General features: G+C 70.3%; 99 protein-coding genes, 2 tRNA genes and 1 pseudogene (1 of these 102 cut by a window edge). 56 read left to right on the top strand and 46 right to left on the bottom strand.

The window, feature by feature from the left end:
• On the top strand, window positions 1–1182 hold the 3' portion of the coding sequence (locus ACO2Q0_RS18200) for a GNAT family N-acetyltransferase (protein WP_423352951.1). 474 nt of this gene lie to the left of the window's left edge; the window shows 1182 of its 1656 coding nt (coding positions 475–1656); its start codon lies beyond the left edge, outside the window; it ends in the stop codon at window positions 1180–1182.
• On the opposite strand, the gene ACO2Q0_RS18195 is transcribed toward ACO2Q0_RS18200, so the two are convergent.
• Entirely contained in the window at window positions 1179–1388 is a 210-nt protein-coding gene (locus ACO2Q0_RS18195; RefSeq protein WP_423352950.1) for a hypothetical protein, read from the bottom strand. The genes ACO2Q0_RS18200 and ACO2Q0_RS18195 overlap by 4 nt on opposite strands.
• Window positions 1389–1554: 166 nt before the next feature.
• Between ACO2Q0_RS18195 and ACO2Q0_RS18190 the strand changes: the two genes are divergently transcribed.
• From ACO2Q0_RS18190 to ACO2Q0_RS18175, 4 genes are read left to right on the top strand one after another with little or no spacing between them, the layout of a single operon-like run.
• A complete protein-coding gene (locus ACO2Q0_RS18190; protein WP_423352949.1) occupies window positions 1555–3675 on the top strand; it encodes a hypothetical protein in 2121 nt (706 codons plus the stop codon).
• Between the two features lie 33 nt (window positions 3676–3708).
• Window positions 3709–4632, top strand: a complete 924-nt coding sequence (locus tag ACO2Q0_RS18185) for a sulfite exporter TauE/SafE family protein (protein WP_423352948.1) — start codon at window positions 3709–3711, stop codon at window positions 4630–4632.
• A complete protein-coding gene (locus tag ACO2Q0_RS18180; protein WP_423352947.1) occupies window positions 4632–5399 on the top strand; it encodes a TIGR02186 family protein in 768 nt (255 codons plus the stop codon). Before ACO2Q0_RS18185 ends, ACO2Q0_RS18180 begins: the two co-directional genes overlap by 1 nt.
• Before the next feature lie 6 nt (window positions 5400–5405).
• The gene (locus tag ACO2Q0_RS18175) at window positions 5406–5873 is read left to right on the top strand and encodes a DUF3429 domain-containing protein (protein WP_423352946.1); all 468 of its coding nucleotides are present in this window, start codon (window positions 5406–5408) and stop codon (window positions 5871–5873) included.
• On the opposite strand, the gene ACO2Q0_RS18170 is transcribed toward ACO2Q0_RS18175, so the two are convergent.
• Entirely contained in the window at window positions 5863–7776 is a 1914-nt protein-coding gene (locus ACO2Q0_RS18170; protein WP_423352945.1) for a PAS domain S-box protein, read from the bottom strand. The genes ACO2Q0_RS18175 and ACO2Q0_RS18170 overlap by 11 nt on opposite strands.
• A gap of 133 nt (window positions 7777–7909) precedes the next feature.
• Between ACO2Q0_RS18170 and ACO2Q0_RS18165 the strand changes: the two genes are divergently transcribed.
• Entirely contained in the window at window positions 7910–8569 is a 660-nt protein-coding gene (locus tag ACO2Q0_RS18165) for a response regulator transcription factor (protein WP_423352944.1), read from the top strand.
• 1 nt (window position 8570) lies between these two features.
• Here ACO2Q0_RS18165 and ACO2Q0_RS18160 read toward each other — a convergent pair whose 3' ends face one another.
• Together ACO2Q0_RS18160 and ACO2Q0_RS18155 are read right to left on the bottom strand one after the other, a co-directional pair.
• Window positions 8571–9143, bottom strand: coding sequence for a MauE/DoxX family redox-associated membrane protein (locus tag ACO2Q0_RS18160; protein WP_423353355.1), 573 nt, complete (start codon window positions 9141–9143; stop codon window positions 8571–8573).
• A pseudogene (locus ACO2Q0_RS18155) lies at window positions 9132–9311 on the bottom strand (glutaredoxin domain-containing protein); the annotation flags it as partial. The gene ACO2Q0_RS18160 and the pseudogene ACO2Q0_RS18155, both read right to left, overlap by 12 nt.
• Window positions 9312–9397: 86 nt before the next feature.
• On the opposite strand from ACO2Q0_RS18155, the gene ACO2Q0_RS18150 reads away from it, so the two are divergent.
• A complete protein-coding gene (locus ACO2Q0_RS18150) occupies window positions 9398–9793 on the top strand; it encodes a MerR family DNA-binding protein (protein WP_423352943.1) in 396 nt (131 codons plus the stop codon).
• A gap of 3 nt (window positions 9794–9796) precedes the next feature.
• On the opposite strand, the gene ACO2Q0_RS18145 is transcribed toward ACO2Q0_RS18150, so the two are convergent.
• From ACO2Q0_RS18145 to ACO2Q0_RS18135, 3 genes are all read right to left on the bottom strand, one after another.
• The gene (locus ACO2Q0_RS18145; RefSeq protein ID WP_423352942.1) at window positions 9797–10750 is read right to left on the bottom strand and encodes a mechanosensitive ion channel family protein; all 954 of its coding nucleotides are present in this window, start codon (window positions 10748–10750) and stop codon (window positions 9797–9799) included.
• A 66-nt stretch (window positions 10751–10816) separates the two neighbouring features.
• Window positions 10817–11035: a hypothetical protein gene (locus ACO2Q0_RS18140; protein WP_423352941.1), complete on the bottom strand. Its 219-nt coding sequence runs from the start codon at window positions 11033–11035 to the stop codon at window positions 10817–10819.
• Window positions 11036–11152: 117 nt separating this feature from the next.
• The gene (locus tag ACO2Q0_RS18135) at window positions 11153–11362 is read right to left on the bottom strand and encodes a cold-shock protein (protein ID WP_423352940.1); all 210 of its coding nucleotides are present in this window, start codon (window positions 11360–11362) and stop codon (window positions 11153–11155) included.
• 292 nt (window positions 11363–11654) lie between these two features.
• Between ACO2Q0_RS18135 and ACO2Q0_RS18130 the strand changes: the two genes are divergently transcribed.
• The 3 genes from ACO2Q0_RS18130 to ACO2Q0_RS18120 all read left to right on the top strand — a co-directional run bounded on the left by ACO2Q0_RS18130 (window position 11655) and on the right by ACO2Q0_RS18120 (window position 13382).
• Window positions 11655–11855 (top strand): DUF2188 domain-containing protein, encoded by a 201-nt coding sequence (locus ACO2Q0_RS18130; protein WP_423352939.1) that lies wholly within the window; start codon window positions 11655–11657, stop codon window positions 11853–11855.
• 48 nt (window positions 11856–11903) lie between these two features.
• Complete coding sequence (locus tag ACO2Q0_RS18125) at window positions 11904–12485, top strand: TetR family transcriptional regulator C-terminal domain-containing protein (protein ID WP_423352938.1); 582 nt, start codon at window positions 11904–11906, stop codon at window positions 12483–12485.
• 150 nt (window positions 12486–12635) lie between these two features.
• Complete coding sequence (locus ACO2Q0_RS18120; protein WP_423352937.1) at window positions 12636–13382, top strand: SDR family NAD(P)-dependent oxidoreductase; 747 nt, start codon at window positions 12636–12638, stop codon at window positions 13380–13382.
• Here the strand turns inward: ACO2Q0_RS18120 and ACO2Q0_RS18115 are convergent.
• From ACO2Q0_RS18115 to ACO2Q0_RS18105, 3 genes are read right to left on the bottom strand one after another with little or no spacing between them, the layout of a single operon-like run.
• Window positions 13379–14164 (bottom strand): hypothetical protein, encoded by a 786-nt coding sequence (locus ACO2Q0_RS18115; RefSeq protein WP_423352936.1) that lies wholly within the window; start codon window positions 14162–14164, stop codon window positions 13379–13381. The two genes, ACO2Q0_RS18120 and ACO2Q0_RS18115, sit on opposite strands and share 4 nt — an antisense overlap.
• Window positions 14157–14885 (bottom strand): ligase-associated DNA damage response endonuclease PdeM, encoded by a 729-nt coding sequence (pdeM, locus tag ACO2Q0_RS18110; RefSeq protein WP_423352935.1) that lies wholly within the window; start codon window positions 14883–14885, stop codon window positions 14157–14159. Before pdeM ends, ACO2Q0_RS18115 begins: the two co-directional genes overlap by 8 nt.
• A 10-nt stretch (window positions 14886–14895) precedes the next feature.
• Window positions 14896–17454: a ligase-associated DNA damage response DEXH box helicase gene (locus tag ACO2Q0_RS18105; RefSeq protein WP_423352934.1), complete on the bottom strand. Its 2559-nt coding sequence runs from the start codon at window positions 17452–17454 to the stop codon at window positions 14896–14898.
• A 192-nt stretch (window positions 17455–17646) separates the two neighbouring features.
• On the opposite strand from ACO2Q0_RS18105, the gene ACO2Q0_RS18100 reads away from it, so the two are divergent.
• Entirely contained in the window at window positions 17647–17862 is a 216-nt protein-coding gene (locus ACO2Q0_RS18100) for a hypothetical protein (protein ID WP_423352933.1), read from the top strand.
• Between the two features lie 15 nt (window positions 17863–17877).
• Here the strand turns inward: ACO2Q0_RS18100 and ACO2Q0_RS18095 are convergent, their stop codons facing one another.
• Window positions 17878–18069: a hypothetical protein gene (locus tag ACO2Q0_RS18095; RefSeq protein ID WP_423352932.1), complete on the bottom strand. Its 192-nt coding sequence runs from the start codon at window positions 18067–18069 to the stop codon at window positions 17878–17880.
• An 8-nt stretch (window positions 18070–18077) separates the two neighbouring features.
• A complete protein-coding gene (locus ACO2Q0_RS18090; RefSeq protein WP_423352931.1) occupies window positions 18078–19013 on the bottom strand; it encodes an oxygenase MpaB family protein in 936 nt (311 codons plus the stop codon).
• A gap of 102 nt (window positions 19014–19115) precedes the next feature.
• Between ACO2Q0_RS18090 and ACO2Q0_RS18085 the strand changes: the two genes are divergently transcribed.
• Window positions 19116–19589, top strand: a complete 474-nt coding sequence (locus tag ACO2Q0_RS18085) for a hypothetical protein (RefSeq protein WP_423352930.1) — start codon at window positions 19116–19118, stop codon at window positions 19587–19589.
• Between the two features lie 167 nt (window positions 19590–19756).
• Here the strand turns inward: ACO2Q0_RS18085 and ACO2Q0_RS18080 are convergent, their stop codons facing one another.
• Complete coding sequence (locus tag ACO2Q0_RS18080; protein ID WP_423352929.1) at window positions 19757–20494, bottom strand: class I SAM-dependent methyltransferase; 738 nt, start codon at window positions 20492–20494, stop codon at window positions 19757–19759.
• A gap of 97 nt (window positions 20495–20591) precedes the next feature.
• Window positions 20592–21332 carry a hypothetical protein gene (locus ACO2Q0_RS18075; RefSeq protein ID WP_423352928.1) on the bottom strand — a complete coding sequence of 247 codons (741 nt, stop codon included), beginning with the start codon at window positions 21330–21332 and terminating at the stop codon, window positions 20592–20594.
• A 242-nt stretch (window positions 21333–21574) separates the two neighbouring features.
• Between ACO2Q0_RS18075 and ACO2Q0_RS18070 the strand changes: the two genes are divergently transcribed.
• Window positions 21575–21946 (top strand): TonB family protein, encoded by a 372-nt coding sequence (locus ACO2Q0_RS18070; RefSeq protein ID WP_423352927.1) that lies wholly within the window; start codon window positions 21575–21577, stop codon window positions 21944–21946.
• Between the two features lie 391 nt (window positions 21947–22337).
• On the opposite strand, the gene ACO2Q0_RS18065 is transcribed toward ACO2Q0_RS18070, so the two are convergent.
• Window positions 22338–22724, bottom strand: a complete 387-nt coding sequence (locus ACO2Q0_RS18065) for a hypothetical protein (RefSeq protein ID WP_423352926.1) — start codon at window positions 22722–22724, stop codon at window positions 22338–22340.
• A gap of 186 nt (window positions 22725–22910) precedes the next feature.
• On the opposite strand from ACO2Q0_RS18065, the gene ACO2Q0_RS18060 reads away from it, so the two are divergent.
• Window positions 22911–23510 (top strand): hypothetical protein, encoded by a 600-nt coding sequence (locus tag ACO2Q0_RS18060; RefSeq protein ID WP_423352925.1) that lies wholly within the window; start codon window positions 22911–22913, stop codon window positions 23508–23510.
• 501 nt (window positions 23511–24011) lie between these two features.
• Here ACO2Q0_RS18060 and ACO2Q0_RS18055 read toward each other — a convergent pair.
• Window positions 24012–24617: a hypothetical protein gene (locus tag ACO2Q0_RS18055; protein WP_423352924.1), complete on the bottom strand. Its 606-nt coding sequence runs from the start codon at window positions 24615–24617 to the stop codon at window positions 24012–24014.
• A 198-nt stretch (window positions 24618–24815) separates the two neighbouring features.
• Between ACO2Q0_RS18055 and ACO2Q0_RS18050 the strand changes: the two genes are divergently transcribed.
• Window positions 24816–27623: an ATP-dependent DNA helicase gene (locus ACO2Q0_RS18050; RefSeq protein WP_423352923.1), complete on the top strand. Its 2808-nt coding sequence runs from the start codon at window positions 24816–24818 to the stop codon at window positions 27621–27623.
• A complete protein-coding gene (locus ACO2Q0_RS18045; RefSeq protein WP_423352922.1) occupies window positions 27616–28662 on the top strand; it encodes a glycosyltransferase family 9 protein in 1047 nt (348 codons plus the stop codon). Before ACO2Q0_RS18050 ends, ACO2Q0_RS18045 begins: the two co-directional genes overlap by 8 nt.
• On the opposite strand, the gene ACO2Q0_RS18040 is transcribed toward ACO2Q0_RS18045, so the two are convergent.
• From ACO2Q0_RS18040 to ACO2Q0_RS18030, 3 genes are all read right to left on the bottom strand, one after another.
• Complete coding sequence (locus ACO2Q0_RS18040) at window positions 28659–29099, bottom strand: SRPBCC family protein (protein WP_423352921.1); 441 nt, start codon at window positions 29097–29099, stop codon at window positions 28659–28661. The genes ACO2Q0_RS18045 and ACO2Q0_RS18040 overlap by 4 nt on opposite strands.
• Window positions 29092–29397, bottom strand: a complete 306-nt coding sequence (locus ACO2Q0_RS18035) for an ArsR/SmtB family transcription factor (RefSeq protein WP_423352920.1) — start codon at window positions 29395–29397, stop codon at window positions 29092–29094. The genes ACO2Q0_RS18040 and ACO2Q0_RS18035 overlap by 8 nt, the downstream gene beginning before the upstream one ends.
• 63 nt (window positions 29398–29460) lie before the next feature.
• A complete protein-coding gene (locus ACO2Q0_RS18030) occupies window positions 29461–29712 on the bottom strand; it encodes an EF-hand domain-containing protein (protein WP_423352919.1) in 252 nt (83 codons plus the stop codon).
• A gap of 107 nt (window positions 29713–29819) precedes the next feature.
• Here ACO2Q0_RS18030 and ACO2Q0_RS18025 point away from each other — a divergent pair, with 107 nt between their 5' ends.
• A complete protein-coding gene (locus tag ACO2Q0_RS18025) occupies window positions 29820–30560 on the top strand; it encodes a prephenate dehydrogenase/arogenate dehydrogenase family protein (protein WP_423352918.1) in 741 nt (246 codons plus the stop codon).
• On the opposite strand, the gene hisC is transcribed toward ACO2Q0_RS18025, so the two are convergent.
• Both hisC and ACO2Q0_RS18015 read right to left on the bottom strand, forming a co-directional pair.
• Entirely contained in the window at window positions 30557–31687 is a 1131-nt protein-coding gene (gene hisC / locus ACO2Q0_RS18020) for a histidinol-phosphate transaminase (protein WP_423352917.1), read from the bottom strand. The two genes, ACO2Q0_RS18025 and hisC, sit on opposite strands and share 4 nt — an antisense overlap.
• Before the next feature lie 12 nt (window positions 31688–31699).
• Window positions 31700–32515, bottom strand: a complete 816-nt coding sequence (locus tag ACO2Q0_RS18015; protein WP_423352916.1) for a chorismate mutase — start codon at window positions 32513–32515, stop codon at window positions 31700–31702.
• A gap of 120 nt (window positions 32516–32635) precedes the next feature.
• On the opposite strand from ACO2Q0_RS18015, the gene ACO2Q0_RS18010 reads away from it, so the two are divergent.
• Window positions 32636–33892 (top strand): DUF6880 family protein, encoded by a 1257-nt coding sequence (locus ACO2Q0_RS18010; protein ID WP_423352915.1) that lies wholly within the window; start codon window positions 32636–32638, stop codon window positions 33890–33892.
• 9 nt (window positions 33893–33901) lie between these two features.
• On the opposite strand, the gene ACO2Q0_RS18005 is transcribed toward ACO2Q0_RS18010, so the two are convergent.
• A complete protein-coding gene (locus tag ACO2Q0_RS18005) occupies window positions 33902–34621 on the bottom strand; it encodes a hypothetical protein (RefSeq protein ID WP_423352914.1) in 720 nt (239 codons plus the stop codon).
• Window positions 34618–35529, bottom strand: coding sequence for an aminotransferase class IV (locus ACO2Q0_RS18000; protein ID WP_423352913.1), 912 nt, complete (start codon window positions 35527–35529; stop codon window positions 34618–34620). The genes ACO2Q0_RS18005 and ACO2Q0_RS18000 overlap by 4 nt, the downstream gene beginning before the upstream one ends.
• A gap of 181 nt (window positions 35530–35710) precedes the next feature.
• On the opposite strand from ACO2Q0_RS18000, the gene ACO2Q0_RS17995 reads away from it, so the two are divergent.
• Together ACO2Q0_RS17995 and ACO2Q0_RS17990 are read left to right on the top strand one after the other, a co-directional pair.
• Window positions 35711–36907, top strand: coding sequence for a M24 family metallopeptidase (locus ACO2Q0_RS17995; RefSeq protein ID WP_423352912.1), 1197 nt, complete (start codon window positions 35711–35713; stop codon window positions 36905–36907).
• On the top strand, window positions 36904–38208 hold the full coding sequence (locus ACO2Q0_RS17990) for an RsmB/NOP family class I SAM-dependent RNA methyltransferase (RefSeq protein WP_423352911.1): 1305 nt from the start codon (window positions 36904–36906) through the stop codon (window positions 38206–38208). Before ACO2Q0_RS17995 ends, ACO2Q0_RS17990 begins: the two co-directional genes overlap by 4 nt.
• Here ACO2Q0_RS17990 and ACO2Q0_RS17985 read toward each other — a convergent pair.
• Together ACO2Q0_RS17985 and ACO2Q0_RS17980 are read right to left on the bottom strand one after the other, a co-directional pair.
• Window positions 38177–40195 (bottom strand): YgiQ family radical SAM protein, encoded by a 2019-nt coding sequence (locus tag ACO2Q0_RS17985; RefSeq protein WP_423352910.1) that lies wholly within the window; start codon window positions 40193–40195, stop codon window positions 38177–38179. The genes ACO2Q0_RS17990 and ACO2Q0_RS17985 overlap by 32 nt on opposite strands.
• Before the next feature lie 137 nt (window positions 40196–40332).
• Entirely contained in the window at window positions 40333–41220 is an 888-nt protein-coding gene (locus tag ACO2Q0_RS17980) for a LysR substrate-binding domain-containing protein (protein ID WP_423352909.1), read from the bottom strand.
• 88 nt (window positions 41221–41308) lie between these two features.
• Between ACO2Q0_RS17980 and pyrF the strand changes: the two genes are divergently transcribed.
• The gene (pyrF, locus tag ACO2Q0_RS17975) at window positions 41309–42154 is read left to right on the top strand and encodes an orotidine-5'-phosphate decarboxylase (protein ID WP_423352908.1); all 846 of its coding nucleotides are present in this window, start codon (window positions 41309–41311) and stop codon (window positions 42152–42154) included.
• Between the two features lie 2 nt (window positions 42155–42156).
• On the opposite strand, the gene ACO2Q0_RS17970 is transcribed toward pyrF, so the two are convergent.
• The 3 genes from ACO2Q0_RS17970 to ACO2Q0_RS17960 all read right to left on the bottom strand — a co-directional run bounded on the left by ACO2Q0_RS17970 (window position 42157) and on the right by ACO2Q0_RS17960 (window position 49053).
• Window positions 42157–43263, bottom strand: a complete 1107-nt coding sequence (locus ACO2Q0_RS17970; RefSeq protein ID WP_423352907.1) for a response regulator — start codon at window positions 43261–43263, stop codon at window positions 42157–42159.
• A gap of 158 nt (window positions 43264–43421) precedes the next feature.
• Window positions 43422–45914, bottom strand: a complete 2493-nt coding sequence (locus ACO2Q0_RS17965; RefSeq protein WP_423352906.1) for a TonB-dependent receptor — start codon at window positions 45912–45914, stop codon at window positions 43422–43424.
• A gap of 292 nt (window positions 45915–46206) precedes the next feature.
• Window positions 46207–49053 carry a TonB-dependent receptor gene (locus tag ACO2Q0_RS17960; protein ID WP_423352905.1) on the bottom strand — a complete coding sequence of 949 codons (2847 nt, stop codon included), beginning with the start codon at window positions 49051–49053 and terminating at the stop codon, window positions 46207–46209.
• 255 nt (window positions 49054–49308) lie between these two features.
• On the opposite strand from ACO2Q0_RS17960, the gene queC reads away from it, so the two are divergent.
• From queC to ACO2Q0_RS17945, 3 genes are read left to right on the top strand one after another with little or no spacing between them, the layout of a single operon-like run.
• Window positions 49309–50031 carry a 7-cyano-7-deazaguanine synthase QueC gene (gene queC, locus ACO2Q0_RS17955; protein ID WP_423352904.1) on the top strand — a complete coding sequence of 241 codons (723 nt, stop codon included), beginning with the start codon at window positions 49309–49311 and terminating at the stop codon, window positions 50029–50031.
• Entirely contained in the window at window positions 50028–50660 is a 633-nt protein-coding gene (queE, locus tag ACO2Q0_RS17950) for a 7-carboxy-7-deazaguanine synthase (RefSeq protein WP_423352903.1), read from the top strand. The genes queC and queE overlap by 4 nt, the downstream gene beginning before the upstream one ends.
• A gap of 31 nt (window positions 50661–50691) precedes the next feature.
• A complete protein-coding gene (locus ACO2Q0_RS17945; protein WP_423352902.1) occupies window positions 50692–51069 on the top strand; it encodes a 6-pyruvoyl trahydropterin synthase family protein in 378 nt (125 codons plus the stop codon).
• Here the strand turns inward: ACO2Q0_RS17945 and ACO2Q0_RS17940 are convergent.
• The 4 genes from ACO2Q0_RS17940 to ACO2Q0_RS17925 form a co-directional block, all read right to left on the bottom strand.
• Window positions 51066–51263, bottom strand: a complete 198-nt coding sequence (locus tag ACO2Q0_RS17940; protein ID WP_423352901.1) for an NF038104 family lipoprotein — start codon at window positions 51261–51263, stop codon at window positions 51066–51068. The two genes, ACO2Q0_RS17945 and ACO2Q0_RS17940, sit on opposite strands and share 4 nt — an antisense overlap.
• 78 nt (window positions 51264–51341) lie before the next feature.
• Window positions 51342–51836, bottom strand: coding sequence for a response regulator (locus ACO2Q0_RS17935; protein ID WP_423352900.1), 495 nt, complete (start codon window positions 51834–51836; stop codon window positions 51342–51344).
• A gap of 179 nt (window positions 51837–52015) precedes the next feature.
• Window positions 52016–53125, bottom strand: coding sequence for a chorismate synthase (gene aroC / locus ACO2Q0_RS17930; protein WP_423352899.1), 1110 nt, complete (start codon window positions 53123–53125; stop codon window positions 52016–52018).
• Between the two features lie 55 nt (window positions 53126–53180).
• Entirely contained in the window at window positions 53181–53882 is a 702-nt protein-coding gene (locus tag ACO2Q0_RS17925; protein ID WP_423352898.1) for a DnaJ C-terminal domain-containing protein, read from the bottom strand.
• 78 nt (window positions 53883–53960) lie between these two features.
• On the opposite strand from ACO2Q0_RS17925, the gene pdxH reads away from it, so the two are divergent.
• The 3 genes from pdxH to ACO2Q0_RS17910 all read left to right on the top strand — a co-directional run bounded on the left by pdxH (window position 53961) and on the right by ACO2Q0_RS17910 (window position 57851).
• Window positions 53961–54626 (top strand): pyridoxamine 5'-phosphate oxidase, encoded by a 666-nt coding sequence (gene pdxH, locus ACO2Q0_RS17920; RefSeq protein WP_423352897.1) that lies wholly within the window; start codon window positions 53961–53963, stop codon window positions 54624–54626.
• Between the two features lie 9 nt (window positions 54627–54635).
• Window positions 54636–56123 carry an AAA family ATPase gene (locus tag ACO2Q0_RS17915; protein WP_423352896.1) on the top strand — a complete coding sequence of 496 codons (1488 nt, stop codon included), beginning with the start codon at window positions 54636–54638 and terminating at the stop codon, window positions 56121–56123.
• A gap of 84 nt (window positions 56124–56207) precedes the next feature.
• Entirely contained in the window at window positions 56208–57851 is a 1644-nt protein-coding gene (locus ACO2Q0_RS17910) for a long-chain-fatty-acid--CoA ligase (protein ID WP_423352895.1), read from the top strand.
• Here the strand turns inward: ACO2Q0_RS17910 and ACO2Q0_RS17905 are convergent.
• The gene (locus ACO2Q0_RS17905) at window positions 57848–58738 is read right to left on the bottom strand and encodes an MBL fold metallo-hydrolase (protein ID WP_423352894.1); all 891 of its coding nucleotides are present in this window, start codon (window positions 58736–58738) and stop codon (window positions 57848–57850) included. The two genes, ACO2Q0_RS17910 and ACO2Q0_RS17905, sit on opposite strands and share 4 nt — an antisense overlap.
• The gene (locus tag ACO2Q0_RS17900; protein WP_423352893.1) at window positions 58735–59145 is read right to left on the bottom strand and encodes a TIGR01244 family sulfur transferase; all 411 of its coding nucleotides are present in this window, start codon (window positions 59143–59145) and stop codon (window positions 58735–58737) included. Before ACO2Q0_RS17900 ends, ACO2Q0_RS17905 begins: the two co-directional genes overlap by 4 nt.
• Before the next feature lie 87 nt (window positions 59146–59232).
• Between ACO2Q0_RS17900 and oppB the strand changes: the two genes are divergently transcribed.
• From oppB to ACO2Q0_RS17885, 3 genes are read left to right on the top strand one after another with little or no spacing between them, the layout of a single operon-like run.
• Complete coding sequence (gene oppB, locus ACO2Q0_RS17895; RefSeq protein ID WP_423352892.1) at window positions 59233–60156, top strand: oligopeptide ABC transporter permease OppB; 924 nt, start codon at window positions 59233–59235, stop codon at window positions 60154–60156.
• Window positions 60153–61037, top strand: coding sequence for an ABC transporter permease subunit (locus ACO2Q0_RS17890; protein ID WP_423352891.1), 885 nt, complete (start codon window positions 60153–60155; stop codon window positions 61035–61037). Before oppB ends, ACO2Q0_RS17890 begins: the two co-directional genes overlap by 4 nt.
• Window positions 61037–62206, top strand: a complete 1170-nt coding sequence (locus ACO2Q0_RS17885) for an aspartyl/asparaginyl beta-hydroxylase domain-containing protein (RefSeq protein WP_423352890.1) — start codon at window positions 61037–61039, stop codon at window positions 62204–62206. Before ACO2Q0_RS17890 ends, ACO2Q0_RS17885 begins: the two co-directional genes overlap by 1 nt.
• Window position 62207: 1 nt before the next feature.
• Here ACO2Q0_RS17885 and ACO2Q0_RS17880 read toward each other — a convergent pair whose 3' ends face one another.
• The gene (locus ACO2Q0_RS17880) at window positions 62208–62738 is read right to left on the bottom strand and encodes a hypothetical protein (RefSeq protein ID WP_423352889.1); all 531 of its coding nucleotides are present in this window, start codon (window positions 62736–62738) and stop codon (window positions 62208–62210) included.
• 310 nt (window positions 62739–63048) lie between these two features.
• Here ACO2Q0_RS17880 and ACO2Q0_RS17875 point away from each other — a divergent pair, with 310 nt between their 5' ends.
• On the top strand, window positions 63049–66144 hold the full coding sequence (locus ACO2Q0_RS17875; protein WP_423352888.1) for a TonB-dependent receptor plug domain-containing protein: 3096 nt from the start codon (window positions 63049–63051) through the stop codon (window positions 66142–66144).
• Between the two features lie 121 nt (window positions 66145–66265).
• On the opposite strand, the gene ACO2Q0_RS17870 is transcribed toward ACO2Q0_RS17875, so the two are convergent.
• The 4 genes from ACO2Q0_RS17870 to ACO2Q0_RS17855 form a co-directional block, all read right to left on the bottom strand.
• Window positions 66266–67756 carry a putative 2OG-Fe(II) oxygenase gene (locus tag ACO2Q0_RS17870; RefSeq protein WP_423352887.1) on the bottom strand — a complete coding sequence of 497 codons (1491 nt, stop codon included), beginning with the start codon at window positions 67754–67756 and terminating at the stop codon, window positions 66266–66268.
• Window positions 67757–67766: 10 nt separating this feature from the next.
• A complete protein-coding gene (gene sppA / locus ACO2Q0_RS17865) occupies window positions 67767–69542 on the bottom strand; it encodes a signal peptide peptidase SppA (protein WP_423352886.1) in 1776 nt (591 codons plus the stop codon).
• 125 nt (window positions 69543–69667) lie between these two features.
• On the bottom strand, window positions 69668–70786 hold the full coding sequence (locus tag ACO2Q0_RS17860) for a serine hydrolase domain-containing protein (RefSeq protein ID WP_423352885.1): 1119 nt from the start codon (window positions 70784–70786) through the stop codon (window positions 69668–69670).
• Window positions 70776–72293 carry a carboxylesterase/lipase family protein gene (locus tag ACO2Q0_RS17855; protein WP_423352884.1) on the bottom strand — a complete coding sequence of 506 codons (1518 nt, stop codon included), beginning with the start codon at window positions 72291–72293 and terminating at the stop codon, window positions 70776–70778. Before ACO2Q0_RS17855 ends, ACO2Q0_RS17860 begins: the two co-directional genes overlap by 11 nt.
• A 181-nt stretch (window positions 72294–72474) precedes the next feature.
• On the opposite strand from ACO2Q0_RS17855, the gene ACO2Q0_RS17850 reads away from it, so the two are divergent.
• From ACO2Q0_RS17850 to ACO2Q0_RS17830, 5 genes are all read left to right on the top strand, one after another.
• Window positions 72475–73209 (top strand): IclR family transcriptional regulator, encoded by a 735-nt coding sequence (locus ACO2Q0_RS17850; protein ID WP_423352883.1) that lies wholly within the window; start codon window positions 72475–72477, stop codon window positions 73207–73209.
• 143 nt (window positions 73210–73352) lie between these two features.
• The gene (locus tag ACO2Q0_RS17845; RefSeq protein WP_423352882.1) at window positions 73353–76280 is read left to right on the top strand and encodes a TonB-dependent receptor domain-containing protein; all 2928 of its coding nucleotides are present in this window, start codon (window positions 73353–73355) and stop codon (window positions 76278–76280) included.
• On the top strand, window positions 76280–77755 hold the full coding sequence (locus ACO2Q0_RS17840; RefSeq protein WP_423352881.1) for an MmgE/PrpD family protein: 1476 nt from the start codon (window positions 76280–76282) through the stop codon (window positions 77753–77755). Before ACO2Q0_RS17845 ends, ACO2Q0_RS17840 begins: the two co-directional genes overlap by 1 nt.
• Window positions 77755–78510 carry an IclR family transcriptional regulator gene (locus ACO2Q0_RS17835; protein WP_423352880.1) on the top strand — a complete coding sequence of 252 codons (756 nt, stop codon included), beginning with the start codon at window positions 77755–77757 and terminating at the stop codon, window positions 78508–78510. Before ACO2Q0_RS17840 ends, ACO2Q0_RS17835 begins: the two co-directional genes overlap by 1 nt.
• Before the next feature lie 58 nt (window positions 78511–78568).
• Window positions 78569–79309 (top strand): IclR family transcriptional regulator, encoded by a 741-nt coding sequence (locus tag ACO2Q0_RS17830; RefSeq protein ID WP_423352879.1) that lies wholly within the window; start codon window positions 78569–78571, stop codon window positions 79307–79309.
• A 3-nt stretch (window positions 79310–79312) separates the two neighbouring features.
• Here ACO2Q0_RS17830 and ACO2Q0_RS17825 read toward each other — a convergent pair whose 3' ends face one another.
• Complete coding sequence (locus ACO2Q0_RS17825; protein ID WP_423352878.1) at window positions 79313–80527, bottom strand: CaiB/BaiF CoA transferase family protein; 1215 nt, start codon at window positions 80525–80527, stop codon at window positions 79313–79315.
• Between the two features lie 59 nt (window positions 80528–80586).
• On the bottom strand, window positions 80587–81399 hold the full coding sequence (locus ACO2Q0_RS17820; RefSeq protein ID WP_423352877.1) for an enoyl-CoA hydratase: 813 nt from the start codon (window positions 81397–81399) through the stop codon (window positions 80587–80589).
• Window positions 81400–81525: 126 nt separating this feature from the next.
• Between ACO2Q0_RS17820 and ACO2Q0_RS17815 the strand changes: the two genes are divergently transcribed.
• From ACO2Q0_RS17815 to ACO2Q0_RS17780, 8 genes are all read left to right on the top strand, one after another.
• On the top strand, window positions 81526–83100 hold the full coding sequence (locus ACO2Q0_RS17815) for a class I adenylate-forming enzyme family protein (RefSeq protein ID WP_423352876.1): 1575 nt from the start codon (window positions 81526–81528) through the stop codon (window positions 83098–83100).
• Between the two features lie 42 nt (window positions 83101–83142).
• Entirely contained in the window at window positions 83143–86067 is a 2925-nt protein-coding gene (locus ACO2Q0_RS17810; protein WP_423352875.1) for a TonB-dependent receptor domain-containing protein, read from the top strand.
• Between the two features lie 13 nt (window positions 86068–86080).
• Window positions 86081–87412: a spinster family MFS transporter gene (locus ACO2Q0_RS17805; protein WP_423352874.1), complete on the top strand. Its 1332-nt coding sequence runs from the start codon at window positions 86081–86083 to the stop codon at window positions 87410–87412.
• 117 nt (window positions 87413–87529) lie between these two features.
• Window positions 87530–88729 (top strand): acyl-CoA dehydrogenase family protein, encoded by a 1200-nt coding sequence (locus ACO2Q0_RS17800; RefSeq protein WP_423352873.1) that lies wholly within the window; start codon window positions 87530–87532, stop codon window positions 88727–88729.
• Window position 88730: 1 nt separating this feature from the next.
• Window positions 88731–89507 carry an enoyl-CoA hydratase/isomerase family protein gene (locus ACO2Q0_RS17795; protein ID WP_423352872.1) on the top strand — a complete coding sequence of 259 codons (777 nt, stop codon included), beginning with the start codon at window positions 88731–88733 and terminating at the stop codon, window positions 89505–89507.
• A 1-nt stretch (window position 89508) separates the two neighbouring features.
• Window positions 89509–90636: a thiolase C-terminal domain-containing protein gene (locus ACO2Q0_RS17790; RefSeq protein ID WP_423352871.1), complete on the top strand. Its 1128-nt coding sequence runs from the start codon at window positions 89509–89511 to the stop codon at window positions 90634–90636.
• On the top strand, window positions 90633–91028 hold the full coding sequence (locus tag ACO2Q0_RS17785; RefSeq protein WP_423352870.1) for a Zn-ribbon domain-containing OB-fold protein: 396 nt from the start codon (window positions 90633–90635) through the stop codon (window positions 91026–91028). Before ACO2Q0_RS17790 ends, ACO2Q0_RS17785 begins: the two co-directional genes overlap by 4 nt.
• Window positions 90997–92427: a malonate--CoA ligase gene (locus ACO2Q0_RS17780; RefSeq protein ID WP_423352869.1), complete on the top strand. Its 1431-nt coding sequence runs from the start codon at window positions 90997–90999 to the stop codon at window positions 92425–92427. Before ACO2Q0_RS17785 ends, ACO2Q0_RS17780 begins: the two co-directional genes overlap by 32 nt.
• Here ACO2Q0_RS17780 and ACO2Q0_RS17775 read toward each other — a convergent pair.
• Both ACO2Q0_RS17775 and ACO2Q0_RS17770 read right to left on the bottom strand, forming a co-directional pair.
• A complete protein-coding gene (locus tag ACO2Q0_RS17775; protein WP_423352868.1) occupies window positions 92424–93581 on the bottom strand; it encodes a CaiB/BaiF CoA transferase family protein in 1158 nt (385 codons plus the stop codon). The genes ACO2Q0_RS17780 and ACO2Q0_RS17775 overlap by 4 nt on opposite strands.
• Window positions 93582–93775: 194 nt before the next feature.
• Entirely contained in the window at window positions 93776–94426 is a 651-nt protein-coding gene (locus ACO2Q0_RS17770) for a TetR/AcrR family transcriptional regulator (protein WP_423352867.1), read from the bottom strand.
• Window positions 94427–94640: 214 nt separating this feature from the next.
• On the opposite strand from ACO2Q0_RS17770, the gene ACO2Q0_RS17765 reads away from it, so the two are divergent.
• The 9 genes from ACO2Q0_RS17765 (at window position 94641) to ACO2Q0_RS17725 (ending at window position 107949) form a co-directional block, all read left to right on the top strand.
• Complete coding sequence (locus tag ACO2Q0_RS17765; protein ID WP_423352866.1) at window positions 94641–97541, top strand: TonB-dependent receptor domain-containing protein; 2901 nt, start codon at window positions 94641–94643, stop codon at window positions 97539–97541.
• 15 nt (window positions 97542–97556) lie between these two features.
• Window positions 97557–99170 carry a carboxylesterase/lipase family protein gene (locus ACO2Q0_RS17760; protein ID WP_423352865.1) on the top strand — a complete coding sequence of 538 codons (1614 nt, stop codon included), beginning with the start codon at window positions 97557–97559 and terminating at the stop codon, window positions 99168–99170.
• 26 nt (window positions 99171–99196) lie between these two features.
• Window positions 99197–100867, top strand: coding sequence for a carboxylesterase/lipase family protein (locus ACO2Q0_RS17755; RefSeq protein WP_423352864.1), 1671 nt, complete (start codon window positions 99197–99199; stop codon window positions 100865–100867).
• A gap of 168 nt (window positions 100868–101035) precedes the next feature.
• Window positions 101036–103258: a TonB-dependent receptor gene (locus tag ACO2Q0_RS17750; protein ID WP_423352863.1), complete on the top strand. Its 2223-nt coding sequence runs from the start codon at window positions 101036–101038 to the stop codon at window positions 103256–103258.
• Between the two features lie 37 nt (window positions 103259–103295).
• Complete coding sequence (locus tag ACO2Q0_RS17745; RefSeq protein WP_423352862.1) at window positions 103296–104675, top strand: acyclic terpene utilization AtuA family protein; 1380 nt, start codon at window positions 103296–103298, stop codon at window positions 104673–104675.
• Window positions 104675–104977, top strand: a complete 303-nt coding sequence (locus ACO2Q0_RS17740; protein ID WP_423352861.1) for a DUF4387 domain-containing protein — start codon at window positions 104675–104677, stop codon at window positions 104975–104977. Before ACO2Q0_RS17745 ends, ACO2Q0_RS17740 begins: the two co-directional genes overlap by 1 nt.
• Before the next feature lie 4 nt (window positions 104978–104981).
• Window positions 104982–106433, top strand: a complete 1452-nt coding sequence (locus tag ACO2Q0_RS17735) for an MFS transporter (protein WP_423352860.1) — start codon at window positions 104982–104984, stop codon at window positions 106431–106433.
• The gene (locus ACO2Q0_RS17730; RefSeq protein ID WP_423352859.1) at window positions 106430–107260 is read left to right on the top strand and encodes a hypothetical protein; all 831 of its coding nucleotides are present in this window, start codon (window positions 106430–106432) and stop codon (window positions 107258–107260) included. Before ACO2Q0_RS17735 ends, ACO2Q0_RS17730 begins: the two co-directional genes overlap by 4 nt.
• A gap of 2 nt (window positions 107261–107262) precedes the next feature.
• Window positions 107263–107949 carry a Crp/Fnr family transcriptional regulator gene (locus tag ACO2Q0_RS17725; RefSeq protein ID WP_423352858.1) on the top strand — a complete coding sequence of 229 codons (687 nt, stop codon included), beginning with the start codon at window positions 107263–107265 and terminating at the stop codon, window positions 107947–107949.
• 129 nt (window positions 107950–108078) lie between these two features.
• Here ACO2Q0_RS17725 and ACO2Q0_RS17720 read toward each other — a convergent pair.
• Window positions 108079–108155, bottom strand: a tRNA-Pro gene (locus ACO2Q0_RS17720).
• 140 nt (window positions 108156–108295) lie between these two features.
• On the opposite strand from ACO2Q0_RS17720, the gene ACO2Q0_RS17715 reads away from it, so the two are divergent.
• Together ACO2Q0_RS17715 and ACO2Q0_RS17710 are read left to right on the top strand one after the other, a co-directional pair.
• Window positions 108296–108369: transfer RNA gene (locus ACO2Q0_RS17715), tRNA-Gln, on the top strand.
• Window positions 108370–108454: 85 nt separating this feature from the next.
• Complete coding sequence (locus ACO2Q0_RS17710) at window positions 108455–108694, top strand: DUF6538 domain-containing protein (RefSeq protein ID WP_423352857.1); 240 nt, start codon at window positions 108455–108457, stop codon at window positions 108692–108694.
• A gap of 107 nt (window positions 108695–108801) precedes the next feature.
• On the opposite strand, the gene ACO2Q0_RS17705 is transcribed toward ACO2Q0_RS17710, so the two are convergent.
• On the bottom strand, window positions 108802–109116 hold the full coding sequence (locus ACO2Q0_RS17705) for a hypothetical protein (RefSeq protein WP_423352856.1): 315 nt from the start codon (window positions 109114–109116) through the stop codon (window positions 108802–108804).
• A gap of 136 nt (window positions 109117–109252) precedes the next feature.
• Between ACO2Q0_RS17705 and ACO2Q0_RS17700 the strand changes: the two genes are divergently transcribed.
• Window positions 109253–109876, top strand: a complete 624-nt coding sequence (locus tag ACO2Q0_RS17700; RefSeq protein WP_423352855.1) for a hypothetical protein — start codon at window positions 109253–109255, stop codon at window positions 109874–109876.
• A 587-nt stretch (window positions 109877–110463) separates the two neighbouring features.
• Here the strand turns inward: ACO2Q0_RS17700 and ACO2Q0_RS17695 are convergent.
• Window positions 110464–110749 (bottom strand): hypothetical protein (locus ACO2Q0_RS17695; RefSeq protein WP_423352854.1); only part of this gene is annotated, 286 nt, incomplete at its 5' end.

Genomic DNA, 110749 nt, shown 5'->3' with positions numbered 1-110749 from the left:
TACATGCACGCCGACTACGGCGACGTCCCCTTCTGGCGGGTGATGGTCGACGACGACATCGCCCGCTCCGTGCGCGCCTGGGTGGTCGCCGCCATCGCCCTGCTGGCCTTCGGGCTCTGGCGCATGCTGGGCTCGGCCGCCACGCCGCCGATCGTGGGCGAAGACGATCCCGAGTTCGCGCGGGTCCGCCACATCCTCGCCGCGGCCCAGACCGCCCGGCCGAATTCCAACCTGGCGCTGCTCGGGGACAAGCGCTTCCTGTTCTCGCCTTCGGGCGAGAGCTTCCTGATGTTCGGCGTCCGCGGCCGCTCGTGGATCGCCCTGGCCCCGCCCGTGGGCCGCGCCGACGAGCGGCTGGAGCTGCTCTGGCGCTTCCGGGAACTCGCCGACGCCCACGCCGCGCGCCCGGCGATCTACGCCCTCGACGCCGAGGATCTGCCCGACGTCGTGGAGATGGGCTTCTCGATCCAGAAGATCGGCGAGGTGGCCGTGTTGCCGCTGCAGGCCTTCAGCATCGAGGGCACCCGCCGGGGCAAGGCCCGTCGTGCCTGGCGCCAGGCCCAGGAGGCGGGCGCCGAATTCGAGGTCGTGCCGCCCGAAGGCGCCGCGGCCATCCTGCCGGACCTGCAGCGCATCTCCGACGCCTGGCTGGCCCGCCACGCCGGCGGCGAGAAGAGCTTCACCATGGGCGGCTTCCACGCCCGCTATGTTCAGGAATTCCCCGTCGCGGTGGTCCGCTTCGAGGGCCGGCTGGTCGCCTTCGCCACCCTCTGGCCGGTCGCCGACCGGTCGTCGTTCTCCATCGACCTGATGCGCTACGTGGACGAGGGTCCGAAGCGGGTCATGGACTTCCTGTTCGTCGAGCTCCTCAAATGGGGCGCGGCCCAGGGCTACGCGGCCTTCGATTTCGGCATGGCCCCGCTCTCGGGCTTGGAGGACCGCCCGCTCGCCCCGATGATGTCCCGCGTGGGGAGCCTGCTCTTCGAGCGGGCCGAGGACCTCTACAACTTCCAGGGCGTACGCGAATTCAAGAACAAGTGGGATCCGCTGTGGCGGCCCCGCTATGTGGCGGCGCCGCGCAAGTGGAACATCCCGATCGTGCTGGCCGACGCGGGTCTGCTCACCTCGGGCGGCATGGCCGGGCTCGCCAAGCGGCCGAAGAAGACGTCGGACGCCGTCTAGCGCACCCCGCCCGTGGTGACCCCCAGCAGGTTCACCGCATGCACCGCCATCAGCACGGCGCCGGCCGCCGCGAGCAGCATGATGAAGCGCCAGGGCGCCAGGCGCGGCCCCTTGTGCGGGTTAGGCGGCTGGGCCCCGCGCCAGCCGGCGAACAGCGCCGTCGCCGCCAGGGCCGCCAGAATCGCCAGGGTGGTGCGCAGGTCCATGTGCGGCCGATATCGCAGGCTGGGCCGGAAACCGGAAGCGATCGCCTCCGGGCCGGCGGCTTCCGTCCACAGGAACGGACCGGCGCCACAACTAATAGCGTTAAGGTCGCGTTTACACCCCCAGAATCGGTGGGTAGCGTCCTCACGAGTGGGGAGACGCGATTCGATGACGGCCGGCGCGCCCTGGAGCGTCAAAGGGATCGACCCGAGGGCCCGCGAGGTCGCCAAGGACCTTGCCCGGCGCTCGGGCATGACGCTCGGCGAATGGCTCAACCACGTCATCCTGGAAGACGACACGCCCGAGGAGGCGGCTTACGAGGCCCAGGTCTCCGAGCGGCCGCTGCGCAGCGTCCAGGGCGGCGGATATCACGCCTATGAGGCGACGCCGCGCTTCGCTCCGCAGGCCGCGCCGTCGAACGAACTCGCCCGTGTCGTCCATGCCCTGGATCGGCTGAGCGACCGCATCGAGGCTTCCGAGACCCGCACCGGCCTCGCCATCTCCGGCGTCGAGCATTCCGTGCGCCAGGCCCTGGCCCGGGTCGAGACCACCGAGCGCGAGGGCTATGCGCTGACCGAGCGGCTGGCGCGGCTGGAAGCGGGTCCGCGGTCGGCGGAGGCGTTGCGCATCCTCGAGGACCGCATCACCCGCATCGAGGCGGGCGAGCGCCGCTCGGCCCAGGCTGTCGAGCAGATCGGCCGCCAGGTGCTGGCCATGGCCGAGGCCGTGAACCGGCGCCTGCAGACGGCCGAGCAGCAGAACGCCGAGGCGCTCGAGCAGGTGGGCGGCGAGATCGCCCGCATCGCCGGCGCCGTGGAGGCCCGGCTCGCCCGCGCCGAGCACGCCCAGGCCGACAGCCTCGAGCGTTTCGGCGCCGAGATCGGCCGTCTCACCGACCGCTTCTCGGAACGGCTGGTCGCCGCCGAACAACGCTCCGCCCAGGCCATCGAAGAGGTCGGGCGGCAGGTGGCCCGCGCCGCCGAACGCATGGAGCAGCGCCAGGAGCGCGCCATCGGCGACCTGGCCGAGCGCATCCGCGAGAGCGAGGACCGCACCCCCTCGCGGCCTGGCGACGCCCCCGACCGGTCCTCCGGATGGGCCGATCCCGTCCCGGCCGCGGCGTTCGAACCCGCCGAGGCTCCGGTCCGCCCGGCCGCGACGCCGGACATCCCGCCCCGCGGCCCGTTCGGCGCCGAACTGTTCTCCCGGGCTGAGCCGATGGCCGAAGGCTCGGTCGATCCTGTCCGCCCGACGTTCGCGCCCGAGGACTTCGCCGCGGCCGAGGGGTTCGCGCCGCTCGCGGAGCCTCTCGACGACGACGTCTTCGAACTTGGGAGCCCCGAGCCCGCCGCCGGCGCGCGGCCGCTCTCGACCCGCGAGGTGATCGACCAGGCGCGCGCCGCCGCCAGGGCGCAGCTCGGCGCGCAGCAGAGCGCCGCGGCCGATCAGGCGGGCGCCCGGCCCCGGCCGATCGAGGTCCGCGCCAAGCTCGACCGTCGCCAGGCGGGCGGCCGCATGTTCCAGGGCTTCGGCGCGCCCCGCGTCCGGCGCCCGAACACCGCCGTCCAGACCGCCCTGATGGTCGCCGGCAGCGCCGCCTTCCTCAGCGTCGGCGCGGCCGGCGTGGTGCTGATGAACGGCCCTCAAGGCGGGCAGGGCGAGCTCAAGCAGGCGCAGCTCGAACGCGGCAAGGGCGAAGCGTCGCTCGCCGCCGAACCGCGCGCGGCGGTGGCGATGGTCCCCGAAGCCGCGCCGTCCGAACCCCCGGTCGCGACGACGGAGATCCAGCGGCGCTTCGCCGAGGCCCTGCGCCTGGCGGAAGCCGGCAAGCCCGGCGGCCTGGCCAGGTTGAAGGCGGTCGCGGAGGACGGCTATGCGCCGGCCCAGTTCTATCTCGCCCAGCTCTACGAGACGGGCGCCCTGGGCGTCGTGCAGAACCTGCCCGAGGCCCGCCGGTGGACCGCCCGCGCCGCCGAGGCCGGCGAGCCCAACGCCATGCACAATCTCGGCCTCTACTACTTCCGCGGCGACGGCGGTCCGCAGGACCTGGCCTCGGCCGCCCAGTGGTTCCGCAAGGCCGCCGAGCAGGGCGTGGTCGACAGCCAGTACAACCTCGGCCTCATGTACCAGTCGGGCAGCGGCGTGCAGCAGGACCCGGCCGAGGCCCTGAAGTGGTTCAGCCTGGCGGCCGCCCAGGGCGACGGGCTGGCTCGCGCCGCCGTCGACAAGCTCAAGTCCGGGCCCGGCGACGCCGGTCCGAAAGCCGCGCCGAAGAACGCCCGGGGCTAGCCGCGCCGTGCGGGCGGGCTAGGGTAGGCGGGCATGGACATCTACCTGCCCATCGCCGAGGTCTCGGTGAACGCGCCCCTGCTCGTGGCGCTCGGGCTGTTCGTCGGCTTCATTTCCGGCATGTTCGGCATCGGGGGCGGCTTCCTGATGACGCCGATGCTGGTCTTCCTCGGCATCCCGCCAGCGGTGGCGGTGGCCAGCATGTCGAACCACGTCGCCGCCTCGTCCATGTCCAGCGTCATCGCCTACGGCCGCCGCCGCGCGGTGGACCTGCGGATGGGCGGCGTGCTGGCGGCGGGCGGGGTCGTCGGCGCCTTCGCGGGCGTCGAGCTTTTCCGCTGGCTCCGGCTGCTCGGCCAGGCCGACCTCGTGGTGGCCGTCTCCTACCTCCTGTTCCTGGGCGTCATCGGCGGCCTCATGCTCACCGAGTCCCTGGGCGCCATCCTGCGCCGTCGCCGCGGCGAGCCGCCGCCGCCGCGGCGCGACCGCCGCCCGGTCTGGCTCTACGGCCTGCCGCTCAAGATGCGCTTCCCGCGCTCGCGCCTCTACATCAGCGTCATTCCGCCTCTGGCGCTCGGCGCCTTCGTTGGCGTGCTGTCGGCGATCATGGGGGTCGGCGGCGGCTTCATCCTGGTGCCGGCCATGGTCTACCTGCTGCGCATGCCGGCCGGCGTCGTCGTGGGCACCAGCCTGCTGCAGATCATCGTCACCACGGCGCTCACAGGGGTGCTCCAGGCGGGCCGCAACCAGACGGTGGACGTGGTCCTGGCCATGCTGCTGCTGGCGGGCGGCATCGTCGGCGCCCAGTACGGCGCCCGCGCCTCCCAGCGCTTTCGTGCGGAGGAGCTGCGCGCGGTGCTCGCGCTGATCGTCCTGCTGGTCGGCCTGCGCATGGGCCTGGGGCTGTTCATCACCCCCGACGAGCCGTTCATGCTGATGACCGGGATGCACGGCTGATGGCGGCGGACGCGCCTCCGGCCTCGGCGCCGCCGCCCGCCATCTCCGCGGCGCTGACCGAGACCAACGTGCGGGTCAGCGCCGACTTCCGGGGCGCGCGGATCGTCCTCTACGGCGCGGTGTTCCAGCCCGACGACAGCCCCTCCGACGTGGTGGTCATCGTCCGCGGCCCGGAGCAGCCGGTGCGCATCGCCCGCAAGGTCAGGGTCGCCGGCCTGTGGCTCAACAGCCGCCCGGTGGTCTTCCACGGCGCGCCCGGCTTCTACATGGCCGCCTCGAGCCGCCCGCTGGACCAGATCGCCACCTTCGGCCAGCTCCGCCGCCTGGGCGCCGGCGTCGACCACCTGCCGATCAACGCACCGGCCGAACAGCGCATCGAGACCCGCTACGGCGTGCGCGACGTGGTCGTCTCCAGCCTGGGCGCCGACTATTACGTCTGGCGGCGCGCGGTCGTGCGGCTGAAGCAGAACGCCGGGCTCTACGACGAGGACGGCCGGGGCGTGCGCTTCGTGGACCAGGGCCTGTTCCGGGCCGAGATCGCCCTTCCGGCCGGCGCGCCCACCGGCGTCTACCGGGCCGACATCCTGCTGTTCCAGGATGGCCGGCCGGTCTCCAGCCGCGTCCGCACCCTGACGGTCGAAAAGGTCGGCCTGGAGCGGACTCTTTACGTCTGGGCGCATAACAGGCCATGGTCCTATGGCCTGGCCTCGATGGCGTTCGCGCTCGCGGCCGGGTGGGCCGCCTCGGCTGCATTCCGGAGAGACTGATTGCTCATGGATGACGCGCGGCCCCGGCGACGGGTCGAATCCGCCCCGGCTGCGCTCTGGACGATCGCGCTCGCCGCCCTGGCGCCGTTCCCGATCTCGGCCGTCGTCTACGGCTACGGCCCCGCGGCCTATGCGCGGCCGGCGCTCACCGTGCTCCTCAGCTGGACGGCGCTGATGGTGGCCTTCCTGGGCGGCGTGCGCTGGGGGCTCGAGACCCGCGAGCGCAAGCCCCGCGCCTATCGCCTGGCGTTCTCGGCGCTCACCGCGGCGGCGGCCCTGCTCGTCCTGCTGGGCCGCGGGCGCCTGCCCGACGTCTGGATCCTCGGCGGCTTCGTGGCCGTGTTCCTCGTCCAGTGGCTGTTTGACCACCAGACGCCCGACACGCCCTCGCGCTATCCGACGCTTTCGACCGCCATCACCGCCGGCGCCTGCATCTCCCTGGGCCTTGCCCTCGAGAAGGCGCTCAACGCCTGACGCCGCCGGGCGGCAGCACCTCCACCAGTGCGGCGATCAGCCGGCCCCGGCGATAGGGCTTGTGCAGCACCACGGCGTCGGCGGGCAGCGGCCGTCCCCCGTCTTCGCCCCGGGCGTAGGCCGTCGTGAACATCACCTTCAGGTCGGGTTTGCTGGCCCGCGCCGCCGCCGCCAGGTCGATGCCGTCCATCCCCGGCATCACGACGTCGGTCAGCATCAGCGCGATGTCGTCGCGCTCGGCCAGCACCTTCAGGGCCGCGGCCGCGTCCCGCACCGGCGTCACCTTGAAGCCCAGCGCCAGGAGCTGCAGGTGGAGCTGGCGGCCCACCAGCTCATCGTCGTCGACCAGCAGGATGCGCTGGCCCAGCCAGTCGGGCGGGATCTCGGCCTCGGCCTCCACGGCCTGGGCGTCGCCGCCCCGGGTCCGCGGCAGGTACAGGCTCACCGTCGTGCCGCGCCCCTCCGCGGTCTCGAGGGTCAGGTCGCCCCCGGCCTGCCGGACGAAGCCGTAGACCATGCTCAGCCCCAGGCCCGAGCCTTGCCCGTCCTTGGTGGTGAAGAACGGCTCCAGCGCCCGCTCGGCCACGGCAGGCGCCATGCCCGCACCCGTGTCGGTCACGGCGATCCGCACGTACGCGCGTTCCTCCTGCAGGCCGATGTCCGGATCGTTGTCCCTCCGGCGCACGCCCTCCACCGTGATGCGGATCTCGCCGCCGGCCGGCATCGCGTCGCGGGCGTTGATGCAGAGGTTCAGGAGCGCCGACTCCAGCTGGCTGCGGCTCGCCCGGCAGTGCAGCCGCGGGTCTGTCTGCACGCTCAGCGCCACCCGCTCCCCGATCGCCTGGCGGATCAGCGGCCCGACGTTCTCCATCAGCGCCTGGCAGTCGATGGTCTCGGACTTCGGCGACCGGTTGCGCGAGAACGCCAGAAGCCGCTCGACGAGGTCGGCCCCGCGCTCGGCGGCGTTGAGCGCCAGCTCGGCCAGCTCGCGCTCCGGGGCCTCGGGCGCGAGCCCCTGCAGCATCGCCTCGGAGCCGCTCATCACCACAGTCAGGATGTTGTTGAAGTCGTGCGCCAGCCCGCCCGTCAGGCGGCCGATGGCTTCCATCTTCTGCGCCTGGCGCAGCCGCTCCTCGGCGGCCACCCACTCGCGCATGTCGCGGGCGATGCCGTATCCGCGCTGGAACTCCTCGGACCAGCCCACCGACCACATCATCGGGGCATAGGCCCCGTCGCTGCGCCGGTAGCGGTTGACGAAGCCGGTGGCCGGGCGGCCCATTCGGGCCCGCAGGGCGAAGCGGACCGAAGCCTCGCGATCCTCGGGATGCACCAGCTCGATGTAGTTGCGGCCGATCAGCGCCTCGGCCGTATAGCCCCACGCCGTCTCGGCATGGCGGTTCACCTGTTTGATCACCCCGTCGCCGTCGAAGACGCAGATGACGTCGTGGGAGTTGTCGAGGATCGCCTGGATCGCCGCCAGCGCCTCGCCCAGCTCCCGCTCGCGCGCCCGCAGCGCCCGCAGCGCATGGGTCTCGGGGGTGGTGTCCAGTCCCTGCACCAGCACGCCCCAGACGCCGTCTTCCGCGTCGCACAGCGGCTGCACCCGGACGTCGACGAAGATCTCGCGCGGCCCCTCCGGCGTCCTCGCCTCGGTCCGCACGCCACGCCAGCTTTCGGCCTCGCCGCTCGCGGCCGCGCGCTGGATGGATTCGATCAGGCCGGGATGCTTCGGCAGGGCCTCCGAGAGGGGCCGGCCCACCATGTCCTGTCCGAACGCCTCCCGGCACATGCGATTGGCCAGCACGACCTCGCACGCCGGACCGCAGACCACCGTGGCCAGCGCCGGCATCTGTTCGAAGGCCGCCTGCAGGGGCGCCAGCAGGTTGGCAGGCGTGTCGTTCACTTGGTCCTGAGCTTCACGAATGTGTCATGACCGCGCACTCTGCGGGAGATCAACGCTTTCCGCACGTTTTGACTATAGTCGAGCTTCGGCGGTCGCGGGTCCGCTGCCGGCCGCCGTGCGTTGAATTGATGCTATGACGATCGCGAACCCTACGCGGAGCCCCGCGTCCCAGATCCCCGCGCAGAGCACGACGCGGTGCGCCGTGCACATCGTCGAGGACGACTCCGCGATCGGCAAGGCGCTGACGGCGCTGCTCGCGCCCCAGGGCCACGCGGTCAGCCTCCACTCTTCCGCCGAGGCCTTCCTGGCGGCGCTGCCCGGTCTTCCGCCCGGCTGCATCCTCGCCGACATCCGCCTGCCGGGGATGTCGGGGCTCGACCTGATCAAGCGGCTGAAGGCGATAGGCGCGCCGCATCCCGTCATCGTCATCTCCGGGCACGGCGACGTCGACCTGGTGGTCGAGGCGATGAAGTCCGGGGCCGCCGATTACCTGCAGAAGCCGATCCGCGCCGCCCGCCTGGCCGAGACCATCGCCCAGGCCTGGAGCGATCAGGCCGAGGCGCTCGCCCAGGAAGCCGAACGGGTCCGCTGCGCCGCCATCCTGAAGACCCTCTCCGGACGCCAGCGCGACGTGCTGGCCGGCATCGTCGCCGGCAAGCTCAACAAGGAGATCGCCCACGAGCTGGGCATCAGCGTCCGTACGGTCGAAGGCTACCGCGCCGACCTGATGGTCAAGACGGGCGCGAAGAGCGCCGCCGAACTGGCCCGCATCGCCGTTCTCGCCGGGCTCTAGGTCACATCGCGCCGCGGTTCATCACGGCCAGCATCCAGCCGGCCATGGCGATCATCATCAGGTTCTCGGTCAGCGAGACGAAGCCCAGCGGGACGTTCGAAGATCCGCCGACGCAGGCGCACTTGAGGTCCCGCTTGTCGACATAGACCGCCTTGAACACCGAGACGGCGCCGATGGTCCCGATGGTCAGCGCGATCGGCGCCGACAGCCAGGTCAGCACGCCCGCCGCCATCAGCACCCCGGCCAGGCCCTCGGCGAACGGGTAGACGTAGCCGTAGCGGACCCACCGCTTGGCCAGCAGGTCGTAGTTCAGGAACATGGTCGAGAACTTCTCCACGTCCTGCAGCTTCAGCATCGCCAGGATGCACATGCTGAAGGCGATGAACCATTCGCCGGCCCGCGCCGTCAGGGGCGTGCCGAACGCCGCCTGACTGGCCGCCAAAGCCATCAACGCCGCCATGGCGAAGACGGCGATCACGGGCCGATAGCTGGTCTCGCCGGGCTCGGCGACCTTCAGCCCGAAATGCCGGCGCAGGTCGTCATAGCCGCCGATCCGGCGGCCTTCGATGAACACCTGCGGAGTGGTCTTCACCCCCTGCGCGGCCTTGAAGGCGTCGGTCTCGGCCCGCGTGGTCAGGTGGCGGTCCTCGACCTGGAAGCCCTTGCGCTTCAGGAGGTCCAGCGCCTTCAGCCCGTAGGGGCAGGTGTGCTCGGGCATCACCATCCGGTGCAGCGTGGCGGTCTTGGTCATCGGGGGCTCGCTTGCTTGCCAACTCTGCCCGCCCATATGGGTTCCGTACCATGGTACGGAGTCAACGGATGGCGGACATGACCATCGCGAACCTGGCCCGCGCCGGCGGCGTCGGCGTCGAGACGGTCCGCTACTACCAGCGCCGCGGCCTGCTGCCCGAGCCGCCCAGGCCCGAGGGCTCCGGCCTCGGCGGCGGCGTCCGCCGTTACGGCGAGGACGAGGTCCGTCGTCTGCGCTTCATCCGCTCGGCCCAGGCCGCAGGCTTCACCCTGGAGGAGATCGGCGAGCTGCTGGAGTTGCACGCCGCCGACGGCCGTCCCCGGGCGCGGGAGATGGCCCAGGCCCGCATCGCCGCCCTGGACGCCAAGATCGCCGAGCTCGCCGCCGCCCGCGCCGCGCTTTCGCGGCTTGCCTCCCAGTGCGCCCACGGGGGCGAGGGTCCATGCCCGATCCTCGCCGCCTTCGACGACTGAGCCTCAGGCCTTCTTCGGTCGCACGTCGGCGCGGTCCACCTGCACCTGGTGCGGGTAGGGGAAGTTGAGCCCCCGCGCCTCGAAGGTCTCCTTCGCCCGCTTGATCAGGTCATAGCGGGCGTCCATCCAGTCGTCCGGCGTCGCCCAGCAGCGCAGGGTCACGTTCACCGCGCTGTCGGCCAGGGCCGTCATCTTGGCCCACGGCGCCGGGTCCTTCATCACCCGCGGCTCGGCCTCGGCGATCTCGACGAGGGTGGCGAGCGCCAGGTCCAGGTCGTCCTCGTAGTCGATCCCGAAGGTCAGTTCGATCCGCCGGCGGCCCACCCGGTCGTAGTTGACGATCATGTCGCCGAACACCTTGCCGTTGGGCAGGTAGAGCGTGAGCCCGTCGTAATCGTTGACCACGGTGTTGAAGAGGTCGATGCGCCGGACCTTGCCCTGGCGGCCGTTCAGCTCGACGCGGTCGCCCACGCGGTAGGGCCGCTGCAGCAGCAGCATGACGCCGGCCGCCACGTTGCTCAGCGTGCCCTGCAGCGCAAGGCCAACGGCCAGCGAGGCGGCGCCCAGCACCGCCAGCACCGAAGTCGTCTGCACGCCGAGCTGCTGCAGCACCGCGATCAGGCCGACGGCGATGACCAGGTATTTGACGAGGGTGGAGATGAAGACCGGAAGCGTCCGGTCGGCCGGCTGATGCCGGTGCGCCGGCAGGCGCGAGATCCCGCGGTCGACCAGCGCGGCCAGCCGGCCGGCCAGCCACAGCGTCGCCGCCAGGATCAGCAGGGCCACCACCAGGCGCACCGAGAACGCGCTCAGCACGCCGGCCAGGTTGCGCAGCATCACCGGGTCGCCGGACAGCGCCATCCCCAGCATGTCGCCCAGCGGCGCTGCGGCGTCCTGGGCGGCTTTCTCGGCGGTGGTCTGGCCCGTGGTCTGGGCGGCTTCGGCGGGGGCGGCCATGCGGTCGAGGCTCCGGTGATCGGGACCTCGGCAACGCGTGGAGGCGCGCGACGGCGCCCGAGCCTCTTAGGCGGCCCCGTAACGGCTTTCGCCGATGATGGTGTGGTTGCGGTCCGCGACGACCACGTTCACGCCGCGGCCGAAGGCCGACAGCCGTTCCGCCATGGCGTGCGCGCTGCGCTCGGCGGAGGATCCCGACAGGAACATGAGCGAAAGCTCGCCGATCGGGCAGTCGATGCGCCAGCCGCCGGGGGCGGGTTCGACGCAGAGGGTGAGGTCGTCCATGGCAGGTCTCCTCATGTTCGGCCGTCGCCGGCCAGGGCCCCCAAAGCCCACAAAGCCCCCTGGGGGCCGAGGCCCCGAAGAGGTGGAGAGGCCGGCGAACCGGCCTCTCCGACAGCCCTAGGCCGTCTGAAGGTTCGCCGCCGACATCTTGCCGCTGCGCGCGTCCTTCTGCAGTTCGAAGCTCAGCTTTTGGCCTTCGTGCAGCGAGGCCATGCCGGCGCGTTCGACGGCCGAGATGTGCACGAACACGTCGTTGCCGCCTTCGTCAGGCTGGATGAAGCCGAAGCCCTTGGTGGCGTTGAACCACTTCACGGTACCCACAGTCATTGTCGTTCCTTTCCGGACACGAGTTCTCACGCCCGAGAATGGGCTGTGAGATCAAATTTTCGGAGAGGTCGGTGGGCTGATCTCTGCCTGGAAATCAGAATTTCCAGAGAAACCGCCGTAGAGCGTCAACGAATTTGATTGGCTGAGAGTGGCCCATTTCCCCGCAAATGGCAAGTTTTGATTTCGCTGTTCTCAGGAAACAGCGTGTTTTCCGACGGTTGCCAGCTCTGCTGTACGGGATCGCATCGGCGGTTCTGGCGTTCTCCAACAGGACGGAAGGCAGAGGACGCGCATGAACATCGATCGGGTGGTCTTCACCGTGACCCCGCACGACGGCCAGTGGGCCGTGGAACAGGGCGGCCGCTACTTCGGCCACTCCCGCGACAAGGAAGACGCCAAGGCCGCCGCCAACCGCGAGGCCCGCGCCAACCAGGACGCCGGACGCCCCTGCCAGGTCCGCATCGTGGGCGAGCACGGCTTCTTCGGCGGCTGATCCCCCGCCGCCCTTGTATGGCGGAATATGGACGGTCATATTTTGTGCATGGGCAGACCGTCCCACCGCGAGAAGATCCTCTGCGAGGGTCTGAAGGTGGTCCACGAGAAGGGCTTCGCCGGCGCGTCCGTGCGCGACATCGTGCGCGCCGCCGGCGTGCCGCAGGGCTCCTTCACCAATCACTTCGCGTCCAAGGAAGCCTTCGGGCTCGAGGTGCTGAACCGCTACGTGGCGGATTCCGACGCGGTGATGGACGAGACCCTGCGCAATGCGGACCTGCCGCCGTTCGGCCGGCTCGACGCCTACATCGCGCGCGCGATCGAGCGGAACGACGGCGAGGGCATGCGCAACGGCTGCATGATCGGCAACTTCAGCGCCGAGGTTTGCGAGGGCAGCGACGTGCTGCGCGAACGCCTGGTCCAGATCTACGCCGACATGCAGGCGGAGTTCGCCAGCGTCTTGGAGGCTGCGGTCGAGGCCGGTGAACTGCCGAAGGGCTTCGACGTCGGGGCCGCGGCGGAGTTCATCGTGTCCGGCCTCCAGGGGGCGACGCTGCTGGCCAAGGCCCGGCGCGACACCGCACCTCTCGAAAGCTTCCGCGAGCAGCTCTTCAAGACCGTCCTGCGCTGAACGGCGCCGCTTCGCGCGGGGCTGATAGCGGCTTTAGGAATCTTCAATACGGACGAACGTCCATCTTCATTGCGTATCAGTACGGTCGTACGTATTTGGCGTCCTGTCGACGGGCGAAGGGCCCGCCATCGAAGATCAAGGACGTTCAACATGACTGCTCCCGTCGCCCTCATCACCGGCGCGCTCTCCGGCATCGGCCGCGCCACCGCCGAGGCCTTCGCCCGTGAAGGCTATCGCGTCGTCGTGTCCGGGCGTCGCGACGCCGAGGGCCAGATCCTGGCCGACGAGCTGCGCGCCGTGGGCGCCGAGGCCGAGTTCATCCGCGCCGACGTGCGCCACGAGGACGAGGTGAAGGCCCTGGTGGACGGCGCCGTGGCCCGGTTCGGCCGCATCGATGTCGCCGTGAACAACGCCGGCACCGAGGGCGAGATGGGCCCCCTGGTCGAGCATACTCCCGAGAAGTACGCCGCCACCTTCGACACCAATGTGCTGGGGGTGCTGAACAGCCTGAAGCACGAGCTGCGTGTCCTGCAGGCGCAGGGCGAGGGCGCCATCGTCAACGTCTCGTCCATCGTCGGCCGTCTGGGCTTCGCGGGCGCGGGGATCTACGCCGCCAGCAAGTTCGCCGTCGAAGGCCTGACCAAGGTCGCCGCGCTTGAGGCGGCCCCTTACGGCGTGCGCGTGAACGCGGTCGCCCCCGGGCCGATCGACACGCCGATGATCGACCGCTTTACCGGCTCCGACGACAACAAGAAGGCGTTCGGCGCGACCCTGCCGCTGGGCCGCCTGGGCCGTCCCGAGGAGATCGCGAAGACCATCGTCTTCCTGGCCTCGCCGGCCGCCGGCTTCATCACCGGCGAGTCCCTCGCCGCCGACGGCGGCCGCCTCGCCGGCTAGTGCATCCAGAGCGTCGCGCGCTTCTCGAAGCGCACCGACACCAGCTGCGGCGGCCGGGTACCCTGGTCGTCGCGGCGCATTTCCGCCGTCGCGATCCACCAATGCTCCGCCTCCGGCTCCCGCACGCTGAAGCGGAGCCGCACGGTGCGATCGGAAGCCGGCGCGTCCTCCAGGAAGTACGCGCTGACCAGAGCCTGCGGCGTCAGCAGCCGCGTCAGCTCGCCCCCGCGCGGGCAGCGTTCGCGAGGATCCGAGCAGGCCTTGGCCAATGGCCCGGCGTCCGGCCCCCGGGCCTCCTTGGCCAGCTGCTGCATCACCTGGCCCGCCAGCCAGTAGGCCTCGCTGTCGCCGCTGCCGAACCGCGCGAACTGCTCGCCGGGCGAGCTGTCCAGGGCCTTGCAGCGACGCTCCCACGCCTCATGCGGCGTCGGGTCTGTACGCGGCAGGAAGGCGTAGAGTGCGAACCTGCGCTCGGTCTCGATCTTCCTGATGTCGTCGGCGGGCCCGTCCGGCCGGCTCCGGCGCACGGCGATGTCCAGGCTGTCGTACTCGCAGACGCCCGGATGGGACGCCATCCGCACGGGCGAGGTCAGCAGCACATGCTCTTCGACGATCTGCGAGCCTTCGCCCCAGACGAAGTGGTGGGGCTTCGCCTCCTTCAGCAGCAGCTCCAGGATCGGGCCGCTGCGCAGCCGGTTCTCGGCGTCGCCCGGCGCCGCCTGCGCCGCCGTCGCGGCGACGCTCAGGGCGGCCGCGATCGCCAGGGCGGCGACCCTAGTCATGCGCCAGCTGCTTCCAGCCCACGGCCCGAACCCGGCTCGGGCCCAGCGCCCCGGCCAGCGGCGGCCGCACGAACAGGCCCGCGAAAGCCGCGTCGCGCACGTTGAGCCCGCCCGCGTATGCCCCGAAGGCCGGCAGGATCGCCCGCTCGCCGTCGGTGACGAAACAGCGCCGCCGAACGGTGCCGCGGGGCGCGCGCACCTTGGCCGCCGGGTGCAGGTGGCCGGCCACCTCGCCCGGCTGGTGTCCCGCCTGCGGCTCGTGGCGCAGGGTCAGGCCGGATAGCTCCAGTTCGTCGGCGGTCTCGCCCGGCAGCGCCTGCGGCCCGTCGGCGTCGTGGTTGCCGATCACCCAGATCAGCCGCCGTCCGGCCGCCAGCGCCCGAAGACGCTCCGCGTCGTCCGCCGCCAGCCGTTCCTCGGATTTCCGGTCGTGGAAGGTGTCTCCCAGCAGGATGACCACCTCGGCGGCCGTGGCGCTCACCTCGGCCTCGAGGCGGTTCAGGGTCTCGCGCGTGTCGTAGGGGGGCAGCATCTGGCCGCGCAGCGCATAGCTCGAGCCCTTCTCCAGGTGGAGGTCGGCCACCACCAGCGCGCGCTCGGCCGCCACCCACATCGCGCCCGAGGCCCGGAACGTCACCTCGGCCTGCCGCACGCGCGTGCGCAGGCCGCCGCAGTCGCTGGCGGCGAACTGGTAGCTGAAGGTGGGCGTCAGCGCGTTCACGTCGGTCGTCTCACTGGGTCAGGGCCTCGGCGATCAGTTCCTCTTCCGCCTCCGCCAGCATGATCTCGGTCGCCCCGCCGGGCGAGCGTTCCTTGCCGATCTCCAGCAGGATGGGCACCGAGAAGGGCGAGAGGTGGTCGAGCGGCGCATGCCGGATGCGCCCCTGGATACGTTCCAACAGCCCGCCGAGACGCGCCACGTCGATGAGGCCGGTCGCCGCATCCGCCCGCGCGCACTTCAGCAGCAGGTGGTCCGGCTCGTGCCGCCGCAGCACGTCATAGATGAGGTCGGTGGAGAAGGTGATCTGGCGCCCGGTCTTCTGCTGCTCGCCCGGGAAACGCCGCTCGATCAGGCCCGCGATGACCGCGCAGCCCTTGAAGGCGCGCTTCATCATGAAGCTCTCGGCCAGCCACGCCTCCAGGTCGTCGCCCAGCATGTCCTGGGCGAACAGCTCGTCGAAATCGAGGCCGTCCATCGGCTTCAGCGCCCAGACGGCCATGGCGTAGTCGTTGCAGACGAAGCCCAGCGGACCGACGCCGGCCCGCTCCAGCCGCCGCGTCAGCAGCATGGCGAGCGTCGTGTGCGCCAGCCGCCCCTCGAAGGGGTAGCAGACCAGGAAGTGCCGCTGTCCCTTCGGGAAGGTCTCCAGCAGCATCTCGTCCTCGCGCACGATCAGCGAGCGGTCCTTCTGGGCGCCCAGCCATTCGCACACGTCGGTCGGCAGCACCTTCCAGTGCTCCTCGTTGAACATCAGCTGGCGCACGCGCTTGGCGAGGTAGGTGGAGAGCGCGAATTTCGAGCCGCCCCAGGAGGGCATCTTCGGGTCGCGGTCGTTGGCCGGCCGCACCAGGACGTCGAGGTTGGTGACGCCTTCCAGCGACCAGGTCTGGCCCGCGAAGACGAAGGTGTCGCCGGGGTCCAGCATTTCCAGCATTCCCTCCTCGACCTCGCCGATCTTGCGCCCGCCGCGCCCGGCCCGGCCGGCGATCCTGACCGACAGCACGGCCGGCGAGACGATGGCGCCCACGTTCAGCCGGTGCCGCTGGGCGGTCTGCTGGTTTCGCACCCGCCAGCGGCCGTCTTCGCCCGGCACGATCCGGCGGAAACGGTCGTAGGTCTTGAGCGCATAGCCGCCGGTGGAGACGAAATCGACCACCTGCTCGAAGTCCTCCCACGGCAGGTCCCGGTAGGGCCCCGCCGTCCGCACCTCCTCGTACAGCTCCAGCATGTCGAACGGCTCGGAGCAGGCGCAGCCCATGACGTGCTGGGCCAGCACGTCCAGCGCGCCGACCCGGGGCGGGTCGCCGTCCAGCCGGTTCTCGGCGATCGCCTCCCGCGCGGCCTGGCACTCCAGCATCTCGAAGCGATTGGCGGGCACGAAGAGGGCGTGGGACGGCTCGTCCAGCCGGTGGTTGGCGCGCCCGATCCGCTGCACCATCCGCGACGCGCCCTTGGGGCTCGCCAGCTGGATGACGAGGTCGACGTCGCCCCAGTCGATGCCGAGGTCCAGGGTCGAGGTGCAGACCACGGCCCGCAGCTCTCCGCGCGCCATCGCCGCCTCCACCTTCCGCCGCTGCTCCGCGGCGAGCGAGCCGTGGTGCAGGGCGATCGGCAGGCCGTCCTCGTTCAGCCGCCACAGCTCCTGGAACGCGAACTCGGCCTGGAAGCGGGTGTTGACGAAGACCAGTGCGATCCGCGCCTTGCGGATCGCTTCATAGACCTCGGCCATGGCGTGCTGGGCCGTATGCCCGGCCCACGGCACCCGGCCCTCCGACAGCAGGATGTCGACATGCGGCTCGGCGCCCGGCGGGCCGAGGACGAGGTCGGCCAAGGCCCCCTCCGGCGTCTTTGCGACGGAGGAGGAGCGCTCCTCCCCCGTGCGGACGGGGGAGGGGGACCGCGAAGCGGTGGAGGGGGCGTCTGCCACGAGATCGGCCCGATGCACGCCCATCCACCGCTGGATCACCGCCGGATCGTCCACCGTCGCCGACAGTCCGACCCGCCGCATGTCCGGCGCGAGCTGCTGCAGACGCGCGAGATCGAGCGCCAGCAGGTCGCCCCGCTTCGACGAGTGCAGGGTGTGGATCTCGTCGAGGATCACGCACTTCAGGTCCTGGAAGAACAGCCGCGCACCCTCCCAGGCGCAGAGCAGCGCCAGCTGCTCGGGCGTGGTCAGCAGGATGTCGGGCGGCTTCACCCGCTGCCGCTGGCGCCGCGCGATCCCCGTGTCGCCGGTCCGGCTCTCGGCCACCACCGGCAGGCCCATCTCCAGGATCGGCGCGTTGAGGTTCCGCTCCACGTCCACCGCCAGGGCCTTCAGCGGCGAGATGTAGAGGGTGTGCAGGCCCCGCGGGCTGTTGGCCGGCGGCCGTTCGGAAATCTCGATCAGGCTGGGCAGGAAGCCGGCCAGCGTCTTGCCGCCGCCCGTCGGCGCGATGAGCAGGGCGTCGCGGCCCTGCCGGCCCTTCTCCACCATCGCGAGCTGGTGCGCGCGCGGTCGCCAGCCGCGGCGCTCGAACCAGGCGTCGAACCTCGGAGGCAGCAGGGCAGGGGCGGCGGCGTCGGCCATCGGATGCGCTATAGCATGTTCCCGCTTCGTTTCGCCCCGATTTCAGCGCGGCCGAAGGCCGGGACCCGTCGGGCCGTCGCGCAGTCCGCGCCTCTCCCGAATCGAACTGTGGATTCGCAACCGGCGGGGGCTGACTCCCGCGTCATTGTTCCCCTTATGTTCGCACTTGCCAGCCAGTGGAGGAGCGAGCGGATGACAGTCCTGACCTACAAGGTCGAACGGTTGAAGGGGCCCACGGCGGAGGGCGGCGAGACGCTGTCGCTGTTCATCCGGCCGGGACGGGTGCGCGGGCCGTGGAAGTGGTTCCGGCCCGAGGAGGTGCCGCCGTTCGAGGGCGACGCCGCCTGGTTCGAAATCGAGCGCAAGCGGGGGGCGTGGATCTTCTTGCGGCAGGTGGAGGGCCGTTAGCCGACGGCGGCGGCGCTAGCGGCCGGCTTCCTCGCCCGCCTCGCCGAGTTCCGGGTGGTTGCGGACGAGCTGGGCGCGGTCGGCGGCGAGCTGGTCCCAGTGCTCGGCCATCTCCAGGAGCTGGCGACGCTGCTCCTCGGAATCCATCGCCGCCGCGAGCGCGCGGCACTCCTGGGCGTGGGCGCGGTACTCGGACGCTTTCTTCATCGAACATGTTATGCGACGGGGGCGCGGTCGACCGCAAGCGGGGCCGTGGCGCGGCTGTCCAGCTGCGCGAGTTCCGCCGCCCGGCGCCGCGCGCGGGCCTCGGCGCTGTTGGTCAGCGCCCAGCGCAGCCCGCGGCCCAGCGCGTTCAGGCCGAGGCGGGCGGTCAGCCGCCGCGCGGGCGAGAGGCGGAAGCCGTGCATCCGCGCCGCCCAGTCGGGCAGCAGGTCGCGGGCGGCGTCGAAGGCCAGCGCCATGGCCGGCGCCGCAGCCCCGCTCGGCGGCTTCTGCGAGAGCAGCGCCCGGGCGACCTCGCGCGTGCGGTGGTCGTAGCGGAGCTGGCCGCGCACCCGGCGGAAGTAGGCCTCGACCTCGGCGCGGCTCTCGGGGACCTCGACGGCGCCCAGCCGCCGGGCGATCTCGGCCGTCTCGCGCAGGTAGCGGTCCTGCTCGGCCGGCGGGAAGGCGGGATCGACGTAGCGCAGGTAGGCGGCCAGGAAGCTGGAGACCTCGGCCACATGGACCCAGGTGAGCAGGTCCGGGTCGTCGGCGGAATAGGGCGTTCCGTCCGGCAGGGTTCCGCGGACCTTGGCGTGGATGGCGCGGACGCGGTCGATGTGGCGCTGCGCCTCGGCCCGGTCGCCATAGGTGGTGCCGGCGATGAACAGGGCGGTGTTGCGCAGGCGGCCCGTCATGTCGCCGCGGAAGTTGGAGTGATCCCAGACGCCGGCGAGCGCGCCGGGATGCAGCATCTGGACCAGCAGGGCGGTGATGCCGCCGGCCATCATCGAGGCGAGGTCGCCGTGCACCTTCCAGCAGGCGCTGTCGGGACCGAAGAAGCCGGTGTCGGCGCGGTTGCGCTCGACGGTGTCGTCGCCGGTGCCGCCCACGAGGCGGCGGACCTGGTCGACGACGGCCTGGCGGAGGTGGGAGCCTGGAGCGGACATGTCCTGCCAAGATAGTCACGCCGGCCGGCGAGCAAAGCGTCGCCGCGCGCCCGCCGCAATCGTGATGTGGGCTGCACGCCGTTCCGGTGTAGGAGTTCCGTCATGATGCTTTCGCGGACGGCGATCGGTGTGGCGGCGGCGCTGTCCCTGGCGGGGGCGGCCCAGGCCGGCGAGGACGGGCCGATGGCGACGGCGGGCGCGAGCGGCGCCCCGCCCGTGGCGACCGCGGACGCGGCCCGCGTGGACGCATCCGCCCCGCAGGCTCCGGCGCGGCCGCTGAGCACCGCCGAGCAGATCGACGCCTTCATCAAGGGCTCGCCCGCCGCGGCGCCCTCGCCCGACGAGATGGCGGCCATAGATGAGGGCCTCGAGCCCGACCGGCAGGTGCACGGCTCGGTGGAGGTGGGCGTCGGCACGCACGGCTACCGCCACGGCCGCGTCGAGGCGCACTATCCCGTGGGCAAGACCGGCCAGGTCAGCATCGCCGTGGGCGCGACCCGCGGCCGTGGGCTGTATGTGGGACCGTACGGGCCCTTGGGCGGACCCTTTGGCGGCCCCTGGGACGAGCCCTGGTAGGCTACTTGCGTCCCGAGATCACGACGCCGGCGAGCAGCGCGACGATGAACACGCTGAACATGGCGACGATGGCGTAGACGAACGGTGCGGCGTCGGGGTTCATGGCCGGGCTCCTTGATCGAGGGCGCGAGTTTCGCGCCGGAGCGCGCCGCAGCCCTTGATCGGGATCAATCCGGCGCGTCGCAGGCCTGGATGTCGGCGGGCCTGGGCCTCTGGCCCGGCGCCGGGGGCTCGAACACCGCCAGATAGCCCACCCCGCCCCGCAGGCGCTGGAAGTCGACCATGCGATAGCCCACCGCCCCGAACTCGCATTCCAGCAGGCCGGGCGGCACGCCGTGGGCCTGGGTCGGCCGGTCGATGTCGATGACGCCGACGCGGCCGCCGGGCTTCAGCGCCGGGGCGAGGTTCCAGAGCAGGGCGTAGGGGTTGGCGATCTCGTGGTACATGTGGACCAGGATCGCGCGGTCGACGGCGCCCGGCGGCAGCTTCGGATCCTCAGGCGTCCCCACCACGATCTTCACATTGGCCAGCCCCCGGCGCTCGGCCTCGCGCTTCAGGCCGGCCACATAGGCCTCGTTGATGTCCTCGGCATAGACGGCGCCCTCCCGGCCGACGGCCGGCGACAGGCGCAGGGTGTGGTAGCCGGAGCCCGCCCCGATGTCGGCCACGGCCATGCCCGGCGTGATCTGCAGGCCCCGGATGAGCTGGCCGGACTCGTCGGCCGCATCGCGATCGGGCCCCGAGCTCCAGGTGTCGGTGACGGCGGGCGCCACCGGCCGGTCGGGGGCGGGGAAGCCGCCCGGGCTGCGGGCGGGCGCGGCGGCGGCGCCGTTCCCGCCCGGCGGCTCGGAACAGGCGGCCAGCGCCAGGAGCGCTGCGGCGAGGGAAACGGCGTGAATCTGCATCGGGGCTTTGTGTCTTTGCCCCAGAACTTAGGGCGACGGGAGCCGTTTGACACCCTTGCCGCCGCGCCAGCCTCAAACGCTGCGCGGCCGGCCGCCCTCAGCTCTCGCCGCGGTAGAGCGCCTTCGTCTCGGCGGCCAGGCCTTCCAGGCTCTCGGGCGGATCGGTGAACTTCCGCACGATCACCGTCATGCCGCCGCCGCTCCCGCCCCCGCCGCCGGCCCAGTCCAGCTCGTCCACGTCCTGCGGCCGCACCGGCCCGAACCGCCCCGGCGCCACGGCGCGCACGAACCACCGCTCGTGCTCCAGCCGCACGCGCACCGCGTGCGCCGTCTGCGGCGTCACCGCGCGTGCGGTCTCCAGGCTCTCCTCGCACACCGTCTCGGCGCAGATGTCCCGCGCCAGCCGGATCGAGCGGTCGAAGTCCGGCTCCCGCTCGCGCCAGCGATAGACCGTCGACTTCCCCGGCATCCGCGGATCGCGGCAGATGCGGTACAGCGGCTCGCCCTCGCACAGCCGCGCGAAGATCTCCCGCGCCGTGTCGGGACAGAACCCCACATTGGCCGGGTCGTCCGCCGCCGCCGCCTCCCGCGCCAGCGCCAGGGCCCGCCCGAACGGCGCCCGGGTCTTCGCCCACACCGTCACCGTATTCGCCGACGGCATCCCCGCCTCGGCGCAGATCACCCGCAGCGGCTCCCCCAGCGCCACGCGCCCCAGGATGCGCCGCGCCAGCGCCGCGGAGAACTTCACGTACGCCCGCGACCGCAGCGCCTGCTTGGCCGTCAGGCGCGCGCCATCCTCCGCCGACGCAAACGCGCCGCCGCCATCCCCGTCCGTCATCGAACCAGGCCTCTCGTCAGATTGTCAGGAAGGCCCCGCCGCCCGCGCGGGCGCACGCATCAGAGCCTGCCCGAACTCTCCCACAAACGCGCGCGCAAGTCAAGAACAAAGACGGAACATCGGCGGCGGGTCCGCTCCTCCCCTGCGCAGCGGGGGAGGGGGACCCTCCGAAGCCGCAGGCGAAGGAGGGTGGAGGGGGCGTGCGGCCCGCGCTAGCTTGGCCGTGGCTTAGGGGGAATATGATGATTGGCCTTGTCACGGCGCTCGCGCTCGCGCTCGCCCAGGCGGACGTCCCCGCCCCGCCCGCGGCGGAGCCGCTCCCGGTGGAAGGGCGCGACTGGGTTCGCCGGCCATCGGCGCGCGATGCCGCGATGGTCTATCCCCGCGGCCACAAGCGCGAGCAGGACGCCGGCGCCGCGTTGGTTGAGTGCAAGGTCGAGGCGGCCGGCACGCTCGCGAACTGCCAGGTCCTGGCCGAACAGCCCGAAGGCCAGGGCTTCGGCGACATGGCGCTCAAGCTGGTCCCGAAGTTCCGGCTGAAGAAGCAGCTGAAGGACGGCCGCCCCACCGAGGGCGGCTCCGTCCGCATCCCCATGGGCTTCCGGCGCTTCTGACGGTCAGGCTCGCCAGCCCCGCTCACCCTCCCGGTGTCATCCCGGAAAGCGCGTCCCGCGCTTGTCCGGGACCCATAAGCGCCGGATCGCGGAGGCTTCGCGCCGCCTGCCAGCGCCGATGGGTCCCGGTCTTCGCCTGCGGCGAAACCGGGATGACACCGAGGGGGAAGCGCCGGATTTCGCCGCGACAGGCGCTAACGCCGCCCCAGCCGTCATCCCCGGGCTCGTCCCGGGGATCCAGACCCGCCGGCCGCGCTCCAGCCCGGCGCAGGCGTGCGCGTCTGGATGGCCGGGACAAGCCCGGCCATGACGGAGGGAAAAGGGAGGAGGCGAGGGCATCCTTCAGGATGCCATCCGTCCTCAAGTCCATGGCGGCCCACAAGCTTCGCCCTCATGGACGCGCGCAACGGCCGCCGGCCATGTACTGCTTTCCGCGCTTCAGGAGTTCGATGCGGTCACCCGGCCAGCACGTCGATCCCGTCGGCAGGAACAGGGTCCGGTCGCCGTCCTCCGTCCGCACGCGCGCGACGATCTGCGGGCCGCTTTCGTTGGCCGACACGTTGACCGTGAGCACCCGCCCATAAGCTCGCTCGGCCGGTCCGAGGCTCGGCCGGACAATCACCAGCACGACCCCGAAGATCGCGACCACCAACCCGGCGGCCAGGATCAGCCCCGGCCAGTGCAGGTCGCCTGCGGCCGCCGCCAGCCGCATCCGCAACAACAGATCTGATCGCCCCGGCTGCAAGCCCCGCCCCCGTCGCATCGCCAGCGACGCCATTGAGCCTCAAGTGCATGGCGGCCCACAAGCCTCGCCCGCAGGCCGGGTCAAGGCCGGGCGAAGTCCGCGCCTTGAGGCGTCCCCCTGGAGTTCCTGTGGACAGGGGAACATTGGAGCAACTTCCGGTTGACCCGCGTTCGGTGAACTGGCACCTGCATCACAGGGGGGCACACGATCTGGTATTAGGTGGACCTTGTGACGACAAAATGCGGGGTTGCGACCGCGTTCATCGGCCGCCGAGCGGCGGAGAACGTGCTACATGCCATCCGATACGCCGGCGAGGTTGGCCGCCCGATCAACGCCCATGTGACAATCAACTTCGCGACCCTCGGGATCGGCGACGATGCCGCGGGCGCCGTCTTCCGGGACCTACAGGCTCGGCTCTCAAGGTGGTGGCGCTATGAGCGTGCGAAAGGACGCGACCTCGGCCCGCTCCTTGGCGTGCATAGCCACGCGAACCCGGCGGGAAGCCGTCATGTCCACTGGATGACGCACCTACCGGCGAGCATCCGCGGCGAGTTCGAGGCCAAGACGGCCCGGATGCTGCGCAAGATCACTGGCGTGGACGATCTAAAGGACGCGCTGCACGTGGGCGATGTCGAGACGCCCGGCAGCCTCGCGAAGTACATCCTCAAGGGGATCGATCCGGCTTACGCGGGCTACCTGCATATCAAGCCTGCCAACGAGGGCATTGTGAGCGGGCGACGTACGGGCGCGAGCCGGGCCATCAGCCGTGCCGCGCGCAAGGCCGCTGGTTGGAAACGGAAGAAGTCGGAGCGGCGATAACGCCGCCCCGACTTCACCGCAAGTTGTGAACCGTAGAATAGCCGCTGTCGGATGAAGCGATGTGGCTGACTCCGATCATCACGGATGATGATCCGCCAAAGGCGGGATGAGTTTCTGAACATCGGGGTTCTCCCATGCCACGTGGGAAGCGGTATATCCGTGGCGTAGTCTTGATTGAGCTTCCCCGATATTTAGCTTTGGCGATCAGGTCGCCCCCTCCACCCCGCAGCTGGGCGGAAAAAGCGTGACTATTATGCCGCTTCTGTGGCCATAATCTCGGGCGCAGGGCGGCAGCGCAGCCAAGTGCGCTACCAGGCTGCGGCGGGCTATTGAACACGCCTCGCGCGTATCACGTCGTGACGGCAGGATTCCGGCAACGAGTCGGACGCCCACACACCATGTTCCAGTTCGCCTGTTCACTGGACGCCCCCGCCATCACGGCGGTTGGTGCATTGGGCCTCGCCTCGCTGGTCTGGTGGATAAGGCGGAAGAAGTGACCGCCTACCACTCGCCGCCCTCTTCGTAGTCGTTCGGATCGAAATCTGGTTCTGGCTGCGCGTCGGCGTCTTCCGGTTGCCCCTGCTCACGGCGACGTACGCGAGCGGCGAACCCGGGGTAGCGAAGCTGCCCGGTGGCAAACTGGTCTAGGAGATCGCGGTACTTGTTGAACCGAGCGCGGGCTTCGTCGGCCCTCGCTGGTACGGTCTCCGCAATGAACTTTAGCAGGCGGTCGTTGGGTTGGTTGCCGGTTCGAATGTCGTGATAGCCGAGCAAGTCCTTTTGAGCGGCTTGCTTGGCGAGTTCGGCGTCAGCGCTGGGATAGAGCTGATTATAGTTTTCGAATAAGAGCGCCCCGCACGCTTCCAGTAGGCGGAATGTCACATAGGGGATGCGGCGGGCGATCAGAACCGGCACGGAGTCAGACGCTAGCGCCTTTTGGATCAGCTCCTTGACCTCGCCGCGGTCGGGGTAAATCCACTCGCGAATGTTCTTCGCCTCAATGCCGATGCTCCCGGCCGTGCCGTGGAACGCGAGGAAGTCGAACCGCTTGTCGCCCGGCATCTTCTTGCCGGAAAAGCGCAGCGGCGGTTCCTCCTTCTTGTACAAGGTACTGGCCTTAAGCACCGCAGACGAGGCGAATTGTTAGCCACCGATGCGCGCAGGTTGCTCGCGCGTCCGAAGGAGACCTTGCGCTCGACGCGGACGCTCCGAATGTCGCCCAAGCGTCACGAGCGGATGGCGCGACGCCCCCTACCATACCCAGTTCCCCTTCCGTTCGCCGCCTCGCTCCAGTAACCTCCGCGGGTGACTCTCCCCCCCGCCGCCCTCGATCTCGCCCCGGCGCTTGTCGTCCTGCCGGGCCCCCGCGCGGCGGTGGCGGACGCCGGCGCGACGCGACCCCTCCGCGCCCCGGACGCCCGCGACCTCTTCGAGTCCGCCCCCGTCCTGCTGGCCCATGCGGCGATGACGGCGCGCAGGCTCGGCCTCCACGCCCCGCCGCGATCCCCTCGCATCTTCGACGCCCTGGAGCTCTTCGCCTTCGTCCGCCCGGCGAAGTTCTGCGCCCCCTCCGCCGCCGGCCTGGCGCTCGCCCTGGGCCTGCCCGAGCCCAAGGGCGCTGAAGCTCAAGCCAGCGCGCTCCGCGAGGCCTGCCGCCTGCTGCTGGCCGAGCTGGCGCTGACGCCCGAGCCCTCCCGCGAGGAGGCCCTGGCGGTGGCCGAGACCCTGGCGCGCGCCGGCTGGCCGTGGGGCTCGGCGGTGATCGGCGCCCTGCGCTCGGCGCCGGCCGGCAACCAGTTCCGCAGCTCGGGCCTCGACGTCTGGATGCGGCTCACCGAATGGGAGGCCGAGGCGCCGCCCGGCGAGGCGGGGTCGAAGCCGATCGATCCCCAAGGCTCCGCCGACCGGCTGAAGACCCTGCTGGGCCGCTCCGGCCTCGACGAGGCGCGGCCCGCCCAGGCCGAGCTCGCCACCGAGGCCGCCTTCGTCTTCCAGCCGCGCGAGCGGGAAGGGGAGCCGCGCATGATGCTGGCCGAGGCCGGCACCGGGATCGGCAAGACGCTGGCCTATCTCGCGCCCGCCTCGCTGTGGGCCGAGACCAACGGCCCGGCCGTCTGGGTCTCCACCTACACCCGCGCCCTCCAGCGCCAGATCGAGCGCGAGAGCCGATCCATCTTCGAGGACGACAAGGTCCGGGCGAAGAAGGCGGTGGTCCGCAAGGGCCGCGAGAACTACCTCTGCCTGCTGAACTTCCAGGACCAGGCCAACACCGCCCAGCTCGGCGGCGGCGACCTCGTGGGCATGGCGCTGGCCGCCCGCTGGGCGCGCGCCACCCGCGACGGCGACATGACCGGCGGCGACTTCCCCGCCTGGCTGCCCACCCTGTTCTACGTCGCCCCGGCCCAGCAGGCCTCGGCCGCCAACCTCGTCGACCGCCGCGGCGAATGCATCCACGCCGGCTGCCAGCACTACCGCGCCTGTTTCGTGGAGAAGGCGATCCGCGGCTCGCGCCGGGCGGACATCGTCATCGCCAACCACGCGCTCGTCATGACCCAGGCCGCCTTCGACGGCGCCCGCGCCGCCCGGGGCTCCAAGGCCGACAGCGAGACCAGCCAGCTCAAGCGCATCGTCTTCGACGAGGGCCACCACCTGTTCGACGCCGCCGACAGCGCGTTCTCGGCCGCTCTCTCGGGCGCCGAGGCCGCCGAGATGCGCCGCTGGATCCGCGGGCCCGAGGGCCGGGGGCGGCGGGGCAGGGGCCTCGAAGCGCGCCTCTCCGACATCCTGGGCGACCGCGACGGCGCCCGCCAGACCCTGCAGGACGCCATCCACGCCGCCTCCGCCCTGCCGGGCGAGGGCTGGTCGGGCCGCATCGCCCCGCCCAACGGCGAGGTGAACCCGATCGGGCCCATCGAGGGCTTCCTGGTCGCCGTGCTGGAGCAGCTTCGCGCCCGGGCCCAGAGCTCGGACATCGGCATGGAGTGCGCCGCCCGCCCGGCGCTGGACCTGGTGCGCGAGACCGCCCGCGAGGCCGCCGCCGCGCTGGCCCGGGTGGAGGCGCCGCTGCTGGCGCTCGCCCGCGCGCTCGAGGATCTGCTGGACGAGGAGGCCGCCACCCTCGGCGGCTCGGAGCGCGCCCGCATCGAAGGGGCGCTGCGGGGCCTCGACCGCCGCGCCCGCATGACGCTTCCGGCCTGGCGCTCCATGCTGCGCGCCATCGACGAGGACGCCGAGGACGACCCCGACTTCGTCGACTGGTTCGACGCCACCTTCCTCTATGGCCGGGTGGTCGACGCCGCCTGCCGCCGCCACTGGGTCGACCCGACCGAGCCCCTGACCAACGCCGTCATCAAGCCGGCGCACGGCGTGCTGGTCACTTCGGCGACGCTGGCCGATCCCACGCTGGAGGACCCCTTCGCCCTGGCCGAGATGCGCACCGGCGCCGCGCGCCTGCCCGACCGGCCCAAGACGCTGAAGCTCGCCTCGCCCTTCGACTACGCCGCCAATGCGCGCGCCCTCGTCGTCACCGACGTCGGCCGCGACGACGCCCGCCAGGTCGCCGCGGCCATGCGCGAGCTGTTCCTGGCCGCCGGCGGCGGCGGCCTTGGCCTCTTCACCGCCATCCGCCGGCTGAAGGCCGTACACGAGAAGATCGCGGGTCCCCTGGCCGACAAGGGCCTCGCCCTCTACGCCCAGCACGTCGACCCGCTGGAGGTGGGGGCGCTGGTCGACATCTTCCGCGCCGAACAGGACGCCTGCCTGCTGGGCACCGATGCGGTGCGCGACGGGGTCGACGTGCCGGGCCGGTCCCTGCGCCTGCTGGTCTTCGACCGCGTGCCGTGGCCGCGCCCTGACATCCTGCACAAGGCCCGCCGCACGCGGTTCGGCAACAAGAGCTACGACGACGCCATCGCCCGGGGCCGCATCGCCCAGGCCTTCGGCCGCCTGATCCGCCGGGCCGACGACCGGGGCGTCTTCGTCATGCTGGACGCGGCCGCGCCCACCCGCCTGTTCTCGGGCCTGCCCGAAGGCGTCGAGCTCCAGCGCGTGACGCTCGTCGAGGCCATCGAGCAGGTGGCCGAGTTCCTGAGGCCGGCGCTCAAGGATGGATGACGCCGCCCGGTTCGCGGAGGCCGTGGCGCTGCAGCAGGCCGGACGCCTGGCCGAGGCCGCCGCCCTCTACGAGGACATCGCGGCCCGCGTCGCAACCTTGAACCTCGCGCGCAACCTCGGCGCCTGCCTGCTGGAGCTCGGCCGGTTCGACGCCGCCGCCCACTGGCTGGGCCTCGCCCACCAGCGCCTGCCCGACGACGCCGGCATCGAGCTCTCGCTGGCGGAGGCGCTGCTGGGCGCCGGCCGCTACGCCGAGGGCTGGCCGCACTTCGAGGCCCGCGTCCGCGCCCATCCGTCCGAGACCAGCCGCTTCTCAGGGAGCGCGCCCGAGTGGCGGGGCGAGCCGCTGGCCGGCCGCGACGTGGTCGTGGTCCACGAACAGGGCCTGGGCGACCAGATCATGTTCGCCCGGTTCGCGCCCCTGCTGAAGGCGCGGGGCGCCGGGCGAGTGACGCTCTCGTGCCATGCGGCGCTCGCGCCGGTCTTCGCCGGCCTTGCCGGCGTCGACGAGGTGATCGGGCTTGCCCCCGGCGATCAGGCCCGACTGCCCGACGACGTCGCCTGGGTGCGCTGCATGTCGCTGGCCGGGCGGCTGGGCATGACGCCCGACACCTTGCCGGGCGAGCCCTACCTGCATGCGGCGCCCCGCCCGGTGGACGCCCGCATCGGCGTCGCCGTCGCCGGCAATCCCAAGAACGCCCGGGATGCGCACCGCTCGATGCGCGGCGCGGCGGCCGAGGCCCTGCTCGCGCTCCCGGACGCCATCAGCCTGGAGCCCGCCGACGCCGGGCCTCTGCCGCAGACCGCCGAGATCATCGCCGGCCTCGACCTCGTCGTCTCGGTGGACACCGCGCTCGCCCACCTGGCCGGCGCGCTGGGCAAGCCGGTCTGGGTGCTGCTCTCCGACGTGGGCCAGGACTGGCGCTGGATGCGCGGCCGCGACGACAGCCCCTGGTATCCCTCCGCCCGCCTCTTCCGGCAGCCGCGAGGGGGCGACTGGGACGCGGTGGTGGCGGACGTGCGCCGCGCCCTTTCCTAGGCCAGCGCGCGCTCCAGCCCGTCCAGGATCATCGTCCAGCCGCCGCGGTTGGGCTCGGCCCATTCCGCCGGCACGTCGTCGTTGGTCAGGGTCAGCAGGCAGCCGTCGCCGTCGGGCTCGATCTCCACCGTCACCCGCGTGAAGCCGGGGTCGAACTGCGGCACGCCGAAGGTGAAGACCAGCCGCCGGGGCCGGTCGATCTCCAGGTATTCGCCGACATGCTCGATGTCGCCGCCGTCCGGCATGTGCTCGTCGTTGGGCGGGCGGCGGTCGACGATGGTGTAGCGGCCGCCCACCCGGGCATCGATCTCGCAGCGCACGACCTCGCCGGTGGCCGTCGTGAACAGGAAGCGCCGCGCCAGCTCCGGGTTGAGCCAGGCGTCGAACACCCGCTCCGGCGGGTGGGCGTAGCGGTGGGTGACGGTCACGCTAGGCATCGTTCAGCACCTTCTCCAGTTCGGTGAGCGCGCGGCTCCAGAGCTTGCGTTGCTGGGCGATCCACTGCGCCGCCTCGTCCAGCGGGGCCGGGTCCAGCGCCAGGAAGTGCTCGCGCCCCTCGACCCGTCGCGTCACGAGGCCCGCCCGCTCCAGCATGCGGATGTGCTTGGAGACCGAGTTCAGGCTGATCGGGAACGGCTTGGCCACGTCGGTGACGCGCGCCTCGCCCGTGGCCAGCCTCGCCAGGATCGCCCGCCGCGTCGGATCGGCCAGGGCCGTCATCGTCTGATCGAGCATATTCACCTCAGAGGGTGAATATCGGCGCCGAAAAAAGGCGGCGTCAAGCGCCGCCTCCGGTCCTCAGCCGCCCCGGCGCTGCTGCATCGCCTTGAACGCCGCCTCCAGCTCGGCCGCCGTGACCTTGCCGTCCTTGTCGGCGTCGACCAGGTCGAATCGCTCCGCCGGCCGCCCCGCCGCCACCCACTCGGCCTTGGAGACCGACCCGTCCTTGTCGGTGTCCCAGCGGGCCACGATGTCGGCCGGCGAAGGCATCTGCGCCTGAGCGGCTCCGGCAGCGGCGGCCAGCACGGCCGCGAGGATGAGAGTGCGCATCGAAGTCTCCGTTGTTGAGGCTGCGAGCAAGCGCCGCCTGCATTGCAACGCTATTTCGAGATCGTGTCCGGTTTGCGGTGACGCCCGCGCCCCGCTATCGAGCCGCCATGAAGACTCTCGGCCTCATCGGCTTCGGTCAGTTCGGCCGCCTCGCCGCCGGCATCCTGAAGGATCGCTTCGCCGTACTGGTCTCCGACCATGCCCCCGACGCCGCCGAGCAGGCCCGTGCGCTGGGCGTCGGCTTCGGCTCGCTCGAGGACGCGGCGGCGCGGGACGTGGTCGTCGTCGCCGTGCCGGTTGCGGCCATGCGGGAGGTCTTCGCCGCCATCGCCCCGCACCTGAAGCCGGGCGCACTCGTGGTCGACGTAGGCTCGGTGAAGATGCTTCCGGCCCAATGGATGACCGAGCTGCTGCCGGCGCATGTCGATATCGTCGCCACCCATCCGCTGTTCGGCCCGCAGTCAGTGGCCCGCGACGGCCTGCCGGGCCTGCGGTTCGTGGTCTGTCCGGTGCGCGGCGACCGCTACGAGCGGGTGGCCGCGCTAGGCCGCGAGCTGGGTCTCGCCGTGACGGTCACCACGCCCGAGGAGCACGACGAGGAGATGGCCTACGTCCAGGCGCTGACCCACCTGATCGGGCGGTCCCTGGTCAACCTCGGCATCCCGGACGAGCGGCTGGCCACCCAGTCCTACCAGCACCTGCTGGAGCTCTGCGGCCTGATCGGCGCCGACACCTTCGAGCTCTTCACCGCCATCCAGACCCAGAACCCGCACGCGCCCAAGGTGGTCGAGGCGTTCGTCCAGGAAGCCCGCAGCCTGCTGGATCAGGTCGCCGCCCGGCGCCGCTAGCGCAGGAACTCGGCCAGCGCGTCGGTCACGGCGCGGTTGTGCTCTTCCAGCCCGATGGTGATCCGCACGTGGTCCGGCAGGCCGTAGTTGCCGACGCCGCGCACCAGCAGGCCTTTCGACGCCAGGAAGGCCTCGGCGTCCTTCGCCGTCCGCCCCGGCGTCTTCGGGAAGCCCACCAGCAGGAAGTTCGCCGCCGACGGCAGCACGATTTCCAGGCCCAGGCCGCCGAGTTGCTGCGCCAGCCACGGCCGCCACTGCTCGACATGCGCGATGGAGCGATCCTGGAATTCCACGTCGCGCAGCGCCGCGATGGCCGCGAGCTGGCCCGGGATCGAGATGTTGAACGGCAGGCGGATGCGGTCGACGGCCGCGGCGATCTCCTCCGGGGCATAGCCCCAGCCGACCCGCAGCGCCGCCAGCCCGTGCAGCTTCGAGAAGGTGCGCGTCACCACCACATTCGACTGCGTACGGGCGTAGTCCAGGCCGTCGTTGAACGTCCGGTCCTTGCAGAACTCGGAGTAGGCGCCGTCCAGCACCAGCACCACGCTGGGCGGCAGCGACTGATGCAGGCGGACGATCTCGTCGAACGGGATCCAGGTGCCGGTCGGGTTGGCGGGGTTGGCGATGAAGACGAGCCGGGTGCGCTCGTCGACGACCTTCAGCACCTCGTCCACGTCGATGCGGTAGCCGGGCTCCTTCGCCGTCCGGACCTCGGCCTGGCAGGCCCGGGCGCCGATCGCATAGGCGGCGAAGCCGTACTCGCCTTGGACGATGTTGTCTCCGGGCTCCAGGAACACCTGGTTCAGGAGCTGGAAGACCTCGTCCGAGCCTTGGCCGAAGATCAGCCGCTCGGGCTCCAGCTTGAAGTCCTCGGCCACCGCGGCCCGCAGCAGGCTCGTGCGGCTGTCCGGATACATGTGGAGCTGGTCGGCGGCACCGGCATAGGCCTCGCGGGCCTTGGGGCTGGAGCCCAGGATGTTCTCGTTCGCTGACAGCTTGATGGGGTTCTCGACGCCCTCGGCCTTGGCCTTGCCGGGCACGTAGGCGTGGATGTCCATGATCCCGGGCTTCGGCACGGGGCGGCCCGCGCGGGAACGGTCGTTCGGGAGTTCGGAGGAGTCGGCCATGGCGGCCGCCTCTTACACGTCCAGCGGTCCCGGCGCAGCCCCGATCACGCCAGACAGCCGTCCCGGCGCGCGGGCGAGACGCGGGTCATCGGCTTGGTAGTAGCCGGCGAGTGAGAACAGCTTCAGGCCGCCGCTTTCCACCAGCAGCTCGGCCGCCACGCCGTCCTGGCCCAGCGCGGTCTCGACGGCGGCGGCCGGTCCCGGCGCGTCGGTGACCCAGAACGTGACGTCGTCGCCGGTGGGCTCGACCTCGACCTCAGCCACGGCGAGCGCGTCCATCGGGCCCCAAGCATTGAGGCAGGGCAGGGCGGCGAACACCTTCAGCTTCGGCTCCGCCAGCAGCCGCCCCCACCAGGCGCTGTCGCGGGAGAGCGCCAGCACCGCCACGCCGCCAACTTGCTTGGCGTCGGCGATGGCGGCTTCCGCCTTCTCCACCTGCCGCATCGGCGGCGCGGCGCCGAACCGCAGCCGCGCCAGCTCCGCCGTGCGGCCCGGGTCCTTGCCGCCCCAGACGCTGATCCGGAACGGGCCCTGCAGCGCCAGGCTCTCGGCCATCAGTTCGCGCCACACCCGCACCACCAGGCTCGGGCTCGCCGCGGTGCGCGGGGCGGCGACCAGCTTGCGGACGATCTGCGCTTCCCGGCCCGGCCGCAGGCCGAACTTGCCCGCATCGCCCGCAGCCGCCTTGGCCGCCGCCACCGCACGCGCCAGCCCCGCCCGCTCGTCGAGCAGGCGCAGCAGGTCGGCGTCGATGGCGTCGATGCGCGCGCGCACCTCGTCCAGCGACGGCGCGGCGGCTCCAGCCTTTGGCGCGGGCTTCGCGGCCATAATCTCCCCCGAAATCGAGGCCAGCCGGTTAGGTCATTGCGGGCGGCGGCGCAATAGGCCGCGACGCCGCAATAAAGTTGCAGGTGAAACCTTGGGCACGCGCTGCGCGCTGATCCCCCGATGAAGCGTCCCACCCCGGCCAGCCTCAAGCGCGTCACGCCGGAGAACCTCGCCCGCCTGGGCCCCACCCGCCTGGCCGAGCTGCTGGCCGAGGTCGCCGAGAGCCGCGCCGACCTCAAGCGGCGCCTGCGCATGGAGCTTGCGGCCGAGCAGGGGCCCGAGCATCTGCTGGCCGAGATCGACCGCCGCCTGACGCTGATCGGCGGCTCCCGTTCGAACGTTTCCTGGCGGCAGCGGCCGGCCTTCGTGCGAGACCTCGACGGCTTGCGCGGCCTGATCGCCGGCCGGTTGGCCGAGCTGGACGGTCCGGCCGCTCAGGACCGTATCCTGCGGGTCCTGGCGTTGGCGCCCGGCGTAGCCCGCCGCGTGCGCGACAAGGAGGGCGCTGTCGCGGCGGTGTTCGCCCGCGCGGCGGAGGACGCCGGCCGCCTGCTCGCCGCCGCCGACGCCCACGAGGCGGGCGCGAGCCTCGCCGAGGCGATCGCGGAAGCGCCGTCAGCCTGGTCGGAGTGGTTGGCCCTCGCGCTCCCGGCTGCGGGCCCCGACGTCGCGCGTGCGGCGCTCGCCGGCCTACACGCCCGATCCGGGCCGGCCTGGACGACGATCCGGCGTCGCCTCGCCGACGGGGCGGGCGATCTCGATGCCTACCGCGCCACCTTCACCGCCGAGGCGCTGAAGACGCCGGCCGTGGCCGCCGATCTCGCCTCGCGCCTGATGGACGCCGGACGCCTTGAGGAAGCGCGCCAGGTCCTCGAGGCCGCCGCGCAGCCCGGCCTGTTCCGCCGCGCGCGCGGCGGCCGCCCCGAGCCGGACTTCGACTGGGAGAGCGCCTGGATCGACTACCTCGAGCACTCGGGCCAGAGCGACGCAGCGCAGGAAGCGCGCTGGACGTCCTTCGAACGCACCCTCTCGGCGGCCCGTGCAAAGGCCTTCACCGCCCGCCTGCCGGACTTCGCCGACGTGGAGGCCGAGCATCGCATCTTCGCGCTCGCCGCGGAGGCCCCAGACCCGGTGAAGGGCTTAGGCTTGCTGATCGACTGGCCGGCCTTCCCCGAAGTGGTCCGCATGATCGAGGATCGGGCAGACGAGCTGCGCCTGTCGCCGGAGGACGCCGAGCGCTGGTCGGCGAAGCTGCGGGTCCGATACCCCAAGGCCGCCCACACCCTGCTGCGCCGTGCCGCCGCCGAGGCGTTCCGCCGTCGGGAGTTCGCGACCTGCGACCGGCTCACCAAGGCCGCCGACGCGCTCACGCCCTGATCGGCCGGCTCAAGCCAGGCAGTGCCGGGCCATGGCCTCGTAGTGGGGCCGCGCTTCGTCGGCGATCCGCCGCAGGTCGTCGGGAAGTGGCGGATAGGCGGCCCGCGTCGGCGGCTCGAAGCCGGTCGAGCGCTCCACGCTGTCGTACCAGGCCGGCGCCCACACCCCGTCGCTCGCGCGCCGTCCCGCGGGCCAGCGCAACATCGCGGGATCAAACGGGATGCCGAGCGCCGCGCACAGGCGTCCGAGCACGCCGGGCGGGTCGGCCAGCACGTCCTTGCCCCTCACAACCGGCGGGGCCCGCCCCAGCCGGTCGGCCTCGCGTTCGAAGATCTCCCGCTGGCGCACGATCCCGATGTCCTGGAGCGCCGCCTCGCCCCGCTTCTGGACGTAGGAGGCCAGCACCTCCGCCGGGTCCCGGATCAGGAAGGCGTTGACGCGTTCCGCCGTCCAGTCGAGCCCGAAGCCGTCCAGCATGTGGTGCGCCATCTGCTTCTCGTAGACGACGGGCGCGTCCAGGCGCTCCAGCTCGTCCACCACCTCTCGCCAGTCGGTTGGCTGCGACGCCAGCACCTCTTCACGCATCGGATGGTCGAGACCTGTCTCGGCCAGATAGGCGGCGTAGAACGGCTCGTCGACGACGACGCAGTCCGGCCGGTTCTCGAAGCTGCGCATCATCGCCGTCGAGATGTTGCGCGGCCCTGACCACATGGCGACGCGGATCGTCATAGGCCCGCCTCCCGGTCCTTCAGGCGCTCGTAAGCCGCCCTCAGCTTGGCGGTCACCGGCCCCGGCAACGCGTCCGGCAGGCTTCGTCCGTCGATCTCGCGCACCGGCGTCAGGCCGCCGAAGGTGCCGGTGACGAAGGCCTCGTCGGCGGCGCGAGCGTCCTCCACCAGGAAGTCGCCCAGGACGAGCGGCACGCCCTCTTCGCGGCACAGGGCGATGATGTTCGCCCGGGTCACCCCGTTGAAGCAGTAGTCGCCTTTCGACGTCCGCACCTCGCCGTCCCGCACCCAGAAGAAGTTGGTCGCGTTGCAGCTCGCCACGAAGCCGTGTGGGTCCAGCATCAGGGCCTCGTCGCCACCCTTGTCCATCACGTCGATCAGCGCGCGGATCAGGTTCAGCCGGCTGTGCGAGTTCAGCCGCATGTCGAACATTTCGGCCGGCGTGCAGCGGATCGACGAGGTCACGAGCGAGAGGCCCCGCGTCACGATCTCCGGCGACGGCTGCTTGTATTCGGCCGTGATGACGATGGTCGGCCGGCCCAGCCAGTTGCGCGGGTCCTGGTTCACCGCCGCCTTCTCGCCGCGGGTCACCATCAGCCGCAGGTGCGCGCCGTCCTCCATGCCGTTCGCCGCCAGCGTCCGCTCGATCTCGGCGGTGAGCTCGGCCGGCGAGAGCCCGATGTCGAGGGCGATGTCCTTAAGCCCCCTGTACAGCCGCTCCAGGTGCGCCTCGAGGAACAGCAAACGGCCTTTGTGCAGCCGCAGGCCTTCCCACACGCCGTCGCCCAGCACGAACCCGGCGTCGAAGATCGAGACCTTCGCGTCGGCGCGCGGCACGAGCGCGCCGTTCACGTAGATCTTCAGATCCGCATTGCGCGGGTCGGCGGCGAAATCCTGGCTTCCGGCCATCCACTCCCCCAACTGTCATCCCGGTTTCGGCGCAGCCGAAGACCGGGACCCATAGACTCCGAGCCGCCGGTCTCGCGCAAGCCGCGCCGCCGCGCTTCACCTGCGGCCGGCAGGCGCTTATGGGTCCGGACAGGCGCTCGCGCGCCTTCCCGGGACGACACGTTGATGCAGGAGTGCGCGCATGAGCTTCATCGGTGGATCGAGCGTCGAACGCGAGCTTTCCGAGCTCGCCTCATGGCCCAACCCCGCGCCGCCGATCGCGCGCGAGGAGCGGGAGGCGCGGCTCGCCAAGGCGCAGGGCCTGATGGCCTCCATCGGCGCCGACGCCATGATCATCGGCGCCGGCGCATCCCTCCGCTACTTCGCCGGCGTGGCCTGGGGCGCCACCGAGCGGCTGGTGGCGATGATCCTGCCGCGTTCCGGCGAGCCGGTGATGATCTGCCCGCGGTTCGAGGAGGGTTCGCTGCTCGCCTCCCTCGGCGTCGAGGCCTCGCTGCGCCTTTGGGAGGAGCACGAGAGCCCCTACGACCTCACCGCCCAAGTGCTGCGCGAGCTCGGCGCCGAGAGCCTCGCTGTCGACCCGGCGCTGGCCTTCGTCATGTTCGACCGCCTGCGCATCGCCGCTCCTGAGGTGCTGATGACCAACGCCGAGGCGGTGGTCGACGGCTGCCGGATGGTGAAGTCGCCGGCCGAGCTCGCCCTGTTGGCCCAGGCCAAGGCCATGACCCTGGAGGTCCATCGCCGCGCCGCCCGCATCCTGCGCGAGGGCATCACCACGACCGAGGTCCGCCGCTTCATCGACCAGGCCCACCGTGCGCTCGGCGCCGACGACGGCAGCTCCTTCTGCGCCGTGCAGTTCGGCGAGGCCTCGGCCTATCCGCACGGCCTGCCGGGCGAACAGCAGCTCAAGGACGGCGACATCGTCCTCATCGACACCGGCTGCCGGGTGCAGGGCTACAACTCGGACATCACCCGCACCTACGTTTTCGGCCAGCCCACCCAGGAGATGATCCGCATCTGGGAGGTGGAGAAGCGCGCCCAGGCCGCCGCCTTCGCGGCCGTGAAGCCCGGGGTCCCTTGCGAGGAGATCGACGCCGTCGCCCGTCGCGTGCTGGAGGCGGAGGGCTTCGGCCCTGACTACCGGCTGCCCGGCCTGCCGCATCGCACCGGCCACGGCATCGGCCTCTCGATCCACGAGGCGCCCTACCTCGTGCGCGACGACAGGACCCCGCTCGCGCCGGGCATGTGCTTCTCAAACGAGCCCATGGTGGTCGTGCCCGGAAGCTTCGGCATCCGCCTGGAGGATCACTTGCACGTGACGGAAACCGGCGCCGCCTGGTTCACCGAGCCGCAGCCCGCGATCGACCGTCCCGCGTGAACACCGCCGCCCGCCTGCAAGCCGCGCTCGAGCTGATCGAGGCGGTGGAGCGCGCCCCACGTCCGGCCGATGCGGTGGTCTCGGCGTGGTTCCGGGGCCGCCGCGATCTTCGCGACGAGGATCGTGGCGCGATCTCCGGGCTGCTCTACGGCGTGCTGCGCCATCACGCGCGGCTCGGTTGGTGGCTGTCGAAACACGGCCGCCCGCCCACGCCGCGCAACCGGCTCCTCGCCTGGCTGGCGCTGGGCCAGGGCAAGACCCGCGATCAGGTCCAGCGGCTGTTCAGCGGCGGCCGCTTGGCGCCCCCGCCGCTGACCGAGGACGAGCGCGTCCTGCTCGGACGCCTGCAAGGCTCCACGGCGGACCATCCCGAGATGCCCGAGGACGTCCGCGCCGAGTGTCCGCCCTGGTCGCTGGAGCCCCTGCGCCGCCACTTCGGCGACGCCTTCCCTCGCGAGATGGCGGCCATGCTGGAGCCGCCGCCGCTCGACCTGCGCGTCAATCCGCTAAAGGCGACCCGCCCGGCGGTTCTGCAGAACCTCCGCCGTCTGGGCTTCGCGGCCGAGGAGACCCGGCTTGCGCCGAACGGCGTCCGCCTCAAGGAGCGCCCGTCGCTGTCCCGTCTGCCGATGCTGAAGACAGGCGAGGCCGAAATCCAGGACGAGGGCTCCCAGCTTGTAGCCATGCTGGTTGACGCCAGGCCCGGCGAGCGCGCGGTTGATTTCTGCGCCGGCGCCGGCGGCAAGACGCTCGCGCTGGCGACGCAAATGGAGAACCGCGGCCACGTGGTCGCCTGCGACGTCTCCGAGGCGCGGTTGAAGCGCGCCGCCCAGCGCTTCCGGAACGCCGGGCTGCACAACATCCAGACCCGCGTGCTCAGCGGCGAGCGCGACCCCTGGGTGAAGCGCCACAAGGGCGGCTTCGACCGCGTCCTCGTCGATGCGCCGTGCAGCGGCACGGGCACCTGGCGGCGAAATCCCGACGCGCGCTGGCGCTCCCATGACGGGCTGGAAGCCCTCACGACGCTGCAGGCGAACATCCTCGACAGCGCGGCGCGCCTGGTGAAGCCTGGCGGGCGGCTGGTCTACGCCACTTGTTCGCTGGTCCCAGAGGAGAACGAGCGCCAGGTCGAAGCCTTCCTCGCCGCCCATCCGGACTTCCAGGTGCTGCCCCAGGAGGCGGTCGCGGACTCGGCCCATCCGGCCTACCTGTCGCTGACGCCTGCCCGCCACGGCACGGACGGCTTCTTCGCCGCCGTGCTGACCCGCGTCACTTCCGGATCGGCACGCCCTTCGTCGTGAACTTCGTGCCCGGCCGGCGCCCGCGCGGGGCGGGGCGGCCGGTCCCGACGGGCTGGTGCGCCGGGATGAGCTGGTCGGGCCGGGGTCCGATCAGGTCGGCGCGGCCCATCGCCTTCAGCGCCTCGCGCAGCACCGGCCAGTTCTCCGGATCGTGGTAGCGGAGGAACGCCTTGTGCAGCCGCCGCTGCCGCAGGCCCTTCACCGTCTCCACCGTCTCGCTCGCGCCCCGCCGCACGCCGCGCAGCGGATTGACGCCCGAGTGGTACATCGCCGTCGCCGTCGCCATCGGTGAGGGGAGGAAGGTCTGCACCTGGTCGGCCCGGAAGCCGTTCTTCTTCAGCCACAGGGCGAGGTTCATCATGTCCTCGTCCGTCGTGCCGGGGTGCGCGGCGATGAAGTACGGGATCAGGTGGTACTTCTTGCCCGCCTTCTTGGCGGCGGCGTCGAACATCGCCTTGAACCGGTCGTAGGTCCCGATCCCCGGCTTCATCATCTTGTCGAGAGGACCTTCCTCGGTGTGCTCGGGCGCGATCTTCAGGAGGCCGCCGACGTGGTGGGTGACCAGCTCCTCGACGTACTCCGGGCTCTCGACGGCCAGGTCGTAGCGGACGCCCGACGCGACCAGCACCTTCTTCACGCCCTTCACCTCCCGCACCTTCCGGTAGAGGCGGATCAGGTCGTCGTGCGACGTGTTCAGGTTCGGGCAGATGCCGGGGAACACGCAGGAAGGCCGCCGGCAGGCCGCCTCCACCTTCGGGTCCTTGCAGGCCATTCGGTACATGTTGGCGGTCGGCCCGCCGATGTCCGAGATCACGCCGGTGAAGCCCGGCGTCTTGTCCCGGATCTGCTCGATCTCCTGCAGGATCGAGGCCTCGGACCGGCTCTGGATGATCCGCCCCTCGTGTTCGGTGATCGAGCAGAACGTGCAGCCGCCGAAGCAGCCCCGCATGATCGTCACCGAGAAGCGGATCATGTCCCACGCCGGGATCTTGGCGTCGCCGTAGGCCGGATGCGGCGCCCGCGCGTAGGGCAGGTCATAGACCGCGTCCATCTCCTCGGTGGTCAGCGGGATCGGCGGCGGGTTCAGCCACAGGTCGCGATCGCCGTGCCGCTGCACCAGCGGCCGGGCGTTGCCGGGATTGCTCTCCCGGTGCAGCACCCGGTTGGCCCGGGCATAGGCCTCGGAGTCCTTGTCCACCTGCTCGTACGACGGCAGGCGGATGACCACGTCGCCGGGCTTGCGCGAAGCGCCCTCGTCGGCGCTGTCCAGATCGTCGGCGGGCAGTTCGACGTAGTGCTCCGGCACGCGCCGGAACAGCGCCACGCCACGCACGTCGGCGAGGTCCCGCGGCGCCTCGCCCGCGGCCAGCCGCCGCGCCACCTCGACCACGGCCCGCTCGGCGTTGCCGTACAGCAGCAGGTCGGCCTTGGCGTCGGCCAGCACCGAGCGGCGCACCTTTTCCGACCAGTAGTCGAAGTGGGCGATCCGGCGGAGCGACGCTTCGATCCCGCCCAGGATGATCGGGACGTCCTTGTAGGCCTCGCGGCAGCGCTGCGAATAGACGAGCGTGCAGCGGTCCGGTCGCTTCCCGCCTTCGCCGCCGGGCGTATAGGCGTCGTCGCTGCGGATCCGGCGGTCGGCCGTGTAGCGGTTGACCATGGAGTCCATGTTGCCGCCGGTGACGCCGAAGAAGAGGCGCGGTTTGCCCAGCGCCTTGAACGGCTCGGCCGACTGCCAGTCGGGCTGGGCGATGATGCCGACGCGGAAGCCCTGCGCCTCCAGCAACCGGCCGATGATCGCCATGCCGAAGCTCGGGTGGTCGACGTAGGCGTCGCCCGTCACCAGCACGATGTCGCAGGCGTCCCAGCCCAGGGCGTCCATCTCCGCCCGGCTCATCGGCAGGAACGGAGCGGCGCGCGCTCCGGTGCGCGCGATCTGGCAAGCCCCGGAAATCAAGGGCGCTTCGGTATGGGCCTCGATTTCCATGGCGCCTGAGGGAATAGGCGCGGCGACCGCGAAGTTCAACCCGACGAGGCGTCGCGGCGCAGGGGAGCGCGTGGGGTTACGGGCCCGCAGTTGGCCAGGGCTTGAGCGTGGTCGTATCCCGCAGTTGCCGCAGCCTCTCAGGTCGGCGGCGCGGCGCGGCGTCCCTCCGCGGTGAGCCAGCGGGCAAAGGTATCGACAGCAGGCGACCGTCCATGCGTGGGCGCTATGAGGTGGAAGCGCGTGGGGAGCCGGGCGAAGCCCCAGGGTGCGATGAGGCGCCCCTGTTCGATGTCGGGGGCGGCGAAGGCCCAGGCGGTTATGGCTACGCCCAGGCCGGCCGCCGCCGCCTCCAGCATGTAGGCGTTGTGCTCGAACGAGGGTTCAGCGGAGGCCGCAGGGAGGTCCAGGCCGACGGCCGCCGCCCATTGCGCCCAGCCCTCTGGAAAGGTCTCGCTGTGGAGACGCGGCAGGCGCAGCGCCTGTCCGAGGTCGTCCCCGGCTTCGGCAAGCCGAGAGGGCGCGAGCACGGGCCCGAACGCATGGGCGAGGAAGGGCCGGACGGTCATGCCGTGGGGCGCAGGTCCCCGGTGGAGCCGGATGGCGGCGTTGACGCCCAGCGCACCGAAGTCGACTGAGGCGCTGTCCTCGACGACGCGGATCCGCAGCTCCGGATGGCTTGCCGCCAGGGTCGGCAGGCGCGGGATGAGCCATTTCATGGCGAAGGTGCTGGGAGCCGAGACGATCAGGTCTTCCGACACCTGGGCGCCCGGCAGTGCGGCGGCGATCTGTGCGAAACCCGCCGCCGCCGCTTCGGCCAGCTTTCGCGCGGCCGGGGTCAGGGTGAGGCCGTGCCTGGGGCCGGTGATCAGCTTCGCGCCGAGCTGCCGCTCCAGCGCCTTGATCTGCCGGCTCACCGCGCCGTGGGTGACCCCCAGGATCTCCGCGGCGCGAACCATGGAGCCGGCGCGGGCGAAGGCCTCGAAGGCCTGAAGGCCCTTCAGCGACGGCAGACGGTGGCTCGCCATGTGATCTCAGCTCACATCTTACGGCGGCTTAGTCGATTGCGACGCGTCCTCCAAGGTCCGATCGATGGGTGGTCACCAAGGAGCGCCCATGATCCCCTTCGCACAGCGGTTCGCGGAACTTTCCCGGGCCCGGTCGCCCCTCTGCATCGGCCTCGACCCGTCGGAGGCGCTGATCCGCCGATGGGGGCTGTCCGCGGATGCCGAAGGCTTGCGCACTTTCTGCGGGCGCGTGCTCGATGCCGTTGGTGACCTCGCGGCGGTGGTCAAGCCTCAGGCGGCGTTCTTCGAGCGGTTCGGCGCCGAAGGCATGGCAGAATTCGGAGCCGCCATCCGGCGGATTAGGGCCCAGGGCAGCCTCGCGTTGATCGACGCCAAGCGGGGCGACGTGGCCGGTACGATGGAAGGCTACGCGGCCGCCATGCTGGGGCAGGACGGCGGGTTCGGGGGCGACGCCGTCACCCTGAACGCCTACCTCGGCTTCGACGCGCTGCAGCCTGTCTTCGAGCGAGCCCAGGCCGAGGGCGCAGGCGTGTTCGTCGTGGTCCACTCCTCTAACGCCGAGGGCCGCACACTGCAGTGCGCGCGCCACCCGGATGGTCGGACAGTCTCCGAGGCGCTTGCCGACGCCGTGACCCGGTTCAACGGCCCCTCGACGGCTGTTGGCCTGCTCGGCGCGGTGGTGGGGGCTACCCTGGCGGCGGATGACGCCGGCTTGCTCGACCGGTTGCCGCGCTCCCTGATCCTGGCCCCCGGCGTGGGCGCCCAGGGGGCCAGCATCGCCGACGTCGCGGCGCGGTTCGGCGCGGCGCGGGGCCGCGTCCTGCCATCGGTATCGCGTGACGTGCTGGCCCGAGGCCCCGAGCCTGACGTCTTGCGCGAGGCGATCCTGCGCTACCGCGATCAGGCTTGGGCGCTGTCCGACGGCGCCGCCTGATCCTAGGCTGCGTCCTCCGCCGGCGTCGCCGCCAGCGTCTGCTGCAGGGCCTTCAGCAGCTGTTCGGGCTTCATCGGCTTCTCGACGACCGCGTTCATGCCGGCGGCCCTGTAGCCCTCGGCGTCGTCGGGATCGGCGTTGGCCGTCAGCGCGATGATCGGGATCCGGCCGACCGTCCCGGGCAGGGCGCGGATCGCGCGCGTCGCGGCCACGCCGTCCATGCGCGGCATGCGGATGTCCATCAGCACGAGGTCGAAACGGCCGGTGCGGACGGCATCGACCGCCTCCAGGCCGTCCTCGGCCGCTTCCGAGGTGCACTCGAACATCTCGACGAGCCCCTGCGCCACCATGCGGTTGGTGGCGTTGTCGTCGACGACCAGAACGTGGGCGGCTCGCGGGGCGGCGAGGGGCTCCTCGGCGTCGGCTTCCGGGGCCCGGGCCAGCGAAAGGCTGAAGCTCAGGGTCTCCGATGCGCCCGGCGTCGTCTCGTGCCCGAGCGTGCCGCCCATCGCCTCCAGCACCCTCTGGGCCAGCATCGCCGAGATCGCCGCCTCCAGGCCCAGGCGGCCGTCGATGGCGCGGATGCGGCTCTCGAGGTCCTCGCCGTTCCAGGCCTGGCTTCGGGCGCCACGGACGCAGCCCTCCAGGCGCAGGCCCTCCCCCTCGGGCGTCGCGCGCAGGGTGACTTCCACGGCGCCGCGCCCACGCGAGCCCACCGCCTCGCCGATCAGCCCGTCGAACACCTGCATCAGTCGCGCCGGATCGGCGAGGGCGCAGGCTTCCGGCGGACCGTCATAGGAGACCAACAGGGTGACGCCGACGTGGGAGGCCCGGCGGCTCCAGGCCTCCTGCACCTGGTCGGCGAACTCGCGGAGGCGGACGGGGGCGGGCGACAGCGCCGGGGCCTCGCGGGCCGTGGCGCGGAGGTCGAAGGCGGCGTCCAGCAGGCGGCGAAGGCCTGTCGCAGCCTCGGCGATGCCCTCGACGCAGGCCTGGGCGTCGGCGGCGAGCCGGCGGTCCGCCAGGCGATCGGCGAGCGCCCGCACGCCGTCCAGCTGCTGCCGGATATCGGCGCTCACGCGTTCGAAAAAGAACTCGGGCAGGGACATGAGGGCGCCGGACGCATTGGAACTGACCGCGCCACTATGGGGCTCACCGCTTGCGCAGAGGTTAAATTGCGCAACTCATAGTCGTGTAAAAAAGAAGGCTGGCGGACCGGTGGGTCCGCCAGCCAGTGGCGCTAATGGGAGGAAACGCGCCGAAGAAACTAGAAGCGGTACTGCAGCTCCACGCCGTAGGTGCGGGGCTGGATCAGGCCGCGGGTGATGGCCGTGCGGGTCTGCACCAGCGACGTCGTGCCCGGGTTCGGATTGTCGAAGATCGCCGTCGGCGTCGTCGAGCCGTTCGAGGTGAAGCCGCGGTTGTCGAAGGCGTTCTTCACGAAGCCGATGACCGTGTAACGGTCGTCGGCGTCGTTCCACAGGACGCGGAAGTCGGCGACGTCGTAGGCCTTCACCCGGTTCGCTTCGCTCTTGAACGGCTGGTAGTAGGTCTTGTCCGTCCAGGTGTAGGTCGCCGACAGGATCAGGTTCCCCGGGCCGAACTCGAAGGTGTAGTTCGCGTTGCCGGCGAACTTGTGCTTCGGCGACTGGTAGATCCGCGAGCCTTCCAGGGTCTGGAACACCAGCCGGGTGCCGTTCGAGGTGGTGAAGCCGCCTTCCGGCGTGGCGTTCGGATCCAGGGCGCCCGGGTCGGCCGGATCGTAGAAGCAGCAGCCCGAGGTGATCTCGGTGTGCAGGTAGCCGTAGCTGGCCGACAGGTCGAGGTTGTCGATCGGTCGCCAGATGGCTTCCAGCTCCAGGCCGTAGGCTTCGGCGTCGACGTTGACGAAGTTGTTCGCCGCCGCGGTCTTGGCGGCGTTGAGCTGCGACAGGTTGAGCTGCAGGTCCTTGTAGTCGTTGTAGAACGCCGCGGCGTTCACCTGCAGGCGACCGGCGAAGGTCTTCTTCAGGCCGACTTCGAAGGCGTCGACCTGCTCCTGGTCGGCCTGCGGGTCGGGCGCCAGGGTGCCGAGCAGGAAGCCGCCCGACTTGTAGCCGCGGCTGTACTTGGCGTAGCCGAGCGTGTCGCTGTCGGGCGTCCAGTCCAGGTTGAGGACGCCGGTGACCGCGTCCCAGCTGTCCTTGAGGCGGCGGCTGTTTTGCGCGCCGTTCGCCGCAACGCCGTCCAGGTCGGTGGAGACGTCGAGGGCGACGAGGCCCGCGGCCGGGCCGGCCGGCAGGGTCGGGGTCAGCAGGATGAGGCGCTGCTGCTCCCAGCCGTTCTTCTTGTCCTTGGTGTAGCGCAGGCCGGCCGTCACGGCGAACTGGTCGCTCAGCTCATAGGTCGCCTGGCCGAAGACGGCATAGGCCTTCGAGTTCAGCTCGGCCTGGCTGTCGGCGAAGTTGCCGGTGGGGTTCGGCGCGGCGGGGGTCCCGGTCAGCGCGCTGATCGGGTTGCGCAGCTGCGGCTGGTTCGGGTTCGCGAGCTGGACGCGCTGCTTGTACTCCTCCTCGTACTGATAGAGGCCGAGGATCCAGCGCAGCGGGCCGTCGCCGTTCGAGGTCAGGTTGATCTCGTTCGAATAGTACCGCTTGTGCTCGTTGAAGTCGGTGGTCTGGGTCGGGAAGTACGGCGTGGGCAGGATCCCGACGATGGGCGCCGTGCGGCTGGTGTTATCGTAGTCGCCGCCCGTCTGATAATTGTACTGCTGGAAGCCGCCGATGTAGCGCAGGTCGGCGAAGCCCAGGTCGTAGGTCACCGTCGTGGTGATGACGTGGTTGCCGCGCAGCTGCCCGTAACCGTCCGTGTTGGTGTTCATCACGTACGGGTCTGCGACGCCCGGGTTCGGCGTCGTGTAGCCGAACTGCGGGTTGATCTGCAGCTGGCCGATGGGACCGAACACGCGGGTGGTGTCGTAGGGCGTCGTCAGGTTGGCCAGGCGGTCGCCCACGCCCGTGGTGTCGTCCCAGACCGAGCGGTTGTAGCGGACGAAGATGTCCAGCTTCTCGGTGGGCTCGGCCTCCATCTGGAACTCGTAGTAGGTCCGCTTGATGGTGGCGCCGTCGTTCGCGGGGCCGATGTTCTTGATGAAGCCCTTGCTCTGGTCTTCATGGCTCGCGCCGATCTTGAAGCGCAGGTTGTCGGCCACCGGCAGCGAAACCACGCCTTCGATGCGATAGCGGTCGTAGTTGCCATACAGCGCGCGGATTTCGCCGCCGTATTCCTGGCTGGGACGCTTGGAGACCTGGTTGATGGCGCCGCCGATGGCGTTGCGGCCGTAGAGCGTGCCCTGGGGCCCGCGCAGGATCTCGGTCCGCTCGATGAACAGCGGGGTCTTGAACAGCTCCGACGACGAGGCCGAGTAGAAGCCGTCCGAGTAGGAGGCCACGCCCGGGTCGTTGCCGATGTAGAAGGTGTTGCGGCCGGCGCCGCGCAGGCTCACCCGGTCGGTGCCCGAATAGTTCATCCCGGGCGTGAAGTTCACGAAGTCCTGGATGCCGGTGATGCCGGCGACGTCGCGCTTCTCCGAGGTGAAGGCCGACACCGCGACCGGCACGTCCTGCAGCGACTGCTCGCGCTTCTCGGCGGTCACGACCAGTTCGTCCAGCGTGGCTCCCGCGGCGGCGTCCTGTGCCAGGGCGGGGCCGGCCACGGCGGCCAGGGTCAGGGCGGAAGCGCTTGCAGCGAGCAGGCTCCGCACGTGAGCGGATCGGGACATGGATCTCCTCCCAGGGCGCGCGGTCGCAAAGGCCGCCGCCTCTTGCTTCGAATCGTTCTGATGGCGGGCGCGGGGAGGCGCCCGGGGCGGGGACCCTCAGGCTCGCCGGCGGCGGGCGTCAACTCATCGGTGATAACCTAAGCGCGGCTTTTTGCCGGCTGTTGCGCAAGTACCGCACTTTCAAATCGGCTGCACAAAAGTGAACGGCGCTCGACGAAGCGCCATACCTGTCGCTCAAAAGAAGAGGGCGGCGGATCGCTCCGCCGCCCTCGCAGGCCATATGCGCCGGTCGTCAGAACGACTTCGAAACCCAGATCCCGTAGGTCCGCGGCTCGGTGTAGAACACGTTGCGGAAGAGGCCCGAGCTGTCGTCGGTCAGGTAGAAGTCGGTGACCGCCGTCTCGTTCGTGGCGTTCTTTATGAACGCCCCCACTTCGACACCCATGTCCGGATTGGCCACGGTCAGCGTCAGGTTGACGTTTTCCCAGCTTCTGATGCGGTCCGCGTCGGAGTTGTAGATCCGCGCGAACGTCTTGGTCTGCTTGTAGTAGTCGCCCCGCAGGGTCGCTTCCCAGTCGCCGAAGTTCATCGTGTACTGGGCGCCCAGCGACAGCGTCCACTTGGGCGCATTGGGCAGCTTGTTGCCGTCGAGGTCGACCGGCACGCCCTCCGACACCAGGCCGTCCACCCCGGGGATGCCCGCGAGGCCGAAGACGTTGGTGCCCGCCGCGATCGCACCCGTGCCGCCGATGTTGGTTCCCGCGCCGGCGTTCGAGGCCGGCGTGCAGAGGCCCAGCAGGTTGAACGGGTTGCTGGCGGAGGCGGCCAGGGCGGCGAGGGCGGTGGCCCGCGAGACCACGCAGTTCGACGCCGCGCTCGACTTCACCAGCACCAGGTTCGGATTGCCCTGCGTGCGGTTGAAGGTGTCGATCGACGTCCCGTTCTTGATCTCGGTGTCGAGGTAGCCGATCGCGGTGTTGAACCGCAGGCCCTCGATCGGCTGCCAGATGCCCTCGAATTCCGCGCCCATCACCTTGGCGTCGATGTTCTCGTTGATCGAGGTGCGGTTGATGATCTTCGAGACCTGATAGCCTTTGTAGTCGTAGTAGAAGCCGGTCAGGTTGGCCTGCAGCGTGCCGCCCGCGAAGGTGTTCTTCGTGCCGATCTCGTAGGCGTTGATGAACTCGGGCTCGAAGGTCTCGGAGACCGGCACCACCCCGACGCCGGGGCTGAACGGCGGGTTCAGGCCGCCGCCCTTATAGCCGCGCGAGTAGAAGGCGTAGACCAGCGTGTCGTCGCTGAAGGCCAGGTCGGGCTTCCAGTCGAAGCCGATGCGCCCCGTCGGCTCCTTGAACTTCACCTCCTGCAGGGCCCGCGGGATGGGCCCGGCCCCCGGCACGGCGAGCGAGACGGTGTGGGCCAGCACGCGCTTGTCGTCGACGGTGTAGCGCAGGCCGAGCGTCCATTTGAAGGTATCGGTCATCTGCCAGTAGAGCTCGCCGAAGGCGGCGTACGACATCAGCCGGTAGGGGCCGTAGCTGTCGTAGTAGTTGTGGCCGAGCCGGGTGGGGTCGGCGCCCGGATCGACCGCGATGCAGCCCGCGCCGCTGACGCAGTTCGGATTGCCGGTGTTGAGCAGGTTCTGGATCTGGACGTAACCGGTGCCCGTGTTGAACATCACGTAGTAGTCGCCGGTCGTGTCGTACTTGGTGATCAGCCCCCCGACGCTGAAGTTGAGGGGGCCGTCGAAATCGGATTGCAGCCGCACTTCGTGGCTCCACTGCTCGGAATAGCCCGAGGAGATATCGCTCGTGGTGAAGCGGTTCTGCGGTCCGTTCTGCGGATCGTTGATCACCCCGCCCGGGAACAGCAGGCTGTAGATCGCGCCGTAGCCGCCGGGAATGGGCGCGGCGGCGAAGGCGTTCACCGGGTTCGGAGTGGTGTTGAACGTTGAGGACGGCAGGTAGCGATTGTAGTCCTGCCGCGTGTACAGCTTGTTGAAGCTGTAGGCCGAGAGCCAGCTCAGCGTCAGCTGGTCGGTCACGTCGAACTCGGCATTGAACTGGTAGATGTCGGTCTTGGCTTTGTAGATCGGGTCGAACAGGGACTCGATGTCGCGCACGTCCGCCGTCTGCATCTTGCCGGCATAGGCGTCGCCGGTCTGGAAGCCGCCGAGGGCGGCGAACAGGCCGCCGAGAGTCGCCTGCGAGTTCACCGTGCCGAGGGCGCTGGGATCGTAGAGCGAGGTGGGCAGGCACCCCTGGCTGAACAGGCCGCGCTGGATCTGGGCGATGGGCGGAATGGCGGAGTAGGGCGCCCCGATGCTCGCCGGGCCCAGGTCCTTGGTGCAGAGCTGCTTGCCGATGCGCGAGCGGTTGTCGTGCTCCTCGAAGTGGTCGAGCAGGAGCCAGGCGCGGAAGCGCTCGGTCGGATTGAACGAGATGGTCGCCCGGCCGCCCCACAGGTCGCGGTCGTCCGCGTCGTTGCCCGTGGCCAGGTTCGTCCCGTAGCCGTCGCGCTTCAGGTAGTTGCCGGCCAGCCGCACGGCGAAGATGTCGCCCAGCGGCATGTTGATCATGCCCCGGAGCTTGATCGAGTCGTAGTTGCCGTATTCCGCCCGCGCATTGGCCTGGAACGTGTCGACGGGCTTGGCGGTGATCAGGTTGACCACCCCGCCGGTGGCGTTGCGTCCGTAGAGGGTGCCTTGCGGACCGCGGAGCACTTCGACGCGCTCCATGTCGTAGAACTCGGTCTCGAACAGGTTGTTGGCGATCAGCGGGCTGTTGTTGAGGTGGATGCCGGTGCCGGCGTCGCCCGAGGCGGCGACCAGCTTCGAGCCGATGCCGCGGATCTGGAAGTTGTAGCCGGTGAAGTTCCCCTTGGAGAAGTTCACGTTCGGCACGGCCAGGACGAGGTTCGGGCCGCCGTCGATCTTGGACTTCTCCAGGGCGTTCTGGTCGAAGGCGGAGACGGCGATGGGCACGTCCTGCAGCGCTTCAGCCTGGCGCTGAGCCGTGACGACCAGTTCTTCGATGACGTTTCCGCCGGTCGTCTGAGCCGAGGCCTGTGTGGCGAAGGCGCAGATCACGCCGAACGACACGCCAGCAGCCAGCACGCCGCGAAGGCTTGCAGTCTTCATCAGTTTTCCTCCCAGAGGCTCGGGCTCTTTTCGGCCCTCGTCGCCAGTCCGCCGCAGAAGACGTGTCGTCGGGAGTGCGGCGTATCCCCCGGCGACTTGGCTGTGAGGCTCGCGCTGGATGACGCTGGTGTCAACGAACGCCGTTGGGGTGTCCGGTCTGAAACATGTGGGTTGGGCACCCGCTGTGGCGCCGGCGACAACAGAGCTTCCGTAACGTCGCTTCCCCTCGCGGCCCTTCCGGCCCATATGGGGCCGATGACCGACGCCTCCGCGGCTCTCGTCCTGTTCTCGGGCGGCCAGGACTCCACCGTTTGCCTGGCCTGGGCCCTCGACCGCTATTCGCGCGTCGAGACGGTGGGCTTCGACTACGGCCAGCGCCACGCCGTGGAGCTTCAGGCGCGTCAGGTTGTCCGCGCTCGGATCGCCGCCGAGTTTCCCCGGTGGGCGAAACGCCTGGGCGACGACCACATGCTGGACATGCGAGGCTTCGGCGCCATCGGCGGCACCGCCATGACCGAGGAGCGCGCCTTCGAGATCACCGGCAAGGGCCTGCCGAACACCTACGTGCCGGGCCGCAATCTCGTCTTCCTGACCTATGCCGCCGCGCTGGCCGACCGTCGGGGCGTGCCCGTGCTCGTCGGCGGCATGTGCGAGACGGACTACTCCGGCTATCCGGACTGCCGGCGCGAGGCCATCGACGCCATGGCGCGGGCGCTGAACCTCGGCATGGCGCAGGACTTCCGCATCGAGACGCCGCTGATGCGGCTCACCAAGGCCGAGACTTGGGCGCTGGCCAAGCAACTCGGCGGCGAGGCGCTCGTCTCGGTGGTCGTGGAAGAGAGCCATACCTGTTACCGCGGCGAGCGCGGCGAGCTGCACGCCTGGGGGCACGGCTGCGGGACCTGTCCGGCCTGCGAGCTGCGCGCCAAGGGGTGGGACGCGTGGGCGGCGGGAGGCCGTCCCGAGCTGGTCGCATGAGCTATGCGGTGAAGGAGATCTTCCTCACCCTTCAGGGCGAGGGGGGGCAGGCCGGTCGGCCGGCGGTGTTCTGCCGTTTCGCCGGCTGCAATCTCTGGTCCGGCCGCGAGGAGGACCGGGAGAAGGCCGTCTGCACCTTCTGCGACACCGACTTCGTGGGCATGGACGGGACGGGCGGCGGGCGCTTCGCCGACGCCGAGGCCCTGGCGATCGCCGTGGAGGCCGAATGGACCGGCGGCGCCGAGGACCGTCTCGTGGTTCTGACCGGGGGCGAGCCGCTGCTGCAGGTGGACGCGGCCCTGATCGACGCGCTTCATGCGCGGGGCTTTTCGATCGCGCTCGAAACCAACGGCACGCTGCCGGTTCCTGAGGGTATCGACTGGATCTGCGTCAGCCCGAAGGCCGATGCGCCCGTGGTCCAGACCCGTGGCCAGGAACTGAAGCTGGTCTTCCCACAGGCCAAGGCCATGCCCGAGCGTTTCGAGCACCTGGATTTCGAGCGTTTCCTGCTCCAGCCCATGGACGGTCCTGACCGCGTCGCGAACACACAGGCGGCCATCGCCTATTGCCTCGCGCACCCCCGCTGGCGTTTAAGCGTCCAGACCCACAAATATCTTGGCATCGCGTAGGGCGTCCGCCCGGCGACCAGACATGACCTAGATGAGCCAGCCAGTCTTCGAGATCACCAAGGCCGCCACCTTCGACGCGGCCCACTATTTGGAGGACGGTCCGCAGCACCGGCCGTACTCGCGCCTGCACGGTCACTCGTTCAAGGTGGAGGCGACGGTGCGCGGTCAGGCGCAGGAGCCGGTGGGCTGGGTGGCGGACCTCGCCGACCTCGATGGCGCGCTGAAGGGCGTCGCGGCCGAGCTCGACCACGGCCTGCTCAATGAGAAGCCGGGACTGGAGCGGCCGACGCTCGAGCACCTCTGCCTCTATTTCGCCGAGCGGCTGAAGCCGCAGTTCCCCGGGCTCTCGCGCATCGTGGTCTCGCGACCGACGATCGGCGAGAGCTGCGCGATGGCGGTGCCGGCCTAGTTCTCGTCCTCGTCCTTGTCCCCGCCCCCGGGGATCACCGCGCCGACGACGGCGCCGGTCGCCTTCACGCCCGTTCCGACCACCGCGCCGGTGACGCCGACGGCCGTCTTCGTGGCCGCGACGGCCAGGCAGCCGGAAAGCATCAGGCCTGCGCCGCCCACGGCGGCGAGGCGGAGGAGGATGGACGCGGTCATGCAGGGCTCCGGAGTTGAGCGCCCTATTTGGCGTGGACCGCGGTCGGGATTGAGGCCGAGGGCCTGCGACCTATCGCCTTAGGTCTTCTTGGAGTCGGTCGCGCGCCGCCATGGCCCGTTGAACTCGGGGTCGGCGCGACGGCGGCGGTCTGGGCCGAAATAGTCGCCGGTCCGCACGAAGGGCCGCGCGTGCTCGACGACCTGATGGATCCGTTCGACGACGCCGCGGGCGGTGAGCGGCTTGGCCAGGAACTCGTTCACCCCGGCGTCCCGCGCCTCGTTCACCCGGGCGAAAGTGGAATGGCCGGTGATCATGATCACGGGCGCGAGCTGGTTGGGACTGTCGGGCGAGTTCCGGAGGAGCCGGACGAAGTCGATGCCGTCCAATGGCTGCATCGACAGGTCCGTCATGACGATGTCGATCGCATGGTTGCGCATCATCTGGAGGCCCTCGGCCCCGTCGTTCGCCTCGTAGATCTCCTTCACGCCAAGCGCTCGCAGGATCTCGGCCAACAGCACCCGCATGTGGTGGTTGTCGTCGACGAGCAGGACTTTGAGCAGGTCGTACCGCAAGGGTGGCCCGACATCTTTCTTCAGACGGCCGCCCCAGAACTCAAGGTTAAGGCGGAGCGCGCTGAATAGGTACGCGTGTTATCCGGGTCAATGGCGTTGCAGCCGCGCGACGATGGCTAAGCTGCTGAGTTCAGTAGCTTATTGACGTATTACTACTGGGTGTCCGTCGGGTAGGCGACCTATCGTCCCGGCATATGAACCGCGCCGCCCGTCTGCGCGCGGTGGCGGAGGAAGGCGTCGGCCAGCACGCACGCGGTCATCGCCTCGACCACGGGGACGGCGCGGATGCCCACGCAGGGGTCGTGACGGCCCTTGGTGCGAAGCTCGATTTCCTCGCCGGCCTCGTTGATGGACCTGCGCAGGCTCAGGATCGACGACGTGGGCTTGAAGGCGACGCGGGCCGTCACGGCCTGTCCGGTGGAAATGCCGCCCAGCACGCCGCCGGCCTTGTTGGAGAGGAAGACCGGGCCGTCGTTCCCCATGCGCATCTCGTCGGCGTTCTCCTCGCCCGACAGCGCCGCCGAAGCGAAGCCCGCGCCGATCTCCACGCCCTTCGCGGCGTTGATCGACATAAGCGCCGCGGCAAGCTCGGCGTCCAGCTTGCCGTACAGGGGCGCGCCCCAGCCCGCTGGCACGCCAACCGCCTCCACGACGACCACCGCGCCCGTCGAAGAGCCGGACTTGCGCACCGCTTCCAGGTGCTCTTCCCACACCGGGACGATCTCCGGATCGGGCGCCCAGAACGGGTTGTCCCCGGTGGCGCCGAAGTCGATCCGCTCCGGGTCCACCGCATGCGGGCCAATCTGCACCACGGCGCCCCGGATCACGACGTCGGGCAGGATCTTGCGCGCGATCGCGCCGGCCGCCACGCGCGCCGCCGTCTCGCGGGCCGATTGCCGACCGCCCCCGCGATAGTCCCGCACGCCGTACTTGGCGAAATAGGCATAGTCGGCGTGGCCCGGCCGAAACGCCTGGGCGATCTCGGAATAGTCCTTCGAGCGCTGGTCGACGTTCTCGATCATCAGCGAGATCGGCGTGCCCGTGGTCACCTGTCCGGCGGTTCTGTCGTCCTGGAACACCCCCGACAGGATGCGGACGGCGTCCGGCTCCTGACGCTGCGTGACGAACTTGCCCTGGCCCGGCCGGCGTCGGTCCAGCCAGGGCTGGATGTCCGCCTCGGTCAGCGGCACGCCCGGCGGGCAGCCGTCGACCACGCAGCCCAGGGCGGGCCCGTGGCTCTCGCCCCAGGTTGTCACGCGGAAGAGATGGCCGAAGGTGTTGTGCGACATGTCCGGCCGTCTCTAGCCCAGCCTGCGCCGCATCTCCAAACCGGCCCGCGTCGCCCTAGGCCGCCCATGCGGCGGCGAAGCGGCGGAGCAGCGACACGGCGGCGCTGTCCATCGCGCTCGACGACGGGGCGAGGCGGATGAAGAGATGGCCCTTCGGATGCTTGCCGCGGGCCGGCAGGCCCTGGCCTTCCAGGCGTACGAGGCCGCGTTCGGCGGCCTTCCGGGTGACCCACACGATCCGCTTGCCCAGAGGCGTGTCCATGCTGATCCGGCCGCCCTTCCTCAGGGTGGCGGGCGACAGGTGGGCCGTCATCCAGAGATCGTGCCCTCGGACCAGCACGCCCGCGTCGGCCTTCACGTAGAGTTCCAGCATGACTTCGCCGGCCCGAACCTTGTCGCCGCAGCGGAGGCCGGCCGGGAGGGTGATGCGCAGGGTCCGGCCGTCGGCAAGCCGGTGCTCGACGACCCCGCCCAGCAGTGCCGTCACCGGAGTGATCGTCAATCGAGGGTCCGCTGTCGGCGCCGCAGGGCGACGCGCGGGCGGCGGAGCCAGGCCGTCGTCGAGGATCGGATTGCGGAGCCGGCGATAGGCCTCGACCACCTGGCGGAAAGCGCCGTCGCTGCCGCCGCCATCGGGATGCGCGCGCTTGGCGGCCTCGCGAAAGGCGGCGCGGACCTCGGCCGGGGTGGAGAGCGAACTCACGCCCAGCACCTCGCGCGCCGTCTTGAGCGTCATCTCGGAGCGGGCCCGTGCCATCGACCGAACCCTCGCCCGGCAGGGTTAAAGGCCCGGTTAAATCTCGCAGGCCGCGAACGCTGCGCGTATATCGGGCCGGTGACCGACAAGACCCTGATCCCGCCGTCGCCCTCCGAGGACGACTACGTCCGCCAGGTGACCGCGGCCGAGCCGCCGCCGCTCTTGAGCGAGACCGATCCCTTCGCGCTGTTCCGCATCTGGCTGCAGGAAGCCGGCGCGAAGGAGCCCAATGACGCCAACGCCATGGCGCTCGCCACCGTCGACGAGTCCGGCCTCCCGGATGTGCGGATGGTGTTGCTGAAGGACGTCGATGAGACGGGCTTTGTCTTCTACACGAACCTCGAGAGCGCCAAGGGCCGGCAACTGGCGATGCAGCCGAAGGCCGCCCTGCTGTTCCACTGGAAGTCGCTGCGCCGCCAGGTGCGCGTGCGCGGGACGGTCTCCCCCGTGACGCCCGAGGAGGCGGACGCCTATTTCGCCACCCGCGCCCGTCCGGCCCAGCTCGGCGCCTGGGCGTCGGACCAGTCGCGGCCGCTGACCGACCGCCTGGCGCTGGAGAAGAAGATCGCCGAGGCCGGCTTGCGCTTCGGCCTAGGAAAGGTGCCGCGCCCGCCGCACTGGTCGGGCTTCCGCGTGGCTCCCGAGACCATCGAGTTCTGGCGCGACCGGCCGTTCCGCCTGCACGAACGGCTCGTTTTCGCGCGCGCCGGAGCCGGCTGGACCACGACCAGGCTGTTCCCTTAAGGGCCGAGCATGAGTTCCGCGTCCGAGGCCGAGATCGTCGCCTTCCTGAAGGCCCGCGCCCCGCGTCAGATCGACACCGCCTGCGCCCACGTCTTCCTGGCCGACGAGACCGCCTGGAAGATCAAGCGCCACGTCGACCTGGGCTACGCCGACTTCTCGACCGCCGCCCGCCGGCTCTGGGCGCTGGAACGCGAGCTGGAGTTCAACCGCACGGCGGCGCCCGACATCTACCGGGCGGTTCGCCCGATCACCCGCGAAGCCGACGGCGCCCTCGCGCTGGAGGGGCGGGGCGAGGCGGTCGAGTACGTCCTGGAGATGCGTCGCTTCGACGAGCGGGAGGTGCTGGCCGCCAAGCCGGAGGCGGTGAACGGCGAACTCGCCGAGGCGCTCGGCCGGGCCATCGCCGGCTTCCATGTGGCCGCCCCGCTGCGGCCCGAGGGCGGTCTCTCGGCCATCGCCTTCACCGTCGGCTCGAACGCCCAGCTGCTCCGCGAGACCTGCGAAGGCCTGGACCCGGGCCGCGTCGAGCACATGATCGCGCTCACCGACGCCGAGCTGGAGCGCCAGCGGCCGCTGCTGGCCGCGCGGACGGCGTCCGGGTTCTCGCGGCGCTGCCACGGCGACCTGCACCTCGGCAACATCCTCATGGAGGCCGGCCGGCCCGTCCTCTTCGACTGCATCGAGTTCAATGACCTGCTGTCGGACCTCGACGTTCTCTACGACCTCGCCTTCCTGCTGATGGATCTCGACTTCCGCGGCCGGCGCGACGCCGCGGTCCGCGTGCTGTCGGCCTATATGGACGAGGCGGCCCGCACGTTCGGCGAGGCCATCTGGGGCGGCCTTGCGACGCTGCCGCTGATGCTGGCGGTGCGCGCCGGCGTCCGCGCCCACGTCGAGGCGCACAGCGGACGGGCGGACGTCGCCCGCGCCTACGTCGAGGCGGCTATCGCCCACCTGGCGCCGCAGTCCGCCTCGCTGCTCGCCGTAGGCGGCCTGTCGGGCTCGGGCAAGTCGACGTTCGCACGCGCCGCGGCGCCGGCGCTCGGCGCGTCGCCCGGCGCGGTGGTGCTGCGCACCGACGAGATCCGCAAACGGATCCTGGGCGTCGCCCCCACCCAGGGCGTCTCGCGGGAGGCCTACACGCCCGACCTCCACCTCCAGACCTACGACACGCTGTTCGCCAACGCGGGAGACCTGCTGCGGGCGGGCCGCTCGGTGGTGCTGGACGCCACCTTCACCGCGCCCGAGATGCGCCTGCGCGCCGAGGCGCTGGCCGCCGAGTGCGGCGTTCCCTTCGAAGGCGTCTGGCTGGAAGCGCCGCTCGAGGTTCTCGAGGCCCGGGTGGCGGGGCGCACCGGCGACGCCTCGGACGCCACCGTCGACGTGCTGCGCGGACAGGCGCAGGCGCTCGATCCCGACATCCTTTGGGCGCACGTCGACACCTCCGGCTCGGCGCAGGCCGCGGCGCAGGCCTGGAGCGCCGGGCGCGGGCGCTAAGTCGCTGACTCGCGTTGCCTAAACGCGAGCGCCTCTCTAAGCCTAGTCCCAACTAACAAGCGTTCAGTTGGGAGAGGCGCGCAGATGCTTGGGCTGATGCAGAATTGGCCGCTGACGGTCGACAGGATCATCGACCATGCCCGTGATTGGCACAGCGACCGCGAGATCGTCAGCCGTTCGGTGGAAGGCCCGATCGTCCGGACCACCTATGGCCGGGTGCATGAGCGCGCCCGGCGCCTGACCAATGCGCTCAAGGGCCTGGGGGTGCAGCCGGGCGACCGGGTCGCGACGCTGGCCTGGAACACCGGCCGCCACATCGAGGCCTGGTACGCGGTGATGGGCATGGGCGCCATCTGCCACACCCTGAACCCGCGGCTTTTCGTCGAGCAGCTCTGCTACATCATCAACCATGCCGAGGATAAGGTCCTCTTCACCGACCTCAGCTTCGTGCCGGTGATCGCCCAGCAACGGGCGAACATGCCGACGGTGAAGCACGTCGTGATCATGACCGACCGCGAGGGCATGAAGGGCGTCGACCTGCCGGGCGCCCTCTGCTTCGAGGATCTGGTCGAGCAGAACTCGGCCGACGCGGTCTGGGGCGGCTTCGACGAGAACACCCCGGCCGGCCTCTGCTACACCTCGGGCACGACCGGCAATCCGAAGGGCGTGCTCTACACCCACCGCTCGAACTTCCTGCACACGCTCGTGACCATGAGCGTCGACGTTCTGTGCCTGTCGGCCAAGGACGTGGTGCTGCCGGTGGTGCCGATGTTCCACGCCAACGCCTGGGGCCTGGCGTTCTCGTGTCCAGCGGTGGGCGCGAAGATGGTGATGCCGGGCGCCAAGCTGGACGGCGCCTCGGTCCACGAGCTCATCGAGACCGAGGGCGTGACGTTCTCGGCCGCCGTGCCGACCGTGTGGCAGATGCTGCTCGCCCACCTGCGCGAGACCAAGGGGAAGGTCACGACGCTCAAGCGCGTGATGATCGGCGGCTCGGCCGTGCCGGAAGCCATCGTCCGCGGTTTCCGCGACGAGTTCGGGGTCGACGTCATGCACGGCTGGGGCATGACCGAGATGTCCCCGCTGGGCACCGTCTCCTCGATGAACGCCGCGACCGCCGAGCTGCCGGCGGAGGAGCAGATCCGATACAAGCTGAAGCAGGGCCGCCCGCCCGTCGCCATGCAGATGAAGCTGGTGGACGATGAAGGTCGGCGCCTGCCGCACGACGGCGTGACGTTCGGCAAGCTGATGGTGAAAGGCCCGTTCGTGGTCGGCCAGTACTTCAAGGGCGACGGCGGCGAGGTGCTGGACGGCGAAGGCTTCTTCGACACGGGAGACGTCGCCACCATCGACGAGCACGGCTACATGCAGATCACCGACCGCGCCAAGGACGTCATCAAGTCGGGCGGCGAGTGGATCTCCTCCATCGAGATCGAGAACATCGCCGTCGGCCATCCGAAGGCCGCCATCTGCGCCGTCATCGGCGCGGCCCACCCCAAGTGGGACGAGCGGCCGGTCCTGGTGGTGAAGCTCAAGGACGGCGAACAGGCCGCCAAGCAGGACTTCCTGTCCTTCCTGGAAGGCAAGATCGCCAAGTGGTGGATGCCCGACGACGTGGTCTTCGTCGACGAGATCCCGCTGGGGGCCACCGGGAAGATCGACAAGAAGCTGATCCGCGAGCGGATGAAGGACTACGTCCTGCCGACCGCCCAGCCCGTCGGCGCCTAGGCCAGGCGGTAGATCCCGCTCTCGTTCCGCACCCGGCCCTCGCGCTCCAGGTGGATCATCGCCGCCAGCATGGAGCGCGACGCGGCCGGCCACAGCCGCGGGTCGACGTCGGCGTAGAGCCGCGGCACGAGTTCGCCGATGCTCCCTGACCCCGCCTCGAGGGCGTCTAGGATCTGATCGATCCGCTCCTGCCGGTGGGCCTTGTAGGCGTCGATGAAGGCGCCGACGTCGCGGATCGGCGGCCCGTGCGTCGGCCAAAGCGTGTCGAAGCCCCGCGAACGGATCAGGTCCAGGCTCTTCAGGTAGGCCGTCATGTCGCCGTCCGGCGGCGTGATCACCGTGGTCGACCAGCCCATGATGTGGTCGCCGGAGAACAGGCAGTTCTCCTCCTTCAGCGCATAGCAGATGTGGTTCGAGGTGTGGCCCGGCGTCGGGATGGCCTCGAACGTCCACCCGGCGCCGGCGACCTCGCCGCCGCCGCAGACGCTGACGTCCGGGCGGAAGGCCTCGTCGTGATCGGCCTCCATCGTCGGACCGCGGGCGAGGTCCTGGTCGTCCGTGGAAGGCTCGGTCACGGCGCAGCCGACGATCGTCGCCCCGGTCGCCGCCTGCAGGGGCCGGGCCAGCGGCGAGTGGTCCGAGTGATGGTGGGTGATCAGGATCTGGCTGACGGTCTCGCCGGCGACGGCATCCAGGATCGCGGCCAGGTGCGCCGGGTCGTCCGGCCCCGGGTCGATCACCGCCACCTCGCCGCGCCCGACGATATAGGTGCCCGTGCCGACGTAGGTGAACGGGCTCGGGTTGTTGGCGATCACCCGCCGGATCAGGGGCGAAACCTGATCGCAGCGCCCGTACTCGAACTGAATGTCCCGGACGTAGGGGATCATCCGCCGAGCACGCCGGAGAGGTCGTAGCCGGCGTCACGGCCCAGCCGCACCAGCTCGTCCCGCGGCTTCGCGCCCGAAGCGGCCTGGCTCAGCGACCATGTGACGATGGATCGCGTGCCCGAGCGGCAGAAGGCCAGCACCGGCCTGGCGGCGTCCTCGAGGATGCGCTGGGTGGTCTCCACCTGCTGCGGGGTGGGGCCGCCGACGACGGGGATGTGGAAATAGGCGATGCCCGCCGCGCGGGCCGCGGCCTCGATCTCGCGGCTCGAGGGCTGGCCGGGCTGCTCGTCGTCAGGGCGGTTGTTGATGATCGTGCGGAAGCCCTGCCGGGCGGCTTCCTCCACATCCTCGACGCTGATCTGCGGCGCCGTGGTGAAGTCATCGGTGACGCGTCGGAAGTCGGACATCTGCGCTCTCGGAACTGGTGGTGGCCCTTCGTTGACATCATCGGGGGCGGGTGGAAGTTTCGCAATGTCCCGCCCGCAAGGTCGACCATGTTCCGCTTCATCGGCCGCCGCCTGCTGGTCGCAGTCCCGACGCTCTTCCTGGTGGTCACCGCGGCCTTCTTCATGATGCGCGCGGCGCCGGGCAGTCCGTTCGACATGGACCGCAAGCTCTCGCCCGAGATCGAGCGCAACGTCCGCGAGGCCTACGGCATGAACAAGCCGCTGGGCCAGCAGTACGTCGACTATCTGGCGGGCGTGGTCCGCGGCGATCTCGGCCCCTCGCTGAAGTACCGCGACAAGACGGTGCTCGACATCCTCAGGGAGAACTATCCGGTTTCGCTGAAGCTCGGCCTCTCGGCGATCGGCATCGCCGCGGTGGTGGGCGTCAGCCTTGGGATCATCGCCGCGCTGCGCCAGAACGGGAACGTCGACAACCTCGTCATGGCCGTCGCCATCCTCGGCGTCTGCATCCCCACCTTCGTCACCGCGCCCCTGCTGGTGCTGGTGATCGCCTCGCATCTCGGATGGCTGCCGACCGCGGGGTGGAACGACGGGGCGCTCGCCAACATGGTGTTGCCGGTCGTGGTGCTGGCCCTGCCGCAGATCGCGATCATCTCGCGGCTGACGCGGGCGGGTATGATCGAGGTCCTGCACTCGAACTACATCCGTACCGCCCGGGCGAAGGGCCTGCCGGAACACCGCATCGTCGGGCGGCATGCGCTGCGCGCCGCCATCCTGCCGTTGATCAGCTACCTGGGCCCGGCCTCCGCTGGCCTGATCACCGGCTCGTTGGTGGTGGAGAAGATCTTCAACCTGCCGGGCCTCGGGAAGTTCTTCGTCATCAGCGCGCTCCAGCGAGACTACACCGTCGTCATGGGCATGGTGATCTTCTACGCCGCCCTGATCCTACTCCTGAACCTGATCGCCGACCTGCTCTATGCGGCGCTGGATCCGCGCGTGAGGCTCGCATGAACTCGCGCGCCGCCGCGATGGACGTCGCCGCCCTGAAGGGCCGCAGCCTCTGGGACGACGCCCGGCGGCGGCTGATGCGCAATCGCGCCGCGGTGGCGGGCATGGTGGTGCTGGCCTTGCTGGCGCTGGCGGCGATCGTCGGGCCGCACCTGACCCCCTATGCCTATGATGCGGTGGACAAGCAGGATGTGTGGTCGCCGCCGCTCACCAACGGCCACCTGCTGGGCACCGACGCGCTGGGGCGCGACCTGCTGGCCCGGCTGCTGATGGGCCTTCGCGTTTCGCTCGCCATCGGGTTCGTGGCGACCATGGTCTCGCTGCTGATCGGCGTCGCCTGGGGCGCGGCGGCGGGCTACGCCGGCGGCCGCATCGACGAGACGATGATGCGCATCGTCGACGTGCTCTATTCGCTGCCCTTCATCTTCTTCGTGATCCTGCTGATGGTCGCTTTCGGCTCGAACATCGTGCTGATCTTCGTGGCCATCGGCGCCGTCGAATGGCTGACCATGAGCCGCATCGTGCGCGGACAGACCCTGACGCTGAAGCACAAGGAATTCGTCGAGGCCGCTCGCGCCGCCGGCCTGGGGCCCGCCGGCGTGGTCGCGCGCCATATCGTGCCGAACCTGCTGGGGCCGGTGGTCGTCTACGTCACCCTGACCATTCCGGCGGTGATCCTGGCCGAGAGCTTCCTGAGCTTCCTGGGCCTGGGCGTGCAGCCGCCGATGGCCTCGCTGGGCTCTTTGATCGCAGGCGGCGCGTCGGACATGGAATTGGCCCCCTGGCTGCTGGTATTCCCTTCGATCGTGATGGTCGTCACGCTGATGGGATTCAACTTCATCGGCGACGGCCTGCGCGACGCCATTGATCCGAAGGACAGGTGATGACCGCCGGCCTCCAGACCTCGCCCGAGCAGCTCCTGGCCGACGCGGCTGCGGCGCTGCGGCGCGGCGACACCGCCGGGGCGCTTGCCGCCATCGGCGCGGCCGAGCGCGCGTCCCCCTACGACCCGCAGATCAAGATGCAGCGGGCGCTGGCGCTCAGGATGTCAGGTGCCTTCGCCGATGCGATCCGGGCGCTGGACGACGCCCTGGCGCTCGACCCCTACAATTTCCTGGCGCTTCTCTCGAAGGGCGCGCTGGTGGAGAAGGTCTCGGGCGAGAAGGTCGCCGCCCGCGTCTATCAGAACGCCCTGAAGCTCGCCCCGGAGGAGGCCCAGCTTCCCCCGCCGCTGAAGGCGCCCGTCGCCCGCGCACGCGAAGTCGTGGCCAAGACGCAGGAGGCGATGGAAGCCTACCTGCGCGAGCAGGTGGGCTCGGTCGACGCCGCGGGCTCCGAAATGGCTGTCCGCCGCGCCGACGAGGCCATCGGCATCTATGCCGGCCGCAAGCGCGCCTATCAGCACGAGCCGCTGCTGCTGCACTATCCGCGCCTGCCGGCCATCCCGTTCTATCCGCGCGAGCTCTTCCCGTGGCTGCCCGAACTGGAGGCCGCCACGCCGATCATCGTCGAGGAGTTGCAGGCCGTCCTCACCGACATGCAGGACTTCACGCCCTACATCGCCTTCCCCAAGGACGTGCCGGTCAACCAGTGGGAGGAGCTCAACCACTCCCGCCGCTGGAGCTCCCTGTTCCTCTGGAAGGATGGCGAGCGGCAGGATGCGGTCTGCGCCCGCTGTCCCCGTACTGCCGCCCTGCTGGAGCGCCTGCCGATGGCGCATCAGCCCGAGTTCGCGCCCACGGCGATGTTTTCGGCGCTCGACGCCCGGACGCACATCCCGGCCCATACCGGTTCGACCAACACCCGGCTGCTGACGCACCTGCCGCTCATCCTGCCCGGCCCGGCCCGCTTCCGGGTGGGCAACGAGACGCGCGAGTGGCGGATGGGCGAGGCCTGGGTGTTCGACGACACCATCGAGCACGAGGCCTGGAACGACTCGGACCAGCTCCGGGTCATCCTCATCTTCGATGTCTGGAACCCGTTCCTGGAAGCCGGCGAGCGCGAGCTGATCAAGTCGCTGATGACGGCGCGCAACCGGTTCTACGAGACCTGAGCTACTCGACGCGGCGCACGCGGAAGGCGCGGCGGCCTTCGACGCTGGCGAGGAAGCTGCCGAGGGTGGCCTTGCGGACGGTCACCGACTGCCCGGCCTTGGGATAGAGCGACAGCTCGGTCACGTCGACCTGCTGCCACACGGCCCCATCCTCCAGGCGCAGCACCCACTTGCCGGTCCCGTCCTGGCGCGCGGAGGCGATCTTGCCGGTGACGTTGTCGACCTCTTCCTTTTCCTCGCCGCGCTCGAACATCGAGAGCGACGGCAGGCTGAAGCCGAACGCCTGACGGCGCACGGTGCGCGCCTGCTCGCGATCCACCACCACGATGTCGCCCTTGGCCTCGGCCTGTTCCAGCGCTGCGGTCGCCTGGTCGAAGCAGGCGAGGCGGGCGCTGTCGTCCGTGAGCTTGCGGCAGTCGGAAAGCCGCTGCACGAGAGCGGCGCGGCCTTCCATCTTGGGCTGGGCCAGCGCTGGCGCGGCCGCCAAGGTTGCGGCGGCGGCGACGAGGAGGGCGGCGCGGGGGCGGGTCATCTCAGGTCGCTCCTTCAGCGATGATTCCGGGGTCGTGAGCGCTTCTACCGCGGCTGGGCCCGGCGCGCGAATGCGCCCGATCCGCGGCAAAGATCGGCAACAAATGTGCGTCGACCTGCCGCAGACGCACAATCTGTGACCAGAATGCGACAGGTTGGCGCCCGCAACATTACGGGCCGCTAATGTGCGTTGACCGGACTTCCCTAAGCCTCGTAACTCCGCCGTAACCGGGAGCAGACCTGTTCCCGGGACCGATCTCTTTTGTGGGGAGCGGCTGCCGTTCCGGCAGATCCGCTGGAGGATCCAGACCGTGAAATTCAAGTCCGTGCGGGAACGCCTTCTGGCGTCTTCGATGATCTGTGGCGCGGCCCTCGTGGGCCTGTCCGCCACTTCGGCCATGGCGCAGGAAGGCGAAGTCGCCGAAGTCGTGGTCACCGGCTCGCGCATTCCGCAGCCGAACCTGACCAGCGCCAGCCCGGTGACCGTGGTCGGCGCCCAGGACGTCGTGACCCGCGGCGTCACCCGGTCGGAAGACCTGGTGAACCAGCTGCCGCAGGTGTTCGCCGCCCAGGGCTCGTCCTACGCGAACGGCGCCACCGGCACCGCCACCGTCGACCTGCGCGGCCTCGGCGCCAGCCGGACCCTGGTCCTGATCGACGGCCGCCGCCTTCAGCCCGGCACCCCCGCCGCGGGCGCGACCAACACCGCCCCCGACCTGAACTTCATCCCGGCGACGCTCATCGAGCGCGTTGAAGTCGTCACCGGCGGCGCCTCGGCCGTGTACGGCGCCGACGCCGTGGCCGGCGTGGTGAACTTCATCATGCAGAAGAACTTCGAGGGCGTGCGTCTCGACGCGCAGTACTCGGGTTACCAGCACACCAACAACAACGACCGGATGCAGGACCTGATCAGCCGTCGGGCTGCCGGCGCTCTGAACCCGGGCTCGTTCGCGCTGCCCGAAAAGGACGTCTGGGACGGCGGCACGACCGACCTGAACCTGGTCGTCGGCGTCAATTCGCCGGACGGCAAGGGCAACGTCACGGCCTACGCCGGCTACCGGAACGTCCAGGGCGTCACCCAGAACCTGCGCGACTTCTCGTCGTGCACGGTCGCGCGTTCGGCGACCGATCCGTCGGGCTTCACCTGCTCGGGCTCGGGCACCACGGCTCCGGCGCGGTTCATCCCGGGCGGCGGCGGCGGCCCCGGCGACTTCACGCTGAACCCCACGGCCACGGGCGGCCGTGGTCTGCGGAACTACTCCTCGGGCCGTGACGCCTTCAACTTCGCGCCCTACAACTACTATCAGCGTCCGGACACCCGGTACGTGCTGGGCGCCTTCGCGAACTACGAGTTCAGCGAAAAGGCCGAGCTCTACACCCAGCTGATGTTCATGGACGACCACACGGCCGCCCAGATCGCCCCCTCGGGCATCTTCGGCCAGAACATGAACATCAATTGCGAAGGCAATCCGTTCCTGTCGGCCGACATGGTCACGGCGTTCTGCGCCCCCACCATCGACCAGCTGCCGGATGACGATAACTTCCCGAACACGATCGGCGTGAACGACGACGCCGACCCGACCACCCCGGGCCGTCAGGCCTCGGTGGCCGTGTTCCGCCGGAACATGGAAGGCGGCGGCCGCGTCTCCGACATCCGCCACACCGACTACCGCGGCGTGATCGGCATGCGGGGCTCGCTGGACAACGGCTTCGCCTACGACGTGTTCGCTCAGCACGGCGTGGTCGTCTACAGCAACATCTACTTCAACGACTTCTCGCTGGTGCGTTCGGCCCGCGCGCTGGACGTGGTGATCGATCCGGTGTCCGGCCAGCCGGCCTGCCGCTCGGCGACCAGCCTCGCCGGCACCAACGTCGACCCGAACTGCCGTCCGTACGACATCTTCAGCACGGCCGGCCCCTCGCAGGCGTCGATCGACTACCTGCAGACCCCGGGCTTCTCGAACGGCGAATACGCCCAGACCGTCGTGTCGGGTTCGCTGACCGGCGACCTCGGCCAGTACGGCGTGAAGACGCCGTGGGCGGCTGATGGCGTCGGCTTCGCGCTCGGCACCGAGTACCGCCGCGAGCACCTCGACTTCAACACCGACCTGGCCTACCAGACCGGCGACCTCGCCGGCCAAGGCGGCGCCACGCTTCCGTCGGACGGCGGCTACGACGTCTACGAGCTGTTCGGCGAAGCGCGCATCCCGCTGATCTCCGACCAGCCGTTCTTCCAGAACCTGTCGGCGGAAGTCGGCTACCGCTGGTCGGACTACTCGCTCGGCTTCTCGACCGACACCTACAAGGTCGCGGGTGACTGGGCGATCAGCGACGATGTCCGCATCCGGGCCGGCTACAACCGCGCCGTCCGCGCCCCGAACGTGGTCGAACTCTTCTCGACCCTGAACGTGGTGCTGAACGGCTCGACCGATCCCTGCGCTGGCGCGGATCCCGAGTACACGGCTGCGCAGTGCGCCCGCACGGGCGTCACGGCCGCTCAGTACGGCTTCATCGCCGCGAACTCGGCCGAGCAGTACAACGGTCAGACCGGTGGTAACCCGAACCTCGAGCCGGAAACCTCGGACACCTACTCGCTGGGCGTCGTGTTCACGCCGACGTTCGTTCCGGGCTTCTCGCTGTCGGTCGACTGGTACGACATCAAGCTGAAGGACCGGATCGGCCAGATCGGCCAGGACGTGACGCTCGAGCGCTGCGCCCTCACCGGCGACTCCTTCTTCTGCGGCCTCATCAACCGCGCGCCGGGCACCGGCTCGCTGTGGCTGTCGCAGAACGGCTATGTCGTCGACACCACCTTCAACACGGGTGGTCTGGAAGTGAAGGGCGTCGACGTTGAAGCCAACTACCGCTTCGACTTCGCCGACTTCGGCATGACCTCGAGCCTCGACCAGTACGGCGGCCTGTCGTTCAACTTCCAAGGCAGCTGGCTGGACGAGTACCTGGTCACGACCCTGCCGGGTGACGAGCCCTTCAACTGCGCCGGCTACTACGGCGGCGTCTGCACCGGTTCGGCCGTTCCTGCCTCGGCCCCGATGCCGGAATGGCGCCACAAGCTGCGCACCACCTGGCGCACGCCGTGGGACTTCGAGCTGTCGACGACCTGGCGCTACGTTTCCAGCGTCAAGTCGGACCGCTTCGTCGGTGGCACGTTCACCGACACGTTCCGCGACGACAAGCTGACGGACAAGAACTACTTCGACATCGCCGGCACCTGGGCGGTCCGCGAGAACATGACCTTCCGCTTCGGCGTGAACAACGTGTTCGACAACGAGCCGCCGCTGGTCAGCCAGTCGAACTGCCCGACGGGCCCCTGCAACGGCAACACCTATCCCCAGACCTACGACGCTCTGGGCCGGTACCTGTTCGTGGGCGTCCGCGCGGACTTCTAAGTCCGGGCAGACCCAAGCCTAAGATGAGGGCGGTGGCTTCGGCCGCCGCCCTTTTTCTTTGCCCGCACGGCGAAGCGAACCGCCGCGAACGGCGGGCGCCGGGGCCTGCGATCAGGAGGGGTCAGCCCAGGACGGGCATGGCGTCGAAGGCGACGGTCATCCGTTCGGCCTCCGAGGTGTAGGGCACGGTGCCGTGCCACATGTAGGACGGAAACAGCACCAGCCGCCCCGGGCGGGGCTGCACGAAATGCTCGGCGCCAAGCTTCGGCTGGGTGCGCACGCCCGGCTCGCCGAACTTGATCCAGCCGGCCATCGTGGCGGCGTCCTGGCTCTCTTCGGGCACCGAGACGTAGAAGGCCGACGAGATCCATCCGCGCGGGTGAATGTGGTCGGCGTGATGGCCGCTGGCGCCCAGTCGGATGGACCAGGCCCCCGACATCTCCGCCGCGCCCGTGTTGCGGCCCCAGAAGAGCCCTGAGCGCCCCGCGCCCTCGCGAATGCGCCGGGTCACCGTCTCACGCAGCCGCTGCAGCAGCCGCTCGATCGGCGGCTCGTGGCGCCCGTCGAGCTGCAGCATCGCCTGGCTGCCCTCGCGGACCGATTGCGAGAAGGGGTGGGTCTTGAACCGGTGCAGCCGGCGCAGCGCCTCCCGCAGCGCCTCGAGCTCGGCCGCGCCATCGGCGGTGTCCGGGTCTACGATGTCGTACGCCGCCACCAGCCCGTCGTAGTCGTAGGCTTCGCGGTAGCGGGCGTCGCCGATCAGCCGCCAGGCGGTGGCCAGCAGGGCGATCGCGTACTGGTCGTTGGGCGCCTTCGACACAGCCCCCGCCGCCTCGCGCGCGGCCGCCTCGCCACGTCCCGCGGCGAGCAGGGCCTGGGCGCGCGCGGCGTGCGAGGAGGGGTCCTGGCCGGTGACCAGGCTCGCCCAGCGTAGAGCCCCGGCGGGATCGTCGGTTACGCAGCACAGGTCGATGGCCAGGCCGAGCAGCAGCGGATCGTAGGCTGCGCCGTGCAGTCCCCCTTCGACCACCGCGCGGGCGCCGGCCGGATCGCCGGTGAACTGCCGCGCCACCGCAAGGGCATAGCGCAGCCCGGCATGCGCCGGATGCGCCGCGACCCCGCCCTCCAGCATGGCCAGCGCCGCCGTGCGGTCGCGGGTCCGCATCCAGATGAGCTGGGCGAGTTCCGTGTGCGCGTCCTGATAGTCGGACCGGATCGCCAGCGCCTCGCGGAAGGCGGCCTCCGCCTCGTCGAAGCGATGCTGCTGCTGCAGCGCCCGGGCCAGGACCAGCCGGGTCTCGGCGGCGCCGAGGCCAAGGCCCATGGCGCGCCGCGCCGTGACTTCCGCCTCCTCGTACAGCCCGAGGTCGCCGAGGGTGGAGGCGAGGTTGTGCCAGGTGGCGGCGCTGGCCGGATATCGGCGGACAGCCTCGCGGTTGACCTTCAGCGCCTCCTGCGGTCGCCCGGCAGCCTTCAGCACGGCCGCGCGCGCGGCATAGGCGCCCGCCGTGGGCGCGGGCAGGGCCGTCAGCGCGGCGGTGAATCGCAGCGCGCCGTCGACGTCGCCACGCTTCAGCAGCTCGTACGCCTGCCGATGGTCCGGCGGGTTCACCGGCCCCGCCCTAGTGCAGCGCCGCCGGGGCCAGGACCGTGGCGCCCTCGGCGCGCAGCCGCGCCTCGGCGGCCCGCTCGATGATCGCCTCGGCGCGCGGGTCGCCCATCACCCAGGCCGCCGCCGCCAGCGTCTTGGCCGACGCCGCCGAAACGCCCAGCGCCCGCTCCAGCGTCTCGAAGGGGCTCTCGGACGGGGTCATGCGGCGCAGCGGGACGTCGCCCGAGAGCTTCGCCAGCGCCTTGGCCTTGTCGACCGCCTGGTAGAAGCCGCCCAGCTCGTCCACCAGGCCGAGTTGTTTCGCCTGTGCGCCGGTCCAGACCCGCCCCTTCGCGATCTCGCGCACCCGTTCCGGCGGCAGCCGGCGGCCGGCGGACACCCGGGCGATGAAGTTGTCGTAGATGCGGTCCATCCACGCGGCGAACGCCGCCCGCTGCTCCGGCGTGAACGGACGCCCCGCACTGAAGGCGCCGGCGTACTGGCCGCCCACGCTGGTCTCGCGCAGGTCGACACCGAAGCGCGCGAGGGCCTCGCCCAGCGCGAACTTGCCGCCGAACACCCCGATCGATCCGGTCAGCGTCGACGGCTGGGCCACGATCGCCGAGGCCTCGGATGAGATCCAGTAGCCGCCTGAGGCCGCGTAGGTGCCCATCGACACGACCACCGGCTTACCCTTGGCCTTGGCCTCGCGGATCGCGTCCAGGATCTGCTCCGAAGCGGTGTCGGACCCTCCGGGCGAATTCACCCGCAGCACGATGGCCTTCACGCTCTTGGCCTTGGTCGCCCGCTGGATCGCGTCGGCCAGGTCGTCCGAATAGATGGCGCCGTTGCTGGTGAAGGGGCTCGCGCCCTCGTCGCGACCTGTGACGATCGGGCCCTCGGCCTCGATCACTGCGATGGCGTCGCCTGTCCTGTCGCGGCGGCCGCCGTCGTCATGGGCGTAGTCGCGGAAGTCCACCGTCTTGGCGTCATCGCCCGCCCGGTCCAGCAGCGTCTGCCGCGCTTCGCGCACCTGGCCCACGCGGTCAATCAGGCGCAGGCGCTGGGCGTCCTCGGCCAGATAGGGACCGGCTTCCAGCGATGAGCGCAGGGCGCCGGCGTCCAGCTTGCGGTCGCCGGCCGCCGCGGCCAGCGAGGTCTCATAGACCGAGGTCATCCAGGACAGCGTCGCCTCACGGTGGGCGGGCGTGTAGTCGCTCTGGGTGAAGGTGTTGACGGCGTTCTTGTACTCCTGGCGCTGCTCGTACTGGGGCGTGACCCCGTACTTGTCGAAGAAGCGCTTGAAGAACACGTCCTCGCTGGCGAGGCCCGTGGCCTGCAGCGAAGCTCCGGGCTGCATCCAGTAGTTCCCCGTCGCCGCGCCCAGCATGTAGGTGGAGGTGACCACGCCGCCGGGATAGAGGCCCTGGCTGTGGGCGATCACCGGCTTGCCGCTGGCCCGGAAACGCAGCAGCGCCTGGCGCAGCTCGTCGGCCATGGCGGGTTCGACGCCGCCTTCCGGCAGGCGCACCAGAAGGCCCTTGATCCGGTCGTCGTCCTCGGCCCGGTGCAGGGTCTCGACGATGGTCATCACCGCCATGGAGGTGCGGCCGAAGCCGGCGAGGGGGCTCTGCGGCGCCTGATCGGTGAGGTTCTCGCGGAGGTCCAGCTCCAGCACCGTGCGCGCCGGCGTCGCCGAGGGACCGGCCGCGCCCAGCGCCAGGGACACCAGCACGAAAGGCACGCCCACAAGGAAGATCATCAGCCCGGCGAAGACGCCCGCCGCCGTGATCAGGAACTGCTTCATCCCGCCACCGAAAATCTCGAACGCCCGAGGGGCTGTCGCACACATTCATGACGTCGCAAAGAGGAGCGTGCGGCCAAGGCGCCGATGCGGCGCGCCGGTCCTCGTCCGGGCCCCGACGCCGGCGCCTACGTCCGCAGGGCGGGATTGAGGGCGTCGAACGCCCGCTCCGCGGTGAGCGCGTCCCGGCCGAAGCCCATCGTGGCGACGACCACGTCCTGCTCGGGCAGCACGAAGCAGAACTGTCCCCGGGCGCCGGCGGCCATGTACATGGAGCGCGGCGCGTTCGGCACGCGTCCCGTGCCGTTCAGCCACCACAGGAACCCGTAGGCGGGGTTCAGCGGCGATGGCGAGGTCGCCTCCCGGATATAGCCCGCGTCGATAAGGGTTCGCCCGCCCCACCGGCCGCCGTCGAGGTAGAGCTGGCCCAGCCTGGCCAGGTCGCGGCACGACAGCAGGATCGAGCCGCCGAGCCGGATGTTGCCCGCCCTGTCGATCCCTTCCGGCTGGTAGATCAGTCTCTCGCAGCCGAGGGGCCGGACGACATGGGTCATCATGTAGCGATGACTGGTCATGCCGCTGGCCGCGGCCACCACGTCGGCCAGGTGGTCGGCCACCGCGCCGTCGTAATAGAAGGTCCGGCCCGGCGGGATCGAAATTCCATAGCCCGGCGGCGATCCCGGTTCGCCTTGCGGCTGCCAAGCATATTCCACGCCCGGACCCGGCGGGCCAGGATCGTCCAGGCGGCGCGGCGGGACCGAGCTGGGCTTTACGTTGAGCGTGCCGCCCGAGGTCATGGTCAGCATGTGCCGGATGGTCACGTCGGGCTTCAGGCCCGACCGCTCGGGCGGGTGATACCGGGCGGCCAGGTCGTCCAGCTTCAGCAGGCCCTCGGTGATGGCGCGCCCGACCATCGTGGCGCCGAACGACTTGCCGGCGGAGAACGAGACGTTCCGCCACTCCGGCGTCGCTCGGGCGTAGGGCGTCTCCCAGTAGCGTTCGAAGACGAGGCGGCCGTGGCGGATGATGACCAGCCCCTGCCGCTCGCCGGTGGCGCCGATCCGCGCGGCGGCCGCCTCGAGCGCCGAGGCGGACAGCCCATGGTCCTCCGGCCGCGCCGGCCGCCAGGGCCCCGCGCCCGGGCCGCGGGCGCTGGTCCGCGCCTGCGCTGGCGAGGCCGCGAGCAGGCCGATCCCGCCGCCCAGCAGGCGCCGGCGGTCGAGTGCGAGGCCGCGGTCAGCTGTCATCGCGGGCCGTCGCACGCACGGGCGAGTAGCGCTCCATGAAGCGCCGCTCGCCGGCGAAGGGGTCGGCGACCAGCCGGGGCGGGACATCGAACAGCATCACCTTGCGGCTCTTCATGTCGTAGGGAGCCCAGCGCGGCAGGCCGCCATGGTTCGGATCGCCGGTCCGTGCGAACGCCAGCCAGGCGTTGGCCATGCTGTCGGCCATGCTGCGCGTGGCGGGCGTCTCCGGCCCGGTCAGGTTCGGCGCCCTGGCGACGTTGTCGAACATGAACGGCAGGTCGAGGGTGTGCTGGCTGTAGCGCCGTCCGCCCTCCGCCGGCGAGCGCCAGGTCACCTGATACATCCAGGTCGGATTGGCCGCGCCGTTCAGCCGGCTGCGGGCCTCGGCCATCAGCGTCGCGTTGCGGATGTACGAGCGCCACGAGGTGATCTTGAAGAACAGCTCGGTCGGAGAGGCGGCGGGCGCGCTCGCGCGGAAGGCCTCCACGGCGGCGTCCACGTCGCCGTCCGGCAGATAGGTCTTCAGCCGTCGGCGCAGGCCCGCGTCGTCCAGCTGATAGACCGTCGGGTCGCGGCCGAGCTGGTTCGACAGCTCGGTCTCGGTCGTGCCCACCATCATGGGGACGCGCGCGGTGCGGGCCGGCGCGTCGGGCACGAAGGGATGCTGGCGGAAGGCGATCCCGTCCATCACGGGTTCGAACCGATAGCCGGCGGCGGCGATCACCTCCCGCTGAGCCGCCTGCAGCTTGTCGACCGGCGTCTTCTGCAAGGCGCGCGCGTCGCTCCGCGCGATCTCCAGCGTCTTCAGCAACGCCTCGGTGAGGCGGCCGGACTGCTCGGGTGTCTGCACGAGCAGGTGTGAGCCGGACTGGACGATCCCCCTGTGGAACAGCCCCGCGGCCTCCTGGCCGGCGAAGCAGACGCTGACCTTCCGACCGCCGCCCGACTGGCCGTAGATCGTCACATTGCCGGGATCACCGCCGAAGCGCTCGATGTTCTCGCGGACCCATCGCATGGCCGCCACGAGATCGAGGTAGCCGCAGTTTCCCGACTGGGCGAACTCGGAGCCCAGCGGCCCGGACAGATCGCAGAAGCCGAAGACGTTCAGGCGATGGTTGATGGTGCAAAGCACGACGTCGCCGCGCTTCACCATGTTGGTCCCGTCGTAGAGGGGGCTGGAGCCGCTGCCGGCTTCGAAGCCGCCGCCGTGGAACCAGAGCAGGACCGGCCTCTTGCCGCGGTCCGCGGCCGGGGTCCAGATGTTGATGCGCAGGCAGTCCTCGCTCATCGGCGTGGCCGCGGCCAGCCGGCTGGCGTACTGCGGGGACTGGTCGCCGTAGTTGAATGCGTCGCGTACGCCGCTCCAGGTCGGCGGCGGTTGGGGCGGGAGGAACCGGCCGGCGCCGCTGGTGTCGGCTCCGTATCGCAGGCCCTTGAACACCAGCACGCCATCCACGGCCCGGCCGCGTACGCGTCCCTGCGCCGTCTCGACCACAGGCTCGCTCATGGCCCATCCGCGGGAGGCGAGCCCCGCGCCCAGGACGGCTCCTGCCGCAAGAACGGCGCGTCGATCCATCTCTCCTCCCGCGTTCCGCGCTGCGGAACGATGTTTCAATTATTTCGCGTTGCTTCGTCGGCCATTGTCAACCGGCGGCTTCCGGACGACAGGGAGCGGACGAGGAGGGGCGATGGACAGAGCTGTGCACCGGGCGTTCCGGATCCTGGAGACCGTGACGCGGGCCAAGGAGCCCCTGCGCCTGTCGACCATCGCCTCGAGCCTGGAACTCCAGAAGAGCACCGTTCACCGCATCCTGCAGACCCTCGTGGCCATGGGCTATGTCGTCCAGGAGCCGAACGGCGGGCGATACCGTCCGACGCTGCGCACCTGGGAGATGGGTTCGAACGTCCTGCACGATCATCCCGTGAAGCGTGCGGCCGCGCCGTTCCTCGCCGAGCTGCATCGTATGACCCAGGAGACGGTCAGCGTGATGGTCCTCGAGGGCGACGACGTCATCTACCTCGACAAGCTCATCGCGCCGCGTCCGGCCCGCTTCACCACACGCGCCGGCAGCCGCGTGCCCGCACCGCTGACGGCGGGCGGCCAGGCGATGCTGGCGCTGGAGCCCGACGCCCGCGCGATCGTGGAGCGTGTCGCCCGGCGCGTGCAGGCTGAGCGGGCGTTCGACGCCGAAACCGTGCTGGCGGCCCTGGAGACGATCCGGGCGCGAGGCTACGCCGTCTCCCGCAACAACCCCGACGTGGTGAGTGTCGGCGGGGCCATCCTCGGCCGCGACGGTCGCGCCGCCGGCGCGCTCTCGGTGTCGGCCCCCGCCGAGCGGATCGACGGCACGCGACTCGAAGCCACCGTCGAAGCGGTTCGGGTCACCTGCACCCGCATGGCCGAGTTCCTCGGCCGGCTCTGAACCGAGCGGACCCTTCAGCAAGACGGGCTCCACGACCGCGCGAAAGCCGCGTGCGTTTCGTCTGTTGACACGACGTTCCATCACGCAGAACATATCCGCAGAACAGTGTGCCGCCAGACGGCACGGGCAAAGGGGAAACGTCGATGCGGGGTATGATCCTGGCAGGTGTGTCCTTGGCTGCGCTTGCAGCCTCGGCGAACGGAGCGGCGGCGCAGACCGCGCCGGCTCCGGACGTGGAAGAGGTGGTGGTCACGGGTTCGCGGATCGCGCGCACCGACTATGTGGCCGAAAGCCCGATCGTCACCCTCGGCGCCCAGGCGGTGGAAGCCCGCGGCCCGGCGACGATCGACCAGACGTTCAATCAGATGCCGCAGTTCGCGGCCAGCAACGCCAACAGCGGCTCCAGCCCGGCGCGGCAGGGGCGCAACAACGCGAACCTTCGCGGCCTGGGCATCCAGCGCACGCTCGTCCTGCTGGACGGCCGCCGCACCCAGCCCTCCGACGCCCTTGGCGCCGTGGACCTGAACTCCATCACCCCCGCGCTCATCGAGAGCGTCGAGGTGATCACCGGCGGCGCCTCGGCGGTGTACGGCTCGGACGCGGTCGCCGGCGTCGTCAACTTCAAGCTGAAGCGCAACTTCCGCGGCCTCGAACTGGACGCCCAGTACGGCGTCACCGACCGCGGCGATGCCGAGGCGATCTCGCTGGCGGCCACAGTGGGCGGCGCGTTCGACGACGATCGCGGTCGGGTGATGGCCTCGCTCACCTACTTCGACCGAGGCGGTACGTTCCGGGAATCCCGGCCCTTCTTCGAGCGGTCCGGCATCGCCAGCGCGCTGCAGGGCGGCGCCATCGTGTCGAACGCCTCGAACCTGCCGACGCAGGCGGCGCTCAACGCGCTCTTCATGAACCGGTACGGCTCGACCGCCGCGCCGGCCCGCAACGCCTCGTTCGGCGTCAACGCGGACGGCACCGTCTTCACGACGGCCTCGCCGATCCTCAATCTGCGCTATCCGGATGGCGAGCCCTACATCACCTTCGAGGGCCGCGTCGGCTATCCGCTCGGCAACACGCTGCCGCTCCAGACGCCGATCGAGCGCTACACCGGCTTCTTCCGCGGCAGCTACGACGTCACCGAACACGTCGAGGCCTATCTCCAGTTCAACTACATGACCTACGATTCCGCCTACAGCCGCCCGGGCTGGTCGGCGGGCTCGACCGCGCCGCTGGCGCTCATCCCGGTCACCAACCCCTTCATCCCGGCGGACCTGCGCCCGGTTCTGGCCTCACGGCCGAACCCGAACGCGCCGGTGAACTTCACCTTCAGCACCAGCCGCATCGGCCGCACGGCCTACGAGTTCAACTACGACCTGATGGAGACGCTGGTCGGCCTGCGCGGCGAGGTGCCCGGTCGCGACTGGACCTGGGACGTCTATGGCTCTTACGGCCGGACCGACGCCCGCGAGCGCACGTCCGGCTGGGTGAACGTCGCGGCCTGGAACACCCTGGTCAACGCCGCCGACGGCGGGGCCTCGATCTGCCCCGGCGGCTTCAATCCGTTCATTCCCGCGGCGCTGGAGTCCACGCCCGGCCAGGAGGCCTGTTTCAACTACCTGAACCGCACGCTCGGCGAGGAGACGGAGCTCACCCAGCAGATCGTCGAAGGGTCGCTCCAAGGCAGCCTGCTCGATCTGCCGGCCGGCCGCCTGCGCTTCGCGCTCGGCGCCAGCTACCGCCGCAGTACGTACGACTATGTGCCGCCCGACGCCCGGGTGCGCGGCGAGGTCTGGCCGGTCCAGGCGACCGGCCCCTCCAACGGCTCCTACAATGTGCGCGAGGTCTTCGCCGAGCTGTTCGTGCCGGTGCTGCGCGACCTGCCGATGGTGGAAGAGCTGAACGTCGACGTCGCCTACCGCCGGTCGGACTACAACCTCGTGGGCTCGGTCGACACCTACAAGGGCAGCGTCGACTGGGCCATCGCGTCCGGGCTTCGGTTCCGCGGCGGCTACCAGCGCGCGATCCGCGCGCCGAGCCTGGGCGAACTGTTCGCCCCGCCCGAACGGGCCTCCTCGGCCCTCGGCTCGACGGCGAGCGGCGCCGGCGACCCGTGCGACTCCATCGGCCGCCTGCGCAACCCGGCGACGAACCCGAACGCCGCCCAGGTGCGGGCGCTCTGCATCGCCACCGGCGTGGCTCCCTCGATCATCGACATCTATCGCTTCGCGGGAAGCTCGGTCAGCGGCGTGGCCTCGGGCAACCTCGACCTGAAGGAGGAGACGGCCGACACCTGGACGGCCGGCCTCGTCTGGCAGAGCAAGTTCGACCAGCCCTGGCTCAGCGGCCTGTCGGCCTCGCTGGACTTCTACGACATCAAGGTGAAGGACGCGATCGGGGTCATCACGGCGAGCGTGGGCCTCAACCGCTGCTTCAACGCCGACGGCCAGTCGAACCCCACCTACGATCCGAACAACTACTACTGCTCGCTGACGACGCGGAACGTGAACGGCGGCATCGAAACCCAGCTCCAGCCGACGCTGAACCTCGCCGCCTACGAGGTCTCGGGCCTCGACTTCCAGACCGACTGGCGCGTCCGCCTCGACGACGTCGGGATGGGAGACCTCGGCGTGGTCAGCCTCAACCTCGTCGTCTCGCGGCTGCTCGACTACCGCATCCAGAACCTCGAGGGCGCGCCGTTCCTCGACTATGCCGGCACGATCGGCAACGCCCAGATCGACTCCGGCGCCATCGGCTTCCCGAAGTGGAAGGTGGCCGCCAACCTGACATACGAGTACGGCCCCGCCACGGCGACGCTGAGCTACCGCTGGTACGACTCCATGACCCACGCCTCGGACGTGGGGCTCGCCACCCCGACGCTGCCGGGCGTGAAGGACCGCCAGTACGTCGATCTCACCGGCTCCTGGCGGGTGGATGAGAAGACGACCCTGCGGGCCGGCGTGTTGAACGTGTTCGACACTGCGCCGCCGGTGTGGACCGGGGCTGGCGCGACCGACCTTGCTCTCTACGACCTGCTGCAGCGCCGCTACTTCGTCGGCCTGAAGAGGCGCTTCTGATGCCGGGCATGGATCGTCGCCAGGCGCTCTTCGCCGCCGCATCGGCCGGCCTGATCGCGCTGCCGGCCACCCGCGTCGCGGCCCAGGCCGCCGCATCCGTGACACCCGTCGTCACGGGCCCCCTCAGCGCCTTCATCGCCGGCGGTCAGAAGATGCCGATCGACGCCGAGACGCTCGAGCTCGGCCGGCGGCACATCCTCGACACCCTGGCGTCCGTCGTCGCCTGCCGCGACCTGGAGCCGGCCGTGCTCGCACGCCGCTACGCCCTGTCGCAGAGCGGCGACGCGCGACGTGGCGCGGTCACCATCCTGGGAACCCGCCAACGCGCGGGACTCGCGGACGCGGTGTTCGCCGGGGCCATGACCGGCCACGGGGCCGAGATCAACGACTTCATCCCGTCGGCCTTCGTCCAGCCGGGCCCCGCCATCGTCAGCGCGGCCGTCGGTCTCGCCGAGCAGCGCGGAAAGTCGGGCGAGGAGGTCCTGCGGTCGGTGATCGTCGGCTACGAGCTGGCCGGCCGGCTGCCCAAGGCGCTGGGGAACGAGAACCTGCGTCGGGCCAACATCGCCAACCACGGCATCGGCCCGGTCTTCGGCACGGCGGCCGCGGCGGCCTGCATCATCGGCCTGGCCGAAGACCGTATTCCCCACGTGCTCACCTACTGCGCCCAGCAGGCCTCGGGCTCGTGGCAGTGGATGCTGGACGTGGAGCATGTGGAGAAGTCGTTCGTCTTCGCCGGCATGGGCGCGCGGGCCGGGCTGCAGGCTGCGCTCTTCGCGGAGCTCGGCTTCCGCGGCGTGCGCGACAGCCTGGACAATCCCGCCGGCTGGATGAACGCGCAGATCTTCCGGGGGCACGACGCGAACCGCGCCTATCTCATCGACAAGCTCGGCGAGCGCTGGGAGATGCCGGAGACGGCCTACAAGCGCTACCCCGTCGGCGGCCCCACCCAGCCTGCCGTGCACGGCCTGCTCCAGCTCCTGCCCAAGATCGACAGGGCCCAGGTGGCGAGCGTCAGGATCTCCATGCCCGGCCGCTGGCAGGCTTTCCGCGACGCCGCCATGCCGGCGCTGAACCTCCGCTACCTCAGCGCCATCATCCTCCTCGACGGTCGGCTGGATTTCGTCTCGGCCCAGTCGCTCGAGCGGATGCACGGCGACGAGAAGGCGAAGGCGCTGATGAGCCGCGTCGACGTGGTGCACGATCCCGACCAGGAACATGCCCCGGGCGAGGCGCGCACGGAATCGGCCCGGGTCGTGGTGACGCAGCAGGACGGCCGCCGCTTCGAGATCTACGTGCCCTATGTGGTGGGCTTCCCCTCGCATCCGATGAGCAAGGCCGACGTGGAGACCAAGGCGCTCGAGCTGATGACGCCGCGCCTCGGCGCCGGCCGGGCGCGGGATGTCGTCGCTGCGGTCTGGAACATCGAGGGGCTTGCGAAGGGCGGCCGGCTCGCCGCGCTCATCGGCGCCTGATGCGGCCGGTCCGCACGGCCCTGGCCCTCGTCGAGGCGATCGGGCGGCGCCAGCCTGTCGGGGTCTCCGAACTGGCCCGGCGGCTCGACCTGCCGAAGTCGACCGTCCAGCGGACTCTGGGGGTGCTCGAGGAAGCGGGCTGGATCGAGGCGGCGGACAGCGACCGGTCGGGCTGGTCACTCAGCCTCAAGGCCGGCCTGGCGGTCGGCCGCGCGGACTACGCGACGCGCCGCCTGCGCACCGCGGCGCTGCCGGTGATGGAGGAACTCCGCCGCCGCACCAGCGAGTCCATCTATCTGGCGGTGCGCTCCGAGCGTCAGATCGCCCTCGTCGAGCGGTTGGACGGCCTCAACCCCGCGGTCCACGCCTGGCCGCTGTGGCAGGCCGGTCCGATGCACGCCACCTCGCTGGGCAAGGCGATCCTGGCGGCGCTCCCCGACGCCGAGCTCGAAGACTACCTTTCCCGGCCCCTGCGCGCGCTCACCGCCCGGACCCAGACGGACGCCGACGCCCTGCGGGCGGAACTGCGCGAGGTGAGGTCGCGCGGCTACGCCGTCACGTTCGAGACCAACTGGCCCGGCGAGAACGGCGTAGGCGCCGCGATCCGCGACGGATCCGGCGCTCCCTTCGCCGCCATCTCGATCTCGGCGCCGGTGGAGCGCGTCGACGCCGCCGCCTGCCTGCGGCTGGGCGAGTCGCTGATGGAGGCCGCCCGCCGCATCAGCCTTGGCTTGGCCGCGACGGGTTCCAAATAGCGGAACACCATTGATTTCCTCGCCGCTTTCCGGCCCTCATGGCCGTGGATTCGGCGAGGTGAGCTTGGACACGACGGTTGCGAAGGGCATGGCGGTTCTGGAGCTGCTGGCGAAGGCGGACGGCCCGCTGCGGCTGTCGGCGATCGCCGAGCAGCTCGATCTGCAGAAGAGCAACGTCCATCGCCTGCTGGGGACGCTGAGCACGCTCGGCTACGTGACCCAGGAGGCGGAGACCGGCCGCTACCAGCCGAGCCTCAAGCTCTGGGAGCTGGGCGTCGGCATCATCTCGGCCCATCCGGCGAAGCGCGCGGCCGCGCCCTTCATGCAGGACCTGCATCGCTCGACGTCCGAGACGGTCAGCCTCACGGTGCTGGACGGCGACGAGGTGCTCTATCTCGACAAGCTGCTCTCGCCGCGGCCGCTGCGGTTCACCACCCAGCCGGGCACCCGCGCGCCGGCCGCGCTCACCGCCTCGGGGCGGGCGATGCTGGCGCTCACGGAGGACCCGAGGCCGGTGCTGGAGCGCAGCGTCAAGCGCTGGTCGAAGGCCAAGGACCTCGACGTCGACGCCGTCATGGCCGAGCTCGAGCGCATCCGTCGCGACGGCTACGCCACCTCGGAGAGCAGCTGGACGCCCGGCATCGTCAGCGTCGCAGTGGCCATACCGACGCGCGGCGGCTCGGCGGCGCTCACCGTCTCGGGGCCGGCCGAGCGCATCTCGGAAGAGAAGCGTCAGGAGATCATTGAGGCCGTGCTGCACACGGGCGCGCGCATCGCCGAGACCGTCGGCCGTCTCTGAGCGTCAGACGACCCCCTTGCCGACCAGGGCCTCCACCTCGCCCTGGCCATAGCCGAGCCAGGCCAGGATCTCGGCGCCGTGGCGCCCGGTGACCTCCGCCGGGCTCCGGATCGCCTTCTCGGCGCCTTCGATGTTGAGCGGCGAGGCCACGACGCGCCGGACCGCGCCTCGCTCGTCCGTGACCGGCGCGGCGATGTTCAGGTGCTGGACCTGGGGGTCGGCGAACACCTGGTCGACGGTGTAGATCGGGCCGCAGGGCAGGCCCTCGGGCTCCAGCTTCTCGACCCAGAAGGCCGTCGGCTGCTTCCGGGTCTCCGCCGCGATGGCGTCGTGCACCGCCTGCCGGTCCCGGCTGCGGCCCACCTGGGTGGACCAGTCCTCGCGCTCGAGCCAGTCGGGCCGTCCGAGGATTTCGCACAGCCGCCGCCACTGGTGCGAGGCCGAGGCGGCGATATTCACGTAGCCGTCCGCCGTCGGGAAGACGCCGGTCGGCACCACGGTGGGATGCTCGTTGCCCGCCTGCTTCGGGGTCTCGCCGGTGGCCAGGTAGCGGGCGGCCTGGAAGTCCAACATGAACACCTGGCTCTCCAGCAGCGAGGTATGCACCCAGCGGCCCTCTCCCGTCCGCTCGCGTTCGTACAGAGCCATCATGATGGCGAGCGCCAGGAGGTTGCCGGCCGTCATGTCGGCGACCGCGATGCCGACGCGCATCGGGCCTCGTCCCGGCTCGCCCGTCACCGACATCAGCCCGCTCATGCCCTGGGCGATCTGGTCGACGCCGGCCCGGTTCGCGTAGGGCCCGGTCTGGCCGAAGCCCGAGATGCTGCCGTACACGAGGCGCGGATTGACCGCGCAGACGTCCTCCCAGGCGATCTTCAGCCGATGCTTCACCGGAGCCCGCATGTTCTCGACGAGGACGTCGGCGCGCGCCACCAGCTTCAGGAAGACCTCGTGCCCCTCGGGCGTCTTGAGGTCCAGGGTCATGACCCGCTTGTTCCGGTGCAGGTTCTGGTAATCGGCGCCCTCGCGGCGTCCGATCACCTCCTCGCCGCCGGTGTCGGGCGGCTGGATGCGGATGACGTCCGCGCCCCAGTCGGCCAGGTGCCGCACGCAGGTGGGGCCCGCGCGCGCGAGGGTGAGGTCGAGGACGACCAGGCCTTCCAGGGGCAACCGTCCGGCGCCGTCCGTCCGGCCGGGATTCGAGGCGGCGTCGCTCACGCGCGGGCTCCTTGGGTCGGGGGGTGGTCCACGCGGGACGTGACGGCGAGGGCGGCCATTCAGCGGCCCTGGAAGCGGGGCGTCCGCTTCTCCAGGAAGGCGCGGCGGCCTTCGGCGTAATCCTCGCTGTCGAAGCAGGTCTTCACGGCCGCCTCGACGGCGGCGAGGTCGCGCTCTCCGGGGTCCTTCAGCGACTGTTCGATGGCGAGCTTGGCGGCGCGGATCGTGAGCGGCGCGTTGGCCGCGATGGTTTCGGCAAGCTTGCGGACCTCGGCGTCCAGGTCCTGCGGGGCTGTCACCCGGTTGATCAGCCCCATCCGCAACGCCGTCTCGGCCGGGAATCGTTCGGCCGTGAACAGGATCTCGCGGGCGACGCCGGGGCCCACCAGCTGCACCAGCTTCTGCACGCCGGGGAAGTTGTAGCCGAGGCCCAACCGGGCGGCGGGGATGCCGAATCGCGACCGATCGGACGCGACCCGCAGGTCGCAGGCCAGCGCCACCGCCAGGCCCCCGCCGATGCAGAAGCCGTCGATCATGGCGATGGACGGCTTGCGCAGCCGCGCCAGCGCGCCGTGCCCCTTGCCGCTCACCGCCTTATAGCGCTCGTTGGCTTCCGCCGTGGCCCGAGCGGTCTCGAACTGCGAGATATCGGCCCCCGCGACGAAGGACTGCCCGCCCGCGCCCGTGATCACCACCACGCGAACCGAGGGATCGGCTTCGAAGGCGTCCAGCACGCGCGGGATCGCCTCCCACATCTCGAGCGAAACGGCATTCCGCCGCTCGGGATTGTTGAACGTGAGCCAGCCGATGGGCGCTTCGATGCGCCCCGTCAGCTTTTCCGTCCCGCTGTCCACCCGGTTGGGTTGAGTCATCGGCTTGGCCTCCTCACCCATCCGCCTACCCCGATCAACAAGATACGGCAAGATGTTCTGATAAATGGAACATCATATCAAAATGCTTGAGGCCTTCGCAGATTTGAACTAGCGGTGCCCGTCATGATGGCGACGACACATCAGGAAGCGCTCCGGGGCCCGTTCGCGGATCTTCCCGGACTGGTGCGGCTGGCGGCGGCGGAACGGCCCGGCCATCCGGCGGTGCGGGAAGGCGATCTGACGCTGAGCTACGCCGAGCTCGCCGCGCTGGCCGACCGCATCGCCGCCACCCTGGCGGCCGCAGGGGTTGGCCCGGGCGACGCCGTCGCCCTTTGCGCCCCGACGTCGGCCGCCTATGTGGCGACTTTCCTGGCGGCGCTGCAGGTGGGCGGGGTCGTGACCCCTCTCGCGCCTGGATCCAGTGCAGCGGCTCTGGCCGCGATGATCGCCGACAGCGGCGCGCGGCTGTTGCTCCACGACGCCGCCACAGCCGCCGCCCTCGACGCCGAGGGCTTTCAGGGCCCGCCGCGCGTGCGGATGGAGGGGCTGGACGATCCCAGCTTCCAGGCCTGGCTCGCCCCGGAAGGCAGCGTCGGGCCGCGGGCGCCGATCGATCCCGAGCAGCCGTTCAACATCATCTATTCGTCGGGCACGACGGGCGCGCCGAAGGGCATCGTCCAGTCGCACCGGATGCGCTGGGGCCATGTCCTGCGCGGCGAGACGCTGGGGTACGACGCCGCGTCGATCGCGATCATCTCCACGCCGCTCTATTCCAACACCACGTTGGTCAGCCTCGTCCCGGCGTTGGCGCGCGGCGGGACCGTGGTGCTGATGCGCAAGTTCGACGCCCGCGGCTTCCTCGAGCTGGCCCAGGCGGTCCGCGCGACCCACGCCATGCTGGTCCCGGTCCAGTACCGCCGCCTGATGGACCTGCCGGAGTTCGACAGCTTCGACCTGTCCAGCTTCCGCATGAAGACCTGCACCAGCGCGCCATTCGCCGCCGAGCTGAAAGCCGACATCCTGCGGCGCTGGCCCGGTGGCCTGGTCGAGATCTTCGGCATGACCGAAGGCGGCGGCACCTGCCTTCTGTTCGCCCACGAGCATCCCGACAAGCTGCACACGGTGGGCCGCCCGGCCGCCGGCCACGACATCCGCCTGATCGACGAGGATGGATGCACGGTCCCGCAGGGCGAGCTGGGCGAAGTCGTCGGCCGCTCCGGCGCGATGATGATCGGCTACCACAACCAGCCGGAGAAGACGCGCGAGGCCGAGTGGTACGACGCCGAGGGCCGGCGCTTCATCCGCACCGGCGACGTCGGTCGTTTCGACGAGGACGGCTTCCTGGTCCTGATGGACCGGAAGAAGGACATGATCATCTCGGGCGGGTTCAACATCTACCCGAGCGATCTCGAGGCCATCCTGGCGCGCCATCCGGCTGTGGCCGAGGCGGCCGTGGTCGGCGCCCCGTCGCGCGCGTGGGGCGAGACGCCCGTGGCCTTCGTCACCGCCGCGCCCGGCGCGTCGCTGGACGGCGAGGAACTCCGCGGCTGGGTCAACCGGCAGGTGGGCAAGACCCAGCGGCTCGCCGCCGTGGTCGTCCGCGACATCCTGCCCAGGAGCACTATCGGCAAGGTCCTGAAGCGCGAACTGCGCGACGAGGCCGCCGCCGCCATCCGCGAGGAGGCGGTCGCCGGCGTCTGACGACCGACTTCAGCCAAACACCAAGAAAAGAAGGGGAGGCTCATGAAAGGGATCTACTGGCTGGCCACGTGCTCGGCCGTCGCGCTGCTAAGCGCCACCGCCGCCGCGGCGCAGGAGGCGGCTCAGCCCGCCGACGTCGGCGAGGTGGTGGTCACCGGCTCGCGCATCGCGCGTAAGGACTACGCCGCCGACAGCCCGGTCGTGACGCTCAGCGAGCAGGCTCTGGAGATCTCGGGACCGGCGTCGGTCGAGCAGACCCTCAACCAGCTCCCGCAGTTCGGCGCCCTGCAGGGCACGACGACGGCCTCGCCCGCCAAGCAGGGCCGCTCCAGCGCCAACCTCCGCGGGCTTGGCCCGACGCGGACCCTGGTGCTGATGGACGGCCGGCGGATGCAGCCGTCGGACGCCCAGGGCACCATCGACCTCAACACCATCGCCTCCAGCCTGATCGGCGGAGTGGAGATCATCACCGGCGGCGCCTCGGCGGTTTACGGTTCGGACGCCATCGCCGGCGTCGTGAACCTCAAGCTGAAGACCGACTTCGAAGGGCTCGTGCTGGACGCCCAGTACGGCGAGTCGCACCGCGCCGACGGCGACACCTATGACCTCAGCGCGGCCTTCGGCGGCGACTTCGACGACGGCCGCGGCCATGCCGTGGTGTCGCTGTCCTACTTCAACCGCGAAGAGATCTACGGCCGCTCGCGCGACTTCTTCGCCGCCACCGGCATCGCAGGCCAGCTCCGCGGCGGGGTGGTGCAGGCCGAAGCCTCGAACCTGCCCTCGCAGGCGGCGCTCAACTCGGTCTTCGTCGGCCGCTACGGCTCCACGACCTCGCCGCTGCGCAACCAGGCCATCGGCGTCAATCGCGACAATACGCTGTTCACCTCCACCGCGCCGATCCTCAACCTGCGCTACGAGGACCACGATCCCTACATCGTCGACCAGGGCCAGCGGGTCGGCTTCCCGCTCGCCGAGACCTACTTCCTGCAGAGCCCGCTGGAGCGCTACTCGGTGTTCGGCCGGGCCGACTACGAGATCAGCGACAGCATCACCGCCTACGCCCAGGTGAACCTCACCGACTACAAATCCCAGTGGACCCGCAACGGCGACACCGCGACCTCGGCCACGGCGACGGCGTTCATCCCGATCACCAACCCGTTCATTCCCGCCGACCTTCGGACGATCCTGGCGTCGCGGCCGAACCCCAACGCGCCGATCAACTTCGCCTTCAACACCGGCGGCGTCGGCCCGCGCGTGAACTATCAGAGCTACGACGTGCGCCAGTACATGCTCGGCCTGAAGGGCGAGGCCTGGGGCGACTGGACCTGGGACCTCTACGCCACCTACGGCAAGACCAAGCTGGACGAGATCCAGGACGGCTACATCGACCGCGCCGCGTGGTCGACGCTGGTCAATGCGGCCGACGGCGGGCGCAGCGTCTGCGAGGGCGGCTACAACCCCTTCAACCCCGATCCGCTGATCCTCAATCCGGCCAAGCGCGGCTGCTACGACTACCTGAACCGCACGCTCAAGGAGAACACCAGCTTCGAGCAGCAGGTGGTCGAAGGCACGGCCCAGGGCGCGCTCTTCACCCTGCCGGCGGGCGACGTGCGCGCCGCCATCGGCGGCAGCTATCGGCGCAACGCCTACCGCTTCCTGCCCGACACCGCCCGGACGTTCCGCACGGTCTATCCGGACCAGTCGACCGGCCCGACCGGCGGCTCGCTCGACGTCTACGAAGCCTTCGCCGAGCTGCTGATCCCGGTCGTCCGCGACCTGCCGTTCGCCAAGGAGGTGAACCTCGACGTCGCCTATCGCTTCTCGGACTACAGCACCGTCGGCGGCGTCCACACCTACAAGGGCAGCGTCGACTGGAACATCGTGGGCGCCCTGCGATTCCGCGGGGGCTACCAGCGGGCCATCCGGGCGCCGAACCTCGCCGAACTCTACGCGCCGCCCGAGCGGTCGCTGCCGCAGATCGGCTCGGTGGCCGGCGGGGCGGGCGACTTCTGCGACGCCAACAGCCGCCTGCGCACCGGCGCCAACGCAGCCCAGGTTCGGGCGCTCTGCCTGGCCCAAGGCGTGCCGGCCACGGTGATCGACCTCTTCCGCTTCTCGGGCAGCGCCGTGCCGGCGGTGACCGCGGGCAACACCGATCTGAAGGAGGAGACGGCCGACACCTACACCGCGGGCCTCGTCTGGCGGTCCCGCTCCGACCACCCGCTGCTGTCCGGCTTGTCGGCGTCGGTCGACTACTACGACATCAGCGTGAAGGACGCGATCGGGCAGATCACGACGGCGCTCAGCTTCCAGCGCTGCTTCAACGCGGACGGCAGGTCCAACCCGACCTATGCGGCGTCGAACTACTTCTGCTCGCTGATCACCCGGAACGCCACGACGGGCGCGGTGGAACAGGCCCTGCAGCCGACGCTGAACCTCGGCGCCTACAAGACCTCGGGCGTCGACGTGCAGGTGGACTATCGGGTCGCGCTGGAGGACCTGGGCCTCGGCGACCGCGGCGACCTCAGCGCCAACCTGGTCGTCTCCCACCTGCGGTCGTTCAAGATTCAGAACCTGGAAGGCCAGCCGTTCGTCGACTACGCCGGCACCATCGGCAACACCCAGGTCGATCCGAATACGGTGAGCTTCCCCGAGTGGAAGGTGTTCGCCAGCCTCACCTGGGACGGCGGCCCCTTCGCCGCCACCCTGCGGGCGCGCTTCTACGACAAGATGGAGAACTACCAGAACGTCGGCGTGGCCAATGGCACGCTGCCGGGCGTGAAGTCCCGCCAGTACTTCGACCTCGCCGGGCGCTATGAATTCGACGACAAGACGGAGTTCCGCGCGGGCGTGCTGAACCTCTTCGACACCGTGCCGCCGGCCTATGTGCAGGGTGCGGTTCCCGATCCGGCCCTCTACGACGTGCTGGGCCGCCGGTACTACGTCGGCGTCAACAAGCGGTTCTGAGGAAGCCCTGTCCTTGCCGAGCACCCCGTCAGCACCGCCCGGTTCGGCTGCGCCGTTCAGTCCGGCCTACACGCGCTACCTGCTGTTCGCGCTCCTGCTGGTCATGATCCTGAACGTTCTGGATCGGCAGGTGATCAACGTCCTGGCCGAGCCCATCAAGCAGGAACTCGGCCTGTCGGACACGCAGCTCGGCCTGCTGACGGGGCTCGCCTTCGCGCTGTTCTACAACGTGGTGGGGATCCCGCTGGGGCGTCTCGCCGACAACGCCCGCACCAACCGGGTGACGCTGATCTCGGCCTCGCTCGCCGTCTGGTCGGGAATGACCGCCCTTTGCGGCGCGGCCCAGACGTTCGGCCACATCCTGTTGGCCCGCATCGGCGTGGCGGCGGGGGAGGCGGGGTGCGTCCCGCCGGCCCATTCGCTGATCGCCGACACCGTCCCGCTCGCCAAGCGGGCCCGGGCGCTCGCCATCTTCGGCCTGGGCGTGCCGATCGGCGCGCTGCTGGGCAAGGCGATGGGCGGGGTGCTGGCCGACGCCTTCGGCTGGCGCTCGGCCTTCCTGATCGTGGGCGTGCCCGGCGTGCTGCTCGCCGCCCTGCTGTTCTTTACCGTCCGCGAGCCGCGGAAGATGCGTCTCGCCTCCGCGGGGCCGGCGGCCGAGCGGATCCCGCTGCGCGAGGTCGTGGCCGAAATCCGCCGCTCGCCCGTCCTGGTGAACCTCACCCTGGCCGTCTCCACGGCGAGCCTGCTGGTCACCGGCGGCAGCGTCTGGGGCATGGTCCACTTCATACGCAACCACCATCTGACGCCCGGTACGGCCGGCGTGTGGATCGGCCTCAGCGGCGGGATCGCCGGGTCGATCGGCACCTGGCTCGGCGGTGTCGTGGCCGACCGCTACGGCGTGCGCGATCCGCGCCACTACATGACCGCGCCCATCCTCGGCATGGTGCTGACCGTCCCCCTGCTGCTGCTCGCCTGGCACACCAACAACTGGATGCTGGCGATCGCCCTGCTGTTCCTGCCGGACATGTTCGACAATCTCTATTACGGCGGCGTCTTCGCTGCGGTGCAGAGCCTGGTCAGCGACCGGACCCGGGCTACCGCCACCGCCACCATGCTGTTCGTCATGACCCTCGTGGGCACCGGGTTCGGAGCCCTCTCGTTCGGCTTCGCCAGCGACCTGCTCAAGCCGTTCGCGGGGGAGGGGGAAAGCGTCCGCTGGGTGCTGATGGGCGCCGCCGTTCTCTACCTCGTGCCGGCCTATTTCTACTGGCGCGCCAGCCGGCACATCCGGCGTGAGTTCGCGGCGTTGCGCGCGGCGGAGGCCCCGACCAGCGACAGCTAGCGCCCGCCCGGCCGCGTTTGACACGCGCTCCGGGCGAGCCTTACCATAAAACTGAAACGCAATTCCAAATAATAGAATATCGCCCGATCGGATCGGGCCTGTGTGACGGAGACGAGCATGGACGCGGCGGTCAGGAACGAAGGCGAGGATTTCCCGACGGGCGCCTGGGAGCTTCCTGAAGAGCTGAAGATGCTCCAGGAGACGGTCCGCCGTTTCATGGAGACCGAGGTCCGGCCCCTCGAGGAGACGCTGCCCCACGACGCGTTCGGCCTGCCGCCCGAGCTGCTGAAGCCGCTGCAGGCCAAGGCCCGGGCGCTCGGCCTGTGGTCGCTGGCGACGCCCAAGGCCTACGGCGGCGCGGGCATGGGCGTCCTGGCCCAGACGCTCGTCGCCGAGGAGGCCGCCAAGTGCCGGATGGGCGCCTACTTCCCGGCTCTGGGCGCGTTCGGCGGCGACCCGCCGAACGTGCTGCTGCGCGGCACGCCCGAACAGTTCGAGAAGTACGCGAAGCCCATCATCGAGAACGGCGGCAAGGCATTCTCCGCCATCAGCGAGCCCTCCGGCGGCTCGGACCCGGCCCGCTCCATCCGCTGCCGCGCCGAGCTTCGCGGCGACCACTATGTCCTGAATGGGACCAAGCTCTGGATCACGGCGGCCGGCTCGGCGAAGTACGGCGTCGTCTACGCGCGCACCGGCGAGCTGGGCCAGCGGGGCGGCATCACCTGCTTCATCGTCGACAGCGACACGCCCGGCCTGACCATGAGGCCCGTCGGCGTGATCCGCTCGTACAGCCCCTACGAACTCCACTTCGAGAACGTGAAGGTGCCGGTCGAGAACCGCCTGGGCGAAGAGGGCCAGGGCTTCAAGCTGGCCGAAACCTGGCTGGTCCACGCCCGCATGCCCTACGCCGCCGGCACGATCGGCATCGCCCAGTATGCGCTGGACCTGGCGATCGAATGGGCCAGGAACCGCGAGGTGTTCGGCTCCCCGCTGGCCGAGAAACAGGCGATCCAGTGGATGATCGCCGACTCCGAGATCGAGCTGCGCGCCGCCCGCCTCCTGACCTACCAGGCCGCCTGGAACGCCGACCTCGGCAAGGACGTGAAGGTCGACGCCTCGGTCTGCAAGGTGTTCGGCACCGAGACGGCCTTCCGGGTGGTCGACCGCTGCATCCAAATCTTCGGTGCGATGGGCGTGGCCCAGGAGCTGCCGCTGGAACGCTGGTTCCGCGAGCTGCGCATCAAGCGCATCGGCGAGGGGCCCAGCGAGGTGCACCGGATGGTGGTCTCCCGCAGCCTACTGAGCGGGCGTCGCTGAGATGTCGATCGACCTGTCCGTGGACGACGACGGCATAGCCCTCGTCACCATCAACCGGCCCGAGAAGATGAACGCCCTCGACGCCGAACACTACGAGGGGCTGTCCGAGGCCTGGATCCGCGTCCGCGACGATCCGGCGATCCGGGTGGCGATCGTCACCGGCGCGGGCGACCGGGCGTTCTGCGCCGGCGCGGACCTGAAGAGCTACATCGGCCAGCAGGGCGAGCTCGGCCGCCACTGGCAGACCCAGAAGGGCCAGCTGCTGAACCGCGGCCTGGAGGTGTGGAAGCCGGTGATCGCCGCGGTGAACGGGGTGTGCATCGGCGGCGGGGTGACGCTGCTGCTGGCCGCCGACATCCGCATCAGCGTTCCGGGTGTGAATTTCGGCGTAGCCGAGGTCAAGCGCGGCGTGATCGCGGCCAACGGCGGCACCCAGCGGCTGATCCGCCAGCTTCCCTACGCGGTCGCCATGGAGATGCTGCTGACGGGCGATCCGATCCCGGCGGACGAGGCGCTGCGATGGGGCCTGATCAACCAGATCGTCGCCCGCGAGGTGCTGATGAGCACCGCCTACGACTATGCCCGCCGCATCGCTGCGAACGCGCCGCTCGCCATCCAGGCGACCAAGGAGCTGGCCGTGCGCTCGCGCGACATGAGCCTGGCCGACGGCCTGCGCCTGGAACAGATGGTCAGCCGCATCCTGCAGGGCTCGGAAGACGTCCAGGAAGGCCGCGCGGCCTTCGCCGAGAAGCGGCCGCCTCGGTTCAAGGGCCGCTGAGATGCGCGGCAAGGTCGTCATCGCCGGCATCGGCGCCACAGCGTTCGGCAAGCTCGGCCGCGACACCCTCTCCTTGAATGTGGAGGCCTGCCGCAAGGCGCTGGAGGACGCCGCCGTCCCCAAGGATGCGGTCGATGCGGTGTTCGTGAAGACGCCGACATCCAAGCGCGAGTTCATGTACGGCCAGCAGCTGGCCGAGGCGCTGGGGATCACGCCCAGGATGGGCGGCGCCTGGGACCAGGGCGGGGCGGCCAACATCAGCCTGATCACCTTCGCGGCCCTGGCGATCGAAGCCGGCCAGTGCGAAGTGGCCCTGGTCTGCTACGCCGACAATCCGCGCAGCGGCGCCCGCGACGTCTATGCCCGCCCACGGGGAGAGGACGCCGCCTACGGCTGGTTCTCCACCGCCGCCGGCTACGCGATGATCCACCAGCGCTACCGGATCGAGCACGCCCCGCCGCCCGAGGCGTTCGGCGAGGTCGCAGTAGCCGCCCGCGCGCACGGCGCGGCCAACCCGAACGCCCAGCTCCGCAAGCCGATCTCGATGGACGATTACCTGGCCTCGCCGTTCGTGGTGGAGCCGATGCGGCGCGACGACATCTGCCTGGTGTCCGATGGCGGCGCGGCCCTCGTGCTGATGAGCGCCGAGCGCGCGAAGCGGCTGAGCGTCGCCCGACCGGTGCCGATCCTGGGCTTCGGCCATGGCCAGACCTCAGCGGCCCTGATCAACCGGCCCACGCTCACCAGCACCCAGGCCAGGGTCTCGGCCGAGACCGCGTTCCGCATGGCCGGCCTCGGTCCGGCGGACGTCGACGTCGCCCAGATCTACGACTGCTTCACCATCACGGTCCTGATGACGCTCGAGGACTACGGCTTCTGTCCGCCGGGCCAGGCGGAGGGCTTCGTGCGTGAAGGCCGGCTCCGCTCCGGCGGCGACCTGCCGTTCAACACCAGCGGGGGCTTGCTGTCCGAGACCGGCATGCCCGGCCTGCAGCTCGTCCAGGAGGCCGTGCGCCAGATGCGCGGCGAAGCCGTGCTCCAGAGGCCGGGGGCCGAGGTGGCCCTCGTCTCCAACCAGGGCGGGGTGATGGACACCCACGCCACCCTGATCCTGGGAGGCGCGGCGTGAGCGAACTGCCCAAGCCCGAGATCACCGAGCTCAACGCGCCGTACTGGACCGCCCTGGGGGAAGGGCGGCTCCTGTTCCAGGCCTGCGCCTGCGGGCGGCGTTGGCTTCCACCCCGCCGGGAATGCCCCGCCTGCTTGCGGGACGACCGGTGGGCGTGGCAGGAGGCCAGCGGTCGGGGGACCCTGGTTTCCTGGGTGGTCTATCATACGGCCTATCATCCGGCGTTCGCGGGGCGGACGCCCTACAACGTGGCGATCGTGGCGCTGGAGGAAGGTCCGCACCTGATCACCAACATCGATGCGCCGAACGCGGACCTGCGCGGAGACATGCCGGTCCGGTTGGCCGTCGCGGAGGAGAATGGTGTCGCGCTCGCCCGCTTCCGACCCGCCTGAGGGCAATCTGTACGACCGTCTGTCCGCGGGCTTCCCGGCCGACCGGACCAAGCCCTGCTTCCTGCTGAGCGACGGCCGCGCGATCAGCTACGGGGAGCTCGAGGCGCAGGTCGGCCGCACCGCCGGCCGGCTGGTGGCCGAAGGCGTCCAGCCCGGCGACCGCGTGGCGCTGCAGGCCGAGAAGACGCCCGAGGCGATCGTCGTCTATCTCGCGACGCTGAAGGCCGGAGCGGTCTTCCTGCCGCTGAATTCCGCCTACACCCGGGCCGAGGTCGACTACTTCCTGGGCGACGCCGAGCCGCGGGTCTTCATCACCGATCCGCCGGCCTATGTCCGCGACGCGGAAGGGTACGAGCCGCTGGCCGCGGCGGTTCCCCGCGCCGCCTCGGACCTGGCTTCGCTGATCTACACCTCGGGCACCACGGGCCGCTCCAAGGGCGCGATGCTCAGCCACGGGGCACTGGCGACGAACGCCGTCGCGCTGCACGCCGCGTGGGGCTTCACCGGCGACGACGTGCTGCTCCACGCCCTGCCGGTCTTCCACGTCCACGGCTTGTTCGTGGCCCTGCACTGCGCGCTGCTGAGCGGCTGCTCCATGGTCTGGCTGCCTCGGTTCAACGACGCCGAGGTGCTGGCGGGTCTCGCCAGGGCGACCGTGATGATGGGCGTGCCGACGTTCTACACGCGCCTGCTCGCCAACCCCGCCTTCACGCGTGAGGCCGCGTCCCACGTGCGGGTCTTCATCTCGGGCTCCGCGCCGCTGCTGCCGTCCACCTTCGCCGAGTTCGAGGCCCGCACCGGCCAGCGGATCCTCGAGCGCTACGGCATGAGCGAGGCGGTGATCATCACCACCAACCCGCTGGACGGCGACCGCGTCCCCGGCTCCGTGGGCTATCCGCTGCCCGGCGTCGAGCTTCGCATCGGCGGCGGGGAAGAGACCGGCGTCATCGAGATCCGCGGCCCCAGCGTCTTCGGCGGCTACTGGCGGATGCCCGAGAAGACGGCCCAAGAGTTCACCGCCGACGGCTTCTTCGTCACCGGCGACGTGGGTCGCGTCGACCCCGACGGCCGGGTCTGGATCTCGGGCCGGGCGAAGGACCTGATCATCTCGGGCGGCTACAACGTCTATCCGAAAGAAGTCGAGCTGGTCCTCGACGAGCTGCCCGGCGTTGTCGAAAGCGCCGTCATCGGCGTGCCGCACGCCGACTTCGGCGAGGCCGTGGTCGCGGTGGTGCAGGGCCAGGGCGACGAGACGGCGATGGTCGCCGAGGCCCGCCGTCAGCTCGCCGCCTACAAGGTCCCCAAGCGGGTGATCTTCGTCGACGAGCTGCCGCGCAACGCCATGGGCAAGGTGCAGAAGAACCTGTTGCGCGAACGCTACGCCGGCCTTCTGGCCTAGGCCTCCAGCTCGGCCAGGATGGCCTCGGTGTCGGCGCCGAGCGGGCGGCTGGGCTCATAGGCGGGCAGGGCGGTGTCCTCGAAGCGCAGGGCGCTCGTCTGCACCACCAGGGGGCCGTACTGCGGGTGCTCGATGCGCTTCAGCAGGCCGCGGGCATGCAGGTGCGGGTCGGCCATCACTTCGGGCAGCTCCAGCACCGCGCCGCAGGGCACGCCCGCCTCGGAGAGGAGCTGGAAGACGTCCCGCTTGCGCCGGCCTGCGAGGGCCTGTCCGACCAGCGCGTCCACCACGCCGACGTTCTGCGCCCGCAGGGCGTTGGTCGCCAGCCGCGGATCGGCGGCCGCGGAGTCCAGACCCAGCGCCTTCGTGAGGCTCAGCCAGTGGCCCTGGGTCGTGCAGATGATCGCCACATGGCCGTCGGCCGTCGGATAGACGTTGTAGGGGCTGACCGTGCCGCCGCCGTGCCGGTTGCCGGTGCGCGAGACGAAGCCGGGGCCGGCGTTCTGCGCGGGACCGAGGTTGGAGGCCAGGGTCGGGTACACGCAGTCGGCCATGGCCACGTCGATCACGCCGCCCAGGCCCGTGACCGAGCGGCGGTAGAGGGCGCTGACGATCGCGCCGTAGAGATGGATGCCTCCCAGGATGTCGGCCAGGGCCGCGCCGGCCTTTACCGGCGGCTGGTCCGGCTCGCCCGTGGAGGCGATCACGCCCAGCATCGCCTGGATGGTGATGTCCAGCGCCGGGAACTCGGCGTATGGCCCCGTCGCGCCATAGCCCGACAGGGCGGCGTAGATCAGCTCCGGTCGATCGCGGCGCAGGTCCTCGGGCCCAAGGCCGAGTCCCGCCATCACGCCCGGCCGGAAGTTCTCCACCACCACGTCGGCAGTCGCCGCCAGCCGGCGCAGGGCGATGCGCCCGCCGTCGCTTTTCAGGTCGAGGGTCATCGACCGCTTGTTGGCGTTGAACATGGCGAAGGGCGTCGCCGCCACGCCGCCGCGCGCGCGCAGGCCCTCGCCGGCGGGCGGCTCGACCTTGATCACCTCCGCTCCGGCCTGGGCCAGCAGGAACGTGCAGTAGGGGCCGCTGTAGACCTGGGTCAGGTCCACGACCCGGACGTTGGCGAGGGGCGCTGGCGCGGGGCCCTGGACGGTCATGACACCTCCGAACTCAGGGCCGCCAAAATAGACACGTTGTTCCAAATAACGAAACGTATTATTGCTTCGTGAGCCTCTCGATTTCCTCCCCGAGCGGCGTCACTGCCTGGAGCTTCGGCTCCGGGCGCCTCTTTCCACAGGTGCCCGCCTTGCCGAACCGAAGCGGAGCAGGACGAGATCGGGCGCGGCGCCCCTCAGCCGCGCTCGCCGGTCCGGGTCAGGAGCTGGTCGGCGTAGAGCACCTTCAGGTCGCGCAGCAGGGCCATGGCGCGGTCCACCGCTCCGCTGTCCCGCCGGAAAACCCGCTCGATCGTGAGCCCCCGGATGGCCGCCGCGCTGAGCTGCGAGAAGGTCTCCACCGCCTGGTCGTCGGTGATCCCGGCGAAACGGGCAAGGGTCCGCATCTCGGCCAGTTGCGACGTCTCGATCATCTCGAACAGTCCGGGCAGGCGATCGCCCAGAAGACGGTCGCTGCGTGCCGCCACCATGATCTCGGTGATCGCGACGCCCGAGGGTTCGCGCCACGCGCGCCACGTCAGTTCGGTCATCGCGAGGAAGCGCTCGCGCCCCTTGGGATAGGCGCGCAGCGCCTCGATGTAGAACGCTCGTTGGCGGGCGACCACGTGCTCGATCAGGGCCAGCACCAGATCCACCTTGGTCGGGAAGTGGTGCATCAGCGCGCCCCGGCTGACGCCGGCGTGCTGGGCGATCATCGCCGTCGTCGTCGCGTTGTAGCCGTGCTCGTAGAGGCAGGCGATCGTCGACTCGAGCACCTTGCGCCGCGTGGTCGCTGTGCGTTCGACGTTCGATCGGCGGCCGGGGCGGGTCCCAACCTCCAGGCTCATGCGCTGCTCCTTCGGCGACATGCTCGCGCCGGGTCGTCCGGGGCAGGCGAGCCTAGACCAGGGCGGTTGAGCGGCAAGTGCGCCGCCGCCGCTCCATAGACGCGTTTCTGTACTGAAAAACAAGCAAGCTTGTTGGTTTGTTATTTTCAGCACAAGGTCGGCATCAACAAGAGGCGGGGCCGTCAGGACCCTGCCGAATTTGGGGAGGAAGGTTGTGCTTCACGCGAGCAAGGCGCTGCTGTGCGCCACCACGTCCATGTCGCTGCTTTGGTGCGGCGGCGCGGTCGCCCAGACGGCGGAGCCCGCCGAGGTCGAGCAGGTCGTCGTCACCGGCTCGCGGATCGCCCGTCAGGACTACCAGGCCGAGAGTCCGATCGTGACGGTCAGCGCCGAAGCCATCCAGGCCGCCGGCCCGGCCTCGGTCGAGCAGACCCTCAACACCCTGCCGCAGTTCGCCGCCACGTCCGGCGCCAGCAGCTCCAACACCGCGCTGGGCGGCCGCGCCAACGCCAACCTCCGCGGCCTCGGCATCGCCCGCACCCTGGTGCTCCTCGATGGCCGCCGGATGCAGCCGTCGGATCCGCTCGGCGCCATCGACCTCAACACGATCTCGACGGCCCTGGTCCGCGACGTGGAGGTGATCACCGGCGGGGCTTCCGCCGTCTATGGCTCGGACGCCATCGCCGGCGTGGTGAACTTCAAGCTCAAGCACGACTTCCAGGGCCTGGAACTGGACGCCCAATACGGCGAGACAGACCGCGGCGATGGGCAGACGCTGGAGCTGGCGGCCACCCTCGGCGGCTCCTTTGGCGAGGATCGCGGCAATGCCGTGCTGTCCGTCGCTTATCTCGACCGCTCGCACGTCGAGCGCGGCAGCCGGCCGTTCTTCAAGGACGGCGGCATCGCCGCGGTGCTTCCCAGCGGCGCGATCATCCCCGATGCGGGCAACCTGCCCTCGGCGGCGGCGATCAACGCCGTCTTCCGCGGCTACGGCGTGACCGGGACCGTCCCGACCAACAGCCGCTACAGCGTCAATCCCGACGGCACGCTGTTCACGACGACCACCCCCATCGTGAACTTCCGTTGGCCGGACAGCGAGCCCTACATCATCATCAACGGGCAGGTGGGGAATCCGACCGGCGAGTTCTCGCCGCTGCAGCAGCCGCTCGAGCGCATGGTCGTCTTCAGCCGCGCCGACTACCAGCTCACCGACGACATCCAGGCCTACGGCCAGTTCAACTACACCCACTACACCGCCAACGTTCAGCGCTTCGGCGTCAATTCGGCGACGGTGCGCGACGTCTACCTGCCGGTGACCAATCCGTTCCTGCCGGCCGACCTGCGGACGATCATCGCGTCCCGGCCCCGACCCAACGAGCCCCTGCTGATCTATTTCAACCAGGGCCGCTTCGTGCGGGAGGCGTACGAGCAGACCTATAATGTGGGTCAGGTCCTGGGCGGCCTCACCGGCAAGCTGCCGGCGCTGGAAGGCTCCTGGGACGTCTACGCCTCCTACGGCCGCACCGAGCAGAACCAGACGCGTTCCGGCTACGTCGACCGCGCCGCCTACCTCTCCCTCGTCAATGCGCCCGACGGCGGCGTCTCGATCTGCGAAGGCGGCCTGAACCCGCTGGCCCTGGCGCCCCCGTCTGCGGCGTGCCTCAAGTACCTGGTCCGCGACATCCACGAGACCAGCACCTTCGAGCAGACGGTGGTGGAAGGGACCGCCCAGGGCCGTCTCTTCGCGCTCCCGGCCGGCGATGTCCGCTTCGCGGCGGGCGCCAGCTACCGGAAGAACAGCTACGACTTCAATCCGGACGCCCAGCGGGTGAGCGCCTCGGTTCTCGGCGTCGCCCTCACGAATCCGACCCAGGGGTCCGTCACCGCCAAGGAGCTGTTCGCCGAGCTGCTGGTCCCCGTGGTCCGCGACCTGCCGCTGGTGCAGAGCCTGGAGCTGGACCTCGCCTACCGCTACTCCCACTACGACACGGTGGGCGGCGTCCACACCTACAAGGCCAGCGGCGACTGGGAGATCACCGACTGGCTGCGCGCCCGCGGCGGCTACCAGCGCGCCATCCGCGCGCCGGCCGTGGGCGAGTTGTTCCAGCCCAGCGAGCAGGCCTCGGCCACCGTCGGCCGGACCGCCGCGGGGCAGGGCGACCCCTGCGACATCACCAGCGTCTATCGCACCGGCGCCAACGCCGCCCAAATCCGCGCGCTGTGCATCGCCAACGGCGTGCCCGCCACCGTCATCGACAACCACCGCTTCACCGGCAGCGCCGTCTCGGCCTTCGTCTCCGGCAACCGCGACCTGACGGAAGAGGTGGCCGACACCTACACCGCGGGGCTCGTCTTCCGGCCCGGCGACCTGCCGTTCATCCACGGCCTGCAGGCCTCGGCCGACTACTACAGCGTCAGCATCCGGGACGCGATCGGCCTGATCACCGGCGACGTCATCGTCCGCCGCTGCTTCAACGGCGACGGCTCGAACCCGACCTACGATCCCAACAACTACTACTGCGGCCTGATCAACCGCAGCACCTCGGGCGCCTTCGCGACGCTCACCACGCCGCTGCTGAACCTCGCCGGCTACAAGACCTCGGGCATCGACTTCCAGCTGGACGCCACCACCCGCGCCGAGGACTTCGGCCTGGACGAGCGCTTCGGGGAGCTCAGCGTCAACTTCGTGCTGTCCTGGATGGACACCTACAAGATTCAGAGCCTCGCCGGCGCCGCCTACTTCGACTACGCCGGCACCATCGGCAACGCCCAGATCAGCGCCGACGCCATCTCGCATCCGGAATGGAAGGTCTCGTCCACCTTCACCTACCGGGTCGGCGACGCCCGACTGGCGCTGCGGTGGCGCTGGATCGACGCCATGGGCAACTCCGGCAACGTCGGCGCGGCCGCCGCGACGGCCCCCGGCGTGAAGTCGCGCAGCTACTTCGACCTCAACGGCCGCTACCGGCTGCGCGAGAACATCGAGTTCCGCGCGGGAGTCCTGAACCTCGCCGACACCCAGCCGCCGGAGTGGACGGGCGAAGGGGCCACCGACTTCGCCATCTATGACGTGCTCGGACGCCGCTACTATGCCGGCGTGAACATCAAGTTCTGATCCTGGGAGGCTGGAATGGCGTTGCATCGTCGTGGACTGCTGAGCCTGGCTGGCGGCTCTGCGCTCGCCCTGTCCTTCGCCGTCACCGGCCGGGCCGCCGAGCGCGACCTGTTCCCGGTGGTTGAGACCGCGGACGGCAAGGTGCGCGGCCTGATGTCGGGGGGCGTCGCCGTCTTCAAGGGGCTGCCCTATGGCGCGAGCACCGCCGGCCCGAACCGCTTCCGGCCGCCCCAGCCGGTCAAGCCGTGGGCCGGCGTCCGCGACGCCCTCGACTACGGGAACATCGCGCCCCAGGTGCCGGGCGATCGCCGCCGCGACTACGCCGACCTCATCTTCAACGACGTGCAGCCGGGCGGCATGGGCGAGGACTGCCTCGTCCTCAACCTCTGGACCCCTTCGGTCACCGACGGCGGCAAGCGGCCGGTGATCGTCCGTTTCCACGGCGGCGGCTTCTACGGCGGCTCCAGCAACTCGCCCGGCAGCGACGGCGAGATGCTGGCGCGGTTCGGCGACTGCGTGGTCGTCACCGTCAACCACCGGCTCAGCGCCTTCGGCTACCTCTACCTCGGCGACGACGGGCCGTTCGCCGACTCCGGCTCCGCGGGCATGCAGGATCTGGTGGCGGCGCTGCAATGGGTCCGGCGCAACGTGGCGGCCTTCGGCGGCGATCCTGGCCGCGTGCTGATCTTCGGCCAGTCCGGCGGCGGCGCGAAGGTGTCCCACCTGCTGGCCATGCCCTCCGCCAAGGGCCTCTTCCACAGCGCCGGGATCATGAGCGGATCGCGCCTCGTGGCCCAGGATCGGGAGGAGGCCGCCGAGATCTCGGCCAAGCTCCTCAAGGCGCTGGGCCTGCGTCGCGACCAGGTGCGGCAACTGCAGGCCGTGCCGTTCACCACCCTGCTGGCCGCCCAGGCCGACCTCGAGGCCGCGGACCGGGCCAAGGGCGAGGCTCCGCGCTCGTTCTCGCCCGTCCTGGGCGCGGCGATCCCGCACCATCCCTTCACGCCCGGCGCCCCGGCGGAGTCGGCCCACGTGCCGATCATCGTCAGCACCACCCTGGACGAGCGCGCCTACCGCGAGAGCAACTTCGACCAGACCTGGGCCGGCGTGGAACGGCGCCTGCGGGCGGTGGTGGGCGCCGAGGCGCCGACGGTCCTGGCTGCCTATCGCGACGACGATCCCAAGGCCACGCCCTATGTGATCCAGGCGCGCTTCATCACCGACCAGACCTTCCGGCGGGCTGCGACCATCATGGCGAGCCGCAAGGCGGAGGCCGGCGGCGCGAAGGTGTGGAGCTATCTCTGGGAGGCGCCGAGCCCGGCCTACGGCGGCCGCTACGGCGCGCCGCACGCCGCCGACGTGCCGGCCTCGATGCACGACATCCGCATGCCGCTGGCCGGTCCGATCGCCGACAATCGCCGCCTGGCCGACGAGCTGGCCTCGGCCTGGGTGGCCATGGCGGCCAAGGGCGACCCGAACAACCCGAAGACGCCCGCCTGGCCGGCCTACGACACCGCCCGGCGCGCCACCATGGTGTTCGGCCACCCCACCCGCGCGGTCGACGATCCCCGCGCTCAATTCCGGCAAATGTGGGATCGCTACGCCGCCGCCAAGTCCGACGACGCCTGAGCCCTGCCGCACCGAGGAGCCGCGCCATGATCGCTTTCGACCGTCTTTCCTTGAGCCGCCGTCATGCCCTGGCCCTGGGCGGCGCCGCCTGGGCCTCGGCGGCCACGCCGCTGCTGGCCGCCGGCCCCGGCCCCGTCGTCGAGACGACTGCGGGCAAGGTCCGCGGCGTGGAGGCCCGCAACGGCGTCAAGATCTTCAAGGCGATCCCGTACGGCGACGACACCTCGGGCAAGAACCGGTTCCTGCCGCCCCGCCCGCCCAAGCCCTGGGCCGGCGTCCGCGACGCCCTGGCTTACGGCCCGCAATGTCCGCAGAACGACGGTGGGCCGCGCGTCATCCCGGCCAGCCCCTATCCGTATCTCTATGGCGAGCGGCATGAGCCGCAGAGCGAGGACTGCCTGATCCTCAACGTCTGGACGCCCGGCCTCGACGACCGCAAGCGGCCGGTGATGTTCTGGATCCACGGCGGCGGCTTCAGCACCGGGTCCGGATCATCGCCCTGGTACGACGGCACGAACATCTGCCGGAAGCAGGACGTGGTGGTGGTCACCATCAACCACCGCCTCAACGTCTTCGCCTATTCCCACCTCGGGGCCTTCGATCCCCGTTTCGCCGACAGCTCCAACACCGGCACCCTCGACTGCATCGCAGCGCTGCGCTGGGTGCGCGACAACATCGGGCGCTTTGGCGGCGATCCCTCCCGGGTGCTCGTTCACGGCGAGAGCGGCGGCGGCCGCAAGACGACGATGATCCTGTCCTCGACCCCGGCCCAGGGCCTCTATCACCGCGCCGCCATCCAGAGCGGCTCCCAGCTGCGGGTCGACTCCGAGGAGACCGGCGCCCAGAAAATGCGTCGCCTGCTGGACGAACTCGGCATTCCCACGTCCGAAGCCGCCCGCCTGCAGGATGTGCCGCTCAAGGTGCTGCAGCAGGCGCAGGCCAAGGTGCTGGCGGGCGCCCAGTGGATGCCCGTGGCCGGCACGCCTAGCCTTCCGGCCCATCCCTTCGACGGAACGGCGCCGGCCATGTCCCGGAACGTGCCCGTGATCGTCGGCACGAACCGCACGGAGCAGGCCGGCTTCCTCGGCCGCGACGTCGCCATGGACAACCTCGACGACGCGGGCCTGCGTCGCAGGCTCGATCTGGTCGTGCAGCCCGGCGAGGGCGAGCGCCTCTACGCCACCTACAAGCGGCTCTATCCGAAGAAGCGGAACGACGAGCTGCTCTACATGGCCGCCACCGACCGCAGCTATTTCCTCGACGCGACGATCCTGGGCGGCCTGCGCGCCGACGCCGGCGGCGCGCCGACCTACGCCTACGTCTTCAACCGCGAGACGCCCACCGCGAACGGCCGCTACTACGCGCCCCACGCCGAGGAGATCCCCTTCGTCTTCGACACCCTGGCCAACGCCGAGGTGATGGTGGGGCCCGTGACGCCGCAGGCCCAGAAGCTGGCCGACCAGGTCTCGGCGCTCTGGGCGAACTTCGCCCGCGACGGCGTGCCCAGCGCGCCGGGCATGCCGAAATGGACGCCCTACGACACCAAGACCCGGCCGACGCTCGCGATCGACTACCGGAGCCGCATGGAAGCCGATCCGCGCGGCGAGGAACGGCGCCTGATGCTGGGCCTCGGCTCGCAGCAGGAGGCGAACGGCCGTCAGGTCGGCGGCGCCCGCCGCGCGTCCCGCGCGTCATAGCGGCGGTCGGCCTCAAGCCTCCGCAGCCTGCGGACGGCAGGCCGCGGTTTTCGTCGGCAATGGAAAAAATGTGTCACAGAGGGCGGCCCGCCTTCTGGCACCACGCTCCCCACACAGATGCGCGGACGGCCTTCGGTCGATCCGCACCGCAGAAGGGGGAAGACGACCATGCCGGCCAATGCTGTGCTGAGGGTGCTGCTGACGACCACGATCCTGACCACCGCCGGCGGGGGCGTCGCCTTCGCCCAGACGGCGGGGCAGCCGTCCGCCGACGAGGGCGGCGCGATCGCCGAGGTGATCGTCACCGCCCGCCGGCGCGAGGAGTCGCTGCAGAGCACGCCCGTGACGGTCACCGCCTTCGCCGGCGAGGAGCTGCAGGCCAAGAGCGTCACGGACGTGACGCGGCTGCTGCAGATCTCGCCGGGCGTGAACTTCGACGCCTTCCCCCGCGCCGCGCCGCGTCCGTTCTTCCGGGGCATCGGCAGCTCGAACCAGGGCGCCGGCGGCGACCCGTCGTCGGTCGGCTTCCTGGACGGCGTCTATCTCGGCCGCTCCGCCATGCTCGGCCTGGACTTCTACGACCTCGAGCGGGTGGAGGTCCTGAAGGGGCCGCAGGGCACCCTCTTCGGCAAGAACGTGGTCGGCGGCGCGATCAACTTCATCACCAACAAGCCCGTCCATGACTTCGAGGCCAATGCCGAGGCCACGTTCGGCGAATACGGCCAGAAGGACGGCCATCTGATGATCAATGCGCCGCTCGGAGAGCGGGTCGCGGCGCGGCTCGTCCTGGGCGCGGTCACCAACGACGGCTACCGGCACACCTCGGCGGGCCTCCCGCTGGACGACGATCACAAGCTCAGCGCGCGGCTGCAGACGCTTTTCGACCTGGGCGAGGGCGACACGCTGCTGCTCGCGGCCGACGTCGCGAAACAGAACCTGGCGCAGAGCTCGCGGTTCAACGTCCGCCTGCTGCCCTATGACGAGAAGCGCGGCTTCGACAACTACGACAAGCCGCGGGTCGCGGACCCCGATCGCTACGGCTACATCGATGCGCGTACGGGCGGCGCGCGGGCCGAGTACGTGACCGACCGGCTCGGCTTCGCGACCCTGACGGCCATGGGGTCGTGGCGGTTCGTCGACTACGACTCGTCGGACGACATCGACGGCGCGAGCGCCGCCGTGAACGCCGCGAACGGCGTGCTGGCGCCGGCCATCCAGGCGCTCCAGGCCGAGTACGCCGACTCCTGGTCCGGCGAGCTTCGCCTCAACTCGACGACGGACGGTCCGCTCACCTGGGTGGCCGGCCTCTACGCCAACCGGGACGAGATCGAGCGCGACCGGGAGTCCCAGACGCAGGTCACGCCCACCACGATCAACCTGTTCAGCGCCAGTTCCCGCAACCGCAGCTACGCGGCGTTCGGCGAGCTCCAGTACCGCTTCGCCTGGGGCCTCGGCGTCTTCGGCGGCGCCCGCTACACCGACGAGAAGAAGCTGTACGAGATCACCCGCTACACCGGCAGCCGGGCGGCGCCGACGGTCAACTACACGACGGTCGGAGCGCCCGGGCGCTCGCACGAGAAGATCGTCACCTGGCGGGTCGGCGGCGACTACCGCTTCAGCGACAACGTCTATGCGTTCGCAACGGTCTCGACCGGCTTCAAGTCGGGGGCCTTCCCCGAGCAGCCCGGAAGCGCCGTGCTGGCGCGTCTGCCCACGGCGCCGGAAAAGGTGACCAACTACGAGGGCGGGCTGAAGACGGATTGGCTGGGCCGACGCCTGCGGGCGAACGTCACCGTCTTCGAGGCCGAATACACCGACCTGCAGACGATTCAGGTGATCCCCGACCTCACCCAGGGGCCGGCCGGCACCCGGGTGGCGGTCAACAGCGCCGATGCCACCACCCGCGGCGTGGAGACCGAGGTCATCGTGGCGCCGGTGCGCTGGTTCGATGCGACCGTGCGCTACAGCTACCTCGACGCGCACTACGACCGCTTCATCCAGACGTCCTCGATCCGCGCCGACGGCACGGCGGTCGAGTCCGACCGCTCCGGCAACCAGCTCACCCGCACGCCCGAGCACGCCGTGGTGGTCGACGTCGGGCTGAATTCGCCCGAGTGGTCGTGGGGTCGGTTCCGGCTGCAGGTGTCGGCGGACTACCAGAGCCAGATCTTCGACGACGCCGTGAACGATCGGCAGGAGTACCGCCGCCCACGCACGCTCTATGATGCGAGCCTCACCTTCCACCCCAACGAGCAGGCCTTCGTCCGCGCCTGGGTGAAGAACCTCACCGACGTGGAGTACCGCACCTGGCAGGTGGACCAGGGCAACGGGATGTTCGTCCAGTATGGGCCGCCGCGGCAGTTCGGCGTCACCCTCGGCGCGAGCTTCTGATGGCGTCGAGGCGTCGCGTAGAGCCGGAGTCCTGCAGATGAGCCAAGATCTCGACCCGGCCGTGAGCGTGCTGGTTCCCACCGGGGCCCTGGGCGCCGGCATCCAGCGCGAGCACGTCTGGGCGGGCCTTGCGGCCGGGGCCGATGCGATCGCCTGCGACGCCGGCTCCACCGACAGCGGCCCGGCCTATCTCGCCACCGGGCGGCCCAAGTACTCGCGCGGCGCGGTGAAGGCGGACCTCGCCATCCTGATGTTGGCCCAGGCCAAGGCCGGCATTCCGCTGCTGATCGGCTCGTGCGGCACCTCGGGCGCCGACGCGGCCCTGGACTGGACCTGCGAGATCGCGCTGGAGATCGCCGCCGAGCATGGCCTCTCCCCGCGCATCGCCCTGCTCAGGTCGGAGCAGGACCCTGAGGCCATGGCGGCGAAGGCCGGCGCCGGGCGGATCCGGCCGCTTGCGCCGCACAAGGAGGCGCCTCCGGAGCTCTTCCGCTCGTGCGACCGTATCGTCGCGCTGATGGGCCCCGAACCCTACGTCGCGGCCCTGGAGGCCGGCGCCGACATCGTCCTCGGCGGACGCACCACCGACACCGCCGTGCTGGCCGCCGTCCCGCTCAGCCGGGGCGCGGGGGCCGGGCCCGCCTGGCACGCCGGCAAGATCGGCGAGTGCGGCGGGCTCTGCACCCGCCGGACCCGCGAGGGCGGCGTGATGATCCGCGTCCGGGCCGACAGCTTCGACGTGGAGCCGCTCGCCGCGACCAACGCCTGCGATCCCTATTCGGTCTCGAGCCACATGCTCTACGAGAACGCCGACCCGTTCCTGCTCACCGAGCCGGGCGGGGTGCTGGACGTGCGCGAGGCCGTCTACGAGGCGATCGACGACCGGCGGGTCCGGGTGCGGGGCTCGGCCTTCCGCCCGCAACCCTACACCATGAAGCTCGAGGGGGCGGCCGGCGGGCCGTTCCAGACGGTGGCCCTGGTCGGCATCCAGGATCCCGAGGTTCTCGCCAACCTGGAACGCTTCCTCGCCCAGATGCAGGCCGTCATGCGCCGGCGGCTGGCGGAAGCCATGCCGGGCCTGCCGGACGACGCCGTGACCCTGCGGCCTTACGGGTGGAACGCCGTGTCCGGCCTCACGCCGCCCGCGGGGACGCCGCCGCCGCGCGAGGTGGGCCTCATGCTGGTCGCCACCGGCCCAGACCAGGCCACGGCCACCCAGATCGCCAAGACGTGCAATCCGCTGCTCTTCCACATGCCCCTCGACCCGGAGACCGAGCTGCCGAGCTACGCCTTCCCGTTCTCGCCGGCCGAGATCGAGCGCGGCCAGGTCTACGAGTTCCGGCTCAACCACGTCGTCGAGGTGGACGATCCGCTGGAGCTGGTGCGGATCTCGTTCGTCGATGCAGGAGCGCGCTGATGCCGAAGCTCGGGGACGTCTGCCGCTTCATCCGATCGAAGAACGCCGGCCCCTACTGGATCACGGTGGACCTCTTCTTCGACGCCGAAGGCTACGCGGCCTACGCCGATGCGCCGGGCCTCTCGCCCGAGGCGCTGGCCCGCGCCGCCGGCGTCGAGCCGGGCGACATCCGCAAGTTCCTCGTGCCGGCGCTGCATGTGGTGAAGGTCACCTATCCGCGGAAGCGTCCGCAGGGCGGCGTCCTCGAACGCGACCTCCACGGGGGGCAGCAGTTCGTGCAGTTCCAGGCGCTCGAGGTCTGAGGCCATGACCTCAGTCGCAGCCGGCCGCGTGCGGCCGCCGGTCCGATGGCCGACCATCCTGCTCTACGGCTTCGGCGCCTGCTCCAGCGGCGTCAAGATGCGGGCGCTCAGCAGCTTCCTGCTGATCTTCTACAACCAGAGCCTCGGCCTGCCGCCGACGACCGTCGCCCTGGCGATCACCTTCATCACCGTCTTCGACGCCGTGGTCGATCCGCTGACCGGCTACGCTTCCGACCGGCTGCGCTCCCGTTGGGGACGGCGTCATCCCTTCATGTACGCCGCGGCCGTCCCGGTGGCGGCCTCGTTCTACTTCCTGTGGAACCCGCTCCCGGGCCTGGGCGAGGGGGCGCTGTTCGCCCACCTGCTGATCTGCCTGACGCTGCTGCGGCTGTTCGACACCTTCTTCGAACTGCCGAGCCTGGCTCTCGGCCCGGAGCTGGTGCAGGACTACGACGGCCGCACCGTCCTGGTCAGCTCGCGGATCTTCTTCCGCACCATCGCCGGCGTGCTCTTCGCCATCGCCGCCTATCAGATCTTCCTTCCCGAGAGCGCGGGCGGCGTGACCAACCGGGACGGCTACCGGATGTTCGCGTTCGCGGGTTCGGCGGTGATGTTCGTCAGCATCGTCACCTCGGCGCTTGCGACGCACCGCTTCATCCCCTGGTTCGAGAAGCCTGCGCGCGAGCAGCGCTCGGGTCTCGCCTTCTTCGGCGACGTCCTTCGGCTCCTGCGCAACCAGCCCGCCCGGCTCATGCTGCTGGTGGGGATGCTGGTGGCGGTCGTGAACGGCGCGAGGTCGGGACTGGAGATCTATTTCGGCCTCTACTTCTGGGGCTTCGATCAGGCGCAGCTCGCCGCGATGACCTCGATCGGCGCGGCCGGGACCCTCGTGGGCGCGGTGGTCGCGCCCCGCCTTTCGCTGAGCGTGGGCAAGAAGCGTGGGGTGCTGGGCGGCTACGCCATCGCCACGGCGGTCAACCTGGTCCCCATCGCCGCGCGGCTGGCGGGCTGGGTGCCGGGCGACGGCGGTCCGCTGGCCTTCTGGACGATCTCCGTCCAGACCTTCGCACAGGGCGTGCTCTACATGACCACGGCCGTCCTCATGAACTCCATGCTCGCCGACGTGGTGGAGGACGTCGAGGTGGAGAGCGGCCGGCGATCGGAGGGCCTGCTGTTCTCCGCCGACGCCTTCTTCAGCAAGGCCGTCTCGGGCCTCGGCGTGCTGATCGCCGGCGCCGTGCTCGCCTTCGTCAGCTTCCCCCAGAGCGCCAGGCTCCAGGGCGTGCCCGGCGAGGTGACCTGGAACCTCGGCGCGGTGTTCATCCCGCTCGTGCTGGCGTTCAGCGCGGCCGTCCTGGCCCTGCTCGCGGCCTTTCCCATCGACCGGCGGCGGCACGAGGCCAACCTCGCCCGCATCGCGGCCCGCCGCCCTGACGCCCCCCAGGAGACGCCATGACGGGCGCCGGATCGGTCCACGCCGCGGGACGCGCGGCCCTTCGCGCCTGGCCGCGCTCGCAGTTCGCCTACCGCGGCGACCCGCGGTTCTCCTACTGCGTGCATCTTCCCGAAGGCTTCCAGCCCGGCGCGGCGTCGCGGCGCCTCCTCGTCGCGGTACACGGCACCGGACGCAACGCCATGGCGTACCGGGACGCGCTCGCCGGGCTTGCCGACGCCCACGGGTATGTGGTGCTCGCGCCGCTGTTCCCCGTCGGCGTGCTCGGCGACTACAACCCCGACGGCTACAAGTATCTGGCGGAAGGCGGCCTGAGGTACGACCACCTCCTGCTCGGGATGATCGACGAACTCGGCGCCCTGCTCGAGACCGACTTCGGACGCTTCAGCCTGTTCGGCTTCTCAGGCGGCGGACACTTCGCCCACAGGTTCTTCTATCGGCATCCGGCGAGGCTGAGGTCGGTCTCGGTGGGCGCGCCGGGCGGCGTGACCCTGCTGGACGACACCCGCGACTTCTGGATCGGCACGCGGGACTTCGCGGCCCGCTTCGGCGCCGCCCCGGACGTCGCGGCGATGCGCGGCGTGCCGGCCCAGATCCTGATCGGCGGCGAGGACACAGCGGAGTTCGTCTACCCCGCCCACCTGAGCCAGCACGCGCCCGACATGGCCTCCCTGGGACGCAATCGTCTTGAGCGCAGCGCCACCTTGCTGGCAAACTGGCGCGATCATGGACTGCAGGCGCGGCGGGACGTCGTGCCGGGCGTGGCCCACGAAGGGCTGAAGACCCTGTCGGCCCTCGAGGCCTTCCTGACGGAGCTGCCGCCGGACTGAAGATGGCCTGGATGCGCGTCGGGTTGCTCTCCTCGGAGAACTGGATCGGGAACCTGCCCGAAGCCGTCCGGGCCGACATCTTCGCCCGGTCCACCCTGCTGCGCGCCGAAGCCGGGGAGGAGTTCTCCATCGCCGGCCAGATGCCCAGGGGCATGTTCCAGGTCGTCGAAGGCTTCCTCCGCCTGACTGGGCTGCAGGAGGACGGCGGCCAGACCCTGATCACCATCTACTCGGCCGGCAACGCCTTCGCCGAGACGGCCGTCGTGGCCCGCCGGCCGCTGAACCACACCACCCAGGCCATGACCCCCGTGACCATCCGCTGTCTCGCGCGCGCCGACTTCTGGGAGCTCTACGGCCGCCATCCGGAAATACCCGATGCCTTGTGCCGCAAGTTCGCCGCCGCGATCGGGCGGCAGATCGCCAGCCGCCAGCTGGGCGCCAGCACGCGGCTGGGCAAGCGCATCGGGATGATCTTCGAGGAGCTCGCCCACCGCGCCGGAAGACCCTTGCAGGACGGGCGCATCGCCATCGACCTGCCGGTCACCCAGCAGGACCTGGCGGACCACCTCGGCGTCACGCGCCAGAGCATCCAGCGCGAGATCCGCGACCTCAAGGCGGCCCGCCTGATCGGGCGCGAACAGAGGCAGTGGTACGTCCGGGACCTGCCGGGTCTGGAGCGCCTGACCTGAGGCGCCTGGCCGGCGCAGCATCCGATGGTTCAGCCGCCCTGGGCAGCCGCCGACAGCCGCCTCAAGTCACGGACAGGTCGGCGCTGGTTTTTCGGAAGGATTTTCCCTGTCTGGCCCAGGGAGGAGAGATGGTCGGAGTGGCAGGATTTGAACCTGCGACCCCTGCGTCCCGAACGCAGTGCTCTACCAGACTGAGCCACACTCCGATCTCAAGGAGGGCGCCTTATAGAGGACGCTCCGGTGCGCCGCAAGACGACGAAATCGATGTTTCGGGGCGTTGCATCGGTGAGGCCTCTGCGCTATCTCACCGCCTCCGCGAGGGCTGCCCCCTCGGCGCTGTTCCTGCTGGGGAATGGTGTAATGGTAACACTGCGGTTTTTGGTACCGTCATTCTAGGTTCGAGTCCTAGTTCCCCAGCCATCGGCCTCAGAGGCCAATAAACTCAAGCTCCTCAAGCCTTTTGCCCTGAAACTGGTACAAAGGGCTGGTACAAATGGGCTTGCGGATGAAGCACCTTCAACGCCGCTCCGGCATCTGGTACGTCCGGATCGTGATCCCCCCGGATGCGCGCCACGCATTCGAGAAGCCAGTCTTCATTCGGTCCCTGAAGACGAAGAACGATCTCGAAGCGGCCCGCCTCGGCGCACCGATCATCCAAGAAGTCTTGAAAGGCATCGAACGGGCGCGGTCAGCCGCCCCCGAACGTCATCGCGCATCCGCATCCACGGGTAGGGCGGGCTCGTGACGATCAGATCGACGCTCCCGGCGGCGAGAGCCTTCAAGCCCTCGACGCAGTCGGTGTGGCGGACTGCGGTGGGTTCTCCGGTGCTGTATTGGCGCGGCTTCATGCGGTTAGCGGTGGCTGGCGATGAACGCGTTCCGGCGAAGCCACACAAGCTGGTCGTACAGGCCGCCGGTCGCGCCGCCTCCTTGCTCCGCAGGGGTCAGGGTTTCATCTACGGCGCGAATGCGCGCGCCATACTCTGCTTCGATGAGGCTGAGCTTCGGCGCGGCGTCAGAGAAGACGAACAGGCTGTCCGGCGTCGGCTCGGAGCTAGGTCCCCAATGGATGAACACGAGTGCCCACGGCGCCCCACGCTCATGGAGGAGGTCTTCGATCTGCGTGGCGTTCTTCGCGACAGGTTCGATGACGATCTGGCTTTTCACAACGGTCTCCCTATCAAGATGACCGCGTGATCTCGCGACGAGCGTGGTTCGTCACGGAATCGGAATCCCCCCACGGCGGCCCGATTGGGGAGGCGCGAGTTCCAATTGGGGAACGAATTGCGGTAACGCTTGGCGGATGCGTACCCGCGAAGAACTCGCCCGTCTGCTCGCCATGCCGGTGGGCGATCTTCTTTCTCGCGAGGAAGCGGCACGCCGACTCGGCGTTGAGTCTGCGACCCTGAAACGCACGAAGGACAAGAAGCCGGGCTACTTCCGCTCCACCGATAAGGGGAGCGGCGGCGAGGTTTGGTATCCGCTTCAATGGGTCGAACAGCATCTCAGCCGGACCCTCGGCAGGGCAGACAACCGAGATTACCCTATGGGGCCTCAGCCTTGGCCGCTTCCACTCGAACGGCTCCGCCTATTTGAGATTAGCGACCGCGCAGCCGCGTGGAAGGAACATAAGCTCTACCAACTCGCCCACGACCACATCATGCGGCAGATGCCGTTCTGCCGCCCTCGTCACGAGGAGACGCGCCAGCTTCTGGGGAGGTATGCGGAAGGTGACGCCGTCGCCATCGCCGAGATCAACCAGATCGCGTCGTATGGGATGCGTGCGCAACTGCCGCTGAACGAGCAGTGGGGCAAGGCGGCCCGCGACATGATCGTGCAGATGTGGTCGGAGGCGCTCGACCAAGAAGCCAAATGGTTCGCGGGCGATCTCTCGAATGTCCCGCGACAGCCGCCTAGCCGACGCTGAACGAATTCGACACCACTCCGCCGATGGAAAATTGCGGTTCGGGCGGCACTCGTGAGATGCTGCCGGGGCGGTCGGGTGAAGTCCGTCCGTTCGAGAATGTGTCGCACAGGCCCGCCGGTCGTCAGATGGCTGGCGGGCCACCTTCTCGGAATTCGGCCAGCGGAATCACGCTGCTGATTCCGACAAAGATTTTGGGTTTCGGCGGCCCGCTCAGGCAAAATGCTAAATAGGACAGAGGTCGTCGGGCTGACGGCTCCTCCAAGGATTCAGGCAGGTTGGTGATCCACCACTTCGCCTTCGGACCCCGGATCGTCAGCCCCGATCCGGGGTCTTTTCATGACTCCACCCGACATACGCTCAGGGGAAGGGCCGTGACGGCTCCCTGTGACCCCGCAGGAAGACGAGAGATAGCCCTTTGGGGGTGAAGCGCTGGGACGAAGACCGGCACTCGGGTCGAGGGCGAGACCGAAGGCGACGAAACTCCCCTATGTGGAGCGGTAGGCGGCCCCTGCCGGTCGGTACCGGGAATGGCAACGAAAAGACGAAGTCGGATGCTGCGCCATTGCATCGACTTCGGCTCGCGGCGGTCATCTGAATGCCGACCGCGAGCGCTTCGAGACCTCGGTCTCGATAACCGTCTTAACTCGCACGGCACCGCCGGGCAGGCGCCTCAAAGAGACCCATTGGTCGTTGAGGATCACACGCAACCAACCCGGAGTTTTCGGTCGGCCCAGAGTTGGGGAGACTGTGTTTCGGCTTGCAAAAGTGACCCCCATCTCGGGGATATCGGCGTCCAAAAATGACCCCCTGTCCTTGAGGCTTTGATGGCCAGATCGGCGGCTTGTGTAGCCGCGGATCGAGACGGGGATGTTG

It is taken from the genome of Phenylobacterium sp. VNQ135, assembly GCF_049445735.1.
In the GTDB taxonomy this organism is placed as follows: Bacteria; Pseudomonadota; Alphaproteobacteria; order Caulobacterales; family Caulobacteraceae; genus Phenylobacterium.
This window is presented reverse-complemented; position numbering and strand designations above follow the sequence as displayed.

Bases quoted from the DNA above. Each gene is read 5' to 3' on its own strand.
- ACO2Q0_RS18105 (WP_423352934.1), bottom strand. From the start codon at position 17,454: ATGGCCGACGCCGCCGCCCCTGCCCTGCTGCCTCCGAGGTTCGACGCC.
- ACO2Q0_RS17770 (WP_423352867.1), bottom strand. From the start codon at position 94,426: ATGAGCCTGGAGGTTGGGACCCGCCCCGGCCGCCGATCGAACGTCGAA.
- ACO2Q0_RS17855 (WP_423352884.1), bottom strand. From the start codon at position 72,293: ATGAGCGAGCCTGTGGTCGAGACGGCGCAGGGACGCGTACGCGGCCGG.
- ACO2Q0_RS18040 (WP_423352921.1), bottom strand. From the start codon at position 29,099: ATGCCTAGCGTGACCGTCACCCACCGCTACGCCCACCCGCCGGAGCGG.
- ACO2Q0_RS17800 (WP_423352873.1), top strand. From the start codon at position 87,530: ATGGACGCGGCGGTCAGGAACGAAGGCGAGGATTTCCCGACGGGCGCC.
- ACO2Q0_RS18085 (WP_423352930.1), top strand. From the start codon at position 19,116: ATGATGCTTTCGCGGACGGCGATCGGTGTGGCGGCGGCGCTGTCCCTG.
- ACO2Q0_RS17710 (WP_423352857.1), top strand. From the start codon at position 108,455: ATGAAGCACCTTCAACGCCGCTCCGGCATCTGGTACGTCCGGATCGTG.
- ACO2Q0_RS18130 (WP_423352939.1), top strand. From the start codon at position 11,655: ATGAACATCGATCGGGTGGTCTTCACCGTGACCCCGCACGACGGCCAG.
- ACO2Q0_RS17885 (WP_423352890.1), top strand. From the start codon at position 61,037: ATGACCGCCGGCCTCCAGACCTCGCCCGAGCAGCTCCTGGCCGACGCG.
- ACO2Q0_RS18005 (WP_423352914.1), bottom strand. From the start codon at position 34,621: ATGACGATCCGCGTCGCCATGTGGTCAGGGCCGCGCAACATCTCGACG.
- ACO2Q0_RS18070 (WP_423352927.1), top strand. From the start codon at position 21,575: ATGATTGGCCTTGTCACGGCGCTCGCGCTCGCGCTCGCCCAGGCGGAC.
- ACO2Q0_RS17725 (WP_423352858.1), top strand. From the start codon at position 107,263: ATGGCCTGGATGCGCGTCGGGTTGCTCTCCTCGGAGAACTGGATCGGG.
- oppB (WP_423352892.1), top strand. From the start codon at position 59,233: ATGTTCCGCTTCATCGGCCGCCGCCTGCTGGTCGCAGTCCCGACGCTC.
- ACO2Q0_RS17890 (WP_423352891.1), top strand. From the start codon at position 60,153: ATGAACTCGCGCGCCGCCGCGATGGACGTCGCCGCCCTGAAGGGCCGC.
- ACO2Q0_RS17845 (WP_423352882.1), top strand. From the start codon at position 73,353: ATGCGGGGTATGATCCTGGCAGGTGTGTCCTTGGCTGCGCTTGCAGCC.
- ACO2Q0_RS17980 (WP_423352909.1), bottom strand. From the start codon at position 41,220: ATGGCGAGCCACCGTCTGCCGTCGCTGAAGGGCCTTCAGGCCTTCGAG.
- ACO2Q0_RS18035 (WP_423352920.1), bottom strand. From the start codon at position 29,397: ATGCTCGATCAGACGATGACGGCCCTGGCCGATCCGACGCGGCGGGCG.
- ACO2Q0_RS17860 (WP_423352885.1), bottom strand. From the start codon at position 70,786: ATGACAGCTGACCGCGGCCTCGCACTCGACCGCCGGCGCCTGCTGGGC.
- ACO2Q0_RS18080 (WP_423352929.1), bottom strand. From the start codon at position 20,494: ATGCAGATTCACGCCGTTTCCCTCGCCGCAGCGCTCCTGGCGCTGGCC.
- ACO2Q0_RS17740 (WP_423352861.1), top strand. From the start codon at position 104,675: ATGCCGAAGCTCGGGGACGTCTGCCGCTTCATCCGATCGAAGAACGCC.
- ACO2Q0_RS18065 (WP_423352926.1), bottom strand. From the start codon at position 22,724: ATGGCGTCGCTGGCGATGCGACGGGGGCGGGGCTTGCAGCCGGGGCGA.
- ACO2Q0_RS18180 (WP_423352947.1), top strand. From the start codon at position 4,632: ATGGCGGCGGACGCGCCTCCGGCCTCGGCGCCGCCGCCCGCCATCTCC.
- ACO2Q0_RS17995 (WP_423352912.1), top strand. From the start codon at position 35,711: ATGAGCTTCATCGGTGGATCGAGCGTCGAACGCGAGCTTTCCGAGCTC.
- ACO2Q0_RS17835 (WP_423352880.1), top strand. From the start codon at position 77,755: ATGCGGCCGGTCCGCACGGCCCTGGCCCTCGTCGAGGCGATCGGGCGG.
- ACO2Q0_RS18165 (WP_423352944.1), top strand. From the start codon at position 7,910: ATGACGATCGCGAACCCTACGCGGAGCCCCGCGTCCCAGATCCCCGCG.
- ACO2Q0_RS17735 (WP_423352860.1), top strand. From the start codon at position 104,982: ATGACCTCAGTCGCAGCCGGCCGCGTGCGGCCGCCGGTCCGATGGCCG.
- ACO2Q0_RS18025 (WP_423352918.1), top strand. From the start codon at position 29,820: ATGAAGACTCTCGGCCTCATCGGCTTCGGTCAGTTCGGCCGCCTCGCC.
- ACO2Q0_RS18185 (WP_423352948.1), top strand. From the start codon at position 3,709: ATGGACATCTACCTGCCCATCGCCGAGGTCTCGGTGAACGCGCCCCTG.
- ACO2Q0_RS18095 (WP_423352932.1), bottom strand. From the start codon at position 18,069: ATGAAGAAAGCGTCCGAGTACCGCGCCCACGCCCAGGAGTGCCGCGCG.
- ACO2Q0_RS17820 (WP_423352877.1), bottom strand. From the start codon at position 81,399: ATGACTCAACCCAACCGGGTGGACAGCGGGACGGAAAAGCTGACGGGG.
- ACO2Q0_RS18030 (WP_423352919.1), bottom strand. From the start codon at position 29,712: ATGCGCACTCTCATCCTCGCGGCCGTGCTGGCCGCCGCTGCCGGAGCC.
- ACO2Q0_RS18175 (WP_423352946.1), top strand. From the start codon at position 5,406: ATGGATGACGCGCGGCCCCGGCGACGGGTCGAATCCGCCCCGGCTGCG.
- ACO2Q0_RS18195 (WP_423352950.1), bottom strand. From the start codon at position 1,388: ATGGACCTGCGCACCACCCTGGCGATTCTGGCGGCCCTGGCGGCGACG.
- ACO2Q0_RS18135 (WP_423352940.1), bottom strand. From the start codon at position 11,362: ATGACTGTGGGTACCGTGAAGTGGTTCAACGCCACCAAGGGCTTCGGC.
- ACO2Q0_RS17985 (WP_423352910.1), bottom strand. From the start codon at position 40,195: ATGGAAATCGAGGCCCATACCGAAGCGCCCTTGATTTCCGGGGCTTGC.
- ACO2Q0_RS17940 (WP_423352901.1), bottom strand. From the start codon at position 51,263: ATGACCGCGTCCATCCTCCTCCGCCTCGCCGCCGTGGGCGGCGCAGGC.
- ACO2Q0_RS17750 (WP_423352863.1), top strand. From the start codon at position 101,036: ATGCCGGCCAATGCTGTGCTGAGGGTGCTGCTGACGACCACGATCCTG.
- hisC (WP_423352917.1), bottom strand. From the start codon at position 31,687: ATGGCCGACTCCTCCGAACTCCCGAACGACCGTTCCCGCGCGGGCCGC.
- sppA (WP_423352886.1), bottom strand. From the start codon at position 69,542: ATGAAGCAGTTCCTGATCACGGCGGCGGGCGTCTTCGCCGGGCTGATG.
- ACO2Q0_RS18145 (WP_423352942.1), bottom strand. From the start codon at position 10,750: ATGGCCGCCCCCGCCGAAGCCGCCCAGACCACGGGCCAGACCACCGCC.
- ACO2Q0_RS18125 (WP_423352938.1), top strand. From the start codon at position 11,904: ATGGGCAGACCGTCCCACCGCGAGAAGATCCTCTGCGAGGGTCTGAAG.
- ACO2Q0_RS17905 (WP_423352894.1), bottom strand. From the start codon at position 58,738: ATGATCCCCTACGTCCGGGACATTCAGTTCGAGTACGGGCGCTGCGAT.
- ACO2Q0_RS17815 (WP_423352876.1), top strand. From the start codon at position 81,526: ATGGCGACGACACATCAGGAAGCGCTCCGGGGCCCGTTCGCGGATCTT.
- queE (WP_423352903.1), top strand. From the start codon at position 50,028: ATGAGCTATGCGGTGAAGGAGATCTTCCTCACCCTTCAGGGCGAGGGG.
- ACO2Q0_RS17730 (WP_423352859.1), top strand. From the start codon at position 106,430: ATGACGGGCGCCGGATCGGTCCACGCCGCGGGACGCGCGGCCCTTCGC.
- ACO2Q0_RS17810 (WP_423352875.1), top strand. From the start codon at position 83,143: ATGAAAGGGATCTACTGGCTGGCCACGTGCTCGGCCGTCGCGCTGCTA.
- ACO2Q0_RS17965 (WP_423352906.1), bottom strand. From the start codon at position 45,914: ATGTCCCGATCCGCTCACGTGCGGAGCCTGCTCGCTGCAAGCGCTTCC.
- pyrF (WP_423352908.1), top strand. From the start codon at position 41,309: ATGATCCCCTTCGCACAGCGGTTCGCGGAACTTTCCCGGGCCCGGTCG.
- ACO2Q0_RS17970 (WP_423352907.1), bottom strand. From the start codon at position 43,263: ATGTCCCTGCCCGAGTTCTTTTTCGAACGCGTGAGCGCCGATATCCGG.
- ACO2Q0_RS17700 (WP_423352855.1), top strand. From the start codon at position 109,253: ATGCGTACCCGCGAAGAACTCGCCCGTCTGCTCGCCATGCCGGTGGGC.
- ACO2Q0_RS18120 (WP_423352937.1), top strand. From the start codon at position 12,636: ATGACTGCTCCCGTCGCCCTCATCACCGGCGCGCTCTCCGGCATCGGC.
- ACO2Q0_RS17755 (WP_423352864.1), top strand. From the start codon at position 99,197: ATGATCGCTTTCGACCGTCTTTCCTTGAGCCGCCGTCATGCCCTGGCC.
- ACO2Q0_RS17760 (WP_423352865.1), top strand. From the start codon at position 97,557: ATGGCGTTGCATCGTCGTGGACTGCTGAGCCTGGCTGGCGGCTCTGCG.
- ACO2Q0_RS18075 (WP_423352928.1), bottom strand. From the start codon at position 21,332: ATGACGGACGGGGATGGCGGCGGCGCGTTTGCGTCGGCGGAGGATGGC.
- ACO2Q0_RS17945 (WP_423352902.1), top strand. From the start codon at position 50,692: ATGAGCCAGCCAGTCTTCGAGATCACCAAGGCCGCCACCTTCGACGCG.
- ACO2Q0_RS17790 (WP_423352871.1), top strand. From the start codon at position 89,509: ATGCGCGGCAAGGTCGTCATCGCCGGCATCGGCGCCACAGCGTTCGGC.
- ACO2Q0_RS17745 (WP_423352862.1), top strand. From the start codon at position 103,296: ATGAGCCAAGATCTCGACCCGGCCGTGAGCGTGCTGGTTCCCACCGGG.
- ACO2Q0_RS17840 (WP_423352881.1), top strand. From the start codon at position 76,280: ATGCCGGGCATGGATCGTCGCCAGGCGCTCTTCGCCGCCGCATCGGCC.
- ACO2Q0_RS18150 (WP_423352943.1), top strand. From the start codon at position 9,398: ATGACCATCGCGAACCTGGCCCGCGCCGGCGGCGTCGGCGTCGAGACG.
- queC (WP_423352904.1), top strand. From the start codon at position 49,309: ATGACCGACGCCTCCGCGGCTCTCGTCCTGTTCTCGGGCGGCCAGGAC.
- ACO2Q0_RS17925 (WP_423352898.1), bottom strand. From the start codon at position 53,882: ATGGCACGGGCCCGCTCCGAGATGACGCTCAAGACGGCGCGCGAGGTG.
- ACO2Q0_RS18045 (WP_423352922.1), top strand. From the start codon at position 27,616: ATGGATGACGCCGCCCGGTTCGCGGAGGCCGTGGCGCTGCAGCAGGCC.
- ACO2Q0_RS18010 (WP_423352915.1), top strand. From the start codon at position 32,636: ATGAAGCGTCCCACCCCGGCCAGCCTCAAGCGCGTCACGCCGGAGAAC.
- ACO2Q0_RS17775 (WP_423352868.1), bottom strand. From the start codon at position 93,581: ATGACCGTCCAGGGCCCCGCGCCAGCGCCCCTCGCCAACGTCCGGGTC.
- ACO2Q0_RS18000 (WP_423352913.1), bottom strand. From the start codon at position 35,529: ATGGCCGGAAGCCAGGATTTCGCCGCCGACCCGCGCAATGCGGATCTG.
- ACO2Q0_RS18190 (WP_423352949.1), top strand. From the start codon at position 1,555: ATGACGGCCGGCGCGCCCTGGAGCGTCAAAGGGATCGACCCGAGGGCC.
- ACO2Q0_RS17880 (WP_423352889.1), bottom strand. From the start codon at position 62,738: ATGACCCGCCCCCGCGCCGCCCTCCTCGTCGCCGCCGCCGCAACCTTG.
- ACO2Q0_RS18115 (WP_423352936.1), bottom strand. From the start codon at position 14,164: ATGACTAGGGTCGCCGCCCTGGCGATCGCGGCCGCCCTGAGCGTCGCC.
- ACO2Q0_RS17960 (WP_423352905.1), bottom strand. From the start codon at position 49,053: ATGAAGACTGCAAGCCTTCGCGGCGTGCTGGCTGCTGGCGTGTCGTTC.
- ACO2Q0_RS17900 (WP_423352893.1), bottom strand. From the start codon at position 59,145: ATGTCCGACTTCCGACGCGTCACCGATGACTTCACCACGGCGCCGCAG.
- ACO2Q0_RS18015 (WP_423352916.1), bottom strand. From the start codon at position 32,515: ATGGCCGCGAAGCCCGCGCCAAAGGCTGGAGCCGCCGCGCCGTCGCTG.
- ACO2Q0_RS17910 (WP_423352895.1), top strand. From the start codon at position 56,208: ATGCTTGGGCTGATGCAGAATTGGCCGCTGACGGTCGACAGGATCATC.
- ACO2Q0_RS17915 (WP_423352896.1), top strand. From the start codon at position 54,636: ATGAGTTCCGCGTCCGAGGCCGAGATCGTCGCCTTCCTGAAGGCCCGC.
- aroC (WP_423352899.1), bottom strand. From the start codon at position 53,125: ATGTCGCACAACACCTTCGGCCATCTCTTCCGCGTGACAACCTGGGGC.
- ACO2Q0_RS18140 (WP_423352941.1), bottom strand. From the start codon at position 11,035: ATGGACGACCTCACCCTCTGCGTCGAACCCGCCCCCGGCGGCTGGCGC.
- ACO2Q0_RS18090 (WP_423352931.1), bottom strand. From the start codon at position 19,013: ATGTCCGCTCCAGGCTCCCACCTCCGCCAGGCCGTCGTCGACCAGGTC.
- ACO2Q0_RS17850 (WP_423352883.1), top strand. From the start codon at position 72,475: ATGGACAGAGCTGTGCACCGGGCGTTCCGGATCCTGGAGACCGTGACG.
- ACO2Q0_RS18100 (WP_423352933.1), top strand. From the start codon at position 17,647: ATGACAGTCCTGACCTACAAGGTCGAACGGTTGAAGGGGCCCACGGCG.
- ACO2Q0_RS17795 (WP_423352872.1), top strand. From the start codon at position 88,731: ATGTCGATCGACCTGTCCGTGGACGACGACGGCATAGCCCTCGTCACC.